At 34.4% G+C, this 115,343-nt stretch carries 97 protein-coding genes and 2 tRNA genes (2 of these 99 only partly in view); 44 read left to right on the top strand and 55 right to left on the bottom strand.

From position 1 onward, the window contains the following. The 12 genes from O6P34_RS02220 to pruA form a co-directional block, all read left to right on the top strand. On the top strand, positions 1–320 hold the 3' end of the coding sequence (locus O6P34_RS02220) for a DUF5916 domain-containing protein (RefSeq protein WP_269685703.1). The gene continues 2,074 nt to the left of window position 1, outside the view; the window shows 320 of its 2,394 coding nt (coding positions 2,075–2,394); the start codon falls outside the window, past its left edge; it ends in the stop codon at positions 318–320. Between the two features lie 148 nt (positions 321–468). Continuing rightward, positions 469–2,883, top strand: coding sequence for a DUF5916 domain-containing protein (locus O6P34_RS02225; RefSeq protein ID WP_269685704.1), 2,415 nt, complete (start codon positions 469–471; stop codon positions 2,881–2,883). Positions 2,884–3,018: 135 nt separating this feature from the next. Further along, positions 3,019–4,536 (top strand): 2,3-bisphosphoglycerate-independent phosphoglycerate mutase, encoded by a 1,518-nt coding sequence (gpmI, locus tag O6P34_RS02230; protein ID WP_269685705.1) that lies wholly within the window; start codon positions 3,019–3,021, stop codon positions 4,534–4,536. Positions 4,537–4,654: 118 nt separating this feature from the next. Then, a complete protein-coding gene (locus O6P34_RS02235) occupies positions 4,655–5,326 on the top strand; it encodes a TetR/AcrR family transcriptional regulator (RefSeq protein WP_269685706.1) in 672 nt (223 codons plus the stop codon). Positions 5,327–5,343: 17 nt separating this feature from the next. Beyond that, positions 5,344–7,014, top strand: coding sequence for a peptidase domain-containing ABC transporter (locus tag O6P34_RS02240; protein WP_269685707.1), 1,671 nt, complete (start codon positions 5,344–5,346; stop codon positions 7,012–7,014). Then, positions 7,008–8,354, top strand: a complete 1,347-nt coding sequence (locus O6P34_RS02245; RefSeq protein ID WP_269685708.1) for an HlyD family secretion protein — start codon at positions 7,008–7,010, stop codon at positions 8,352–8,354. The genes O6P34_RS02240 and O6P34_RS02245 overlap by 7 nt, the downstream gene beginning before the upstream one ends. After that, a complete protein-coding gene (locus O6P34_RS02250) occupies positions 8,354–9,742 on the top strand; it encodes a TolC family protein (protein WP_269685709.1) in 1,389 nt (462 codons plus the stop codon). The genes O6P34_RS02245 and O6P34_RS02250 overlap by 1 nt, the downstream gene beginning before the upstream one ends. A gap of 44 nt (positions 9,743–9,786) precedes the next feature. Next, entirely contained in the window at positions 9,787–10,605 is an 819-nt protein-coding gene (gene map, locus O6P34_RS02255) for a type I methionyl aminopeptidase (RefSeq protein WP_269685710.1), read from the top strand. Beyond that, positions 10,605–11,438 (top strand): class I SAM-dependent methyltransferase, encoded by an 834-nt coding sequence (locus O6P34_RS02260; protein ID WP_269685711.1) that lies wholly within the window; start codon positions 10,605–10,607, stop codon positions 11,436–11,438. The genes map and O6P34_RS02260 overlap by 1 nt, the downstream gene beginning before the upstream one ends. Before the next feature lie 70 nt (positions 11,439–11,508). Beyond that, positions 11,509–12,762 (top strand): type IX secretion system plug protein, encoded by a 1,254-nt coding sequence (locus tag O6P34_RS02265; protein WP_269685712.1) that lies wholly within the window; start codon positions 11,509–11,511, stop codon positions 12,760–12,762. 81 nt (positions 12,763–12,843) lie between these two features. After that, a complete protein-coding gene (apaG, locus tag O6P34_RS02270) occupies positions 12,844–13,230 on the top strand; it encodes a Co2+/Mg2+ efflux protein ApaG (protein ID WP_269685713.1) in 387 nt (128 codons plus the stop codon). Between the two features lie 120 nt (positions 13,231–13,350). After that, positions 13,351–14,979: an L-glutamate gamma-semialdehyde dehydrogenase gene (gene pruA, locus O6P34_RS02275; RefSeq protein WP_269685714.1), complete on the top strand. Its 1,629-nt coding sequence runs from the start codon at positions 13,351–13,353 to the stop codon at positions 14,977–14,979. A 66-nt stretch (positions 14,980–15,045) separates the two neighbouring features. Here the strand turns inward: pruA and O6P34_RS02280 are convergent, their stop codons facing one another. Then, positions 15,046–16,167, bottom strand: a complete 1,122-nt coding sequence (locus tag O6P34_RS02280; RefSeq protein ID WP_269685715.1) for a Gfo/Idh/MocA family protein — start codon at positions 16,165–16,167, stop codon at positions 15,046–15,048. Positions 16,168–16,303: 136 nt separating this feature from the next. After that, positions 16,304–16,933: a 16S rRNA (guanine(527)-N(7))-methyltransferase RsmG gene (gene rsmG / locus O6P34_RS02285; RefSeq protein ID WP_269685716.1), complete on the bottom strand. Its 630-nt coding sequence runs from the start codon at positions 16,931–16,933 to the stop codon at positions 16,304–16,306. A 108-nt stretch (positions 16,934–17,041) separates the two neighbouring features. Here rsmG and O6P34_RS02290 point away from each other — a divergent pair, with 108 nt between their 5' ends. From O6P34_RS02290 to fabD, 7 genes are all read left to right on the top strand, one after another. Next, the gene (locus O6P34_RS02290; RefSeq protein WP_269685717.1) at positions 17,042–18,136 is read left to right on the top strand and encodes a fatty acid desaturase family protein; all 1,095 of its coding nucleotides are present in this window, start codon (positions 17,042–17,044) and stop codon (positions 18,134–18,136) included. 108 nt (positions 18,137–18,244) lie between these two features. Next, on the top strand, positions 18,245–19,435 hold the full coding sequence (locus O6P34_RS02295; protein ID WP_269685718.1) for a pyridoxal phosphate-dependent aminotransferase: 1,191 nt from the start codon (positions 18,245–18,247) through the stop codon (positions 19,433–19,435). Positions 19,436–19,799: 364 nt separating this feature from the next. Next, positions 19,800–20,327 (top strand): GNAT family N-acetyltransferase, encoded by a 528-nt coding sequence (locus O6P34_RS02300; protein WP_269685719.1) that lies wholly within the window; start codon positions 19,800–19,802, stop codon positions 20,325–20,327. A 226-nt stretch (positions 20,328–20,553) separates the two neighbouring features. Then, positions 20,554–22,413, top strand: coding sequence for a peptidase U32 family protein (locus tag O6P34_RS02305; protein WP_269685720.1), 1,860 nt, complete (start codon positions 20,554–20,556; stop codon positions 22,411–22,413). A 200-nt stretch (positions 22,414–22,613) separates the two neighbouring features. Beyond that, complete coding sequence (gene purT, locus O6P34_RS02310; RefSeq protein WP_269685721.1) at positions 22,614–23,774, top strand: formate-dependent phosphoribosylglycinamide formyltransferase; 1,161 nt, start codon at positions 22,614–22,616, stop codon at positions 23,772–23,774. A 3-nt stretch (positions 23,775–23,777) separates the two neighbouring features. Next, positions 23,778–24,107, top strand: coding sequence for a DUF6370 family protein (locus tag O6P34_RS02315; RefSeq protein ID WP_269685722.1), 330 nt, complete (start codon positions 23,778–23,780; stop codon positions 24,105–24,107). Between the two features lie 211 nt (positions 24,108–24,318). After that, positions 24,319–25,191, top strand: coding sequence for an ACP S-malonyltransferase (gene fabD, locus O6P34_RS02320; RefSeq protein WP_269685723.1), 873 nt, complete (start codon positions 24,319–24,321; stop codon positions 25,189–25,191). Between the two features lie 82 nt (positions 25,192–25,273). Here the strand turns inward: fabD and galE are convergent, their stop codons facing one another. Further along, entirely contained in the window at positions 25,274–26,287 is a 1,014-nt protein-coding gene (gene galE, locus O6P34_RS02325; protein ID WP_269685724.1) for a UDP-glucose 4-epimerase GalE, read from the bottom strand. A gap of 89 nt (positions 26,288–26,376) precedes the next feature. After that, on the bottom strand, positions 26,377–27,507 hold the full coding sequence (locus O6P34_RS02330; protein ID WP_269685725.1) for a DegT/DnrJ/EryC1/StrS family aminotransferase: 1,131 nt from the start codon (positions 27,505–27,507) through the stop codon (positions 26,377–26,379). A gap of 172 nt (positions 27,508–27,679) precedes the next feature. Here O6P34_RS02330 and O6P34_RS02335 point away from each other — a divergent pair, with 172 nt between their 5' ends. After that, entirely contained in the window at positions 27,680–28,906 is a 1,227-nt protein-coding gene (locus tag O6P34_RS02335) for a 3-deoxy-D-manno-octulosonic acid transferase (RefSeq protein ID WP_269685726.1), read from the top strand. 363 nt (positions 28,907–29,269) lie between these two features. Then, complete coding sequence (locus O6P34_RS02340) at positions 29,270–29,464, top strand: PG1828 family lipoprotein (RefSeq protein WP_269685727.1); 195 nt, start codon at positions 29,270–29,272, stop codon at positions 29,462–29,464. 139 nt (positions 29,465–29,603) lie between these two features. On the opposite strand, the gene O6P34_RS02345 is transcribed toward O6P34_RS02340, so the two are convergent. From O6P34_RS02345 to mutS, 4 genes are all read right to left on the bottom strand, one after another. Further along, a complete protein-coding gene (locus O6P34_RS02345) occupies positions 29,604–29,951 on the bottom strand; it encodes a YegP family protein (protein ID WP_269685728.1) in 348 nt (115 codons plus the stop codon). A gap of 116 nt (positions 29,952–30,067) precedes the next feature. Further along, positions 30,068–30,153, bottom strand: a tRNA-Leu gene (locus O6P34_RS02350). A gap of 12 nt (positions 30,154–30,165) precedes the next feature. Next, positions 30,166–30,241, bottom strand: a tRNA-Gly gene (locus tag O6P34_RS02355). Between the two features lie 148 nt (positions 30,242–30,389). Then, positions 30,390–32,996, bottom strand: coding sequence for a DNA mismatch repair protein MutS (gene mutS / locus O6P34_RS02360; RefSeq protein WP_269685729.1), 2,607 nt, complete (start codon positions 32,994–32,996; stop codon positions 30,390–30,392). Positions 32,997–33,157: 161 nt separating this feature from the next. Here mutS and O6P34_RS02365 point away from each other — a divergent pair, with 161 nt between their 5' ends. The 4 genes from O6P34_RS02365 to O6P34_RS02380 all read left to right on the top strand — a co-directional run bounded on the left by O6P34_RS02365 (position 33,158) and on the right by O6P34_RS02380 (position 40,372). Further along, complete coding sequence (locus O6P34_RS02365) at positions 33,158–33,607, top strand: DUF1573 domain-containing protein (protein WP_269685730.1); 450 nt, start codon at positions 33,158–33,160, stop codon at positions 33,605–33,607. A gap of 71 nt (positions 33,608–33,678) precedes the next feature. Then, positions 33,679–34,215 carry an RNA methyltransferase gene (locus O6P34_RS02370; RefSeq protein ID WP_269685731.1) on the top strand — a complete coding sequence of 179 codons (537 nt, stop codon included), beginning with the start codon at positions 33,679–33,681 and terminating at the stop codon, positions 34,213–34,215. 35 nt (positions 34,216–34,250) lie between these two features. Continuing rightward, entirely contained in the window at positions 34,251–37,985 is a 3,735-nt protein-coding gene (locus tag O6P34_RS02375; RefSeq protein WP_269685732.1) for a T9SS type B sorting domain-containing protein, read from the top strand. Positions 37,986–38,059: 74 nt separating this feature from the next. Beyond that, positions 38,060–40,372 carry an Ig-like domain-containing protein gene (locus O6P34_RS02380; RefSeq protein ID WP_269685733.1) on the top strand — a complete coding sequence of 771 codons (2,313 nt, stop codon included), beginning with the start codon at positions 38,060–38,062 and terminating at the stop codon, positions 40,370–40,372. Positions 40,373–40,382: 10 nt separating this feature from the next. Here the strand turns inward: O6P34_RS02380 and folK are convergent, their stop codons facing one another. Then, entirely contained in the window at positions 40,383–41,522 is a 1,140-nt protein-coding gene (folK, locus tag O6P34_RS02385; RefSeq protein WP_269685734.1) for a 2-amino-4-hydroxy-6-hydroxymethyldihydropteridine diphosphokinase, read from the bottom strand. 139 nt (positions 41,523–41,661) lie between these two features. Between folK and sppA the strand changes: the two genes are divergently transcribed. Then, positions 41,662–43,422 carry a signal peptide peptidase SppA gene (gene sppA / locus O6P34_RS02390; protein WP_269685735.1) on the top strand — a complete coding sequence of 587 codons (1,761 nt, stop codon included), beginning with the start codon at positions 41,662–41,664 and terminating at the stop codon, positions 43,420–43,422. Between the two features lie 156 nt (positions 43,423–43,578). Next, positions 43,579–46,161, top strand: a complete 2,583-nt coding sequence (locus tag O6P34_RS02395; protein WP_269685736.1) for an AsmA-like C-terminal region-containing protein — start codon at positions 43,579–43,581, stop codon at positions 46,159–46,161. Between the two features lie 88 nt (positions 46,162–46,249). On the opposite strand, the gene O6P34_RS02400 is transcribed toward O6P34_RS02395, so the two are convergent. Next, entirely contained in the window at positions 46,250–47,044 is a 795-nt protein-coding gene (locus O6P34_RS02400; RefSeq protein ID WP_269685737.1) for a DUF2797 domain-containing protein, read from the bottom strand. Between the two features lie 101 nt (positions 47,045–47,145). Here O6P34_RS02400 and O6P34_RS02405 point away from each other — a divergent pair, with 101 nt between their 5' ends. Together O6P34_RS02405 and O6P34_RS02410 are read left to right on the top strand one after the other, a co-directional pair. Next, positions 47,146–48,660: a GH3 auxin-responsive promoter family protein gene (locus O6P34_RS02405; protein ID WP_269685738.1), complete on the top strand. Its 1,515-nt coding sequence runs from the start codon at positions 47,146–47,148 to the stop codon at positions 48,658–48,660. A gap of 13 nt (positions 48,661–48,673) precedes the next feature. Then, positions 48,674–48,826: a hypothetical protein gene (locus O6P34_RS02410; protein WP_269685739.1), complete on the top strand. Its 153-nt coding sequence runs from the start codon at positions 48,674–48,676 to the stop codon at positions 48,824–48,826. Between the two features lie 4 nt (positions 48,827–48,830). On the opposite strand, the gene O6P34_RS02415 is transcribed toward O6P34_RS02410, so the two are convergent. The 6 genes from O6P34_RS02415 to O6P34_RS02440 form a co-directional block, all read right to left on the bottom strand. Next, positions 48,831–49,265, bottom strand: a complete 435-nt coding sequence (locus tag O6P34_RS02415; protein WP_269685740.1) for a VOC family protein — start codon at positions 49,263–49,265, stop codon at positions 48,831–48,833. Positions 49,266–49,267: 2 nt separating this feature from the next. Beyond that, positions 49,268–49,684 (bottom strand): SRPBCC family protein, encoded by a 417-nt coding sequence (locus tag O6P34_RS02420; RefSeq protein WP_269685741.1) that lies wholly within the window; start codon positions 49,682–49,684, stop codon positions 49,268–49,270. A 141-nt stretch (positions 49,685–49,825) separates the two neighbouring features. After that, positions 49,826–51,061 (bottom strand): phosphoserine phosphatase SerB, encoded by a 1,236-nt coding sequence (serB, locus tag O6P34_RS02425; protein ID WP_269685742.1) that lies wholly within the window; start codon positions 51,059–51,061, stop codon positions 49,826–49,828. A gap of 200 nt (positions 51,062–51,261) precedes the next feature. Beyond that, positions 51,262–52,494 (bottom strand): ATP-dependent Clp protease ATP-binding subunit ClpX, encoded by a 1,233-nt coding sequence (clpX, locus tag O6P34_RS02430; RefSeq protein WP_269685743.1) that lies wholly within the window; start codon positions 52,492–52,494, stop codon positions 51,262–51,264. A gap of 86 nt (positions 52,495–52,580) precedes the next feature. Continuing rightward, positions 52,581–53,255 (bottom strand): ATP-dependent Clp endopeptidase proteolytic subunit ClpP, encoded by a 675-nt coding sequence (gene clpP / locus O6P34_RS02435; RefSeq protein WP_269685744.1) that lies wholly within the window; start codon positions 53,253–53,255, stop codon positions 52,581–52,583. A gap of 228 nt (positions 53,256–53,483) precedes the next feature. Continuing rightward, the gene (locus O6P34_RS02440; protein ID WP_269685745.1) at positions 53,484–54,809 is read right to left on the bottom strand and encodes a trigger factor; all 1,326 of its coding nucleotides are present in this window, start codon (positions 54,807–54,809) and stop codon (positions 53,484–53,486) included. A 280-nt stretch (positions 54,810–55,089) separates the two neighbouring features. On the opposite strand from O6P34_RS02440, the gene O6P34_RS02445 reads away from it, so the two are divergent. After that, positions 55,090–56,088 (top strand): phosphotransferase, encoded by a 999-nt coding sequence (locus O6P34_RS02445; protein ID WP_269685746.1) that lies wholly within the window; start codon positions 55,090–55,092, stop codon positions 56,086–56,088. A gap of 387 nt (positions 56,089–56,475) precedes the next feature. Here O6P34_RS02445 and O6P34_RS02450 read toward each other — a convergent pair whose 3' ends face one another. The 6 genes from O6P34_RS02450 to O6P34_RS02475 form a co-directional block, all read right to left on the bottom strand. Beyond that, entirely contained in the window at positions 56,476–59,007 is a 2,532-nt protein-coding gene (locus O6P34_RS02450) for a heavy metal translocating P-type ATPase (protein WP_269685747.1), read from the bottom strand. A 52-nt stretch (positions 59,008–59,059) separates the two neighbouring features. Continuing rightward, positions 59,060–59,521, bottom strand: coding sequence for a heavy metal-binding domain-containing protein (locus O6P34_RS02455; protein ID WP_269685748.1), 462 nt, complete (start codon positions 59,519–59,521; stop codon positions 59,060–59,062). Between the two features lie 146 nt (positions 59,522–59,667). Further along, entirely contained in the window at positions 59,668–60,039 is a 372-nt protein-coding gene (locus O6P34_RS02460; protein WP_269685749.1) for a hypothetical protein, read from the bottom strand. Positions 60,040–60,119: 80 nt separating this feature from the next. After that, the gene (locus tag O6P34_RS02465; RefSeq protein WP_269685750.1) at positions 60,120–60,464 is read right to left on the bottom strand and encodes a phage holin family protein; all 345 of its coding nucleotides are present in this window, start codon (positions 60,462–60,464) and stop codon (positions 60,120–60,122) included. Between the two features lie 54 nt (positions 60,465–60,518). After that, positions 60,519–61,280 carry an alpha/beta fold hydrolase gene (locus O6P34_RS02470; protein ID WP_269685751.1) on the bottom strand — a complete coding sequence of 254 codons (762 nt, stop codon included), beginning with the start codon at positions 61,278–61,280 and terminating at the stop codon, positions 60,519–60,521. Between the two features lie 91 nt (positions 61,281–61,371). Beyond that, positions 61,372–62,085 (bottom strand): pyridoxine 5'-phosphate synthase, encoded by a 714-nt coding sequence (locus O6P34_RS02475; RefSeq protein ID WP_269685752.1) that lies wholly within the window; start codon positions 62,083–62,085, stop codon positions 61,372–61,374. A 115-nt stretch (positions 62,086–62,200) separates the two neighbouring features. On the opposite strand from O6P34_RS02475, the gene O6P34_RS02480 reads away from it, so the two are divergent. From O6P34_RS02480 to murI, 8 genes are all read left to right on the top strand, one after another. Next, on the top strand, positions 62,201–62,860 hold the full coding sequence (locus O6P34_RS02480) for a CBS domain-containing protein (protein WP_269685753.1): 660 nt from the start codon (positions 62,201–62,203) through the stop codon (positions 62,858–62,860). Between the two features lie 52 nt (positions 62,861–62,912). Next, entirely contained in the window at positions 62,913–63,797 is an 885-nt protein-coding gene (locus O6P34_RS02485; protein ID WP_269685754.1) for an NAD kinase, read from the top strand. A gap of 171 nt (positions 63,798–63,968) precedes the next feature. Beyond that, positions 63,969–64,652 carry a type IX secretion system protein PorG gene (gene porG / locus O6P34_RS02490; RefSeq protein ID WP_269685755.1) on the top strand — a complete coding sequence of 228 codons (684 nt, stop codon included), beginning with the start codon at positions 63,969–63,971 and terminating at the stop codon, positions 64,650–64,652. Positions 64,653–64,656: 4 nt separating this feature from the next. Further along, complete coding sequence (gene uppS, locus O6P34_RS02495; RefSeq protein ID WP_269686716.1) at positions 64,657–65,397, top strand: undecaprenyl pyrophosphate synthase; 741 nt, start codon at positions 64,657–64,659, stop codon at positions 65,395–65,397. Next, on the top strand, positions 65,330–68,074 hold the full coding sequence (locus O6P34_RS02500; RefSeq protein WP_269685756.1) for a BamA/OMP85 family outer membrane protein: 2,745 nt from the start codon (positions 65,330–65,332) through the stop codon (positions 68,072–68,074). Before uppS ends, O6P34_RS02500 begins: the two co-directional genes overlap by 68 nt. A 34-nt stretch (positions 68,075–68,108) precedes the next feature. Then, complete coding sequence (locus tag O6P34_RS02505; protein ID WP_349293440.1) at positions 68,109–69,350, top strand: OmpH/Skp family outer membrane protein; 1,242 nt, start codon at positions 68,109–68,111, stop codon at positions 69,348–69,350. 21 nt (positions 69,351–69,371) lie between these two features. Beyond that, on the top strand, positions 69,372–69,872 hold the full coding sequence (locus tag O6P34_RS02510; RefSeq protein WP_269685757.1) for an OmpH/Skp family outer membrane protein: 501 nt from the start codon (positions 69,372–69,374) through the stop codon (positions 69,870–69,872). 115 nt (positions 69,873–69,987) lie between these two features. Beyond that, positions 69,988–70,764: a glutamate racemase gene (murI, locus tag O6P34_RS02515; protein ID WP_269685758.1), complete on the top strand. Its 777-nt coding sequence runs from the start codon at positions 69,988–69,990 to the stop codon at positions 70,762–70,764. Here the strand turns inward: murI and O6P34_RS02520 are convergent, their stop codons facing one another. The 3 genes from O6P34_RS02520 to O6P34_RS02530 all read right to left on the bottom strand — a co-directional run bounded on the left by O6P34_RS02520 (position 70,765) and on the right by O6P34_RS02530 (position 72,690). After that, positions 70,765–71,007, bottom strand: a complete 243-nt coding sequence (locus O6P34_RS02520; RefSeq protein ID WP_269685759.1) for a hypothetical protein — start codon at positions 71,005–71,007, stop codon at positions 70,765–70,767. Between the two features lie 165 nt (positions 71,008–71,172). Beyond that, the gene (locus O6P34_RS02525; protein ID WP_269685760.1) at positions 71,173–71,688 is read right to left on the bottom strand and encodes a gamma carbonic anhydrase family protein; all 516 of its coding nucleotides are present in this window, start codon (positions 71,686–71,688) and stop codon (positions 71,173–71,175) included. 15 nt (positions 71,689–71,703) lie between these two features. Further along, positions 71,704–72,690: a PorP/SprF family type IX secretion system membrane protein gene (locus O6P34_RS02530; protein ID WP_269685761.1), complete on the bottom strand. Its 987-nt coding sequence runs from the start codon at positions 72,688–72,690 to the stop codon at positions 71,704–71,706. A 169-nt stretch (positions 72,691–72,859) separates the two neighbouring features. On the opposite strand from O6P34_RS02530, the gene O6P34_RS02535 reads away from it, so the two are divergent. From O6P34_RS02535 to O6P34_RS02555, 5 genes are all read left to right on the top strand, one after another. Further along, a complete protein-coding gene (locus O6P34_RS02535) occupies positions 72,860–73,759 on the top strand; it encodes a NifU family protein (protein WP_269685762.1) in 900 nt (299 codons plus the stop codon). A gap of 141 nt (positions 73,760–73,900) precedes the next feature. Beyond that, entirely contained in the window at positions 73,901–74,101 is a 201-nt protein-coding gene (locus tag O6P34_RS02540) for a dodecin family protein (RefSeq protein ID WP_269685763.1), read from the top strand. Between the two features lie 77 nt (positions 74,102–74,178). Next, positions 74,179–76,197, top strand: a complete 2,019-nt coding sequence (locus O6P34_RS02545; protein ID WP_269685764.1) for a thioredoxin domain-containing protein — start codon at positions 74,179–74,181, stop codon at positions 76,195–76,197. A gap of 50 nt (positions 76,198–76,247) precedes the next feature. Next, complete coding sequence (locus tag O6P34_RS02550) at positions 76,248–76,634, top strand: YtxH domain-containing protein (RefSeq protein ID WP_269685765.1); 387 nt, start codon at positions 76,248–76,250, stop codon at positions 76,632–76,634. Positions 76,635–76,711: 77 nt separating this feature from the next. Beyond that, positions 76,712–77,539 (top strand): mechanosensitive ion channel family protein, encoded by an 828-nt coding sequence (locus O6P34_RS02555; RefSeq protein ID WP_269685766.1) that lies wholly within the window; start codon positions 76,712–76,714, stop codon positions 77,537–77,539. A 1-nt stretch (position 77,540) separates the two neighbouring features. On the opposite strand, the gene tsaB is transcribed toward O6P34_RS02555, so the two are convergent. The 7 genes from tsaB to O6P34_RS02590 all read right to left on the bottom strand — a co-directional run bounded on the left by tsaB (position 77,541) and on the right by O6P34_RS02590 (position 85,373). Further along, a complete protein-coding gene (gene tsaB / locus O6P34_RS02560) occupies positions 77,541–78,209 on the bottom strand; it encodes a tRNA (adenosine(37)-N6)-threonylcarbamoyltransferase complex dimerization subunit type 1 TsaB (RefSeq protein WP_269685767.1) in 669 nt (222 codons plus the stop codon). 57 nt (positions 78,210–78,266) lie between these two features. After that, positions 78,267–79,556, bottom strand: coding sequence for an efflux RND transporter periplasmic adaptor subunit (locus O6P34_RS02565; protein WP_269685768.1), 1,290 nt, complete (start codon positions 79,554–79,556; stop codon positions 78,267–78,269). Between the two features lie 6 nt (positions 79,557–79,562). Beyond that, positions 79,563–80,933 (bottom strand): TolC family protein, encoded by a 1,371-nt coding sequence (locus O6P34_RS02570; protein WP_269685769.1) that lies wholly within the window; start codon positions 80,931–80,933, stop codon positions 79,563–79,565. 80 nt (positions 80,934–81,013) lie between these two features. Continuing rightward, positions 81,014–82,129 carry an efflux RND transporter periplasmic adaptor subunit gene (locus O6P34_RS02575; RefSeq protein WP_269685770.1) on the bottom strand — a complete coding sequence of 372 codons (1,116 nt, stop codon included), beginning with the start codon at positions 82,127–82,129 and terminating at the stop codon, positions 81,014–81,016. A 37-nt stretch (positions 82,130–82,166) separates the two neighbouring features. After that, entirely contained in the window at positions 82,167–83,432 is a 1,266-nt protein-coding gene (locus O6P34_RS02580) for an ABC transporter permease (RefSeq protein WP_269685771.1), read from the bottom strand. Between the two features lie 2 nt (positions 83,433–83,434). Further along, the gene (locus tag O6P34_RS02585; protein WP_269685772.1) at positions 83,435–84,679 is read right to left on the bottom strand and encodes an ABC transporter permease; all 1,245 of its coding nucleotides are present in this window, start codon (positions 84,677–84,679) and stop codon (positions 83,435–83,437) included. After that, complete coding sequence (locus tag O6P34_RS02590; protein WP_269685773.1) at positions 84,672–85,373, bottom strand: ABC transporter ATP-binding protein; 702 nt, start codon at positions 85,371–85,373, stop codon at positions 84,672–84,674. Before O6P34_RS02590 ends, O6P34_RS02585 begins: the two co-directional genes overlap by 8 nt. 170 nt (positions 85,374–85,543) lie before the next feature. Here O6P34_RS02590 and O6P34_RS02595 point away from each other — a divergent pair, with 170 nt between their 5' ends. After that, positions 85,544–86,953 carry a DUF4403 family protein gene (locus tag O6P34_RS02595; protein WP_269685774.1) on the top strand — a complete coding sequence of 470 codons (1,410 nt, stop codon included), beginning with the start codon at positions 85,544–85,546 and terminating at the stop codon, positions 86,951–86,953. A gap of 33 nt (positions 86,954–86,986) precedes the next feature. On the opposite strand, the gene O6P34_RS02600 is transcribed toward O6P34_RS02595, so the two are convergent. The 23 genes from O6P34_RS02600 to O6P34_RS02710 all read right to left on the bottom strand — a co-directional run. Further along, complete coding sequence (locus O6P34_RS02600; protein ID WP_269685775.1) at positions 86,987–87,217, bottom strand: hypothetical protein; 231 nt, start codon at positions 87,215–87,217, stop codon at positions 86,987–86,989. A gap of 22 nt (positions 87,218–87,239) precedes the next feature. After that, the gene (locus O6P34_RS02605) at positions 87,240–87,782 is read right to left on the bottom strand and encodes a DUF420 domain-containing protein (protein ID WP_269685776.1); all 543 of its coding nucleotides are present in this window, start codon (positions 87,780–87,782) and stop codon (positions 87,240–87,242) included. A 2-nt stretch (positions 87,783–87,784) separates the two neighbouring features. Next, positions 87,785–88,471: an SCO family protein gene (locus O6P34_RS02610; RefSeq protein WP_269685777.1), complete on the bottom strand. Its 687-nt coding sequence runs from the start codon at positions 88,469–88,471 to the stop codon at positions 87,785–87,787. Positions 88,472–88,482: 11 nt separating this feature from the next. Next, complete coding sequence (locus O6P34_RS02615; protein WP_269685778.1) at positions 88,483–89,124, bottom strand: hypothetical protein; 642 nt, start codon at positions 89,122–89,124, stop codon at positions 88,483–88,485. 75 nt (positions 89,125–89,199) lie between these two features. Then, positions 89,200–89,550: a cytochrome C oxidase subunit IV family protein gene (locus tag O6P34_RS02620; protein WP_269685779.1), complete on the bottom strand. Its 351-nt coding sequence runs from the start codon at positions 89,548–89,550 to the stop codon at positions 89,200–89,202. Positions 89,551–89,571: 21 nt separating this feature from the next. Then, entirely contained in the window at positions 89,572–90,549 is a 978-nt protein-coding gene (locus O6P34_RS02625) for a cytochrome c oxidase subunit 3 (protein WP_269685780.1), read from the bottom strand. A 43-nt stretch (positions 90,550–90,592) separates the two neighbouring features. Then, complete coding sequence (locus O6P34_RS02630) at positions 90,593–91,180, bottom strand: cytochrome c oxidase subunit 3 (protein ID WP_269685781.1); 588 nt, start codon at positions 91,178–91,180, stop codon at positions 90,593–90,595. A gap of 2 nt (positions 91,181–91,182) precedes the next feature. Beyond that, complete coding sequence (gene cyoE, locus O6P34_RS02635; RefSeq protein WP_269685782.1) at positions 91,183–92,085, bottom strand: heme o synthase; 903 nt, start codon at positions 92,083–92,085, stop codon at positions 91,183–91,185. Between the two features lie 107 nt (positions 92,086–92,192). Continuing rightward, on the bottom strand, positions 92,193–94,298 hold the full coding sequence (locus O6P34_RS02640) for an energy transducer TonB (protein ID WP_269685783.1): 2,106 nt from the start codon (positions 94,296–94,298) through the stop codon (positions 92,193–92,195). Between the two features lie 18 nt (positions 94,299–94,316). After that, complete coding sequence (deoC, locus tag O6P34_RS02645) at positions 94,317–95,060, bottom strand: deoxyribose-phosphate aldolase (RefSeq protein WP_269685784.1); 744 nt, start codon at positions 95,058–95,060, stop codon at positions 94,317–94,319. 200 nt (positions 95,061–95,260) lie between these two features. Then, positions 95,261–95,608: a VanZ family protein gene (locus O6P34_RS02650; RefSeq protein WP_269685785.1), complete on the bottom strand. Its 348-nt coding sequence runs from the start codon at positions 95,606–95,608 to the stop codon at positions 95,261–95,263. A 16-nt stretch (positions 95,609–95,624) separates the two neighbouring features. Beyond that, positions 95,625–96,005 carry a glycine cleavage system protein GcvH gene (gcvH, locus tag O6P34_RS02655; RefSeq protein WP_269685786.1) on the bottom strand — a complete coding sequence of 127 codons (381 nt, stop codon included), beginning with the start codon at positions 96,003–96,005 and terminating at the stop codon, positions 95,625–95,627. Positions 96,006–96,091: 86 nt separating this feature from the next. Beyond that, positions 96,092–103,243: a T9SS outer membrane translocon Sov/SprA gene (gene sov / locus O6P34_RS02660; protein ID WP_269685787.1), complete on the bottom strand. Its 7,152-nt coding sequence runs from the start codon at positions 103,241–103,243 to the stop codon at positions 96,092–96,094. 25 nt (positions 103,244–103,268) lie between these two features. Next, complete coding sequence (gene ruvA / locus O6P34_RS02665; RefSeq protein ID WP_269685788.1) at positions 103,269–103,850, bottom strand: Holliday junction branch migration protein RuvA; 582 nt, start codon at positions 103,848–103,850, stop codon at positions 103,269–103,271. Between the two features lie 78 nt (positions 103,851–103,928). Further along, positions 103,929–106,217: an NADP-dependent malic enzyme gene (locus O6P34_RS02670; RefSeq protein ID WP_269685789.1), complete on the bottom strand. Its 2,289-nt coding sequence runs from the start codon at positions 106,215–106,217 to the stop codon at positions 103,929–103,931. A gap of 160 nt (positions 106,218–106,377) precedes the next feature. Then, complete coding sequence (locus O6P34_RS02675) at positions 106,378–106,803, bottom strand: CBS domain-containing protein (RefSeq protein WP_269685790.1); 426 nt, start codon at positions 106,801–106,803, stop codon at positions 106,378–106,380. A 61-nt stretch (positions 106,804–106,864) separates the two neighbouring features. Beyond that, entirely contained in the window at positions 106,865–108,730 is a 1,866-nt protein-coding gene (locus O6P34_RS02680) for a trehalase family glycosidase (RefSeq protein ID WP_269685791.1), read from the bottom strand. Next, positions 108,714–109,943 carry an MFS transporter gene (locus O6P34_RS02685; RefSeq protein WP_269685792.1) on the bottom strand — a complete coding sequence of 410 codons (1,230 nt, stop codon included), beginning with the start codon at positions 109,941–109,943 and terminating at the stop codon, positions 108,714–108,716. Before O6P34_RS02685 ends, O6P34_RS02680 begins: the two co-directional genes overlap by 17 nt. A 90-nt stretch (positions 109,944–110,033) precedes the next feature. Beyond that, positions 110,034–111,770: an alpha-amylase family protein gene (locus tag O6P34_RS02690; RefSeq protein WP_269685793.1), complete on the bottom strand. Its 1,737-nt coding sequence runs from the start codon at positions 111,768–111,770 to the stop codon at positions 110,034–110,036. Between the two features lie 6 nt (positions 111,771–111,776). Continuing rightward, positions 111,777–112,724 (bottom strand): carbohydrate kinase family protein, encoded by a 948-nt coding sequence (locus tag O6P34_RS02695; protein WP_269685794.1) that lies wholly within the window; start codon positions 112,722–112,724, stop codon positions 111,777–111,779. Beyond that, a complete protein-coding gene (locus tag O6P34_RS02700; RefSeq protein ID WP_269685795.1) occupies positions 112,717–114,021 on the bottom strand; it encodes an MFS transporter in 1,305 nt (434 codons plus the stop codon). Before O6P34_RS02700 ends, O6P34_RS02695 begins: the two co-directional genes overlap by 8 nt. Positions 114,022–114,161: 140 nt before the next feature. Next, positions 114,162–115,073 carry a GyrI-like domain-containing protein gene (locus O6P34_RS02705; RefSeq protein WP_269685796.1) on the bottom strand — a complete coding sequence of 304 codons (912 nt, stop codon included), beginning with the start codon at positions 115,071–115,073 and terminating at the stop codon, positions 114,162–114,164. After that, positions 115,073–115,343 carry the 3' portion of a vanadium-dependent haloperoxidase gene (locus O6P34_RS02710; RefSeq protein ID WP_269685797.1) on the bottom strand. The gene runs 1,085 nt beyond the window's last position, so the window shows 271 of its 1,356 coding nt (coding positions 1,086–1,356); the start codon falls outside the window, past its right edge — the gene reads right to left on this strand; the stop codon is at positions 115,073–115,075. Before O6P34_RS02710 ends, O6P34_RS02705 begins: the two co-directional genes overlap by 1 nt.

Consider the following 115,343-nt stretch of genomic DNA (forward strand, 5'->3'; position numbering starts at 1 on the left):
GTTATTATTGGTCGTATGCAGATAATGCTAAATTTTTTACCTTACAAGACAGTGGTTATTTGACTCCAAATAATGACTACTCGGTGAATAAAAATCGGAATTTTAACTCCTGGAACTTCGATTTATCTTACTCTTGGTGGTTTGCTCCCGGCAGCGAAATCTCCTTTTTATACCGCAATTATGCAGAAGAAAGAACCAATGTCGTAGAGAAAAACCTATCGACTAATCTAAAAAATGTTTTCAATAACAACCTGACAAATATTTTATCTGTTAGTGTGCGTTATTTTATTGATTACAATGTTGTAAAAAATAAATTCTAAAGCTTTATTTAAAGTTCAAATTACACCCCATTACGTCTTTTCAGATTCTATTTTTTCTAAAACTGTAACAAAAACTTAAAAGCAATGTCTATTAAGACAATTCTATTTATAGTCTTTTCATCAGTCAATTCAAAAAATCAAAAATCGCATGAGAAAAATACTTTTTATAAGTGTACTTCTATTTTCAATTTTTGGCTACAGCCAAAAAAAAGTATTACAAACTAAATTCATTACTGACAACATTTCTATAGACGGTAAACTGGACGAAAAAATATGGGAATCTGTGACTGGAGCTTCCGATTTTATCATGTTTGAACCTGATAACGGCAAAGCTATTCCGGAAAATAAAAGAACCGAAGTAAAAGTCGTCTATGATAACGATGCGATTTATATTGCTGCTATCTTATTTGACAACGAACCGGATAAAATCCTGAAAGAAATTACGCAACGCGATGAATTTGGGACTTCAGATCTTTTTGGAGTATTCATAAATGGTTTTAATGATGGCCAACAAGACTTTCAGTTTTTTGTAAATGCGTCTGACGGTCAAGCCGATTGTATTACAACAGACACCAATGGGGAAGACTATTCCTGGGATGCGGTCTGGAAAAGTAAAGCCATAATTTCCGATAAAGGCTGGACTGTAGAAATGCGAATTCCTTATGCTGCCTTGCGTTTTTCGGGAGAAAAAAAGCAAACTTGGGGACTTAATTTTTTCAGAGAAATTAGAAGAGACCGTCAAAAATATACTTGGAATTTAATTGATACCAAAATAGGTACTTTCACGCAACAAGCCGGAAATCTTGAAGGAATTGAAAATATAAAAACACCCACACGCCTTTTCTTTTTGCCGTATTCTTCCTTTTATGTAAATGCCAATGCGCGCGAGAAAACCTATGGAACCGTTAAAGGCGGATTGGATATTAAGTACGGAATCAATGATGCTTTCACATTAGATGCGATTCTTATTCCTGATTTTGGACAAACTAAATACGATGATCAAATCCTGAATCTTGGCCCATTTGAACAAGAATTCAACGAAAATAGACCTTTTTTTACGGAAGGAACAGATTTATTCAGCAAAGGAAATTTAGTCTATTCCAGAAGAATTGGAGGAAATCCGACTTATAATTCAGCCGACAATGAAGCAATAATTGACGGGCCAGCAAATGTTAATCTTATCAATGCCTTGAAAGTTTCCGGTAGAACCAAAGACGGTTTGGGAATTGGAATCCTGAATGCCGTAACCGAAAAAACTTTTGGAACAATCCTTAATAACGACACTCAAGAAACCCGAAGAGCCGTTCTGGAACCATTGGCAAATTATAACGTTTTGGTTTTAGACCAACGCTTTCGCAAAAATTCCTCTGTTACTTTTGTAAATACGAATGTTACTCGAAATGGTGATTTTCGGGACGCGAATGTATCAGCTCTCGTTTGGGATTTAAACACGAAGAAAAATACCTATAATTTGGCTGGAGATTTCAAATACAGTTATGTAAATGACCTTGAAGACAAAAAGGGAATTGCAACGACCTTAAATTTTTCTGAAACATCCGGAAAATACAGATATAGTTTTGGAGGTGATTTATTTACAAAAGATTTCGACAATAATGATTTAGGAATCAACTTTGAAACCAATTATTTCAGCATTTACGGGAATGCCAATTATAGAATTTTGAATCCCACAAAATACTTCAACAGCTTTAGACTGAACTATAATAATTTTATTCAATTTCAAAAAGAAACCGGAAAAATTCAAGGTAATAATTTTAATGTAAATGTAAATCTCGAAAATAAGAAAAATAATTTCTTTGGATTAGGAATTAATATAAACCCTTTTGAAAACTACAATTATTATGAACCCAGAACTGAAAATCGGTATGTAATAACGCCAACACAATTTGGCGGTTGGTTCTATTATTCTTCTAATTACAACAAAAAACTGGCGTTTGATTTTAATCCTTCTTTTTCAAAATTAAACGAATCGGGCAGGAATTCATATGGCTTTTCGTTGGGTCCAAGATATCGTTTTAATGATAAAATTTCTTTTACGTATAACTTTAATTTCTTTAGACAGAACAATAACAAGGGATTTGTAGACAGCGTTAATGACGATGCAAATTCTGCGACACCAAACACTATTGTTTTTGCCAACAGAAATGTAGTTACCTATTCTAATTCCATTTACGGTAAATATTCTGTAAACAGCAAAATGAATTTTAACCTTTCGGCGCGACAATATTGGTCTTATGCAGAGAACAAAAATTTTCTATCATTGGAACAAAACGGAAGATTATCAGAGAATATGAATTATCCCGAAAACAGGAACTCCAGTTTTTATTCTTGGAATTTAGATTTGTCTTATTCATGGTGGTTTGCGCCAGGAAGTCAGGTTTCGGTTTTGTATCGAAATAATGCTGCTAATTTTGAAAACACAATCAACAAGCAATTTGATCAAAATATCACTAATTTACTAAACAATGAGGCATTGAGCCATATTTTTTCGATTAGTGTTCGGTATTTCATCGATTATAATGAGGTGAAAAATAAATTTTTATAAACATTATTTCTAAAAAAATCACTTAAAACAACAGAATTAGTATTGAATGGTTCTGTTCACTTAAAAATGTATAATAGTGGTTCAGATAGGGACACTTTTTTTTGAAAATTCTTTATATTTGCTTAAAAAATTGTCATGAATAAAAAAGTAATTCTTATGATTTTAGACGGTTGGGGAAAATCTCCTGACCCGAAAGTTTCCGCAATCGATAATGCAAATGTTCCGTTTATAAACAGCCTTTATAAAGCATACCCTAGCGCTCAACTGCGCACTGATGGTTTGAATGTAGGTTTGCCTGAAGGACAAATGGGAAATAGTGAAGTGGGCCACATGAACTTGGGTGCCGGACGAATTGTTTATCAAGATTTAGCTAAAATAAATTTGGCTGTAGCCAATAATACTCTGATAAAAGAACAAGTGTTGATTGATGCTTTTACTTTTGCCAAAGAGAACAATAAAAAAGTACATTTTTTAGGTTTAGTTTCTGATGGAGGTGTGCATTCTCACACTTCACATTTACGTGGTTTAATTGATGCTACACAACAATATGGTTTACAAAATGTATTCATTCACGCTTTCACAGACGGTCGTGATGTTGATCCAAAATCAGGCAAAAAATATATTCAAGATTTAGAAAATTACATTGCCAATACTTCTGTAAAACTGGCTTCGGTTATAGGAAGATATTATGCAATGGATCGTGATAAACGTTGGGAAAGAGTAAAACTGGCTTACGACTTAGTAGTAAACGGAACCGGAACTCATTCTAAAAATGCCGTAGCGTCAATAGAAGAAAGTTACAAAAATGATGTAACTGATGAATTTATTCACCCTATGGTTATGGTCGATGAAAATGACAAACCGTTAGCGACTATAGAAGAAGATGATGTTGTAATATTCTTCAACTTCAGAACCGACAGAGGTCGCGAATTGACTGAAGCGCTTTCGCAAAAAGATTTCCATGAGCAAAACATGCACAAACTGAATTTATATTATGTAACGCTTACTAACTACGACGAAACATACCAAAATGTAAAAGTGGTTTACAATAAAGACAACATTACCGAAACTCTTGGTGAAGTTTTGGAAAAAGCACACAAAAAACAAATTCGTATTGCCGAAACAGAGAAATATCCTCACGTGACTTTCTTCTTTTCCGGTGGTAGAGAAACGCCTTTTGAAGGAGAATCCAGAATTTTAAGAAACTCACCAAAAGTAGCCACTTATGACTTACAACCAGAAATGAGTGCTTTTGAACTAAAAGATGCTTTGGTTCCAGAATTAAACAAAGGAGAAGTAGATTTTGTATGTTTGAACTTTGCCAACGGTGATATGGTAGGACATACCGGAATTATGAGTGCTGCCATAAAAGCTTGTGAAGCAGTTGATGCCTGTGTTAAAGAAGTTATTGAAGCTGCTTTAGCAAATGATTACACAACGATTGTAATTGCCGATCACGGAAACTGTGAAACGATGATTAATCCTGACGGAAGTCCAAACACAGCGCATACTACGAATCCTGTGCCAATTATTTTGGTTGACAAAGATTTGAAAACCATTCACGATGGTGTTTTGGGAGATATCGCTCCAACCATTTTAGAATTGATGGGAATTGAACAACCTGCAGCAATGACTTGCCACTCTTTACTTTAAAAAAGTAAATCATATTTCAAAAAAAGCTACTCACATCGAGTAGCTTTTTTTATAAATAAAAGTTAAAATTTCAATATTGAAAGTATTACTATTATATTTGCATAAAATATAATTAATTATGAATACAGTACTTTCGAATTTAAAAATTCAAGTCAACGAAAAAATATATGTTAAAGACCCCGAAACATCTGCTTTGGGAAAAAAAATAATAGAACAAAGTATCCTTTTGATTGATGAAATTGGATTCGAAAATTTCACATTCAAAAAGCTGGGTGAAAAAATTAGTTCTAACGAAAGTTCTCTTTATCGCTATTTTGAAAACAAACATAAACTGTTGGTTTATTTGTCTTCCTGGTATTGGAGCTGGATGGAATATAAACTTGTATTTGCCACCAACAATATTACTGACCCAAAAGAAAAACTCCGAAAAGCAATTACCATCATCACCGAAAAAGTAGAAGATGACAATAGCACAGAACATATTAACGAAGCCATTCTAAACAAAATTATTATTGCCGAATTCACAAAAACACTTCACACAAAAGAAGTTGACCAAGAAAACAAAGAAGGTTTTTTCCTAATTTATAAAAGAGTCATCAACAGAATTGTGACTATCGTAAACGAAGTAAATCCAAACTATCCTTATGCAAAATCTCTAATCTCTACAATTGTGGAAGGAAGTTTACACCAACATTTTTTGACCGAACACTTAACGACCATAACCGATTGCAATGATTCCGTAAGTATAACTCAATTTTATCTCAATCTAACCGAAAACGTTTTACGCTAAAAATAAAAAATTCAATTATGACTCCTCTAAAACGATTTTACAACTTACTCGAACTAGATAAAAAAGATGTTTATCAGATATTTTTCTATGCTATTTTTGCTGGGTTAATCAGTTTGTCTCTTCCGCTGGGAATTCAGGCAATTATCAATTTCATTCAATCCGGCAGAGTAAGCGCCTCCTGGATTGTACTTATTATTCTTGTTGTTTTTGGCGTAGCTTTGGTAGGGATTTTATCCTTAATGCAATTGCGAATTACTGAAAATTTACAACAAAAAATATTTGTCCGCTCTTCTTTTGAATTTGCAGCGCGCTTGCCTAAAATTAAATCAGAGCAATTATACAACACCTATCCACCTGAATTAGCGAATCGTTTTTTTGACACCATGACGATTCAAAAAGGAACTTCAAAGTTATTAATTGATTTTTCGGCGGCCTTACTTCAAATTATTTTTGGGATTCTATTATTGTCATTGTACCACCCCTATTTTATCCTATTTGGTATTTTATTGTTCATTCTTCTTTATTTCATTTTCAAATTCTCCTATCAATCAGGATTGGAAACGAGCTTAAAAGAATCCAAATTCAAATACAAAGTCGCTAGTTGGCTTCAAGAAGTGGCGCGAAACAACTTCAGTTTCAGGAATGAACTTAATTACGATTTTGCTTTAAAAAAAAATAATCAAATCGTATCGGATTACCTCAACTACCGTGAAAAACACTTTGATGTCATCAAGAGACAATTCAGTCAATTAATTATTTTTAAAATCATTATTACTGCCAGTTTATTATCGATAGGTGGATTTTTAGTATTGTCTCAAGAAATGAATATCGGACAGTTTGTTGCTGCGGAAATCATTATTTTATTGGTGATTAATTCGGTCGAAAAAATAATTATTGGACTGGAAACTTTCTATGACGTACTCACTTCTATTGAAAAAATCGGACAGGTAACCGATTTAGAATTAGAAGAAGATACAATCATTAATAACGACACTTGCTATACAAATATCGTTTTGGAAACAGAGAACATTAAATTTAGATTTCCTGATTCAAAAAAAGAAGTGTTAAATGCAATAAGTCTCAAAATTGAACAAGGAGAAAAAATAGTTTTGGATGGAGAAAATGGTTCTGGAAAAACAACTTTAATTCGTTTATTATCTGGTTTATTACAACCTACATCCGGTTCTTTTTATATTAATGATGACACTTTTAGAAAAATAAACTTAAAGCAATACCGCTCTCAAATAGGCAGTATTATTCACAGCGAAACTCCATTTGAAGGAACAATACTCGAAAATATTACTTTCAAAGACACAACAATACCTTTTGAAGATATAAAATGGGCGATTGATGGCGTTCAACTGAGCTCGTTTATTAAATCATTGCCAAAAGGTTTAGATACTAGAATTTTCCCCGAAGGAAAACAATTATCATCTTCAAATGCACAAAAGATTTTACTGGCAAGAAGTATAATTCACAGGCCTAAAATACTTTTCTACGAAGATCCAACCGATAGTATGGATGAAAAAGTAGCCAATGAAATTATTGACTTTATTACTTCCGATGCAAACAAATGGACCATTGTAGTTTCCTCCAAAAATCCGTATTGGAAAACCAAATGCAGCCGAAAAATTACGATGCAAAACGGATTTATTCAATTGGACTCAAAAACTGACACATCATGCTAAACATATCCGACAATAAAACAAAACTACAGTCACTGGATCAATACGAAACGGTGAAAAACTTAGGAAACAGACCGCATTATAAAATCTTAAACAGAATTATTGCCGGTGTTTCAATAATTGGATTAATTGCGCTTTTCTTGCCTTGGACACAAAACATTTCCGGAACCGGAGCTGTAACCACTTTAAAACCAAATCAAAGACCGCAATCCATTCAAAGCGTTATTTCTGGTCGAATAGAAAAATGGTATGTTCAAGAAGGCGACTTTGTCAACAAAGGCGATACTATTCTGTTTATTTCGGAGATTAAAGAAGATTATATGGATCCTAATTTAGTAGAAAATACTAAAAACCAAATGAATGCCAAAAAACAATCATTGCAGTCTTACGGGTCAAAAGTAAATACACTTTCGGGTCAAATTCAAGCTATTGAAACCGAGAAAATACTAAAACTGGAACAAGCACAAAACAAAATCAAGCAATCTCTTTTAAAAATAAAAAGCGATAGTATGGATTTGGTTGCCGTTAAAACACAATTAAAGATTGCCAATACGCAATACAACAGGTCTCTGCAATTGAATAAAGAAGGTTTAAAACCATTGAGCGATACCGAAGATAAAAGACTAAAACTCCAAGAAGTTGAAGCAAAAATCATCACGCAAGAAAACAAATACTTAACTAGTAAAAATGAATTTATAAACGCCAAAGTAGAAATCAATAGGATAACGGCTGAATATTCCGAAAAAGTTTCTAAAGCCAATAGTGATAAATTTACGGCATTGAGCAATCAATACGACACTGATGCACAAGTCAATAAATTAGAAAATCAATATGCAAATTATAGCATTAGAAATGGGATGTATTATATCAAAGCCGCACAAAGTGGCTACATCAACAGAGCGTTGCAATCCGGTATTGGAGAAACTATAAAAGAAGGAACTCCAATCGCCACAATAATGCCGTCGGATTATGATATTGCAGTAGAAACCTTTGTAAACCCAATCGATTTGCCATTAATAAGCAAAGGCGAAAAAGTACGGGTTTGGTTTGACGGTTGGCCAACTATTGTTTTCTCAGGATGGCCAGACATGTCTTATGGAACTTTTGGAGGTAAAATTGTAGCCATAGAAAACTTCATCAGTGAAAACGGCAAGTACAGAGTATTAATTGCTCCCGATTCTTCTGAAGCAAAATGGCCAAAACAGTTAAGCATTGGTTCCGGAGCCCAAACAATTGCTTTATTAGACAATGTGCCAATATGGTTTGAAATATGGAGAACATTAAACGGTTTTCCTCCTAACTACTACAAAACTTCAACAAAAACAACAAAAGAAAAGAAATAATGAAACAACTCCTTATCGCTTTTTTATTAGTTGGTTATGCCGCTTTTGGACAAGAATTTACCGCCAAAGAACTCACTTACACCGAGTTTCTGGGCTATGTAAAAAAATACCATCCATTAGTTAAAAATGCCAACTTAGAAATCAATAAAGCCCAAGCGAATCTGATGATGGCCCGAGGTGGATTTGATCCAAAAATTGAAGTAGATTTCAGCAAGAAACAATTCAAAGACAAGGAATATTATTCGATTTTGAATAGCAGTTTTAAAATCCCAACTTGGTATGGAATTGAGATTAAAGCAGGATTAGACAACAATGAAGGTATTTATCTGAATCCTGAAAATACGGTTCCAAATCAAGGATTAACCTCATTAGGAATCAGCGTTCCACTGGGTCAAGGACTATTCATTAATCAAAGAATGGCTGATGTTCGCAAAGCAAAAATGCAAATGAAATTAAGCCAATCCGAAAGAAAATTGCAGGCCATTACCGTTTTATATGATGCTTCGCTGGCTTATTTTAATTGGAAAAAAAACTTCAATGAAGTAAAGCTGTATGAAGAGTATAATAAAAATGCAGGAATCAGGTTCAAAGGAATCAAAACTTCAATTGTACAAGGCGATAAACCGGCAATTGACAGTATTGAAGCCGGAATTCTGGTCAAAAACCGAAGATTAAATTTGGAAGATTCGAAGCTTAAATTGGCTAAAGCCAAATTAGAACTGGCTAACTTTCTTTGGTTAGAAAACAACATTCCGTTTGAATTATCAGAGGAACTGATTCCCGAAACGCAATTAGAATTCACGATTCAGGAAAGTTTAAAAACAAATGATTTGTTGAATTCCGATTTCTCTATTGCCAATCATCCAAAAATAAATGCGCTGCAAAGCAAAATTGACATTCTGAATGTGGAGAAAAAATTAAAAGCCAATATGCTTTTGCCAAAAATTGACGTGGGCTACTCCTATTTATCGGAACCCAGTTACATTGATAATTACCAATTTAACGACTACAAAATAGGTTTGGATTTTTATTTTCCACTATTTCTGAGAAAAGAACGCGGAAGTTTGAAACTGGCGAAATACAAAGTTCAGGAAACGGAATTTGCATTGGACTTAGAAAAAGTACAATTGTCTAATAAAATCAATGCTCAAAGAATGGAAATTGAATCGTTGTTAAGGCAAAAAGAGTTAATAAAAGGTTTAGTAGAAGACAATCTCACGATGTTAAATTCAGAGGAAAGATTGTTTTCTTTTGGGGAAAGTTCTTTGTTTTTAATCAACACGCGGGAAAATAATTTGGTCAGTGCACAACTTTCACAAATTGCTTTAGAGAACCGATTTTATGTTTCTAATTCGGAGCTTTTTAAAATTATGGCCAATCCGGATTAAATAATTTATAAAATCGTACTTTTGCAAACTGAAAATTCGAAATTATGATTATAGTAAAATCACGTGAAGAAATAGAATTAATGCGCGAAAGTGCATTAATCGTATCAAAAACATTAGGAATGATTGCTTCTGAAATCAAAGAAGGAGTCACTACTTTATATCTGGACAAATTAGCAGAAGAATTCATTCGTGACCACGGAGCTGAACCAAGCTTTCTTGGATTATACGGTTTCCCAAACTCACTTTGTATGAGTCCGAACGCACAAGTTGTTCATGGAATTCCAAACAACAAACCATTAGAAAGTGGCGATGTAATCTCAGTAGATTGTGGCGCTTATAAAAATGGATACCATGGTGATCATGCGTATTCTTTTGAGATTGGCGATGTTGCACCGGAAACCAAAAAATTATTACAAATAACCAAAGAATCATTATACGTTGGAATCCGAGAATTAAGATTAGGAAACCGTGTTGAAGATGTTGGAAATGCAATTCAAAAATACACAGAAGCGCATGGTTATGGAGTAGTTCGTGAACTTGTAGGTCACGGTGTTGGACAAAAAATGCACGAAGATCCAGAAATGCCAAATTATGGTAAAAAAGGAAGAGGAAAGCTTTTTGTTGAAGGAATGGTTGTCGCTATTGAACCAATGATTAACATGGGAACCCGAAACATCAAACAATTAAAAGACGGTTGGACAATTCTTACTGCCGATGGAAAACCAAGCGCACACTTTGAGCATGATGTTGCTATTATCGACGGGAAGCCGGAGATTTTATCAACTTTTGGATACATCTACAAAGCGTTAGGAATTGTGAGTAATGAAGAAGATGAGTTTAGAAAAGAACCTTTAGTATTATAATGAAGAAACTATTTAAACTTATACTCAACACCATTCCACGTCCATTGTTAATCAGGATGAGTTATGTGGCACGTCCAATTATCGCTTTTTCATTAAAAGGAACTAATTTCACAGATCCAATTGACGGAAAAAGTTTCAAGTCAATGTTACCTTACGGATATGAAACACAAAGAAACAACGTGCTTTCACCAAGTACACTTTCGTTAGAGAGACACCGTTTGCTTTGGCTGTATTTGAATGAACAAACTGATTTTTTTAAATCTGAACTAGTTTCAGATTCTTCTTTTACGAATACTAAAAGAATTAAATTAAGAGATGCTGAAACAAATTCAGCATTAAAAGTATTGCATTTTGCACCGGAACAAGCTTTTTATAAATTGTTTCGAAATCAAAAAAATCTGGAGTACACCACAACCGATTTATTTTCTCCACTAGCCGATGTGAAAGCAGATATTTGCAATTTGCCTTTTGAAGACAACCAATATGATGTTATTCTGTGCAATCACGTTTTGGAGCACATTCCGGATGATACGAAAGCCATGCAGGAATTATATCGTGTTTTGAAACCGGGTGGAATGGCGATTTTACAAATTCCACAGGATTTATCCAGAGCCACTACTTTTGCAGACGACAGTATTACAGATCAAAAAGAACGAGCTAAAATCTTTGGCCAATACGATCACGTTCGCATTTACGGAAGAGATTATTTTGATAAACTAAGAAGTATCGGTTTTAAAGTTGTTGAAGAAGATTACACCAACAAAATAGCACCGGAACTGGTAGAAAAATATTGTTTGGCAAAAGGCGAAATCATTCCAGTTTGTTTTAAATAGCCGCTGTTTTTTTGAGAATACTTTAATACCGCATAATTCGTTATATTTACCTATTAGCAATTAAATCATTATGCCAATTTCCTTTTTCAAAAAAATACTACTGCTGTTTGTAATCACGTCAACTGCTGCACAAGTAGAAACCGAAGTGACTCCGCCATACAATATCAAAACAATTTCTTTTGTACAAAAAAATCAAAATGTTGTTCCAATATTTGTATTGGGAGACGATTTTGAGGTTCAATTTGATGATTTATTTGGCAACGAAGCCGATTATTATTACGACATAACGCATTGCGATTACAACTGGAAACCTTCAGAAATTCCTAAAACGGACTACCTGCAAGGTTTTGATAATCAAAGAATTCAGAATTACACCAATTCCTTCAATACGCTTCAAATCTATTCGCATTACAAATTATCAATTCCCAATCAGTTTACGCAATTGCGCATTAGCGGAAATTATATCCTGAAAGTGTTGAATGAAGATAAAGAAGTTGTTTTTTCAAGAAAATTTATTGTTTATGAAGATCTTGTTTCCGTTCCCATTCAAATCAAAAGAGCGCGAACGGTAAGCAATTTAGATTTTAAACACAATTTAGAATTTTCGATAAAAACAAACACGATTACATTTCAAAACCCACTTAAGAATGTAAAAACCGTCTTGTTGCAAAACGGACAATTTCACTCAGCCATAACCGGTATTCCTGCTCAATACACTATTGGAAATGACTTGGTTTACAAATATGATACTCAAACACAATTTTGGGCAGGAAATGAATTTTTATTTTTTGACACCAAAGACATTAGAGCAGCCAGTAATAATGTAGCACGAGTGAATTCGAACAGTGCCATTTACAGCTCGTATTTGCATACTAATAATGCCCGGGCAAATTTTCCGTATTCCTTTTCACAAGATGTGAATGGCAATTTTGCAGTTCGCCATTTAAATGCCAGCAATAATGAAATTGAAGCCGATTATACTTGGGTGTATTTCAGTCTTTCGGCACCAGCTTTTCGATTGAATAAAAATATTTATATAACAGGAATGTTTAATAATTATGCCTTAACTCCCGAATATCAGATGGACTACAATACCGAAAAAGGGATTTATGAAAAAGCCATTCTGATTAAACAAGGATTTACTAATTTTCAATATTCAGTGGCGGATAATAAAGGAATTATAGATTCTGAAAATGCTATTGACGGAAATTTTTATCAAACGGAAAACGAATATACTGTCTTGGTTTATTATCGGGAAAACAATGACAGATACGAGCGAATTATTGGTAAAGGAGTAGCAAACTCTACAAATTTGATTAACTAAAAAAAACATTCCTCAAAACAACAAAACGAAGTCAATTTTTTGTAATTTTGCTCATACAATACACATATTTAATACTTTAATATGGTTTCTCAAATAACAAGAGGTATAAAAATTTCGGTTCTGACTAGTTTTGAAGGTACATACTTCAAAAACTACAGAATCCATTTTGCCTTTAGTTATGAAATAAAAATTGAAAACCACAGTAAAGATTCTGTTCAATTAACTTCACGCCACTGGGAAATATACGATTCCCTCAATGATTTAGAAGTGGTTGATGGCGAAGGTGTAATTGGCAAAAAACCAGTTTTAAAACCTGGCGAATTCCATATATACAGCTCCGGTTGTTTGTTGTCATCTCCACATGGCGCGATGAAAGGACATTTTGATATGGTTAATTTTACTACTACAAAAATCTTCAAAGTAATTGTCCCTACTTTCAGACTAAGCGCTCCGTTTGCTTTAAATTAATTTGACTCCTATTGTGTTAAAAATAACAATATTTTAAAATATCGTTGTATTTTTGCGTCAAATTAATTTTTTAATTATCGTAATTTATTTACACTTTGTCTAATTTTTTAATCGAACAACATGCTTAAAGGATTTTTTAATGTACCCAAAGCGGTAAACGAACCAGTAAAAGGATACGCACCAAATTCACCAGAAAAAGCAGCAGTTCAAGCGGCTTACAAAACCATGTGGAATGCAACAATCGATGTTCCATTATACATTGGTAACGAAGAAATTAGAACTGGAAATACAAAAAACATGACTGCGCCTCACGATCACAAACACATCGTAGGAACGTATCATCTTGCCGAAAAAGTTCATATTGAAAAAGCCATTGCAAACGCATTAGAATCAAGAACAGCATGGGCAAATATGGCTTGGGAACAAAGAGCCGCTATTTTCCTGAAAGCAGCTGAATTAATTGCAGGTCCATACAGAGCAAGAATAAATGCCGCAACAATGATTGCGCAATCTAAAAATATCCATCAAGCAGAAATTGACGCTTCTTGTGAATTAATTGATTTTTTACGTTTCAACGTAGAATTCATGACTCAAATTTACAACGATCAACCAAAGTCAAATTCAGACATGTGGAATCGATTAGAATACAGACCTCTTGAAGGTTTTGTATATGCTATTACTCCTTTTAACTTTACAGCAATTGCCGCAAATCTTCCTGCAAGTGCTGCTATGATGGGAAATGTTGTGATTTGGAAACCAAGTGACAGCCAAGTTTTTTCTGCAAAAATTATCATTGATGTTTTCAAAGAAGCAGGTGTTCCTGATGGCGTAATTAACGTTGTTTTTGGAGATGCCTTAATGATTACCGATACCATTTTGGCAAGTCCTGACTTCGCCGGAATTCACTTTACAGGTTCAACACATGTGTTCAAAGATATCTGGGCAAAAATTGGAACCAATATCCATCGTTATAAAACCTACCCAAGAATTGTGGGAGAAACAGGTGGAAAAGATTTTATCATTGCACATCCAAGCGCTAATGCAAAACAAGTAGCAACCGGAATTGTTCGTGGCGCTTTTGAATTTCAAGGTCAAAAATGTTCTGCAGCTTCAAGAGCTTATGTTCCTCAAAGTTTGTGGCCGGCAATAAAAGAACAATTAATTACAGATACTAAATCCATGAAAATGGGCTCTCCGGAAGATTTCAGCAACTTTATTACTGCTGTAATTCACGAAGGTTCATTTGATAAACTAGCTAGTTTTATTGACCAAGCTAAAAAAGATGCTGATGCCGAAATTATTGTTGGAGGAAATTATGATAAATCTGTTGGTTACTTTATTGAACCTACAATTATCGTAACTACTAACCCACATTACACTACAATGGAAACCGAATTATTCGGACCAGTAATGACAATTTTTGTTTACGAAGATGCCAAATGGTCTGCAACATTAGAATTAGTTGATACAACTTCAGAATACGCTTTAACAGGTGCGGTTTTCAGTCAAGATCGTTATGCAATTGAGGAAGCGACTACCAAATTGCAAAATGCTGCCGGCAACTTTTACATCAATGACAAACCAACCGGAGCTGTTGTGGGAATGCAACCTTTTGGCGGTGCAAGAGCTTCTGGAACTAATGATAAAGCAGGTTCTGCATTGAACTTATTGCGTTGGGCTTCACCAAGAACTATTAAAGAGACTTTTGTAACTCCAGAAGATTACAGATATCCGTTTTTAGGAGAATAATCTCATCGTTAGATATTTAAAAACCCACAAGAATCAAGTTATTTGAGTTCTTGTGGGTTTTGTTTTTTAAACTAAAGAGACCTTCTTTACTGTCCTTGCTGCCTCATAAATAGCTTGTATGATTCGAACGTCTTTGATCCCTTCTTCACCAGTAATATGGCTTGGCAATTGTTTGTTTTCTAAAATAACTTTTCCTATTTCGTCAAGTTGTGTTTGTTGTTGATTAATTTCAGGGAAATTTAAATCGCCATTGCTTGTCTTTCCTTTAAACGGGCCGTAACTAATCGCTGGACTCAACTCAAAAACCCCTTCATCAGCTGATGCAAATAACCGGTCAATCCCACAACTGTATGAAGTTGTAGAATTACTAACGGCTCCGCTTGGAAAATTTAACTGCCAAGTAATCGATTCTTCAACTTCTGCAAATTTAATTTTATTCGTAATTGGACCAAATTGAGCCGTTACAGAAATTGGCTCTTCACCCAACACATAACGACTGGCTTGAACACAATAAATTCCAAGATTAACAAGCGGCCCTCCTCCTGACAATGCTTTTTGCAAATGCCAATCCATTGAATCACCGGTATTGTAACCCAAAGAAGTCTCAATCAAACGAACTTGACCAAAAACTTTCTCTTGTCCTAATCGCTTCATTTCTAAATTATACGGCTCATAGTGCAAACGATAACCAACCGCCAATTGTACACCTGCTTTTTTACAAGCATTCATCATTTCTTGACAATCGCGTTCCGTAATTGCCATAGGTTTTTCGACAATAACGTGTTTTCCTGCCTGAGCAGCTCTAATTACAAACTCTTTATGCATTGCATTTGGCAAAACTACATAGACTAGATCAATGTTTTTATTATGAATTATTTCATCAAAATTCTGGTAATTGTAAATGTTTTTCTCAGGGATATTATATTTTTTTGCCCAATCTACAGCTTTGGAAGGTGTTCCAGTTACAATTCCTGCTAAACGACAATATTTTGAAATCTCCAGGCCATCTGCTAAGTAACCTGCGTAACGTCCTAAACCACAAAGCGCAATGTTTAACTTTTTACCATCATATATTTTACTGCTATTTTCTGGCAAAGTCATAATAGAGGGAAGAGCTGTCATTATCGCAGTAGCTCCAACTCCGATACCAAAATTATGTACAAAAGTACGTCTAGAAATTTTTTTCATTTTTTAGTTTTTACATTACCAATAAAAAGTTTGACATCTTTATTATTCAAATGTTACAAAAAATACTAAAAAACAAAACCCACAAGAATCAATAATTTAATTCTTGTGGGTTTTTTAATGCATTCTTTACTTCTATTTAAACCACAAACTTCAACGGTAAATGCACTACTTTCTTGGTTTCAAAAAATTCATCTTGGAAAAAGTCTGCTAAATTGTATTCGGTTGCTTTTGGAAAATCTTTTAATTCTTCGGTTAAATCTCCACCTTTTAGGTACAGAATTCCGTTTTTCAATTCGTGTTTGTTATTTTTCTTGATTTTGGTTTTCACCCAAGAAACAAAATCCGGCATATTTGTTACCGCACGACTTACGATAAAATCGAAATCTCCCTTTACATTTTCAGCGCGAAGTTGTTCTGCTTTAACGTTTTTAAGGTCTAATGCTTCGGCAACAGACTGAACCACTTTTATTTTTTTGGCAATAATATCAATCAAAAAAAACCGTGTTTCCGGAAAAAGAATTGCCAATGGAATTCCAGGAAATCCGCCTCCGGTTCCCACATCGAGAACAAAAGTTCCCGGTTCAAATTTTATGATTTTGGCAATTCCCAGCGAGTGCAAAATATGTTTAGTATACAAAGCATCAATATCTTTTCTGGAAATAACATTAATTTTTTCGTTCCAATCGTGGTATAAAAAATCTAATTTTTGAAACTGCTCTTTTTGAACATCAGTTAAATTAGGAAAATACTTAAGAATCTCGTCCATTGCGCTATTTTTTTAACAAAAGTACTATTTTTAGCTCGTAAATATTTAACTCAATTTTGCAGATTGAAAATTTATAATAATTATCTTTGGGGATTATTATAAAAACATATGAATAACACCGCTCCTACATTTGCAAAGCAAGACAATCTGAAATTTTTTAGAACGCTTAACTCGCGGGTAAACAATTACTTCAAAGAAAACAATATCCAAAAAACAGGAAATTGGAAACTTCATTTGAAAACTATAATTCTGTTCTCTGTTTTTCTGGCGCCTTACTTTTTGATTCTAACATTAGACATGCCATTTTGGGCACATCTTTTATTAACAATCGTTATAGGAATTGGTATGGCCGGAGTTGGCATGAATGTCATGCACGATGGCAATCACGGGTCTTATTCAAATAAAAGCTGGGTCAATAAATTCATGGGAGGTTCCATTTATATCTTGGCAGGAAATGTGTACAACTGGCAGGTACAACACAATGTATTGCATCACACTTACACCAATATTCCCGGACATGATGAAGATCTTGATGCTGGGCGAATTATTCGATTCACTAAAGAAGCAAAATGGCATAGTTTTCACCGTTTTCAACAATATTACTCTGTATTTTTATATGGTTTACTTACTTTCAATTGGGCTATTACTACTGATTTTAAACAAATGAGAAGCTACCTGAAAAGAAAATTAGCCTACGGAGAAGCGAAGAGTCCAAAAACACTTTGGACAACTTTAATCATCACAAAAATAATTTACGTTTCAATCTGGATAGTATTGCCAATCGTGATTGGCATTACCTGGTGGAAAGTACTTATTGGTTTCTTTGTTATGCATTATACCGCAGGATTAATCCTGAGTATCGTTTTTCAATTGGCTCACGTAGTTGAAGAAACTACAAACCCAATCCCAAATGAAGACGGAGAAATGGAAAACACTTGGGCCATTCATCAATTGTTTACCACTACTAATTTTGCTCCAAAAAACAAAATCGTAAACTGGTACACCGGAGGATTAAACCACCAAATAGAACATCATATTTTTCCAAATATCAGTCACATCCATTACGGTAAAATTGCAGCTATTGTAAAAGAAACCGCAAAGGAATGTAATTTGCCCTATTACGAATATAAAACCATGCGAAGTGCTGTTGTCGCTCATTTCAAACATTTAAAAGATTTGGGAATGAAACCAGAACTTACCTAATCATAAAAATGCTTTACAGTTCACTAAAGAATAAAATAAAAACTAAAAATAAATAATTAACCTCCCTTAATTTCCGCAACGAAATTTGGGGCTTTCAACACTTTTTTAATGAATAATCCACTTTCAGACAGAATTAATAATCTGGCTACATCACAAACATTAGCCATGGCTGCTTTGGCTAGAGAATTAAAAGCACAAGGAAAAGATATTATCAGTTTAAGTTTAGGCGAGCCTGACTTTAATACGCCTGACTTCATCAAAGAAGCTGCAAAAAAAGCCATAGACGAAAACTACAGCACCTATTCACCTGTAGAAGGATATGCCGATTTAAAAGAAGCCATCTGCCGAAAATTCAAAAGAGACAACGGTTTAGACTACAAACCGTCTCAAATTGTAGTTTCAACAGGAGCTAAACAATCATTGTACAACATTGCTCAAGTAATGCTAAACGACGGTGACGAAGTAATCTTACCGGCACCATACTGGGTTTCTTATTTCGAAATCGTAAAATTATCAGGAGGAGTTCCTGTAGAAGTTCCTACTTCTGTAGACACTGATTTCAAAATCACACCAGAACAATTAGAAGCTGCCATCACACCAAAAACAAAAATGATGTGGTTCAGTTCTCCATGTAACCCATCTGGTTCTGTTTACAACAGAGAAGAACTTACTGCATTGGCCAAAGTATTAGAAAAACATCCAAACGTATATGTTGTTGCTGACGAAATCTACGAGCACATCAATTTCTCAGGGACTTTTTGCAGCATCGGTTCAATCCCGGGAATGTTAGAAAGAACCATCACCGTAAACGGAGTTGCCAAAGCATTTGCTATGACAGGATGGAGAATTGGATACATTGGAGCACCAGAATTTATTGCTAAAGCATGTACAAAAATTCAAGGACAAGTAACCTCAGGAGCAAATTCTATCGCACAACGTGCTACTATCACTGCCGTTGATGCAGACCCAAGTGTATTAAACCACATGGTACAAGCGTTCCACAGCCGTAGAGATTTAGTAGTAGGATTATTAAAAGAAATCCCAGGAATCAAAATCAACGTTCCAGAAGGAGCGTTTTACGTATTCCCAGACGTTTCTTCTTTCTTCGGAAAAACATTAAAAGGAACTTTTATCAAAGATGCAAATGATTTCTCTATGTACCTTTTGGGCGAAGCCAATGTAGCAACCGTAACCGGTGACGCATTCGGAAACCCAGACTGTATTCGTTTCTCTTACGCTACAAGCGAAGAATTATTGAAAGAAGCTTTACGCCGAATAAAAGAAGCGGTAGCTTTATAGTCAAAAATCATAAAGTCGAAAGTTGGAAAGTAAAAAATCCAACTTCCAATATACAAACAAAGCCTCAAGATTTTCTTGGGGCTTTTTTTATTGTTGGGCGTGACCACAAGGGTCGGGCTATCCGTTACAAGTCCTCGCAAAACTCCATTTCATTTCGTTTTACTCCGGGCTTTTCACTGCTATCCCTCACGCAAATCCTGCTACAAACCTATTTATCTTCAACCGGTACAAACAACGCTCCCTAAGTTTTATTAACAGCAACAGGAAACATAAAATCAACCATGATTTAATCGTTTATTTTATAAATTAGCCTAAATTCCTATCCGCTAAAGAAAATACAACTCAATAACAAACCAAACACAACATGAAAAATATTGACCTAATAAAAGTTACCCTAAACGATATCGACCATTTACAAAAAATTGGTAAACAAACTTTTCACGAAACCTTTTCAGCAAGTAATACCGAAGAGAATATGAAAAAATATTTAGACGAAGAATTTACTACTGAAAAACTGACTGCTGAACTGAACGACAAAAACTCCGAATTCTATTTTGCCACACACAACAATACTGTCATTGGATACTTAAAACTCAACTTTGGACCATCACAAACAGAACTACAAGATGACAAAGCACTCGAAATAGAACGCATTTATGTATCAAAAGAATTTCACGGAAAAAAAGTAGGTCAACTACTTTACGAAAAGGCCATTCAAACTGCAAAACAAACCAATGCCAATTATGTTTGGTTAGGAGTTTGGGAAGAAAACCAAAGAGCAATACACTTTTATAAAAAGAATGGTTTCGTTGAATTTGACAAACATATTTTCAAATTAGGCAATGACGAGCAAACAGACATAATGATGAAACTACAATTAAAAGACAATTAAGAAATAAATGCCACAATAATAGCTTCATTGCTACACGTGCCCTACTGAAAACCCACGACAAGATTTAATTAATTTTGAAAACCATTTACCATGTAATACAACTATTTCTGAAAAAATCGAGTCTTGAATTAGAAATCTTGAATAATTTATAGGAACTTTGCAAACTTTTTTAGGCGAAAGCCAAAAATGCTAAAATTTTAAAAATAAATAATTGATCATCAACTCGATGAAGAAAAAAATAGAGATACTTGCTCCTGCTAAAGATTTAATTCATGGAATGGCAGCCATCAACAGCGGATCCGATGCTGTTTATATAGGAGCACCACAATTTGGCGCCCGTTCTAATGCAACCAATTCTATCGAAGATGTTGCTGCATTAGTACAATATGCACACCTATACCACGCACAAGTTTTTGTAGTAATCAATACCATTTTGTACGACAACGAGCTCGAAACCTGTCGTAAAATGATTTGGGAATTGTACCACATTGGTGTCGATGCACTTATTGTTCAGGACATGGCGATTATGGAAATGGAGTTACCTCCAATTGTTTTACACGCCAGCACACAAGCCAATAATCGAGATGCTGACAACATCAAATTCTTGAAAGATGCAGGTATGAAACGCGTAGTATTGGCTCGGGAATTAAACCTGCACCAAATCAAAGAAATCAGCGAAGCTTCGGATGTAGAATTAGAATTTTTTGTAACCGGCGCTTTGTGTGTTTCGTTCAGTGGGAATTGTTACATGAGTGTGGCCAATGGCGAACGCTCGGCAAACAGAGGTTCTTGTGCGCAAAACTGTCGTTTGCCGTACAACCTGATTGACGGTCATGGCGATACTTTAATCAAAAACAGTCACTTACTGTCTATCAAAGATTTTGATGTTTCAGACCAAATCCCCAATCTTATTGAAGCCGGAATTTGCTCTTTCAAGATTGAAGGCCGACTAAAAGACATTGTTTATGTAAAAAACAATGTTTCGTTCCTTAGACAGAAACTCGATGCCTTTTTAGAAAAAAACGACAACTACACCAAAGCATCTTCGGGAAGCTGTACCTATACCTTTGATTCTGCCTTGAATCGAACGTTTAACCGCGGTTATACTGATTATTTTGTGAACGAAAGACACCAATCTATTGGTTCTTGGGAAAGTCCAAAATCCAAAGGGCAATACATTGGCAAACTTATCAAAACTATTGGTGGCGCATACGAAATCGAAAATGGAGAATTGTTAAACAACGGCGACGGACTTTGCTACATCAACGAAAACAACGAAGCCGATGGGATTTATGTCAACAAGGTCGAAAATGGTTTAGCGTATCCAAATGTGTTGAAAGAACTAAAAGTCGGAACATTTATTTACCGCAACAATGACGCCGCTTTCATCAAAATCGTAGAGCGCGAAGACAGCGCGGTCAGAAAAATAAGCACGACTTTATTGCTAACCGAAAACAAAAATGGTTTCGAATTAATCGCTACCGATGAAGATGGTTATGTGAGTACCGTACATTTGGCCCATGCCAAAGAGCAGACCAAAAACAATCTATCTATTGAAGATAACATCAAAACACAATTGGCAAAAACAGGTTTCACACCATACACCGCCAATGAAATCAACGTGATGTTTACCCAAAACTGGTTTCTTCCTATTTCTAAAATCAACGAAATGCGAAGAACCGTTTATGAGCAATTGTCAGCCATTCGTTTGGCCAATTACAAACGTGAGGAACATCAAATTGTAAAAACCAACCACCCTTTCCCGGTGAACCAATTGGATTTTACCTATAATGTTTCGAATAAAATGGCTCGTAAATTCTACGAACGTCATGGTGTTACCGAAATCGAAAAAGCATTCGAATTGCAATGGGATCCTGGGAAATCTCGTGTAATGACTACCAAATACTGTATCAAATACGAATTGGAAAAATGCCCTAAATACCACAAGGACACGATGGAAACCAAACTCAAAGAACCTTTGGTACTGAAACAAGGCGAACTGGAATACAAACTGAAATTCAATTGTAAACCTTGTGAAATGGAAATTTGGGAAAAAGACGCCGAATTCGAAATTGAAGAAGATTAACCAATCCTTCTAAACTGGTTTTACCATTAAGAAATTAAGACACATGAACTAAATGAACTTAATTTCTTAATGGTTTTTTCGTTTAAATGAATAGCATTCTTCATTCTTAAAAACCTAATTTAACATAAAATAATTTGCGGATTTGCGGTCACAAAAAAAGCAATTCAGTATTTTTACATTCCATTTAAGACCACAAAATAATGAAAATACTATTGCTAGGCTCAGGCGAATTAGGAAAAGAATTTGCAATCGCTGCCCAACGCATCGGGCAAACCGTAATTGCTGTTGACAGTTATGAAAACGCACCTGCCATGCAAGTGGCTCATGGTTTTGAAGTCATCAATATGCTCGACGGCGAAGCCCTGGACCGCATCGTTGCCAAACACCAACCTGATTTTATCGTTCCGGAAATCGAAGCGATAAGAACCGAACGTTTTTATGATTACGAAAAACAAGGTATTACGGTAGTCCCTTCGGCGAAAGCAGCCAATTTTACCATGAATAGAAAAGCCATCCGAGATTTGGCAGCCAAAGAATTAGGATTAAAAACAGCCAATTATCGGTATGCCACAACCGCCGAAGAATTACAAAAAGGAGTCGAAGCTGTTGGAATGCCTTGTGTGGTAAAACCTTTAATGTCTTCGTCCGGAAAAGGACAATCTACCATAAAAACCGAAGCTGATATCAAAAAAGCCTGGGAGTATGCTGTAGCCGGTTCTCGTGGCGATGTGGTAGAAGTTATTGTAGAAGCATTCGTAAAATTCAATTCGGAAATCACATTATTAACCGTGGTTCAAAACAATAATCCCACTTTATTTTGCGCACCAATAGGCCACCGTCAAGAACGTGGCGATTATCAGGAAAGCTGGCAACCGGCACTAATCTCTGATAAAGAGTTGTACGAAGCACAAGATATGGCAGAACAAGTAACTGAAGCTCTTGGTGGCGCAGGACTTTTTGGAGTAGAATTCTTCTTGGCCGATGACGGGGTGTATTTCTCAGAATTGTCGCCTCGACCTCATGATACCGGAATGGTAACATTGGCAGGAACACAAAATTTTAATGAATTCGAATTGCATTTACGAGCCATTTTGAGTTTACCTATTTTTGAAATCACATTAGAAAAAGCGGGAGCCAGCGCTGTGATTCTAGCTTCGGAGAACAGTGTAAATCCAACCTATTCAGGAATGGAAAAAATTGCGGCTTTACCTAAAACTGATTTTAGAATATTTAGCAAACCAAGTTCTCGTCCGTACAGAAGAATGGGCGTTGCTTTAGTCAATGACACGTTACAAACCCCAATAGAAGAAATTGTAGAAAGCGCCAAAAAAGCAGCTGCTCTGGTAACTGTAAATTCTTAAATCATGAAACAATTACTGGTATTCGCCTTTATTTTTTTGGCCTCAACAGCAAGTGCTCAAGCTAAAAAAGAACAACCAAAACCTCAAATTGTAGCAGCTGCTTGCGGCCAATGTCAGTTTGATATGAAAGGACATGGTTGTGAACTGGCTGTTCGCATAGATGACAAATGCTATTTTGTTGACGGAACTTCTATTGATTCTCACGGCGATGCACATGCTGATGACGGTTTTTGTGCAGCAATTAGAAAAGCCGAAGTCGTTGGCAAAATCGTTAACAATCGATTTGAAGTAACATCATTTCACCTGATTCCCGAGGAAGGAAAAGGGAAATAAGAAATCAAAACGTGACAAATAGCCCCGATTGAACCGATATCCTCGCAGCGTAGCGAAGAGATAAAGGGGAAAGCGGGACGACTGGCGACGAGAACATATAAATAGCTGCTTCTAAAAGTCATTCTGATAAATTCTAAAAAAATAGTATTTTTGCAATTCGATTGAAATCTATTTTTCAATCTTTACTTTTTTCAATCTTTAAATCAAAAAAATGAAAGCATACGTATTTCCGGGTCAAGGCGCACAATTCACAGGAATGGGCAAAGACTTATATGAAAATTCAACATTAGCAAAGGAATTATTTGAGAAAGCGAACGAAATTTTAGGTTTTCGCATTACCGATATTATGTTCGAAGGAACCGCTGAGGAATTGAAGGAAACGAAAGTTACCCAACCTGCAGTGTTTTTGCACTCAGTAATTTTAGCTAAAACTTTAGCAGATTTCAAACCAGAAATGGTGGCGGGACACTCTTTGGGAGAATTTTCGGCCTTGGTGGCAAATGGCGCTTTATCATTTGAAGACGGACTAAAACTAGTTTCTCAAAGAGCTTTGGCCATGCAAAAAGCCTGCGAAATAAAACCCTCTACTATGGCGGCTGTTTTAGGATTAGCGGACAACATTGTAGAAGAAGTTTGTGCATCTATTGACGGAATTGTGGTTGCAGCCAATTATAACTGCCCGGGACAACTGGTAATTTCAGGCGAAACTTCGGCTGTAGAAAAAGCGTGTGAAGCGATGAAAGCGGCTGGTGCAAAACGAGCGTTGTTGTTGCCTGTTGGCGGTGCTTTTCACTCGCCTATGATGGAACCGGCAAGAGAAGAACTGGCAGCTGCAATTGAAGCAACGACTTTCTCTACTCCTATTTGTCCGGTATATCAAAATGTTACGGCAAGCGCTGTTTCTGATCCAAATGAAATCAAGAAAAACTTAATTATACAATTGACAGCTCCTGTAAAATGGACACAATCAGTACGACAAATGATTGCCGATGGCGCTACTTTATTTACTGAAGTCGGTCCTGGAAAAGTATTAGCCGGTTTAATTGGAAAAATCGACAGAGAAGCTGCTACTGCTAACGCATAATTGCTGGTTGAAATAAACTGAAAAATCCCAAATTATCAAACTGATAATTTGGGATTTTGTTTTTTAAGCATATTACTGATTGCTAACTTCGAATCTTCTGTTCCCATTTCCAGGCACTTGCCATGGCTTGTTCCAGAGTAGATTGTGCTTTCCAACCTAAGACATTATTTGCCTTATCAGTATTGGCGTAAGCCGATGTTATATCACCTTCTCTACGGGCTACAATTTTATACGGTAATTTTTTGCCGCTTACTTTTTCGAAAGTATGGATTACTTCCAGCACTGAACTTCCTGTACCTGTTCCCAGATTAAAAGTTTCTACCTTGGCTGTATTTTTTTTATTTAATAAACGCTGTAGAGCAATCACATGCGCTTTGGCTAAATCAACCACATGAATGTAGTCACGAACAGCAGTTCCGTCCGGAGTGGGATAATCATCTCCATAAACCGATAATTCTTTTCTTAATCCAAAACCGGTTTGAGTGATAAATGGTACTAAATTTTGCGGAACACCTATTGGTAATTCCCCTATTTCGGCAGAAGGATGCGATCCAATAGGATTGAAATAACGCAATAAAATGGCATTGATATTAGTTACTTTAGCAGTATCTGTTATGATTTCTTCTCCAATTTGTTTGGTGTTTCCATAAGGAGACATAGCAATTTGAATGGAAGCGTCTTCGGTAATTGGCATTTTTTCGGCTTGACCGTAGACCGTACACGAAGAACTAAAAATGAAATTAGCTTCCTCTTTTTGCTGCAATTCCTGCAAAATATACACTAATGCATTAATATTATTTTCATAATACAACAATGGATTCTCTACACTTTCACCAACCGCTTTTGAAGCCGCAAAATGAATTACACCTGAAATATCTGTATGCCTTTTGAAAAACTCCTGTACTTTATCTTTCTCTCGTAAATCTAACTTTTCGAAAGCGGGAACTTTTCCGGTAATGTTCTGAATTCCGTCTAAAACATTTAAAGAAGTATTCGAAAGATTATCGACAACTATCACCTCAAAACCCTCATTTTGCAATTCTACTACGGTATGAGATCCTATGAAACCCAAACCTCCTGTTACTAGTATTTTCATGATTTCATCTTTTTTATCGATGCGATTTATTCCGCCTCTTGAGTTTATTAAATATAAAAAAAGGCGCAATACATTGCGCCTCCATACCATTATTTCAAAAATTCTAAAACACTGTCTGTTATGAATTTAATTTGCTCATCCTCTAACTCAGTGTGCATTGGCAGCGAAATTACTTCTTTCACCAATTGATTTGTTACCGGAAAATCTTCTTCTTTATAACGAGAATCTAAATATGCTTTTTGCAAATGCAACGGAATTGGATAATAAATAGCACATGGAATCCCTTTATCTAACAAATGTTGCATTAAACCATCTCTGTCAGCATTGATAATTCGCAACGTGTATTGATGAAAAACGTGACAATCACAAACATCACAAATCGTTGGTGCAATTATATTTTTATGGCCTTGAAAAGCAGCTGTATATTTTCTTGCAGCATCTTGTCTTGCTTTGTTATATTGATCTAATAAAGGTAATTTAGCATTCAAAACAGCGGCTTGAATACTATCCAAACGTGAATTTACACCCACAACATCGTGGTGGTAACGTTCGTACATTCCGTGATTTACTATACCGCGAATAGTATGTGCCAACGCATCGTCATTTGTAAAAATAGCACCACCATCACCATAACAACCTAAATTTTTGGAAGGAAAAAATGAAGTTGCTCCAACGTGTCCAATCGTTCCGGCTTTCTTTTTAGTCCCATCCGAAAATCTGCAATTCGCACCAATAGCTTGTGCATTATCCTCAATTACATATAAATTATGGGCTTTGGCGATAGCCATAATAGCCTCCATATTCGCTGCACGACCAAACAAATGTATAGGAACAATTGCTTTTGTTTTTGGCGTAATCGCCTTTTTTATTCCTTCGATAGAGATATTCATATTGAATAAATCTACATCAACTAAAACTGGCCTGAGTTGCAATAACGCAATCACCTCAACAGTTGCAGCGAAAGTAAAATCGGCAGTGATTACCTCATCACCTGGTTTCAAACCCAATCCCATCATGGCAATCTGGAGCGCATCGGTTCCGTTTGCACATGGAATTACGTGTTTAACATCAAGATATTCCTCTAATGATTTTTGAAATTTATGAACTTGCGGTCCATTGATGTAAGCATTTGAATCTAAAACTTCCTGAATAGAATTATTTACGGTTTCTTTTATTGCATCATATTGACTTTTCAGGTCAACCATTTGTATTTTTTTCATTGAAATTTTTATTTAAAATTCACTTTTGAACAGGATTTAAAACCCTATTTATTTAAAGTCTCAAAAAACAATAAACCCTTTCTCAAGACAAAAAACAAAATTAGGCATTTAATGATTTTAAACCAATGAAAATAATATAAAGAAAACGTATTTTAGCCACAAAATTTCAAATATGCTTTTTGCCTACAACATTGTCGTTTTTATAGCCGGATATTTACTAAAAGTCGTGTCTGTTTTTAGCCCAAAAATAAAACTTTTTGTAGCTGGACGAAAAGAAGTTTTCCCGATTTTAGAACAAAAAATAAAACCTTCGGATAAAACAATTTGGTTTCATGCCGCCTCTCTCGGCGAATATGAACAAGGCCTACCAGTCATCGAAAAAATTAAAGAAAAATATCCTTCCCATAAAATCATTGTCAGTTTTTTTTCTCCTTCGGGATATGAAGTTCGCAAAAACAACACCATAGCTGATGCAACAGTATACTTGCCTTTAGACTCCAAAAAAAATGCGCAGGAATTTTTGAGATTGGTCCATCCTGACTTTGTGTTTTTTATCAAATACGAATATTGGCTCCACTATTTAAGCGAACTCAAGAAACAAAATACACCAACCTATCTGATTTCGGGAATTTTTAGACCGAATCAAATGTTTTTCAAGTGGTACGGCGGCTTTTACAGAAAAGCATTGGATACATTCACCTATTTTTTTGTACAAAATCAAAATTCTAAAGACTTATTGTTACAACTTGGAAAAACAAATGTAGCCGTTTCCGGCGATACGCGTTTCGACAGAGTTGCAGCCATTTTAGAAAAAGACAATTCCTTAGAATTTATTTCGGAATTCAAGAATAACACACTAACAATTGTAATAGGGAGCTCATGGCCAAAAGACGAGAATTTATTAATTGATTTTATAAACACCCAAAATCAACCCCTAAAGTTTATAATCGCCCCGCACAATATAAAACCAGCTCAAATTGAGCAATTAAAAAACAGCATTACTAAAAAGACCGTTTTATTTACCGAAAAGGAAAATAAAAACCTGAACGAATATGACGTTTTCATCATTGATACCATCGGAATATTGACTAAAATCTACAGCTACGCAGATATCGCATACGTGGGTGGCGGTTTTGGAAATCCTGGCGTTCATAATATATTAGAACCCGCAACATTTGGCGTACCCATAGTTATTGGGCCAAACTATTCTCATTTTGCAGAAGCAACCGCCTTGGTCAATCTAAAAGGCTGCACGGTAATTTCAAATCTCAAAGAGATGGAAAATGCTTTCCTAGAATTAATTGAAAACGACACAATCAGAGCTCAAAAAGGACTAATCTGTAGTGCTTTTGTTCAAGAAAACCGAGGAGCTACAAACACCATCTTGAAAAAGATATAAAATCAGATTTGAATCAATCCTTATATTGTTGTTTTATTTTTAATTCAAAAACAAAAAATCTGATTAAAAACCAGAAAAAAAGACGTGTATTACCTATTTAAAATTCAATAGTTTAGATTTTTTTTCAACTTTCCAAAAACGAATCATTTTCATCATTTTCTTAAAAACATATCCCCAATAAAATTAATTACCCAATTATAGCCATTTATTTTACGAAATTCTTTTTTTGGCATAGTAGTTGTTACAATAAAAACCGTTGGTGATAAATATTATTTTTAAAAAAAAAATAAAAAAATATTTTACATATTAAAAAATTTATATCTTTGCCACGAATTAATAATTAACCTTTATAATAAAATTAAGATGAAAAAAGTATTTTTAAGTTTAGCTGTTGTTGCTGTTTTAACTGTTGTATCATGTAAAAAAGCTGAAGCTCCTGCTGAAGAAGTTGTAGCTGCTGACACTACTGCTGTAGTTGTTGATTCTGCTGCTGTTGTAGCTGATACTGCTGCTGTTGCTGTTGATTCTGCTGCTGTTGCTGCTCCAGAAGCTAAGTAATTTTTAATTACATCAAAAAATCAAAGTCGTTCACTTTCGTGTAACGGCTTTTTTTTGTGCTTTAAAAACCCAAAATACAGCACATAAAAAAAGTCAAATTGCAAACAAAATGACTTTAAATACAATATCCAAAAATCTTTTAGTCCGGAAACACAAAACCACCTTCCGAAAAATCTAATATCTCCGATTTAGAAGCATATTGCACAATCTCTTTTATCCCTTTTTGAAGACGTAATTCTGTTGTATACTTCCTGCTTACAGCAAAAAGCTCTTCAGCCAAAAGCAGCCTAAAAAAATACTTCCCGCTTGACGTTTTAACCTTTACAAAATTTGCAGTTTCGATACTCAATTTAAAACGCTCTATACTTTCCTCACACTCAAACTTAAGTTCATAACTCAAACTTGTAAATATCGTTTTTCCTTTCCTGGAAGTGAACACAAATTTATACTCATCATTGAATCGTTTACTAATTACAAAAGCGCCCATGAAATTTTAGATTTTAGATTCTAAACAACAATGTCCAGAATACACTTTTATATTTTTATAATTACAAACTCTTATAAAATAAAAAAAGCTCCAAACATAGTTTGAAGCTTTCTTTGTACTCAGAGCGGGACTTGAACCCGCACGAACATTGCTGTTCACTGGATTTTAAGTCCAGCGTGTCTACCAATTTCACCATCCGAGCATTATATGATGTTGGAGCGAAAAACGGGGCTCGAACCCGCGACCTCGACCTTGGCAAGGTCGCGCTCTACCAACTGAGCTATTTTCGCATTTTCAATTCTTAAAAAGAACTACGATACTTGTTCTGTATTGCGGATGCAAATTTAAGACATTTATTGAATTACACAAGCCTTTTTTAGAAAAAAATTACAGATTAAAGTTAACATTCTGATAACGTAAACTTTAAAACCAAAGAAATTATTTCCGGGTTAACATTCTTTTGATTTCGTTCAATTTCATCAAGGCTTCCATTGGAGTTATTGTATTAATATCCAAGTTTAAAATCTCCTCTTTGATTTCTTCCAACAAAGGATCATCCAAATTAAAGAAACTCATCTGCATTTCGTCTTTGGCTGCTTTGATTCCATTTAACGCATCACTAGAATGATTTTTCTCCAGTTTCTTTAATAGTTTCTGTGCTTTTAGGATTACGATTTGGGGCATTCCAGCCATTTTCGCTACATGTATCCCAAAACTATGTGCACTTCCTCCTTTTACTAATTTCCTGATAAAAAGAACTGTATCTTTTAATTCTTTGACAGCCACATTATAATTCTGAATTCTAGGTAACGATTCGCTCATTTCGTTCAGCTCATGATAATGCGTGGCAAATAAGGTTTTAGGTCGTGAAGGATGCTCATGCAAAAACTCAGCAATTGCCCAGGCGATAGAGATTCCGTCATACGTACTGGTTCCTCTTCCAATTTCATCTAAAAGTACTAAACTTCGATCGGAAATATTATTCAAGATAGAAGCTGTTTCATTCATTTCGACCATAAAAGTAGACTCACCCATCGAAATATTATCACTCGCTCCAACTCTGGTGAATATTTTATCTACCATTCCCATTCTAACGCTGTCTGCAGGAACAAAACTTCCCATTTGAGCCAAGAGTACGATTAGTGCAGTTTGACGCAAAATAGCCGATTTTCCAGACATATTAGGCCCAGTAATCATTATAAGCTGTTGCGTTTCTCGGTCTAAAAAAACATCATTGGCAATATATGGCATTCCAACAGGCAATTGCTTTTCGATAACAGGATGCCTTCCGTTTTTGATTTCGAGCTCGAAAGTATCATCAATTTCCGGACAAACATATTTATTTTCTATTGCTAATTGCGTAAACGAACACAAACAATCCAATTGCGCTACTAAATTAGCATTCATTTGAACCGGCTTTATGTAAGTTGCAATCCAACTCACTAATTGTTCAAACAGCTCTACTTCTATTTTATGGATTTTTTCTTCGGCACCAAGGATTTTCGTTTCGTATTCTTTTAATTCCTCAGTAATATATCGTTCTGCGTTTACCAAAGTTTGTTTTCGAATCCATTCGGCTGGAACCTTGTCTTTGTGCATATTCCGAACTTCAATGTAATACCCGAAAACATTATTGAAAGAAATTTTCAAAGAAGAAATACCCGTTAATTGCGACTCCCGTTTTTCTATCCCTTCTAAGAATTCTTTTCCAGAAGTAGATATAGCGCGCAAATCATCTAATTCCGCATTAATTCCTTTGGCAATCGCATTTCCTTTTGCAATAGCAACAGGTGCATCCTGATTTAAGGTTGTTTTGATTTTTTCTCGCAATAATTCACAACTGTGCAAACTGTCGCCAATTACTTTTACAGCTTCTTGAGGACTTTCTAAAGCCAAAGTCTTTATTGGAATAATTGCATCTAGTGATTCTTTCAAATAAATAACTTCTCTTGGCGAAACTTTACCCGCAGCAATTTTGGAAATCAGCCGTTCTAAATCTGAAATTTGTTTGATTTGCTTTTGAATATTTTTTAAAACGTCTTGATTTTCTTTTAAATACGCAACTACTTGATGGCGATTTTGGATTTTAGCACTGTCTTTCAATGGCAATGCCAACCATCGTTTCAACAAACGACCACCCATTGGCGAAAGCGTTTTATCTATAACATCCAAAAGTGTTACTGCATTTGGATTATAACTGTGATATAATTCTAAATTTCGAATGGTAAAACGGTCCATCCAAACATAAGCATCTTCGGCAATACGTTGAATTGCCGTGATGTGCTGTACTTTATTATGTTGCGTTTCGGACAAATAATACAAAATAGCGCCCGAAGCAATTATTCCTTCTTTCAATTCTTCGATTCCAAATCCTTTTAGAGAAATGGTTTCAAAATGCTTAGTTAAAACTTCAAAAGCATAATCTTCTTTATAAATCCAATCTTCTAAATAAAAACTATGATAATCATCTCCGAAAGTTTCCCTGAAATCATTCTTGTTATTTTTAGGAATTAAGACTTCACTGGGATTAAAATTCTGCAATAATTTATCGATATATTCTGCGTTTCCTTGTGCCGTAAGAAATTCTCCGGTTGAAACATCCAGAAACGAAATTCCTATTGATTTATTGGCAAAATAAACCGATGCTAAAAAGTTATTGGTTTTTGATTGTAAAACCTCATCATTCATAGAAACCCCCGGCGTCACCAATTCGGTCACTCCTCGTTTCACGATGGTTTTAGTCATTTTTGGATCTTCAAGCTGATCACAAATGGCTACACGAAGACCTGCTTTAACCAACTTTGGCAAATAGGTATTTAAGGAATGATGCGGAAAACCCGCCAGAGCCGTTTCGGTTTCAGAACCCGCTCCACGTTTCGTTAATACAATTCCTAATATTTTTGAGGCCCGTACCGCATCTTCACCGAATGTTTCATAAAAATCCCCCACACGAAACAACAAACAAGCATCAGGATACTTCCTTTTGATCTCATTATATTGCTTCATTAAAGGCGTTTCCTTAACTACTTTATCTTTAGCTGCCAAATTAATTATCTTTAATAAATTGAAAAAAAATGTGTCAGCGAATTTATATATTTTAAAGCGAATAAAGAACAGTTCGAAAATTTAAATATTTTTAAGAAAATATTAGCACCTAGTTTCTATTTTTTATATAGATTTGTCTATAATTTTTAATTGAAATTGATATGAAAAAAATAATAACGTTAGCAATGCTTGTTGCATTAGGTGCATTTACTACTACTGCGCAAGAAACTACTAAAAAAACAAAAGCAGCTACTGCTAAAATTTCAACTCCAAAAGTAAATGGTGCTGGAATGGTTTTCGTTAACGAAGTAATTGATTACGGAACTATTGCCCACAACGCTGATGGAAAACGTGAATTTGTTTTCACAAACAACGGTAACAAACCATTAATCATCACAAATGCTCAAGGTTCTTGTGGTTGCACAGTACCTACAAGTCCAAAAGAACCTATTGCACCTGGAGCAAAAGGAATAATTGGAGTAAAATATGCTACAGACAGAGTTGGTGCATTTACAAAAACGGTTACAATTACTTCAAACGCTGAAGGACAACCAACAAAAGTACTTACTATAAAAGGAACCGTTTTAGCAGACAATGCGTCAAAAAGCTAGATTCCATAAATAATACACCCAAAAAGCTTCCTTTAATTTAGGAAGCTTTTTTTGTAAGCATAATTTTAAATATGAGAAAGCTAGAAAACAGCGAACTCGATAGAAAATCTATTGAATCTTTTAAAAAATCAGAAAAAACACCTCTTATTTTGGTGCTAGACGGCATTCGAAGTTTGCACAATATCGGATCTGTATTCAGAACTTCAGATGCTTTTTTGATTGAAAAAATATATCTCTGTGGCATCACGGCTACACCTCCAAACAAAGAAATTCACAAAACTGCTCTTGGCGCCACCGAAACTGTAGCTTGGGAACATCACGAGAATGTTCTTGAAGTTATAGCAAACTTAAAAAATGAAGGCGTCACAACACTTGCCATAGAACAAGTGGAGAGTGCAATTTTTCTTCAAGATTTTAAAGTCGATACTAAACAAAAATATGCTTTAGTTTTTGGTAATGAGGTGCATGGCGTATCACAAGAAGCAGTAGCACTTTGTGATGGTGCTATAGAAATTCCTCAATTGGGAACTAAACATTCCTTAAACATTTCGGTAAGTGCAGGCATTGTGGTTTGGGATTTATTTCAAAAAATGAATTGGCCTGGATAATTTTTTTTGAACATTAACGGTAATACTTTTATAAAATGAGAATTTATAATTTTTTCAAAATAGCTTTAGCCTTTTTACTTAGTAGTTCAACTGCTGTTTTCGCAACTAATTCTAATTTTTTAATAAGAAAAGCTCTTAGTTCAACCGCTATTAATCCACCCAAAATCACAGCAACAGGAAACCAAATATACTGCCCACAAACCTATATAAAAATCGTAACTGATGTAAAAATTGAGTACGATCTCGCAAAACCAAACACAGATGCAATCTACATTCAAATTTCATCAGGTTATATAAATGGACAAGACAGACTTTCGTTATCCGGTTCTCATCCGGCCATTAAATCAGAATGGATTGCATTAGAAGGAAAACTAAAACTATCCAGCATAACATCAGGAGCGGCTGTTTCTTATACCGATTTTGAAGCTGCAATCAAAGATGTTGAATTTTATAATTCGTCCCTTTCTCCATCCGGAATTCGAAATTTCTCTATAAGTGTTGGTGTAGGGCAAGCTAATTATTTACCTCGAAATGGTCACTTTTATGAGTACGTTGCAAGTCCGGGTATTTCTTGGACAGCCGCAAAAGCAGCCGCAGAAACAAAAACATATTATGGACTGCAAGGCTATTTAGCCACGCTCACAGCATCTGACGAAGCACAATTAGCAGGAGCGCAAGCACCTGGAACAGGATGGATTGGCGGAAATGACACCCAAACGGAAGGTCTCTGGAGATGGGTAACTGGCCCAGAAGCAGGAACGCCATTTACATATGCTTTTTGGAACAATAATGAACCTAATAATTCCGGCAATAATGAAGATTATGCTCATATCACGGATCCAAATCTCCCCGATTCAATTATAGGTTCTTGGAATGATTTACCGGAGATAGGAGGCGATGGATTGTATGCTCCAAAAGGATACATAGTAGAATATGGAGGAATGCCTGGCGAAGCTCCTCTTGAAATTTCGGCAAGTACTAGCTTGATAATTCCCAAAATTACAGGAACTACACCAAGCTCAAGATGTGGTTCTGGAAATATTACTCTTCAAGCAAATGCAACAAATGGAACGATAAGCTGGTATACTACAACAACCGGCGGAACAGCGATAGCATCCGGTAACACTTTTACCACTACTATTACAGCAACAACCCCTTTTTATGTAGAGGCTGGATGTACTACAAATCGAACGCTAATTACAGCAACCGTTTATCCGTTGCCTATTGCAAATTCAGTTATAATCCCTAGACAATGCGATGATAATCATGACGGCATATTCACATTCAACACCTCTAATTTAGAAGGTAATTTAAAAAATGGACAAACAAACGTAACAGTTACATATTTTGACCAAAACAATAATCCTTTGAAAGATGTTAACGGAATTTTAATTACTAGTCCGTTCCCAAATAGTTTTTCAACAAAAACCCAAAACATAAAAGCCGTTGTAACAGATAATTCGCCTTTACGCTGTTTTGATGAAACAAATATTTCATTTATAGTTGATGATTTACCCGAAGCATTTGCCGTTCCAGCATCTTTAACAACAGCTTGTGATGACGAAACCAATCCATTAAATCAAGACGGAAAATTTGCTTTTGACACAACTAATTTTGAAGCCACCCTTCTAGGAGGACAAACCGGAATGACAGTCACTTATTCCGATGCAAACAGCAATCCGTTGCCAAGTCCGTTGCCAAATCCATTTGTAACTGGAAACCAAACTGTTTTAGTAACCGTTACAAATCCATTGAATACAAACTGTACTGCAACTACAACTTTAAATTTCACTGTTAATCCGTTACCGATTCTCAATGACATCACAATTAAGCAATGTGATACCGACTTGATTTCGGACGGGAAAACTCTTTTTAACTTAACAGTAAATAACGATATGATTTCTGCAAATTACCAGAATGAAACTTTTACTTATTATACCAGTTTAACCGGAGCAAATAACGCGATTGCTTCGGATTTAATCTTGGACGAATTGGCCTTTGAAAACACAACTCCAACTTCGATGAGCATTTGGTCAAGAGTAGCCAATACTATTACCGGATGCTATAGTGTTTCCAAAATAGAATTAATAGTTCCCGCAACCAACATCAATCCAAACTATAAAATTACAATACCGCCTGTCTGTGATGATTTTTTAGATACTAATGGAAACGACACAGCCAATAACGACAAAAGAGATGGAATCACTACTTTCGATATGACTGCATCTAAAACCATCATACAAAATCTTTTACCATCAACCGATATTTACAGCATCAATTACTACAGAAACGAAGCCGATGCTTTAGCTGAAAGCAATGCAATCATTGATATTTCAAATTATAGAAATATTGGCTATCCTAATTCTCAAGATATCTGGATACGGGTTGACAGTAATTTAGACAATGCTTGTTATGGTTTAGGCCCATATTTAACTTTAAATGTTGAAGCTTTACCATTTGCTAATCCCGTAATTATACCCAGACAATGCGATGATAATCAAGACGGAATATTCACATTCAGTACTACTTCATTAGAATCTACTTTGATAAATGGGCAAACAGGCATAACTGTTACGTATTTCGACCAAAACAATAATCCATTAAAAGACGCAAACGGAAGCTTGATCACAAGTCCATTTCCTGCTAATTTCAGCACAACATCACAAACAATAAAGGCGGTTTTAACGAATGCATTACAGTGTTTTGACACAGCTGATATTGAATTTATTGTAGATGATTCTCCTGAAATAACAGCAATCCCTGTTGCATCCACTACGGCTTGTGATGACGAAACAAATCCATTAGATCAAGATGGTAAATTTGCTTTTGATACAACTGGTTTTGAAGCTACTCTTCTGGGAGGGCAAACCGGAATGATTGTAAAATATTTTGACGGAAACAGTAACGCATTACCAAGTCCCTTACCAAATCCATTCCTGACAGGAACTCAAAATATTACTGCCAGAGTTGAAAACCCTTTAAACACCAGTTGTCCAGCAACTACAACATTAAATTTTATTGTTAATCCTGTTCCAATTATTGATTTGAATTTAAATGGAGATTCAAATGAATTAATTTGTTCCAATCTCCCTACCTTTTTTGTAACGCTCAATGCAGGAATTCTAGACGGATCTCCTACAGGAAATTACAACTATATCTGGACAAAAGACGGAATTGATTTAAATACTAATCTACCAACTTTAGGTGTAAATAGCGCTGGAGTTTATGCGGTTGAAGTGATAAATAATTCTGGATGCAGCAGAAAAAGAACAATTACAGTTACCGCCTCAAATACGGCAACTATTGAATCTATTGACATTATAGATCTGAACGACATCAATTCAGTTACTGTAAATGTATCAGGACCCGGAGATTATGAATACAGTATGGATGACCTCAATGGACTTTGGCAAGACTCTAATTTTTTCGACCACGTACCGGCCGGAATTCACGAAATATTTATCAATGATAAAAATAACTGTGGTGTAGTTTCGCAAGAAATTATAGTTGTAGGTATTCCTAAATTTTTCACGCCAAACAATGATTCCTATAATGATATTTGGGAAATCAAAGGAATGGTCAAATATCCATTGGCAGAAGTAACTATATTTGACCGATACGGGAAGTTTATTACACGACTGAATGCAACAAACCCAACATGGGATGGCACAGTGAATGGAGAAATTCTACCCGCAACTGATTATTGGTATGTTTTTAAAATGGATGAAAACACTCCTGAAAAAAGAGGCCATTTTTCTCTGAAAAGATAATTTTTAAAGTATTTTTATCAAAATTAAGTATTCTAAAAAATACTAACAATTAGAAAATCAATACTTTTACAAAAATGAAAAAGGTTATTTTTTTTAGATTAATATTAGTGATGCTCTTTTTGGGTTCTAAAATTGCTTACTCCACTAATTATATTTGCTCTTCAAAAACTAATTCTACTTCTTATTTATACAAAACCATCAGACATAAATCATTTCCTTTATTTAAAAAAAATAACAGCTTCTTAGATAATATTCATCCAGTAATTCTAGCTACTGGAAATCAAATATACTGCCCACATACTTCTATGAATATTGTGACAGATATTTCTATCACAGACCCTGATGACATAAGTACTGATGCAATCTATATTCAAATTTCAACTGGATATAACGAATTACATGACGTATTAACACTCACTGGATTACATGCTACAATAAATTCTACTTGGGATTTAGCTACTGGAAGATTAACCCTAACGAGTTCAACACCAGATATTCCGGTAACTTATATTGATTTTATTAAAGCAATTAAAGATGTTGTTTATACAAATTCATCTAATAAACCAACAGGAAACAGAACCTTTTCAATTAGTACCGACAAACTTAGTTATTTGCCATCAAACAAACATTTTTATGAGTTTGTTCCAAGTGTTGGAATTGCTCCAAATTTAGGAATTGATTGGGGTGTTGCAAGTGATTTAGCTAATGCAAGAACCTACAACGGATTAAAAGGATATTTAGTAACCATTTTATCTGCAGATGAAAACCAAATAGCTACTACTCAACAATCAGGAATAGGATGGATTGGAGGATCTGATATAGGAGAAGAAGGAGTATGGAAATGGATGACTGGCCCCGAAAAAGGAATTACTTTTTTTTACAATCTAGAATCTACACCAGCTCCTGGAATATTTGCTTCTAATCCCCACGGTATTGGCTCAACTACTAACTATGTCAATTGGAATAGAAGCAGTCCAAACTGGTATCTTGGAATTCCTTATTATGAACCCAATGATATTTATAATTTATATAGAGAAGACGAAGATTATGCTATTATTATAGATAATAATGGCAAAGGAACTAGGGGATCTTGGAATGACATTAATTACTATGGTGAATCATTTGAGGGCTCTCAACAAGCTAATGGATTTATTGTAGAATATGGCGGAATGCCGGGTGATCCAGAAATACAGATAGCAACAAGCACTTCAATTACTATCCCACAAATTACAAGTACAACCGAATCTGCTACTTGTGGATCGGGAAGTTTATCTCTAAAAGCAAGTTCCAATTTAGGAACAATTAATTGGTTTGAAAATGAAACTGGCGGAACTCCTTTAGCAACAGGCACTACTTTTACAACACCCATTATTTCAAAAAGCACTACGTATTATATTGATACTGAATACGGATTTTGTGAAAAATACTCTACAAGAACTCCAGTTACAGCAACTATTTATAATATTCCAGTAATTACTACAACTAATTCGAGATTTACTTTATGTGGACCAGGAAGCATAACCCTAGACGCAAAGACAACGGAAGGGACAATATATTGGTATAGCGAGCCAACCGGGAGTAATTTAATTGCGGTAGGAACAAGTATAACAAGAGATATTGCCGTAAATACAACATTTTATGTAGAAGCTGTAAATAAAAAATGTACAACTGGAACAAGAGTTCCTGTGGAAGTAGTTGTCTATAAACTACCCATTATTCCAGACGAAAAATTAGTTATTTGCAAGTCAAACAAACTAACTATTGACGCTAAAATAGCAGAAATAGGAATGACTTATTTATGGTCAACAGGAGAAAAAACTCAATCAATTGAAATTTTTGAAACGGGAATATACACAGTAGACATAACACGCCCGGCACCCGAAAGCTGTACTGTCACAAAAACAATAACTGTTATAGAAAATCCAGAACCTATAATAAAGTCAATTACTGTTGATGAGACAACAATAACAATAAATCTAAAAAATCCAGCCCTTTATTATGAATATTCAATAGATGGCACGAAATATCAATCGTCAAATGTTTTTCTAAATTCTTCATCTGGACTTCAAACTGCATTAGTAAGAGAAATAAACGGTTGTAGTTCTGTAACCGAAAATTTCATCGTAGTAATTGCACCGAAAATTTTTACGCCAAATGGCGATAATTATAATGATTTCTGGGAAATCAAAGGGTTGATTAATTATCCAAATGCCGAAGTAACTATATTTGACCGATACGGGAAGTTTATTACACGACTGAATGCAACAAACCCAACATGGGATGGCACAGTAAACGGAGAAATTCTACCCGCAACTGATTATTGGTATGTTTTTAAAATGGATGAAAACACTCCTGAAAAGAGAGGTCATTTTTCTCTGAAAAGATAAATTACTTCAATTACGATTGATTAATTTTCTTCTGAATTTCATCTAAAATATAAAGATAGTCCTCCTGTTTTTTTACAAAATCACGGTCTGAAACATCAATAATCAAAACATTCAAATTGGTTTGTGATTTGATATAATCCAGATAACCCGTATTGATTTTGTCTAAATAATCTTCGGAGATATTCTGCTCATAGCTTCGGCCTCTTTTCTTGATGTTTTGCAGCAAGCGCGTTGTGTTTTGATATAAATAAATATACAAATCCGGTTTTTGCATTTCTCGATAAATAATGTCAAATAAGTTGCGATACAATCGGGATTCATCTTCTGCCAAAGTGATTTTGGCAAAAATTAAGGATTTAAAAATATGATAATCGGCTACAATAAAATCCTTAAACAAGTCAAATTGAGCTAAATCATCCGATAATTGTTTGTATCGATCAGCCAGAAAAGACATTTCAAGCGGAAACGCATATCGGTTTTGATCTTTATAAAATTTAGGTAGAAAGGGGTTATCAGCAAAGCGTTCCAAAACCGTTTTGGCATTAAAATCTTGAGCGATTTTTGTCGTCAAAGTCGTTTTTCCAGCTCCAATATTCCCTTCAAAAGCGATATAATTATATTTTTCTAAAGGTATATTTTGCAAAGGACTTTTTAAATCCTGAACGACTTTACAAACACTTTCGTCAGGAGAAATTTGAAGTAATTCTGAAATAGATTTCTTGAAAACCGGATGTTTCCAGTCCAGATTTAAATCCTGAAAGGGAAGTAAAACAAAATTTCTGTTTTGCATCAAAGGATGTGGAACCTGAAGTTTTTCAGAATCAATAATTTCCTCATCAAAAGCAATTAAATCAATATCAATAATTCGGGATTGATACCCCGACGCATCTGTCCGAATACGGCCTAGCTTTTTTTCAGCCTTTAAAATTTGGCTCAAAACTTTATGCGGCGCATCAAAAGTATGCATGACCAAAGCACAATTATAAAAAGCGGCACTCTCAAAACCCCAAGAAGGCGTTTCATATAACTTTGAAACTCTGATTACTGTGCCAACTTCCTGGTGAATGAGCTGCAAGCAACTTTCGATATTTTCTAATCGATTGCCTTGATTGCTTCCTAAAGATAAAATAACCTGATGCTGTGATTTCATATTGAATACAAATTAACTAAAAGAATTTTAGAATTAGCAATATATTTGCAATTGGTATTGAGAACTCAATTGAAACAATTGAAAATTAAAACTGTAACATTCAAAGCCTTTTTGCGACTTATAAACAAATAAACAAATTATGAAATTCTTAGGAAATGTATTAGCTACCATAGTGGGTATTTTTATCTTTTTTATGCTATTCTTTTTTGGAATACTACTCATTGGAGCTATTTTTGGAGGAGATTCTGAAGGCGTTGAAGTAAAAAACAACTCGGTAATTGAATTAAATTTAGAACACATCTCAAACGATTATGCGGGAAAATATAAAGATCCTTGGATGGATGTTTTTTCAGAAAGAAAAAAAATAGGCCTGACCGATATTATCAATGCCATTGAAACTGCAAAAACAGATGACGACATCAAAGGAATCTCAATCCTGAACAATAATTCCGAAATAGGAATGGCTCAAAGTAAATCACTTCGAGATGCTTTGGAAAGTTTCAAAAAATCCGGCAAATTCGTTATGGCTTATGCCAATTTTTATACTCAAAAAGAATATTATTTAAATTCTGTAGCCAATACTATTTACTTAAATCCGGTGGGAGAATTAGATTTCAAAGGCTTGTCTACCGAAGTAATGTTTTTCAAAGATTTTCAAGATAAATCAGGAATAAAACTCGAAGTAATCCGACATGGAAAATACAAAAGTGCCGTAGAGCCTTTCCTTGAAAACAAAATGAGTGATGCCAATAGAGAGCAAACTACCGCTTTATTAAATTCGGTTTGGAGTTCCGTTATTACAGATATTTCAAAAAGCAGAAACATCTCACTTGCTAAACTAAATGAAATTGCAAACGGTCTTTTGGCACGAACTCCAGAAATGGCCAAAGCGCAAAAATTAGTTGACGTTGTTGCTTATGAGGATGTTTACCATGACGCTATCCGAAAAGCATTAAAAGTAGCAAAAGACGAAGAGTACAATACCGTTTCTATTACAGATTACACTCAAAAAACAGTTACAACATCAATAAATCTGGACACTAGTAATGAAATTGCCATTATTTACGCCCAAGGAGAAATACAAAGTGGTGAAGGTGATGTCAACGTAATTGGCGAAGGTTCAATGCGTCGTTCTTTGCAAGAAGCCAGAAAAAATAAAGATGTAAAAGCAATCGTTCTAAGAATTGACAGTCCGGGAGGAAATGCTTTGACTTCCGACCTGATTTGGAGAGAAATTGAATTGACCAAAAAAGTAAAACCAGTAGTCGTTTCTATGGGAAATTATGCCGCTTCCGGAGGCTATTATATTGCTTGTAATGCTAATAAAATTTTTGCCGAAAACAACACCATCACAGGTTCAATTGGTGTTTTTGGGATATTACCCAACTTTACAGTAATTGCAAACCGATATGGAATCAATACGGAACAAGTACGAACACATGAAAATGCTTCAGATTATAGCCCATTTGTACCTTTGGATGAAAAATTCAAAGCCGTGACTTTAGAAAGTATCGAACACATTTACAAAACTTTTGTTGTGCATGTTGCCGAAGGACGCAAAATGACTTTCGCACAAGTTGATAACATTGCACAAGGAAGAGTTTGGACTGGTTCTGATGCCATAAAAATTGGTCTTGTCGATAAAATTGGAGGTTTAGAAGATGCCATTCATGAAGCAGCGGCTATTGCAAAAATAAAAACCTACAGCACTCAAAATTATCCTGAATACGAGAAGAATTTCAATGATTTCTTAGCTAATTTCCCTTTTGCAAAATCTAAAGAAAGTTTCATAAAAGAAGAAATTGGAGCAGAAAATTACAAATTGATACAACAGCTCAAACAACTTCAAGCGCGAAAAGGCGTTCAAGCTTTGATGCCTTTTGAAATTAATATTCAATAAAAAATAAAATTCCTATTACAACCCTTTCCGTGTTTTGAACGCAGAAAGGGTTTTTTATTTATGAAAATTTTACAAATCAACACCAATACAAAAAGCTATTTTTGCAAAAGTCGGTATGCTTTTTGCTTGCTATTTTACGTCTAAAAAAACCAAATTATGTTTAAGAAAGTTTTAAAAATCACAGGAATTCTAATCGTATTATTTGCAGCAGCTTTATTTGCTGCTCCGTATTTTTTTAAGGATCAAATAAAAGCAAAAATTGCCACTGCTATTAATGAAAAAGTCGATGCAAAAGTGTCATTTGCTGATGCAGACTTAAGTTTGTTCAAAAATTTTCCGAACGCAACCGTAACTTTAGATCAATTAGTAATCATCAACAAAGCGCCTTTTGAAGGTGACACTTTGGTTTCTTTAGGCGAATTAAATTTAAAAATGTCTATCAAGGAATTGTTCAAAGGAAAAAATGAACCGATGCAAATTCAAGGCATAACCTCTAAAAACGGATTCATCAATATTCTTTTCAATAAAGACGGACTTGGCAATTATGATATTGCTTTAAAAGACGAAAAAGCAGAAGATAATTCTAAAAGTAAACCTTTAGCTTTAAAAATTCAATCGTATAAAATTGAAAATTTTAAGTTCCATTATTTTGACGAAAGCTCCCAAATAAAAATGGTCATTGATAGTTTGAATCACGAAGGAACAGGCGATTTTACCAATTCGATATTGGATTTAGACACCAAATCAAACGCGAAAATTTCGCTGAATATGGGAAAAGTAAATTACATGAAAAATGTAGCCCTGACACTGGATGCCGTTTTGGGTATTGATTTAAACAAAAGCAAATACACATTCAAAGAAAACAAAGCCCTGATCAATCAATTGCCTTTAGAATTCGACGGATTTATTCAAATGGTTGACGACGGACAGCTTTATGATTTAAAATTTAAAACGCCTACTTCTTCCTTTAAAAACTTTTTAGGATTGATTCCGGCTGCTTATTCATCAAGTTTAGATGGTGTAAAAACTTCGGGAGACTTTACTGTTATTGGCTTTGCCAAAGGAATGCTGACAGACACCACTGTTCCAAAATTTAACATTGCAATTGCTTCAAATAATGGTTCGTTTCAATATCCTAATTTACCAAAATCCGTTCAGAATATTATAATCGATACCAAAATAATCAACGAAACTGGTGTGATGAATGACACTTATGTTAATTTAGACCAGCTTTCTTTCCAAATAGATCAAGATGTTTTTGATGCAAAAGCCAATATAAAAAACATAAGTACAAATGCTTTGGTCGATGCCGCATTAAAAGGAACAATTAATTTATCAAACCTTTCTAAAGCCTATCCGATACAAGTAGACAAACCATTATCGGGAATTCTAAAAGCGGATGTAAGGACCGAATTTGACATGCAATCAGTAGAAAAAAGTCAATACCAAAACATCAATAATGCGGGAACTATGAGTTTATCGGGATTCAACTATTCGGATGAAAACGGTAAAACAATGAACATCAGCAAAGCATTAGTACAATTCAATCCGAGTCAGGTGAATTTGAAACAATTTAACGCCACGACCGGAAAAAGCGACATTAGCGTAACCGGAATTTTAGAAAATTTTTATGGTTTTATCTTTAGAAATCAAGAATTGAAAGGAAATTTCAACATGAGTTCAAACCAAATTGCCGTTGCTGATTTTATGACTCCTACAGAAACCACAAAAACAGAAACTACCAAAAAAGCAGAAGCCATGAAAATTCCGGCATTCCTGAATTGTACGCTGACTGCAAAAGCCAACACGGTTTTGTATGATAATTTAGTCTTGAAATCCGTTTCGGGAAAACTGATTGTGAAAGATGAAAAAGTAACTTTAGAAAACGTAAAAACATCTATTTTTGGTGGAACAATTGCAGTAAATGGCGCTGTTTCCACCAAGGAAAAAACGCCTACTTTCGACATGAATTTAGGGTTAAACCAAGTGGACATCAAAGAAAGTTTTACCAAATTAGACCTGCTAAAAAGTATTGCACCAATAGCAGGAATTATCAACGGAAAACTAAATTCTACGATAAAACTTAACGGAAATCTGGATGCTGTTGAACTAACACCTGATTTAAAATCAATTTCGGGAGATTTATTAGGCCAACTGCTTTCGACTACAATAAATTCGAGTAACTCAACTTTACTGACGGCTTTGAGTTCTAATGTGAAATTTATTGATATGAGTAAAGTGAACTTAAATGACATTAAAGCAGCAATTTCATTCAAAGACGGAAAGGTAAATGTAAAACCTTTTGATATTAAATACCAAGATATTAAGGCCACTATTGACGGAACTCATGGCTTTGACCAAACGATGAATTACAACCTAAAATTTGATGTTCCTGCAAAATATCTTGCGAAAGAAGCCAGTGCTTTATTTTCGAAAATAAATCCTGCCGATATAGAAAAATTAAAAAACATACCGATAAATGCGAACTTAACGGGGAATTTTGGAAAACCAAAAATAAGTACGGATATGAAAAGCGCCGTAACGAACCTGACGATGCAAGTTGCAAATCAGCAAAAAGAAAAATTAGTCAAACAAGGAAGTTCTGCTTTAGACAAATTATTGAGTAACACCAAAAAAACAGAAACCGATACCACAAAAACGAGTACTCAAAAAGAAGATATCAAAACTAAAGCAAGCAATTTATTGAATGGTTTGTTTAACAAGAAGAAAACACCATAATCATTGATTTAGGTATTTTAAATAAAAGAGGAATCGCATATTAATTGCGATTCCTCTTTTGTTGTAATGAAATTTTAGAATAGCCAAATTACAAAATCAATTGCACGATAAGCCCTTCGGAACTGCGGATATTAAAAACCGTTCCGTCTTCAAAAATTAAATATTGTCCTTTTATTCCCGTCAATTTTCCTTTGAAATTTGGTGATTTTTCTAAACTCAAACTGTTCACTTTTGTTGGATATTCCAGAACCGGATAATGCATTTCATACAAATCATTTTTTTGCAAATAGAAATATTCCTGAACTTCAGTTGGAATCAGATTTTCGACTTTTAGTCTTTCAGCAATTAAATCTACGGACTCAAAATTGTTCGTCAGCATTTTACGCCAATTGGTTTTATCCGCATAATGACTTTTTAGCGCAACCTCCGTAATTCCAGCCAGGTAACGATTAGGAACCTCTACAATTGAAATCGCTTTTTCGGCACCTTGATCAATCCAGCGCGTGGGTACTTGTGTCTTTCTGGTCACACCCACTTTTACTTCACTCGACAAAGCCAGATAAACAATATGAGGTTGTAATTGTACTTTTTCTTCGTAAACCAAATCCCGATCTTGAATTCCCAAATGAGCGGTACTCAATTCAGGTTTCATAATCCAATCGCCAACAGCCGGGCTCGAATAAAAACAATCGTAACAAAAACCCTGACGGAATATTTTTTTCTTTTTCCCACAATTCAAACATTGATAGCCCACAAAATTAATTTCAATGTTTTTATTTAGGAGTTGATTTACGTTCAAAAAACTGTTTTCAAAAACCAAATAATATTGAATTGGATTTCCAAATTCGGTTTGCATTTTGGTGAGTACGCCTTCGTATATCATTCTATTTAAAGTTTCAAGTTTAACGCTTCTAGTTAAACAAAATTTGTTATTTTTGGTAAAGTTATCATTCATAACTCATAATTCATAACTCCCAATTAAAAATGCCTTTAACTATAATTAATTCTTTTGCTTCTTGGGTTCTAAAACAACGAATTCATCAAATTGAGCTTTTTTTAAAGTATCCCAATGAAGTTCAGGAAGAATTATTAATGAATTTAATACGGTCTTCCGAAAATACAGTTATTGGAATGAAATATGGTTATGAATCAATAAATTCTTATCAAACGTTCTGCGAAAGAGTTCCTATTTCTACCTATGAAGAATTACAGCCTTTGATAGAACGTACCCGAAAAGGCGAACAAAATGTTTTTTGGGAAACTCCTATAAAATGGTTTGCCAAATCCAGCGGAACCACAAATGCCAAAAGTAAATTTATACCCGTAAGTAACGAAGCCTTAGAAGACTGCCATTACAAAGGAAGTAAGGATTTATTGTGCATGTATTTGAATAATAACGAAGACTCACAGATGTTTTTGGGAAAAAGTCTTCGCCTTGGCGGAAGTTCTCAAATCTACGAAGACAACAATACTTTTTTTGGTGATTTATCGGCTATATTAATTGAAAACATGCCTATTTGGGCAGAATTTAGCAGCACACCAAACAGCAAAATTTCATTGATGAGCGAATGGGAAACTAAAATTCCCGCGATTATCAATGAAGTCAGAAACGAGAATGTAACCAGTTTTGCCGGCGTTCCTTCCTGGATGTTGGTTTTGATGAATAAATTACTCGAAGAAACCGGCAAAGGAAACCTACTGGAAATATGGCCTAATCTTGAAGTCTATTTTCACGGTGGCGTGAGTTTTGAACCGTATCGAGAACAGTATCAAAAAATACTACCCAAAACCGATTTTAAATATTACGAAATATACAATGCTTCCGAAGGATTTTTTGCCATTCAGGATTTAAACAATTCCAGTGATTTGCTGTTAATGTTAGATTACGGAATTTTCTATGAGTTTATTCCAATGGATACTTTTGGAACACCAGAACAAAAAACGATTCGTTTAGCCGATGTGGAACTTTTCAAAAATTATGCTTTGGTAATCACTACCAATTCTGGTTTATGGCGCTATATGATTGGCGACACCGTTCGTTTCACGTCATTAAATCCGTATCGCATTCGGGTTACAGGAAGAACAAAACACCATATCAATGTTTTTGGCGAAGAATTAATGGTCGAAAATACGGATCAGGCTATTGCCAAAGCGTGTAAAATAACTCAAACCGAAGTCGTAGATTATACCGTTGCTCCCGTTTTCATGCAAGGAAAAGAAAAAGGGGCACACGAATGGATGATCGAGTTCAAGAAAAAACCAACTGACATTGCGATTTTCCAAAAAGCACTTGATGAAACGTTACAATCTTTGAATTCTGATTACGAAGCCAAACGCTACAACAATATGACTTTAAATCCGCTAGTTATCAATGTAGCGAGAGAAAACTTGTTTTATGATTGGCTGAAAGACCGAGATAAACTAGGTGGTCAACACAAAATTCCAAGATTATCAAACCAAAGAGATTATTTGGAACAATTGAAAAATATGCAGTTTTAAAACAACGTATAAAATGAAAACTATTTTTTATAGTCTGATTGTTTTGTTTTTTATCAGTTCCTGCGGACCGCACAGAATGGGTTGCGGTGCAAGAGGAATTTGCAAATCACATTTGCACCAACAACCTATAAAAATTAAAAAAAGTGATATCGTTTGTTTGAACTAAAAAATCACTTTTGCTCTTCGTCGAAATTCACCATCCAATGGATTCCGAATTTATCAACAAACATTCCAAAATAAGCACCCCAAAAGGTTTGATTCATTGGCATAAATGGATTTCCTCCAGCAGAAAGCCCATCAAAAAGTCTATCCGCTTCCTGTTTGCTTTCAGCATTTATGGAGATAGACATATTTCCTCCAAAAGTAACCTCCCCGCTGGCAGAATTACTGTCACTACCCATTAAAACAGAATCTTTACCAATTGGTAAACTAATGTGCATGATTTTGTTTGCATCGTCTTCTGAGAGTGTAGGATTCTCATCTCCGGCAGGCATATCACTGAACTTACCAACATATGGAAATTCGCCACCAAATACAGATTGATAAAACAGAAATGCTTCTTCGCAATTTCCATTAAAGACTAAATAAGGATTAATTGATGCCATGATTATAATTTTAAATTAATAGATTCAACATGTTTTTTAAAATTGTCTAATATCGCCTGCCAACCTTGTTGTTGAAGCGCTTCGGAGTTTTCTGTTTCTGGGTCGAATTTTTCTGTAATCACGACGCCGTTCTCTTGACTTTCGAAAGTGATTTTCACTTTTCGTCCGTCATCAATTGTATACGATATCAAAGAATGATTGACTATCTCGGTGTACCTTCCTCCAAAATCAAACTGCATCGAGCCGTCTTTAGCAGCCATCGTATATTTAAATTTCCCTCCCACTTTTAAATCATTCTCAGCATAAGGCGTATGCCAATCAGCTGAAGCGTGATTCCATTGTGTAATGTGCTGCGGAGAAATCCATAGTTCCCAAACTTTTTCGATGGGTGCTTTTAGTATTGTTTGAACAGTTATCATTTTATGATTTTAAAATTTCGGAAAATAAAGTTACAACTTATTTTAAATCCGATTATCGTTTGCAATTGTTTTTTATCTGATGCATAAAAAAACCTTAGCTCAAAAGAACTAAGGTTTTTTACTATTATTTTGCCGTATTGGCTATTCTTCCATCATATCAATATGTCTGTCATGATACCCTAATAAGTATAAAACACCATCAAGACCCAAGCTAGAAATTGAAGTGGCTGCATTTTCTTTTACCGTTAGTTTAGCATGAAAAGCAATTCCTAAACCTGCTAAGTTCAACATAGGCAAATCATTCGCACCATCGCCCACAGCAATAGTTTGATTGATGTGAATCCCTTCTTTTTCGGCAATGGCTTTTAGATATTCGGCTTTCTTTGCACCATCGACAATTTCACCCAAATACTTTCCTGTTAGTTTACCTTCTTTAATCTCCAATTGGTTGGCATAAACGTAATCTATTCCTAATTCCTTTTGCAAAAATTCACCAAAATAAGTAAATCCTCCAGATAAAATAGCCGTTTTATAGCCATAGTATTTTAAAGCTTTCATCAAGCGATGTGCTCCTTTGGTTATGGGTAAATTTTCAGCCACTTTTTGCAGAACCTCTTCACTTAACCCTTCTAACAAAGCCATACGTTTTTTGAAGCTTTCGCTAAAATCAATTTCGCCATTCATAGCCGATTCTGTGATTGCTCTAACTTGCTCCCCCACACCTGCTAAATCTGCTAATTCATCAATTACTTCGGTTTGAATTAAGGTCGAATCCATGTCAAAACACACCAAACGTCTGTTTCTTCTGTACATATTATCTTCTTGAAAAGAGATATCTACATCCAAAGTTCTTGAAATCTCCATAAAACTGGCGGTCATTACCGTTTTATCGACAATTGAACCCGTTACAGATAATTGCACACAAGAACGAGGATATTCTTCTTTGTCTACTATAGACGTTCTTCCGGTTAATCGTATGATAGAATCAATATTCAAATTTTGGTCAGACATTATTTTGGTCACGGCAGCCAGTTGTGCCGCTGTCAATGATTCGCCCAAAACATTGATGATATAACGTTGCTTGCGTTGTGCTTTTACCCAATTTTCATAATCCGGAATTGTAATCGGAATAAACTTAACTTTAATACCTAATTCGTATACTTTAAACAATAAATCTTTTAGAACAGGCGCCGAAGAAGAACCCGCTTTTATTTGGAATAAAATACCCAAAGACAACGTATCATGAATATCGGCTTGACCAATATCTAAAATAACAGCATCGTAATTCGCCAATATGGATGTTAAACCAGCAGTTACTCCAGGTTTATCCTGACCAGAAACTTTTAATAAAATAATCTCTTTATCTTCTATTGCCATTTTTATTTAAATTGATTTGCAAGGGGCAAAAATCGACAATCTATTGCTTATAAAAAAGAATATCGGTTTTTTTTTCACAAAGCGAAAATCGAGATTAAATCTCCTTGCCGTAAATTACAGAAACTCTAAATTAGATAATTCTCAGGCATAAAAAAACCGGCTCAAAAAAGGAACCGGTTTAATATAAACATTTTCAAAATTTAAGAAGCTATTTCCAAGCGTTTCAATAAATTTTTATTCAACGTTACTTTGGCGTATTCTTTATCAATTTCTAATATTTTAGTATCGGAACTTGGTAATTCATACATGGCATCGGTTAAGATGGCTTCGCATAAAGAACGCAATCCACGAGCACCTAATTTATATTCTAATGCTTTATCCACGATAAAATCTAAGGCTTCATCTGTGATGGTAAAAGTTACTTCATCCATCAAAAATAATTTCTCATATTGTTTGATTAACGCATTTTTTGGTTGTGTCAAAATTGCACGCAAGGTTTCTCTGTCTAAAGGATCCATGTGTGTCAAAACTGGCAAACGACCAATAATTTCCGGAATCAATCCAAAATCTTTGATATCTTTTGGAATAATATATTGCAACAAATTGTCTTTGTCAATATTATCTACATTTTTGGATGTAGAATAACCCACCGCTTGACGGTTCAATCGTTTCGAAATAATTCTTTCGATTCCATCAAAAGCACCACCGGCGATAAACAAAATATTCTGTGTATTGACCTCAACAAATTTTTGGTCTGGGTGTTTACGTCCTCCTTTTGGCGGTACATTCACAACCGTTCCTTCTAATAATTTCAATAATGCTTGTTGTACACCTTCCCCGGAAACGTCACGCGTTATAGACGGATTATCACTTTTACGGGCAATTTTATCTATTTCGTCAATGAATACAATTCCGCGTTCCGCTTTGGCAACATCATAATCAGCCGCTTGCAAAAGACGTGTCAAAATACTTTCGACATCTTCTCCTACGTAACCTGCTTCAGTTAATACCGTTGCATCAACAATAGCTAAAGGCACATCCAACATTTTCGCAATGGTTTTAGCCACCAATGTTTTTCCTGTTCCGGTTTGCCCTACCATGATGATATTACTTTTTTCAATCTCTACTTCATCGTCTAATTGCTGTTGCATCAAACGTTTGTAGTGATTGTAAACGGCAACCGACATTACTTTTTTAGTTTGGTCTTGGCCAATAACATATTGATCTAAGAATGCTCTGATTTCTTTTGGTTTCTTTAAAATTAAATCCCCAACCAATTTAGAACTTCCGCTTGATTTTAATTCTTCCAGAACGATTCCGTGCGCTTGTTCGATACATTTATCACAAATGTGAGCATCGATTCCTGCTATCAGCAAACTGGTTTCTGGTTTTTTCCTTCCGCAGAAAGAACATTGTAATACTTGTTTTGCCATTATTTTAGTCTAATGTCATAAAATCAAAAGTCGTAAAGTCTGAGCAATGCTTTTGACTTTATGACTTTTGACTTTCGACTAATAATTTATCCTCTTCTTAAAACCTCATCAATCATTCCGTATGTTTTTGCTTCATCAGCAATCATCCAATAGTCACGTTCGCTGTCGTTGTGTACTTTTTCGAAAGTTTGTCCGGAGTGGTGAGAGATGATTTTGTATAACTCATCTTTCAATTTCAACATTTCACGCAAGTTGATTTCCATATCGGTAGCAACTCCTTGTGCTCCACCTGATGGTTGGTGAATCATTACACGAGAATGTGGCAATGCTGAACGTTTTCCTGCAGCACCTGCACACAAAAGAACTGCTCCCATAGATGCGGCCATTCCGGTACAAATTGTTGCTACATCTGGTTTGATGTATTGCATCGTGTCATAAATTCCCAATCCTGCGTAAACGCTTCCTCCTGGTGAATTCAAGTAAATTTGAATATCCTTAGAAGCATCGGCGCTTTCAAGGAACAATAATTGTGCTTGAACGATGTTTGCAATTTGGTCATCAATTCCTGTTCCCAAGAATATAATTCTGTCCATCATTAATCTTGAAAAAACATCCAGTTGAGAAATATTCAATTGACGTTCTTCGATGATATAAGGTGTCATGTTTGTAGGATTCATAGCGCTTACGATTTTGTCGTAATACATGGCGTTAACCCCTTGGTGCTTTATAGCAAATTTTTTGAATTCTTTACCGTAGTTCATATTTTTAAGTTTAAAAGTTTGAAAGTCTAAAGTTTGAAAGTAGCTCAAACATAATGTAAAGCATCAAACAAAAGAGCGCCAAAAAATTTTTTTTCTGACGCTCAAATATAACTATTTTTTATTGTTTTGCATTTGTAATAAAATCTTAAAATTTGAAACAACTAACGAAATACGTTTTTGAGTTTTTTCAACTTTTGACTTTATAACATTTGACTTTACGACTATAATTTATTCTCCGTAAGACGCAGCAATAAATTCTTCGTAAGTCACTTCTTTAGTTGTTGGTTTTGCTTTTTCTTTAAACAATTCCAATAATTTCTCTGCCACTACTTGGTCAGAAAGTCTTTTTACTTCGTCTTGGTTTGACAAAACTCTGGCAACAATTCCTTGAACTTCTTCGTCAGTAGGATTTGTTTGTCCAAATTGTGCCATTTGTTGTCTGATTGATTTTGTAGTAAAAGCTTTCAAATCTTCAAAAGTAATTTTGATATCACTTTGAGCCATTGCTCTACCTTCGATCAATTGAAAACGCAATCCTTTTTCAGAACGTGCATATTCTACTTCAGCTTCTTCCGGAGATAATTTTTTCTCACCAACAGTTTGCAACCATTTTTTAAGGAATTCAGAAGGCAAATCGAATTTTGTGTTTTCGATTAAAAACTCCGTAACATCACCTAATAATTTTTGGTCTGCTTGTTGTGCAAATTGAGATTCAGCATCTTCTTTGATTTTTGCTTTCAAGTCTTCTAATGAAGCTACATTTCCAGGTCCAAACAATTTATCAAACAATTCTTGGTTTAATTCTGCCAATTCTGCTCCGTTGATTGCTTCGATTGTAAAAGTTACATCAATATCAAGACCGTGAACATCATCATGACTTACTTTTAAGTAATCCATCAATTGATGATCGTCTTCAAATAACCCTTTTGTATTTACAGTAACTACATCACCTACTTTTTTCCCGATGAATGAATCTCCGGTTGCTTTGTCTTTAAAAATAGCTAAAGCAATAGTTGTAGCGTTGTTAATTCCTTTTTCTTCGTTTGCAAAAGTTCCTGTAATATCAGAATCTGCAACAACAACTTCTTGAGGAATTGCTTTTCCAAATTGTTTTTGGATACGCTCTACTTGTCCGTCAATTAATTTATCATCAGCAGTAACTACATATTTTATGATATCATTTTTAGCATCTAAATCCAATTCGAAGTTAGGAACCAAACCAATTTCATATTCAAAAACCAATTCTTCAGCATCCCAGTCAAAACCTTCGTTTACTTTAGCCAATGGCGTTCCAAGAAGATTTAATCGTTCCGATTGTACGAAACGCTCCAAAGCCAAATCAACCACTTTCTTCACTTCCTCTTGTTTGATTGCTTTCCCGTATTGTTTTTCAACAAGATCTTTAGGCACCGCTCCTTTTCTAAACCCTTTAACAGTGGCCAAAGGCATTTTTTCATTTATTCTTTTGGCAACTTGTCCTTTGTAATCCATGTGAACAACTGTCATTACAATCGTTTCATTCACAGCGTCTATTGCTACTCTTTTGATATCCATCTTCTTCTTTAATTTACATGATAAAATTGGGTGGCAAAATTATAAAATTTTTGCAACCCAAACAAGCTTTTTACCATTTTGAATTTTAAGCGGTTATTTGACCAAATCACAGTCCAGAAACTGAAAATAATTTGGGCGTGTCCCTCCGTAAAAACTACGGGTCAGACTGTACGTTCCCGCTTTTTATTACTTCTCACTTTAAAACATTTTATTGTAGACTTAGCTTTGCAATCCAATTGATAATGTAGCTTTGCAATCCATGCAAACGATTTTAAAAAAAATGACACATTTTCCCGTTACAACATCGACACTTTCAGCCAAAGCCTTAGGACAATTGGTTATAGAAAAATACAGTCTGAACAAAAACTGCACTTGCCAATTGTTTAGAACAGGAATTAATCATACATATTTCATTTCTGATAACGAAACAAAATATGTTTTGCGCATTTACTTCTATAACTGGCGCTCTAAATCCCAAATCCAGGAAGAGATTAATTTGCTTCACCTTCTAAAAGAAAACCACACTAGTATTTCTTTTCCTATTCCAGACAAAAAAGGCAATTTTATACAAGACATTAACGCGCCGGAAGGAATACGCCACGCTGTACTTTTTTCTTTTGCCGAAGGAGAAAAAATACGATTCATGGATGCTGCGACTTGTTTCAGCATTGGTTCGCTTATGGCAAAAATTCATACAATAACAGCTAACCAGAGTATTGACCGCATCAATTATAATCTGGAAACTTTGGTTCAATTACCGTATGAATATGCAAAGCAATATTTCCCGGAGACAATACCGGAAATGGAATTCATCAAAAAGCAAAGCAAGAAAATCAGTAAAACCTTTGAAAAAATTGACTCCAATAAGGTCACAAAAGGAATTGTTCATCTGGATATTTGGTATGACAATATGAACATTAAAGGCCAAAACGAACCCACCATTTTTGATTTTGATTTTTGCGGAAACGGCTTGTTGATTTTTGATGTTGCTTATTTTTGCAAACAGCTATTTCATATCGAAGTCAATAAAGACGAATACGAACTAAAAGTCCAAAGCTTTTTAAAGGGTTATCAAACCAAAAGAACACTATCCGAGGAAGAAATAAAAATGATTCCTGATGCTGCCGCAGCCATTTGGATTTTTTATCTCGGCATACAATCGCAACGGTTTGATTGGTCTAATATATTTTTGACTGAAAACTACCTAAAAATGTATATCGGAAGAATGAAATCTTGGATTGAATATAATGATTCGAAAGAAATTCTTGGCTCGCGCTAACTTTTGACAGCAATGCCAATGAGTTAAAGAATAATCTCCAAGCCCCACAAAGCATCCATTTAAGGAATTAAGGTTGTCATGAAATTTGTGCAAACATTGCCAGAGCTGCATTTCATGATAGAAAACACCACTAACTAAGTAGTTATACCTAAAATTTTGCGTCAAGGACCCAAGTTTTTACGCTGCCTTACGTAAAATTTTAGCTCAAGGACCTAAAATTTTACCCCACATGACGTAAAAATTTACGTTAACAACCTAAAATTTTACGTACCCATACGTAAACTTTTACGTCCTTGACGCAAAAACTTAGGTTGTACTACTTAAAATTTTAGGTTATTGCCAGCAATTGCGTTCCTTATGACTCTGAAACAAATGCTATTATACCAATTATAGTTTCAAATTTCGCAATCGTAACGCATTTGCAATCACAGAAACCGAACTAAAACTCATTGCCAAAGCCGCTATCATTGGCGAAAGCAAAACTCCAAAAACTGGATATAAAACTCCCGCAGCAATAGGAATTCCCAATACATTATAGAAAAAAGCAAAGAATAAATTTTGCTTGATGTTTTTCATCACCGCATGACTCAGTTTTTTGGCTTTCACAATTCCTTGTAAATCCCCTTTTACGAGCGTTATTTTGGCACTTTCAATAGCCACATCAGTTCCGGTGCCCATCGCGATTCCAATATCGGCTTGCGCCAAAGCCGGAGCATCATTGATTCCGTCACCAGCCATTGCAACAATTTTCCCTTCGGACTGTAATTTTTTGATTTCTTTGAGTTTGTCTTCCGGCAGGCAACCGGCTTTATAACCTTTTAAACCCAGCTCCTCCGCAACTGCTTTTGCGGTGTTTTCATTATCACCGGTAAGCATAATAACCTCAACGCCTTGACGCATCAGTTCTTGTATCGCCGCCGCACTTGATGTTTTTATAGCATCAAAAATCGAGACAAACCCAATAGCGCGTCCATCGATAGCGACATACGAAACAGTTTTTCCCAGTTTTTGTTCTGCAACAATTCTGTTTTCTAAATCTTCCGAAACTACTGCTTTGACTTGCTCCATCAATTGTTTATTGCCCAGCGCCACTTTTGCAGCAGCGACCGTTCCCACAACTCCTTTTCCCGTAATGGCTTCAAAATCCGGAACCGCCAGTACCGATGTGTTTTTAGCTTTCGCAAAATACACTACGGCTTGCGCCAAAGGATGCTCGCTGTACTGATTTAAAGAAGCAATACTTTGCAACAGTAACTCATCCTGATTATCGACCGCATAAATTTTCTCAACCGATGGTTTCCCTTCAGTAATGGTTCCTGTTTTATCGGTAATCAGAACGGTTACTTTATTCATTTTTTCTAAAGCTTCGGCATTTTTTATCAAAATACCGGATTGTGCGCCTTTGCCCACACCCACCATAACCGACATGGGGGTTGCTAAACCCAAAGCACACGGACAGGCAATAATCAATACCGCAATGGCATTGATAAAACCATAAACCAGTGCCGGTTGCGGACCGAAATTTGTCCAAACCAAAAAGGTTATCACTGAAACCAACACCACAATTGGAACAAAATATTTAGCAATTCTATCCGCTAATTTTTGGATTGGCGCTCTGGAACGACTCGCATCATTTACCATTTGTACAATTTGCGAAAGCAAGGTTTCCGTTCCCACTTTTTCGGCAATCATCACAAACGATTTGTTGCCGTTTATAGTTCCTGCAATTACGGTGTCACCACTTTTTTTGTCAGCGGGAATGGGTTCTCCTGTTATCATAGCTTCATCTATACTGCTTTCGCCCTCAGTGATTTTTCCATCTACCGGAATTTTATCGCCGGGTTTTACACGCAATAAATCCCCTTTTTTTATATCATGAATCGAAATAACGGTATCAGTTCCATTTACAACCAATACGGCTTCGGTTGGTGCTAATTTCAATAATTCTTTTATAGCTCCGTTCGTGCGACTGTGTGCTTTTGCTTCAAGCAATTGCCCTAATAAAACCAATGTTAGTATAACCGTTGTTGCTTCAAAATAAAGCAATACGGCTCCGTGTTCGGTTTTGAATTCAACGGGAAAAATATCCGGAAAAAATAATCCAATTATACTAAACAGGAAAGCGACACCAGAACCAATCCCGATGAGGGTAAACATGTTTAAGTTCCACGTTATTACTGATTTCCAAGCGCGTACAAAAAACAGCCAGCACGCATAAAAAACAACCGGAAGCGATAAGAGAAACTGCACCCAATTCCATTGTGTAGTATCCATAACTTTCATCAGCGGATTGTTCGGAATCATATCTGACATGGCAATTATAAAAATAGGAACCGTAAAAACGACTGCTATTTTCATTTTTTTCAATAAGTCATTGTAGGCTTTATTCTCTTCGTTATCCGTTGGTTCTATTGGCACTAAATCCATTCCGCAAATAGGGCAAGATCCCGGACCGTACTTAATCACTTCGGAATGCATAGGACATGTGTACATTTTTTTAGACACTGTTAACTCTTGGGCTTTTACCAAATCCATACCACAAACCGGACAATCTCCTGCTGTATCATAAACTTTTTCGCCTTCGCAATGCATAGGACAATAGTATTTTCCGTTAGCGGTGCTGGGCAATACTACTTTTTTATGCTGATGGGCAGGATTGCTGCAACAGGATTTAGCTGCTGGTTTTTCGGATATATCAGGGGAATCAGCAGCAGTACTCATGGTAATGGTGTATTTCCCAGCGGCTGCTAATGCTTCTTGTAATTGTGCAGTTGGAATGTGTTTTTCCATTGTAATAATGGCTTCTTGCGGATGGAGTGTAACTGTTGCCTGAACTCCTTCAACTGCATTTAATGTTTTTTCTACTTTAGAACGACAGCCATCGCATGACATTCCAGAAATAGTATATGTATGTATCATAATTTTGGATTAAAAAAAACAGCCTCATAAAAATACAAGGCTGTTTAAAAAATTAATGGTTGTGATTGTCTTCTTTTTCATCATTTTCTTTTGGAGTCATTGCCATACCACATTTAGGACATTTCCCTGCTTTTTCAGCGGTTGCACCATCCATTTTACAAATATATTTTGTTTTTACGGTTGTTCTTGCTTGACTTCCTTTGACAGTTGTACTGCGTTTTGATGTTTTGGTTTTAACCAAGTCCATACCGCATTTGCTGCAAGCTCCTTTTTTCATACTCATTTCTTTGGGATGCATTGGGCAGGTATACATGGTTTTTTGGTCTTCTTTTTCGATCATTGCCATGCCGCATTTAGAACATTTCCCTTTTTGCATGCTCATTTCTTTGGGATGCATCGGGCAAGAATACATCGTTTTTTGCTCTTCTTTTTTAGAAGTTACAGTTGTTGTCTGAGCTGATACTGTGGTACTAACTGTAAATAATACAATTAATACAATGATTATTTTTTTCATGTTTTTTTGTTTTTGTTTGTTAATTTCAAGTGATTATTTAAGCCATAGCATCTGCGCTATATGGTAAATTACCATGGATTAAAGTTACTATTTTTATAGCATTTATGGAACTGACCAGACCTTTTTATGGCTGTCACAAAAAGAATTTAACCAATTTTAGGCGGAAGCCAAATGGATCGGAAATCAGAAGAAACATAGATTTCTGAATAATAATAATTTTGTTTCTCGGGAGAGAAAAGGAATCTGTTATTTTTTAAATCGGGATATTCTACCAACGGCAAACCCAAATGAACTGAGGAGTAACTGCAGGAAACACTTTTACAACCTCCGTTACAGCTTTTATGGTCGTTCTGTTTTGAATCTTTGGCTGCATGACAACAATCCGACTGCTCTTTTTTGGAAGAAGATTCTTTTTTACAGCAGTGCTTTTCTGATTTAGTTTCACAGGCAAAAGCCGTGTTTGGCGTCATAAAGAAACCAAACACAACAAATAGCACGATGTAACTTATTTTTGACATGAATCAGAAAATATAAAAACAAAGGTATTCAATTCACACTTATCATGAATCTATTCGCTCACAAAACCGTGTTAAAACAATTATTTCCCTTCGCCTAAAATCCCATTCATGATAGATTGAGAAAGGGATAAAACGATACTAAACAGTAAGGCTGTCCAAAACGAATCAACACTAAATCCACCTACAATATTGGTACACAATAAAATAATCAACGCATTAATTACCAACAAAAATAATCCTAAAGTAAGGATGGTAACGGGCAAAGTCAAGATTACTAAAATAGGTTTAATAAATATATTGAGTAACCCAAGGACAACAGCTACAATCAAAGCAGTTGTGAATCCGGCGACATGAACTCCCGGCATAAAGTGGGCAATAAGCAAAACTAAACCTGAGGTAACGAGAATTCTGGTCAATAGCTTCATAACTTTTTGTTTTAAAATTTGAATAAATGTAATAAAAATTTAAACTTGATTTCTTTATTTTAAAAACGAAACGACCTTTTCATAAAATACTGCCGGATTTTCGGCATGAAGCCAATGACCTACATTAGGAATCGTTTCTATGATTGAATTCGGGAAATGATGTTTGATATTTTCAAAATCAGATTCTAATATATAGTTAGAATTTCCGCCACGGATAAAAAGTGTTGGTTTCTCAAAGATTAAATTTTCGGGCAATGCAACTCCAATTTCGTCCATTTTAGTATTGAAAACCGCTAAATTAAATCGGAAAGCTAATTGTCCCGGTTCTTTCCAATAGAGATTTTTCATCAAGAATTGTCTGGTTCCAAAATCAGGAATGTATTTTGCCATCACTTCTTCGACCTCGTTACGGCTTGGTTTTACCGAGAAATCAACTGCGTTTAATCCTGCCAAAATATCCTGATGGTGTTGCGGATAAAATTTAGGACCAATGTCGGCAACAATTAATTTATCGACCAATTCCGGATGTGTTGTTGCCAAAAGCATCGCTACTTTTCCGCCCATAGAATGACCAATAATATTGATTGATTCTAAGGAATTGTCTTTACAATACGCCAAAACATCTTGCATCATGACTTGATAACTAAACGCCTCGGACTGAAAACTTCGTCCGTGATTGCGTAAATCTAACAGGTGCACTTGATATCCTTCGGTCGCAAATTGAGCGCCTAATGTTTTCCAATTGTCGGACATTCCTAAAAATCCATGAAGAATTAGTAGTGGTTTTCCGGAACCTTCTATTTTCGAGTAGAGCATTTGATTTTTTTAGAATAGGAATTAAAGTTATAAACCATCAAGAAATTAAGTTTTGAGTTAATCCATCTTAATTTCTTATTGGTTTTAAAAACTATTTCAATTTTTGTAAATACATGTTGATTACATTTTCCAGTCCCAAATAAATGGATTCAGAAATCAACGCGTGTCCGATGGAAACTTCTAATAATCCCGGGATATTTTGTTTAAAAAACTGAATGTTATCCAGACTTAAATCATGACCTGCATTGATTCCCAACCCAATTTGATTGGCCAAAATTGCAGCTTCTAAATACGGTTCGATTCCGTTTTTATTCCCTAAACTGTATTGATGCGCAAAGGCTTCGGTATACAATTCAATTCTTTCGGTTCCAATGGCTTTTGCACCTTCAATCATATCGAGAACCGGATCCACAAATATGGAAGTTCGGATGCCGTTGCGCTGAAATTCCTGAACAATCTCTTTTAAAAATGAAGCATGTTTAATGGTATCCCAACCTGCATTTGAAGTTATGGCATCAACGGCATCAGGAACAAGAGTCACTTGTTCCGGTTTGATTTCAAGCACTAAATCGATAAAACTTTTCTCTGGATTTCCTTCAATATTATACTCGGTATAAACGATTGATTTTAAATCACGGGCATCTTGATATCGAATGTGACGCTCGTCCGGACGCGGATGAATGGTAATGCCTTGCCCGCCAAATTTTTGAATATCGGTGGCTACTTTTAATAAATCAGGGACATTTCCGCCACGTGCATTACGCAAAGTGGCTATTTTATTGATATTTACACTTAACTTTGTCATAGAATCTGGTATTAATTTTGGAAATACTATATTTGTAGTGGCAAAAATACAAAGTAAAAGGTAGCCGTTTTTGCGTTTTTTTGATTATTTTGCATGCACTATTGAGGAATGACTTATGACAGAGATTACAAACTATATTACCAATGATTTTAGAGCCATTGACAGCCAGGAAACGATTATGGCTGCTCAAGACTTTTTTAATGAATTGAACTTTTCAAATTTCCCGGTAGTCGAAGAAGGTATTTTTATCGGAAGTCTTGCTGCTGATGATTTAGAAACTTTTGATAATGACAAAAAAGTTGGAGATTATAAATACACTTTAGAACATTTTTTTGCCAGAACCAATATGATTTGGCTGGATGTTTTAGAAGTTTTTGCTAAAAACCAAACTAATATTGTTCCTGTTTTAGACGAAAATAATAAATATGTAGGCTATTATGAAATAGGCGATATCATGAAATTTTTTCATGAAACTCCTTTTTTGAAAGAGCCAGGCGGAATAATTATTGTAAAAAAAGGTGTTTTGGATTATTCTATGAGTCAAATTACCCAAATTATAGAAAGTAATAACGGGAAACTTTTAGGATTATTTGTATCTGATTCTGATGTCGACACTATTGAAATCACTATTAAAGTGAGTCTGGGAGCACTTAACGAAATCATTCAAACCTTTAGAAGGTATAATTATGAAATTGTTTCGGAACATCATGAGGACAACTACATTAACAGTCTAAAAGAGCGTTCGGATTATTTAGATAAATATCTCAATATATAGTTTAATCGTTTATTAGACAAACCATTAAACAATTAACCGATTAAACAATCCTATGAAAGTAGCTATATACGGACAATATTATCTTGTAAGCACAGAACCCATCATAAAAGACATTTTTAGTTTTTTTAATAAAAACAATGTTGAAATGATCATTGAGCTGGAGTTTCTAAAAATGCTCAATGAAAAAAAAATCATCCACGAAGAATACAAAACCTTTTCCTCCCACACAGAATTAGATGCAAGTTTTGATATGCTAATCAGTATTGGCGGAGACGGAACTATTTTGAGAGCTGCCACCTTAGTTCGCAATTCAGGCGTACCTATATTAGGTATAAATGCAGGACGATTGGGATTTTTGGCCACTGTTCAAAAAGAAAATATTGAGGAGTTCATGCAATTTATCATCGAGAAAAAATTTACCATCTCTGAGCGTTCGTTATTGAGTTTGTCTTGTTCTCCAGAAAATGATGCTTTTCAAGATATTAATTTTGCGATGAATGAAATTTCGGTTAGCCGAAAAGACACCACTTCAATGATTACAATTGACACCTACCTTAATGGTGAGTTTTTAAATTCGTATTGGGCAGATGGATTAATTGTTTCAACTCCCACCGGTTCTACCGGATATTCGTTAAGTTGTGGTGGACCAATCTTAACTCCAAACGTAAAAAGCTTAGTCATCACACCTATCGCACCGCATAATTTAAATGCAAGACCATTGGTCGTTCCGGACGAAACCGAAATCAGATTGCGCGTTACCGGAAGAGAAGAACAATACTTAGTTTCCTTAGATTCAAGAGTTGCTTCTGTCAAAAATGAATCGGTATTGACGATTAAAAAAACGCCTTTTCATATTAATATGGTAGAAATTCCCGAAGAAACTTTTTTGAAAACACTTCGTACCAAATTACTTTGGGGTGAAGACAGACGAAATTAGGTATTTATTAAATTCATACTATACGATTCCTCCTGTTTTTACCGTTTCTGTTGTATCAAATCCCTATTGAACAGCAATTCATAATTTCTATTACTCAAAAAAGACACATTTAGCCTAATGGGTATTGATTCGTATTGATAATTATTATATTTGCACGCAATTTTTAATTAAATGAATAGAATTTTTAAGTTATTGTTTGTTATTTTTCCTTTGATGTCCATCAATGCTCAAATACATGAGATTGGGGTTTTCATAGGCGGAAGTAACTATATTGGAGAAATTGGCCCAACGACATACATCGCACCAAACGAACCTGCAATTGGAATTCTTTATAAATGGAACAAAAGTCCGAGACATGCTTATCGGTTTTCCTATACACAATCTAAAATAAAATCAAACGATCTTGATTCGAAAGAAATCAGTCGAAACCAAAGAGGCTACTATTTTGAAAACAACATCAAAGAATTCGCCGCTGGTCTTGAGTTTAATTTTTTTGATTTTAATCTTCATGAACTTAAAAACAAAACTACTCCATATGTATATTCCGGTCTAAGTTATGTATATTACGAAGGTTTATTTTTTGCCAATGGCCTAACAAAATCAGATGCGAATCACGGAGCAATCGCAATTCCGATAATTTTGGGCGTAAAGTCAAATATTACCCCTAATTTTGTTTTGGGTTTAGAAGTTGGAGCAAGATATACATTTGCTGATGACATTGACGGCAGTAATCCGACAAATAAAAATTTAGAGAACTTACGATTTGGAAACTTAAATAATAATGACTGGTATGTTTTTTCGGGGCTGACCCTGACGTATACTTTTGGAAACAAACCGTGTTATTGTGCAGAATAAAGAAATGGATTTACTCAATACTATAGATACTACTAAATTACCCAAGCATGTAGCCATCATCATGGATGGCAACGGGCGCTGGGCAAAGCAACAAGGGTTGCTGAGAGCTTTGGGTCACGAAAGCGGTACAAAATCGGTAAAAACAACTATAGAAGCTTGCGCAAAATTAGGAATAGAGTTTCTGACTTTATATGCTTTTTCGACCGAAAACTGGAATAGGCCTAAGTTAGAGGTAGAAACTTTAATGAAATTACTGATTCGTTCCTTAAAAAAAGAACTTTCAACCTTACAGGAGAATAATATTAAATTGAATGCAATAGGTAATTTAGAAAAGCTACCTAAATCCGCTCAGAAAGAGCTACAAGATGTAATCCATAAAACAAAAAACAACACCCGATTAACTCTAACCTTAGCCTTAAGTTATGGCGCAAGGGAAGAAATTGTAAATGCTGTCAGAAACATCAGTAATAAAGTTAAAAATAATATAATTTCATTAGACTCTATTGACGATTCAATTATAAATGAGCATCTTTACACGCAAAATTTACCGGATGTAGATTTATTAATACGAACCAGTGGAGAACATAGAATAAGTAACTTTTTGTTATGGCAAATAGCCTATGCAGAATTATATTTTACTGAGATCTTATGGCCAGACTTTAAAGAACAAGATTTATATGAGGCTATCGTTAGTTATCAAAAAAGAGAACGTAGATTTGGAAAAACAAGTGAACAAATTAAATAATTTTTTAGTGTTACATAAAAGCATAAAAATAGTCCTTACCCTATTAGTTTTTGGAGGTTTTTCTCAAATTAAAGCTCAAGATAGAGTTCCTTTCGACCAAGGAAAAAAATACATTCTGGCTGATGTAAATGTTGTTGGTAAAATAAGTTTTAACAATCAAACCGTAGTTACTTTTTCGGGTCTTGAAAAAGGACAGGAAATCACTGTTCCAGGTGAAGAAATAAGCAGTGCCATCAAGAAATTAGGTAAATTAGGTCTTTTTAATGAAATCTCATTTTACGTAAACAAAATCCAAAATGACAGTATTTATTTAGACTTAAATTTAGAGGAATTACCTAAACTAAACGAGGTAAAATTCGTAGGCGTTAAGAAAAGCAAAACAGAAGCTTTAATAAAAGACAACGGCCTAACGAACAATAAAGTAGTAAACGAAAACTTAATTACTACAACCAGAAACTACATTGAAAACAAATACAAAAAAGACGGGTATTACAACACCAAAGTAAACATCAATACAATTGTAGACACCACAACAATAAACCGAGTAAATATGGTGGTTACTGTTGACAAAGGGACAAAAGTAAAAATTGACGAAATTGATTTTACGGGTAATACAAAGCTGTCTGACAAAACCTTACGCAAGGCAATGAAAGACACTAAACAAAAGAAACTAACCCGCGTTTTGAAAGCGTCTAAATTTATAAAAGACAAATACAAAACTGATTTAGAAAAAGTAATCGATTCTTATAAAGAAAAAGGATACAGAGATGCTAGAATTATCTCTGATTCTGTCGCTTACGATAAAAACAAAAAAGCATTAACCATTAAAATAAATGTAGAAGAGGGAAACAAGTACTATTTTGGAGATATCAAATTCCTAGGAAACACAGTGTATTCTGACCAAGGACTTACCCGAGTTTTAGGAGTTAAAAAAGGAGACATTTATAACGGTGTTTTATTAGAAAAAAGAATTGCAGATAAATCAAAACCAGATGGTGAAGACATTACCAATTTGTATCAAAATAATGGTTATTTATTTTCGAATATTAATGCAGTTGAAGTAAAAACAGCTAACGACACCATTGATTTTGAGATTAGAGTTACTGAAGGACCAATAGCGTATTTCAACAAAATAACTGTGGTTGGGAATGACAAAACAAACGACCGTGTTATTTATAGAGAATTAAGGACAAAACCAGGAGAAAAATACAGCAAAGAAGAATTAGTAAGAACCATTCGTGAAATTGGACAATTAGGATTTTTTGATCCGGAAGCGATTGACCCAAAATTCAAAAATGTAGATTCTGGCGCAGGAACTGTTGACATCGAATACAATTTGATAGAAAAAGGATCTAGCCAAATAGAACTTCAAGGTGGTTACGGCGGAGGTGGTTTTATAGGTACATTAGGATTGTCCTTTAATAATTTCTCAGCCAGAAACATGTTCAACAAAGAAGCTTACAAACCATTACCAATGGGTGACGGACAAAAAGTATCTTTACGATTACAAGGAAGTACTTACTTTCAAACGTATAGTGTGTCGTTTTCAGAGCCTTGGTTTGGAGGGAAAAAACCAGTACAATTTAGCTCTTCTATATCGTACAGCAAGCAATTTTTGAACAACTACATCACGCAAAGAGTAGACAAAACCAAAAGTTTTAATATCTTGACTTTGTCTTTAGGTTTAGCCAAAAGGTTAACCGTTCCTGATGATTATTTTGTTTTATCACAATCGATAAGTTACCAACACTATGATTTAAATAATTACAATACCGGATTATTTACTTTTGGAAATGGTGCTTCAAGAAATTTAGCGTACACAGTTGGATTAACAAGAAGTAATAAAGGAACTAACCCAATTTTCCCTATGTACGGATCGGAATTCAGTATTTCGGCAAAACTTACGCCTCCTTATTCGTTACTAAACGGAGTTGATTATGCGGCATTAGGAGACAAACAAGAATACAAATACAAACACACGGGTACAACTTATACAGGCACGAATGGAATTCAGGTAAATGCAGGTGATTATCTAGAAGCCATTCCAACCTCAACTAATCCATATCCAAATAGCGTTTCAAATTATCAAGATGCCGTTGCAGACCCTGCAATTGTGGATCAAAAGAAATTCAACTGGTTAGAATATTATAAAATAAAATTCAAAGCAGATTGGTATACTAAAGTTTATGGTAAATTAGTACTTCGAACTTTATCCGAATTTGGATTTTTAGGAGCTTACAATCAAGAAAGAGGTATTGTTCCTTTTGAAAGATTCTATTTAGGTGGAGACGGATTGGCCAATTATTCTATGGATGGTAGAGAAACAATACAATTAAGAGGATATCCAAACAACTCTTTAACACCAATTAACAGTAATGGAGAACAAATTGGAGCAAGTGTTTACAATAAATTCTCTTTAGAATTGCGTTATCCAATTACATTAAAATCATCGGCATCAATTTATGCCTTGACGTTTTTAGAAGCAGGTTCATCCTACGATACGTTCAAAAACTATAATCCTTTTTCATTAAATCGTTCAGCCGGATTTGGGTTACGTGTATTTATGCCGGCATTTGGATTATTAGGAATTGATTTTGGACATGGTTTCGATGCCTTACCAGGACAATCAAAACCTAACGGGTGGGAAACACATTTTATCATTGGACAACAATTTTAGAATTTAATCTAATTTTTTCTAATACAATAAAGCTATGAGAAAACAATTTTTATTTCTATTTTTAGCCCTTAGTACAGGATTTTTTGTCCAAGCACAAACCCGAGGAACTAAAGTTGGTTACATTGATATGGAATACATATTACAAAATGTACCCGATTATGCAGAGGCCCAAAACCAATTAGAGCAAAAAGCTCAAAAATGGAAACAGGAAATAGAAACTAAAAAAATTGAAATCGATAAGCTGAAAGAAGCTTTGAAAGCGGAGAGTCCTTTGTTAACCAAAGAACTTATCAACGAAAGAGAAACAGAAATCAAGTTTCTTGAGAATGAAAAATTAGAATATCAGCAGAAAAGATTTGGTGCAAATGGCGATTTGATTGCACAAAAATTAGTTTTGGCAAAGCCCATTCAAGATCAAGTTTTCACCGCAGTTCAGGATATTGCAGAAGCCAAAAAATATGATTTCATATTTGACAAATCTTCTGACTTGACAATGCTTTTTGCAGCAAAACGATTTGATGTAAGCGATCAAGTAATCCGAGTATTGAATCGAGCTGAAAAAAGAGAGCAACTGAGCAAGAAACAGCTGAAAGAAGAAGAGGCAAAAGAAAACAAAGAAGATGCGCTGGATGAAAATCCAATTTTGGCAGAAAGACAAAAAGCATTAGACGAAAAGAAAGCAGCAAGAGACAAAATCATAGCTGACAGAAAATTGCTTCAAGAACAAAAGAAAAAAGAATTTGAAGAAAGAAGAAAACAACTTCTGGCCGAAAGAGAAGCTAAAAAAAATGGCACGGTTTCTGCCTCTACTAAAACAGAAACGGCTAAAACAACAGAGCCTGCTAATGATACTGCTAAAATAGCAGCTGATGAAGCTAAGCAAAAACAAATAGATGCTAAAGCAAAAACGCTGGAAGATCGCAAAAAAGTAGTTGAAGAACGTAAAAAAGCCGCAGAAGAAAGAAAAAATCAAGTGTTAGCGGATAGAGAAGCAAAAAAAAATGGTGCGACTCCTGCCGATGATAAAACAGAAACAGCTAAAATAGCTGAAACTAAAACTGAAGCAGCACCAACAGAAGAAAATGTTAAAACAGCAACTAAGGAAGTTGAACAAAAACAAATAGACACCAAAGCAAAAACGCTGGAAGATCGTAAAAAAGTGATCGAGGAACGTAAGAAAGCTTTGGAAGAAAAGAAGAAAAAAACATTAGAAGAAAGAGAAGCATTAAAAAAAGCGAACGAAGAAAAATTAAAAGAAAAAACAAAAACTAATTAATTACTTAATATTTTAAACACGATGAAACAAATCAAAACTTTATTAATTGCTGCAATACTAATTTTAGGAGCAAACCAAACTATTAGTGCCCAAGCAAAAACTGCTCACGTTGATGTAAGCGAAATTATGGCAAAAATGCCAGCTATGTTAGATGCTCAAAAACAATTAGAAAAATTGAGTACTACTTATGATGCAGACTACAAAAAAATGGTGACTGAATACCAAGCAAAATTAGCACAATACGAAAAAGAAGCTGCAACTGTTACTGAAGTTGTAAACGGAGAGCGTTCTAAAGAAGTGCAAGAAATGCAAAAAAGAATTGTTGATTATAGAGACAATGCTCAAAAAGAATTGCAACAAAAAGAATCTGATATCGTAAAACCATTGATGGAAAAAGTAAGAGCTTCTATCCAAAAAGTTGGAAAAGCAAAAGGTTTCCAATATGTACTTGACGGTTCTACTCTTTTACTTGCTGATGGTCCAAACTTGACTATTGACGTTAAGAAAGATTTAGGTTTCTAGTCTACTCTTTTAAACTATAAAAAAACTGCTCATCCAATATTAGGATAGAGCAGTTTTTTTTTGCCAAACCATATATTTTTAGGATATTTAAATCCAAGAAACTAACTTTGTGTATATGTACAACGACCAACCTATAGGAATTTTTGACTCAGGCATTGGAGGAACTTCGATTTGGAGAGAAATACACCAACTGCTTCCCAATGAAAAAACCATCTATCTCGCAGATAGTAAAAATGCGCCTTACGGTCAAAAATCAAAACAGGAAATTATTGCTTTGAGCATGAAAAACACTGATTTTCTGCTTAAAATGAATTGCAAACTCATTGTAGTTGCTTGCAATACCGCAACCACAAATGCAATACAAGAGTTAAGGGAAAAATATGATATTCCGTTTATTGGTATTGAACCGGCAATAAAACCGGCAGCCAATAATTCGAGAACACAAACCATAGGTATCTTAGCCACAAAAGGTACGCTGAACAGTGAGTTATTCAATAAAACCACCGAGATGTTCCAGGACACAAAAATTATTGAACAAGTAGGCTATGGATTGGTACAACTAATTGAAAACGGTCAAATCAATTCACCCGAAATGACTCAACTGCTCCAATCTTACCTTACCCCAATGATTGAAGCTAATATCGATTATTTAGTTTTAGGCTGCAGTCATTATCCGTATTTGATTCCTCAAATAAAAAAAATACTACCACCACACATTCACATTATTGATTCTGGTGAAGCGGTTGCCAAACAAACGCAAAACATATTGAGAGATAAAGTCGGCTTTTCTTCGGAAACAAAAAAAACTCCCATTTTCTATACCAATACTAATCCAAAGGTACTATCAGAAATATTGGGAGGAAACTATCTTGTGGAAGAAATAGATTTCTAATTATTCGAATTTTCGTTTAACAAACCAGATTCCGTCTAAACATAAATTCAATGATATTTTATGGTAATTCTCTTTGATAAGACCGTTACTGATTTTCCCTTTTTGCCCGTAAGAATAGGTCACATTTATGGCCGAAAATGTATTTTCGACAGGAAGAGACACTCCAAAAGAAACAGAGCTGTTATTGATTCTTTGATTATTAATTTCTAAAAAAACCAGTATCGTAATTGACTCCCGCAGCATATTGAATTCGGTCGAAATAACTTTTATACGACTTTCGTTTTTTATTAGATGTAAAATCTATTCAGAAAAACAAAGTTATCATTGCCGAAAAAGAATCCCAATCAGTGAAAGTTATAAAAATTCTTTCTTTGAAAAAATCCGTTTATAACATTCCAAAAGTGGTCATTACTCTTCTTTAAACCAACTCGAATACATAACGTAATTATTCGAAATGCGTTCTATTTCACCCGCAAAATCAGATTGGTCGATGTCTTTTACTTTTTTGGCAGGAACACCAGCATAAATACTTCCGGAAGCTACAACTGTATTCTGAGTAATGACAGCACCTGCGGCAATAATAGCGTTACTTTCTATAATACAATTATCCATTACAATAGCCCCCATTCCAATCAACACATTGTCATGAATGGTACAACCATGAACTATGGCATTGTGACCAATAGAAACATTATTCCCAATAATTGTCGGGTGTTTTTGATACGTACAATGAACAATCGCACCGTCTTGAATATTGACTTTATTACCAATTTTAATGAAGTTCACATCACCTCTAATCACGGTATTAAACCACACACTGCAAGAATGACCAAAAGTCACATCTCCTACTATGGTCGCATTTTCGGCTACATAACAATCCTCCGGTATTGAGGGTGATTTTCCGTTGACTGCTTTTATAAGCATGTTATAAAGTTTAAATTAATTAATTGCAGGACAGTTACAATCGTATTTTTCAGGTCTGCAGAACAAGTTGATTCCAAGTGTAATTTGGTGGTAACCACCAGTATCAAATTTTACATCCCCAGAAACCTTAGAATAGGTATAAGCAAACATAAATTTATCAAAATTTACGCCGACAATAGGAGTAATGTATTGCAGATTTTGTTTTGAAACACCACTTGTAGTAGAATATTCCGCTCCATCAAAACTTCTTCGATACGATAATCCACCCCAAACTTGTCCAAAATCTAATTCTTTGTATGCTTTGATATTAAGGTCAATTGATTTTTCTTTAGTTTGATCAACTACCTGAAACATGATAGAAGGTTCCCATAAAATCTTGTCTTTATTTCCAAAAACATATCCTGCACTCAAAAGATATTTTCGGAGATTATCACTTTCAAATTCGGTATACAGTTCTCTTCTGGTTTCAACTGCACCTTGAACAGTGGCATGGGCATAAAAATTTAAATAATTATAAGAAACTCCAAAATCTACATTAAAATAAGAGTCTTTTTGAATTTGGCCAAAAACTATCGGGTCAAAATCAGTAAATTGAGTTTCATCTAATTGGTTTTGGATTAATCCAGCACTCATACCAAAAGACAACTGATTTAAATCAATCTCATCTCTCGAAAACATGATATGATAGGCGTATGAAAATTTTACCCCTTTTTGAGAATGATATCCATTTTTATCATTAAAAAGAATAATTCCTGCTCCGGATTTCTCCCCAACTCTTCCATTAAAACTTAAGGTTTGCAACTCTGGCGCATCATTTTGGTTGAACCATTGTTTGCGTCCCGTTAACCTTAATTTTGAACAATTTGCGGCTCCTGCCATCGAAGGATGAATTAAATAATAATTATCTGATAAATAATCAGAATAAACAGGAATTCCTTCTTGTGAATATGAATATGTTGATATAAAAAAGAGGGCTATTAATACTTTAATTTTGATATACATTGAGGGTAAGTTTATATAAAAAACAACTACTAAAAATAACAAAAAGGACAAACAAAAAAAGGACAATTGTATTGATAACTAAAATAAAACTGATTTATTTCATTTAAAACTCAAATATAGGTATTCGTAGAAAATAACTTTACTAAATTTGTAAAAAATTACAAGAATCATGACAAAAGTTATCATAAGGGATACCCAAAACCCTACTATATTAAAGTTTGAATTTCCAGATTTCATAACCCAAAACGAAAGCTTTGAATTTAAAAATATTGACGAAGCAAAAGCATCCCCTCTTGCTCAACAACTTTTTTACCTGCCTTTCGTAAAGACGGTTTACATTTCAGGAAATTTTATTGCTATCGAAAAATTCAGCATTGTAGAATGGGAAGATGTTCAAGTAGCCGTAGCAGAGCAAATTGAAACCTATGTAAATAATGGCGGAATCATCATTTCCGAGAACGAAAACAAAACCAAAAAACAACCTGTTACTGTTTACGGAGAAACGACTCCAAATCCTTCGGCATTAAAATTTGTTGTAAGCAGAATGCTTACTAAAAATGCCGTTGAATTCAAAAACATTGATCAAACAGCTTCCTCTCCATTAGCAAAAGAATTATTCAAATTTGCTTATGTAAAAGAAATTTTCATCGATGAAAACTACATCTCTGTAACTAAATATGAAGTCAATAACTGGGAAGAAATAACCCTGGAATTAAGAAGTTTCATCAAACAATTTATAGAAAACGGCGGAACTGTTTTAGACGAAAACTTCATTCAGGCGGCGACAGCTGAAGAAAGCGCTAAAACACAAGATTTTGACAATCTCGATGTTACTTCGCAACAAATTATAAATATATTAGAAGAATATGTAAAACCAGCCGTAGCAGCCGACGGAGGAAATATTGCTTTTGATTCTTACAACGAAACCGATAAAACCGTAAAAGTGATTTTACAAGGAGCGTGCAGCGGTTGCCCTTCTTCGACATTTACTTTAAAAAGTGGTATCGAAAATATGCTAAAAAGCATGTTGAATGATGAAAACATTAAAGTGGAAGCGATAAACGCATAAAGCATCAGTTTAAAAACAAATTAAACTGACGAAATGAACGTAACTAATTGACAATGTTAATGTTGAATTAAAAAATACTTGATTTTTGATTTAATTTTTTTAAAAAAGGTACATTTAATATCTAATTTAAAAATAGAAATCATGTCAGTATTAAAAGTAATTGAAGTACTAGCTAATTCAGAAATTAGTTGGGAAGACGCAACCCGAAAAGGAGTTGCCAAAGCGGCTAAATCAGTAAAAAATATACGCTCTGTATATGTTAAAGATCATAGCGCAGCTGTTGAAGAAGGTAAGATTACAGAGTATAGAGTCACTTTAAAATTAACTTTCGAACTCGAATAGATTAATTTAAATACATTAATTTTAGGCGTTTCATCAGAAACGCCTTTTTTATTTATTCCTTTTAGAAGTAAATCCCAATGAACGAACTACAATTTGAAACCAGTCCATATTTATTACAACACGCCAGTAATCCTGTACATTGGAAAGCATGGAATACTAATTCCTTGTCAGAAGCAAAAGACAAAAACAAACTTATTATTGTAAGTATTGGTTATTCTGCTTGTCATTGGTGTCATGTGATGGAACACGAAAGCTTTGAGGATAATGCAGTTGCATCGGTAATGAATGACCATTTCATCAACATCAAAGTTGATCGTGAAGAACGACCGGATGTAGATGCCGTTTATATGAAAGCAGTTCAAATCATGACGGGTCGAGGAGGCTGGCCATTGAATGTAGTCACACTTCCGGACGGAAGACCAGTTTGGGGTGGAACCTACTTCAGAAAAGAAGAATGGATACAAACTCTGGACCAATTACAAGAAATGTATCAGGTTACTCCCGAAAAAATGATTGAATATGCGGAAAAACTTCATGAAGGGATACAATCAATTGAAATAGTACAAAGCGATTCAAAAGAAGATTCGGTCAATCAGAAACAAGTCGAGTCTTTAGTAGAAAAGTGGAAAAAAAGTTTCGATTGGGAATTTGGTGGAATGGCAAGAGCTCCAAAGTTTATGATGCCTAATAATTATCAATTTCTAATGCGTTTTGCCCATCAAAAAAAAGATTCCGAATTACTTGATTTTGTAAATCTGACGTTAACAAAAATGGCTTACGGAGGTCTTTTTGACACTATTGACGGAGGATTTTCACGTTATTCTGTTGACATGAAATGGCATGTTCCCCATTTTGAAAAAATGCTTTATGACAACGGACAATTGGTTTCTTTATACAGCGATGCTTACAAGTTGACAAAAAAACCTTTGTATAAAGAAGTCATAGAAAAAACGCTACGCTTTGTCGAGAAAGAGTGGCTTACCGCTGAAGGAGGTTTTTATTCGGCTCTTGATGCGGACAGTTTGAACGAAAAAAACCATCTGGAAGAAGGTGCTTTTTATGTTTGGAAAATAGCGCAATTGAAAACAATCCTAAAAGATGATTTCGATTTATTCAGCCAAGTTTTTAATTGCAACAGTTTTGGTTTATGGGAAGACGAAAATTATGTTTTGATTCAGAATCAACCTTTAGAAAAAATAGCTGAACAAAATAACATCTCAGCAATAGAGCTTCAGACGAAAAAGAAAAACTGGGAATATTTACTGTATATCGAAAGAGAAAAACGATCCAAACCCAGACTTGACGATAAATGCCTGACTTCCTGGAACGCCATAATGTTAAAAGGATACATTGATGCCTATAAAGCATTGAAGGATGAAAAATACTTAAATATTGCGCTGAAAAATGCCGCTTTTATTAGCAAAAATCTTTGGTCAACTGAAGGCAATTTAAACCATAATTATAAAAACGGAAAAAGCACCATCAACGGATATCTCGAAGATTATTGCTTTGTTATTGCTGCATTTATTGGGCTATACGAAGTGACTTTGGATGAAAAATGGTTAAATGATGCCAAACAACTTACCGATTATAGTTTGGAACATTTCTATGATGAGAAAAAATCTTTTTTTGCATTTACTTCAAATCTGGATGTAGCTTTAATCAGTACACATTATGAAACCGAAGATAATGTGATTCCGGCATCCAACTCGGTTATGGCAAAAAACATGTATCAATTGAGCATTTATTTCAACAACTCTTATTACGAAAAAATTAGTGAGCAAATGCTCCACCTTGTCATTCCTGGGATTGATTATCCATCGGCATTCTCCAATTGGTTGGATTTGGGATTAAATTATTCCGGAGAAAACCGGGAATTAGCCATTTGTAGTGCCGAAGCTAAAACTTATTGCCAAGAAATTAACGGTTTATATATTCCAAATATAGTTTTAGCAGGAACCCAAAAAACCAGTACTCTTCCGTTTTTAAAAGATAGATATACGAACGAAAAAAACCTGTTTTACATTTGCCAAAACAAAACCTGTCAAATGCCACTGTCTGATTTTCAACAAATTATTAATGATTTAAAAACCTAATGCTGAAAAAAATTGTTTATCATTGTTGCTTAATCAAATTTTAAGATATTATGGGAGTATCATCATTTTTTAAAAATTTATTTGGCTCTGCCAAAGAAACTGCAACAGAATTTGCTGATAAAGCCGAAGCGGCAACTGAGCAAGTTAAAGAAGCTGCGGCTCCTTATCTGGAAAAAGCGGAAGTTTATGCCGAACAAGCCAAGGAAGTTGTTACCGAATATGCTGAAAAAGCCGCTGATGCCTTAGAAAAAGTAGTAGAAAACGTAAAAGGAAATACAACATTTACAACCGAAAAAACAGAAGATATAACTCATGAAGTTGTAATTGAAACTTCAAAAACTTTAGACGCTACTGAAGAAAAAGCAGCTAAATTAGCCGAAGATGTTGATACAGAAATCTTAGAAACTCCCAAGAAAATTGAAGAAGACGCTGATTAGTTTCAAAAAAATAATTTATATCTTTGTTTCATAAATACAAACCTTCTCTTTTGAGAGGGTTTTTTATTATATAAAATATGAATCTCAATCCAAATCAATTAACTGATTATGCCAATACTTTTATAACTGTATTGGTTGATTATTCCCCTAAAGTAATTTCAGCTTTTTTAATCCTGTTTATAGGACTCTATACGATTCGCCTCATCAATAGATTCATCAGGCGAATCATGATTAAAAGGCAATTAGACCCTACATTAACCAAGTTTTTAGCTGATATTCTACTTTGGGTTTTACGCGTACTTTTATTTGTAACGTTTATCTCAAAATTAGGCATAGAAACGTCTTCTTTTGTAGCTATTTTAGGAGCGATGGGACTTGCTGTCGGGCTATCACTTCAAGGTTCTTTATCTAATTTTGCAGGAGGAATGCTAATCATATTATTCAAACCATTCAAAGTTGGAGACACTATTGAAGCACAAGGTGTGACAGGAAGTGTTAGCGAAATACAAATTTTTGTAACTAAATTAATTACGCCAAACAATCAAACTATTTTCGTTCCGAACGGCTCGTTATCAAATGGTACAATTATCAATTATTCTTTACAAGGATACAGAAGAGCGGATTTAACTATTGCTATTTCTTACGATACCGATATTAAAAAAGCGAAAGATATTATTACTGAAGTTTTAAAATCAAATCCAAAAATTCTTCAAACACCCGCAGCCGAAGTTTCTGTAAAAAACTTAACAGACAATGCTATTCAACTGGCGGTGAGACCATGGGCAAACAATGAAGATTTTGGCGCTGTTTTCGCTGAAACTTTAGAAAACTGCAAATTAGCATTTGATAAAGAAGGTATTATTATTCAGCCTTTTGTAAAAGAATTAGCCAAAAATCAATCTTAATTTACTTCTTTGAAGTGGTAATCATAAAGTCCTTTAAATAATAAGGTTCAAAATAAGCGACATCAACAGTGTCGCTTATTTTGTATTTGTCATAACTCAATCTGCTCATTTCTTTGGCAGAAGGATATTTGATATTTTCTAAAAAAACAAAATTATCTTTAGTTAAAACAGACTTGCATTTTTCTGCGCAGTCTCCAATAAAATAAAGAGTTTCCTCAAAACCTTGAAATGAATTGTCATCAATAATTTCCGCTTGAGTCTCTCTTTTATTTTGATGATTTACATCAAAAACAGCGCTATACACTTCCATTCTTCGGGCATCAATCATTGGAATTATTAAGCCGTCAGAAACTGTTATTTGAGATACTAAAGTTTGTAATGTATCAATCGCAATCAATGGAATTCCCAAAGCATAACACAACCCCTTTGCAGCAGAAACTCCTATTCGCAATCCCGTGTAAGAACCAGGACCTTGACTCACTGCTATTGCTGCTAAGTCACTAAAAGTAATTCCAGCTTCTTTTACAATTTCTTCTATAAAAACATGCAATCGTTCCGCATGAGAATAACCTTCTTCAGCAATTTCTTTACAAATAATGGTTTTTCCTTCTTTGGCGAGAGCAACAGAACAATTTTTAGTTGCCGTTTCGATGTTTAAAATGTAAGACAAAAGAGTTTAATGTTTTAATGTTTAGAGTTTCTTATGAAACGGCTAAATTATGATTATTTATTTCTTGATTTCCTTATCGGTTTTAATTTTTACCTTATCACCTGAATTCAAATCCTTTGAAACCGTGGAGTAAGGTCCGGTAATAACCACATCGCCTTTTTTAAGACCCGTAAGTACCTCAATATTTGTATCGTCTTGAATACCTGTTTTTACAACTCTAATTTTAGCTTTATCGCCAACTTTTACAAATACACATTCAAATTTCTTATCGCTTTTAGGTGCTGTTTCTTTCGCTGCAGGATCCTCAACTTTTATTTCTTTTACAGCTGATGTATCTGATTTTACTACTACAGAACTAATAGGCACAGATAAAACATTTGCTTTTTTGGTCGTAATAATATCAACAGTTGCTGTCATTCCAGGTCTAAAAGGAGAATAAGTATCCGGTTTTCCTTCTAATAAATCTTGATATGATTCTTTAAGAATTCTAATTTTTACTTTAAAATTAGTCACTTGATCTGCTGTCAAAGTGGAGCTCGCCGAATTAGATATACTGGTAACAACCCCTTTGAATTGTTTTTTCAAATATGCATCAACTTCTACATTTGCTTCATCACCAACTTTTATTTTTACGATATCATTTTCATTTACATCAACTTCAACTTCCATATTATTCAGGTTGGCAACTCTCAAGATCTCAGTTCCAGCCATTTGTTGCGTTCCTAATACTCGTTCTCCCAATTCAACATTAAGCACTGAAATAGTTCCGTCCGCCGGAGCATAAATAGTCGTTCTTCCTAAGTTATCTTTGGCTTCATTTACAGTTGCCGAAGCACTTTGTACATTGAAAAAAGCAGTTTGTTTATTGGCTTTAGCCACCTCAAAAGAAGCAATTGCTTTATCCCAATCCGATTTAGAAATAATTCCTTTTTCAAATAAAGTTTTGTTTCTGTCATAGTTTGATTTTGCTTCTTTATATGAGGCCTCAGACTGACTTAAACCAGATTTAGTTCCGGATAAGTTTGACAGAGAACGATTGTAACTTGAAGTATATAAATCCGGATTGATTTTAACCAATAAATCTCCTTTTTTAACGACTTGTCCTTCTTTTACATTCAAAGAAATAATTTCTCCTGAAACTTCCGATGAAATTTTAACTTCTATCTCCGGTTGAATTTTTCCTGTTGCAGAAACCGTTTCGATAATGGTAGACGCATTAACAACAGCTGTTTCTACTTCTTTTCCTTCATCTTTATTTCCGATTACTCCCGTTTTTGAAAGCACGATTAATAGAGCAATAATTGCTACAGAACTACCTAATAAGATATAAATTGTTTTTTTTGACATGGTAAATTAGTTTTTGATAATTGGAATTCCAAAATAGAATTCTAATATTTTTATTTTAAAGATATAATCGTATTTGGTTCTAAGTACTTCAGATTGTGCATTGGTAAGTAAGGTTTGAGATTGATTAAAATCAAAAGAATTCATCAAACCTACTGCGTATTTTTCTTTAGCATAATTATACGCTTCTTGTCTTGCTTCTAATGCTGTAATTGATGATTCATGAGCATTCAAAGCACCTTTTGCATCGGTAAATGCAGTAAAAACATTTCGTTGTAAATCTAAATCTTGTTGCTCAACTGCAATTTTCGATTTCTCTAAACTTACTTTAGAACGCTCTACATTGTTTTTTGCTGAAAATCCATTGAATATAGGAATCGATAATTGAGCTCCAAATGATTGTCCTTTGTTATCACTGAATTGAGTAAAAAACGGTGATGGACTTTTAGTTCCAATAAGATTTCCTGAGTTATCATAAGCAGGAACATCAGCATAAGACACACGACTATTAAAACTATAAAAACCTTGTAAAGTGGGTTGAAAAGCTCCTTTTGCAATAGCAACATTTTTCTCTGCAATCTCTAAATTGGTTTTAGCAATTTTCAATTCGGTACGACCTTCTTTAGCTTTTTCATAAATAGCTACAGGTGTTTGGGCCATAATATTATTTTCGTCTTTTGCATTTGTACCATCAATAACATCAAAATTGTCAAACTCTTTTAACTGTAATAATTGAGCTAAACTTAATTTAGAAATCAACAAAGCATTTTCGGCAGCAATAACATTTTGATTGTTTGAAGCCACAGTTGCTTTTATATCTAATAAATCTCCACGAGGAATTGATCCTGCTTTGACTAATTCTTCAGAACGGGAATATTGTTTTTCATTAATGCCTAATTGTTCTTGTTGCACTTTTAAGTTCTCTTTATTAAAAAGCACCTGCAAAAAAGCATTAGCCACATTCAAAGCGACATCTTCCTGCATTTTCAACAATTGATATTTTGCAGCAACAATAGAAAGATTGGCTTTGCGAAGTGTATTCTGATTTTGTAAACCTTTATAAATATCTACGCCAACACTAGCTCCCGCCGAAGTAAACTGCGTAGTTTGATTTCTCAAAAGTCCGGTGGTAATATCCTGATTCAAACCAATATTCCAGGAATGAGAAGCATTTGCATTTAAGGACGGAAGAAAATTCCCTTTTGCTCCTTTTTTATCAATTTCGGCCGTTTTAGTATCTAACTCGGTTTGTTTGATAGAAATATTATTTTGTATTGCATACTTTATGCATTCTTCTAAAGTCCATTGTTTCGATTGTGCCTGCGTGGACAATCCGAAAAGCACCATAAAAACGAAACTGATACAACTATTTTTTTTCATATACTTTGAATGAAAGTGCAATAAAGATACCGCACAAATTTAACATTTTTTTTAAAACTAAAATTCTTTTAAAGAAGACTTTATTCTTTTGGTTCATCAGCTAATAAGCCTTGATTCCATATTTTTATTTTATCCGAAGCTTTGATTCCGCTTTTAACTTCAACATAGATTCCGTCACTAACTCCCAAAACTAAATCTTTTCTGGTAAATTTTTGAGCTCCGGTTTCTATTTCAACATAAGGCTTCTGCGTTTTTTTATCAAATTGAATCAACGACTCTTTCAGGGCCAAAACTTTATCCGCTTTTTCTAAAATAATAGAAGCATTTGCGCTCAATCCTGCTCTGATAAAAGTACCGTCTTTATTGTCTAAAAAAGCTTTTATTTCAAATTGTATAGCTCCATTTTCTGTTTTTCCTTTTGGAGCAATATATTGCAAAACGGCATCAAATTTTTTGTTTTCGATGGCACCAATAGTAATTTCGATTGGTAATTTTTCTTTGATTTTACCTACTTCCGACTCATCAATTTTACCTACAAATATCATTCTTCCCACATCGGCAACACTGGCTATGGTTGTTCCTTCGTTGAAATTATTACTTTCAATAACTTGATTCCCCACTTTAACAGGAACATCTAATACCATTCCGTTAACCGTAGAACGAATTAAAGTATTTGCATAATTGCCCAATCCCGAAGTGGTTCCGGTTTTCACAATATCAAAACCTTGTTTAGAAGCTACATAATTTTGTTTGGCTTGCTTATAGGCTAATTGTGCAGCATCAAAATCATTAGCCGAAATTACTCCTTTGTCAAACAATGTTTTTTGTCTTTGAAAAACTTTTTCCTGATTGTCTAATGCTATTTTAGCCGTTTGCACCTGATTTTGAGAGCTACTCAAATTAGACACATTGGCAACCACTTTAATTTTTGCAATTAAATCTCCTGCTTTGATTGTTTCACCTGCTTTGATATACACTTCTTCAATAATTCCTGAAATATTCGGTTTAATTAATACTTCTTCATCGGGAACAATATTTCCGGTTGCAATGGTGTTCTTAACAATGGTTTTTATTTCTGCCTTATCCGTTTGAAAAACAATTGGAGATTCCTGGTTTTTGGCATACAAATAATACAACGCACCAAAAAAGACTAGTGCTATAAAAACTAAAATAGTTATGGTTACTCCTTTTTTCATTTTGATTGATTTAATCGATTATTTTTTGATTTTTAATTTATTCTGTTCGTAAAGCGTCTACCGGTTTTACATTTATGGCGGTTTGAGCCGGAATGAATCCAGCCAATAAACCGGAACCAACTAATATAAGCAAAGCGACAAAAACGACTGATAAATCTACACTTGGATTTGCAAACATCATTCCTTCGCTTGGCATGGAATCCAGAACCATATTAATAACCCAAATTACTCCTGTAGCTGTTGCAATACCAAACATTCCTGCAACTATAGTTAAAAAAATTGCTTCCGATAATATTTGTGAACGAATCGCTGATGGAGTTGCTCCCAACGCTCTTCGAATTCCAATTTCTTTGGTTCGTTCTTTCACAACAATTAACATGATATTTGAAATCCCAATCACTCCCGAAAGTAAAACCAAAGTCCCTACGAAATAAGCAATGAATTTTAATATCATAAACAAATCCTGTACTTTGCTGAACTCTTCATATAAATCAAAATTTCCTACGGCTCTATCATCATCCGGATGAATGGAATGTCTGGATTTTATGAGCTTAATAATATCTGCTTTTAGTTTTGTGATTGATGTATTATCATTTGCGGTTATCGCCATCCAGCCTACTCTATCGCCATAATTAAACGCTTGTTGAAAAGCCGTAAAAGGCACAAAAATGTTTTTTTGCTCAGATTCTGAGTTGCCATTGTTCTGCGCTTTCGAATTGTAAACACCAACAACCATAAAATTAACACCGTTCATTTTGATGTAAGTTCCAATAACTTCTTCCCCTTTTGAATATAATTCTGCAATAACACCTTGTCCTATTATTGCAACTTTTCTTCGTAAAAGAATGTCCTGTTGATTTACAAAACGACCTTTTATAATATCCATAGGTTGCTGCTTGATGAGCTCCGGATAATCTCCATATATGGTATAAGCAGCCGTTTTAGTTCCTCTGACAACATTATTAGAGCCTTCAAATCCTCCCAATTGATTTCTGGGAGAAACATATAATAAATCAGGAAAACTTTGTTTCAAAGCATCAACATCACTGTTTCTAAAATCAAAATCTCTGGTTTTTGGCAATCCTTTATATGGTTTTGAGGTAGTTTGCGTCCACATAAACATCGTATTTGTTGCAATCCCGTCAAATCCTTTCTTTACACCATTTTCCAAACCATTTCCGGCAGCAAGTAATATCACCAAAATAAATATTCCCCAGAACACACCAAAAGCAGTCAGAATAGTTCTGAATGTATTGGCTGTAAGTGCCTCTAAAATTTCGTTCCAATTATCTCTATCAAACATAATTATTCGTCTCTAAGTGCTACAATGGGTTTTATTTTGGCTGCTCTGTATGCCGGAAAAAAACCTGCAATAGCTCCTGCTAATACCAGCAAAACTAAAGTGGTTATAGCCACACTAAAATCAACTTCCGGATTCAGGAAATATTCGCTTTTTACTTGTGGACCAACTAACTCCAGCAACGACAAACTTGCCAATAAACCTACAAATCCTGAAATTGAAGTTATAAATATAGATTCATGCAATATCATTCCGATGATTGACAAAGGCGAAGCGCCAAGTGCTTTTCGGATTCCAATTTCTTTGGTTCGTTCTTTTACAATAATCAACATAATATTGCTCACCCCAACAACTCCGGCGATTATAGTACAAATTCCTACCCACCAAAAAAACAAACGGATGTATAAATTCAAATCATAAAACTGCTTCGCATTCTCAACCGAATTATTAACGCTGATGGCACTTTCGTCATCGGGAGCCACAACATTTTTACTTTTGAGCATTTGATTTAATTCTTTTGAAAATTTAGTAGACTCTGCCAAAGCTTCTTCGTAAGTGTCTTTTTTATGTAAAATATAAAACAGATTACTGATTTTATCTCCACCTCCAAAGGCACGTTGCGTAGTCGTTATGGGTAAATAGGCCCTCGTTTCTTCTCTTTCACCGGCAGGATCGGTAAAAACACCAACTATTTTAAAATTGATATTATTAATCGCAATTTGTTCGCCCAAAGCTTCTTTGTCTTTAAATAAATCTTGTTTTATTTTCAGACCAATAACAGCTACTTTTTCATTATTAATCAAATCCGAATTATTTATAAATCGTCCTTTGATAATTGTTCCGTTTTCAATGACAATATAATCAGGATAAACGCCTCGATACTGGTAATTTCCAGACTCTTTTCCATACGAAATCAATCCATTCCAAAAATTATAAGTAGACGCTTTCTTTTCTAATTGATCTCCAAATTTTTGAACAGAAATATCATAATCGCTGTTGCGAAATTGTATTTGTCTTCCTGGATTGAGTCCTTTATATTCTTTGGTAGTAGTTCCGGACCAAACTTCAATAATTCCATCGGCGTCTCTTTCGAACTGTTTCGAAATACCATTTTGAAGTCCTTTTCCAACTCCAAGAAGAATTACCAAAATAAAAATTCCTGATGCCACAGAAATACCCGTGAGAAAAGTTCTCAGTTTGTTTTTGGCAATAGCCTCAAAAATTTCCTGCCAGCGTTCTACATTAAACATAAGCGGAAGCTCTTACTTGTTCTACTAATTTATCATCGATGATTAAGCCATCTTTGAGAACCACATTTCTTTTACACATTGCTGCAATGTCCGGCTCGTGTGTCACTATCAAAATAGTTTTTCCTTCATCATTTATCCCTTGAATCAACTCCATAACCTCATAAGAAGTTTTGGTGTCTAATGCTCCGGTAGGCTCATCAGCCAATAATACTTTGGGATTAGAAGCTAATGCTCTTGCAATGGCAACGCGTTGTTTTTGTCCTCCTGAAAGTTCATTTGGCAAATGATGGGAATGTGAAGACAACCCAACTTTCTCCAAAAAATTCATCGCAATTTCGTTGCGTTCTTTCCTTTTTATCCCTTGATAATACAATGGCATTGCCACATTATCCAAAGCACTTTTGTAATTAATCAAATTGAAAGATTGAAAGACAAAACCCAAAAATTGATTTCTATATTTGGAAGCAATGGTTTCATTTAGGTTTTTAATGGGCACATTATCCAAAATATAATTGCCGGAATCCGCTTCATCCAAAATTCCCAAAATATTTAACAATGTAGATTTTCCGGAACCCGAAGAACCCATGATAGCTACCAATTCACCTTCTTTAATATTGAAATTAATTCCTTTTAACACGTGTAATTCGGAACTTCCCATTTTATAGGATTTATGTAAGTCTTTAATTTCAATCATGATTGGTTAATTTTAAAACAATAATAGTTCTTTTGCACAAGAATTTATGATAACAAAACGTTAATGAGTTATGTGTTTTAATCAATAAGACATAATTCAATTGAAAATGTTACAGTTTAACTCCAAAATATATTTGTTTCACTAATTTTGTCTCATTAAACTAAAATAAAATGCTGAAATTTTTTCCACTTCTGTTCCTGATTATACTTCTAATTTTTACTTCAAGTTGTTCTACAACGAATAAAATCGCCACATTAAAACCAGAACCGGATGATGCAACTCCTTTGGTCTATGAAAACACACCATCCTACATAAATCTGCCCATCAGCATCAAATTAAGAGATATTGAAAACCAAACTAATTCCCTTTTAAACGGATTGATTTATGAAGACAATAATATTGAAGATGATGATATTGAAATGAAAGTTTGGAAACAAGCGCCCATCAAAATTGAGAATGATAACGGAAGTACGGGTGAAAAAATAAAAACCGTGTTACCTCTAAAAGTTTGGGTGAAATATAGAATTGGAACTAAAAAACTAGGAGTCGAATTATACAACTACAAGGAATTTAATCTGAATGGCGTTGTTACTTTGATTAGTGATGTTGCCCTGACGAATTGGAAACTCAGCACGAAAACCGAACTAAAATCATTGAACTGGAACGAAAGTCCCACGATGGTTGTTTTTGGAAAAAACGTTCCTGTAACCTATTTAATAAATCCTACCGTGAGTCTTTTCAGATCAAAAATAGAAAGAAAAATAGATGAATCTATAGAAAAATCAATGGATTTCAAACCAAATGTTTTGGCGGCTATTGAAAAAATATGCACTCCTTTTCAAATGAGTGAAGCCTACGAAAGCTGGCTTAGAATTGTTCCAATTGAAATCTATTCTACAGAAGCAAAACTAAAAAACGACTCTTTTTTACTAGAAATGGGCATGAAATGCAACATGGAAACATTGATAGGAAGACAACCTGAATCCAAATTTAATGCTGCAAAAATCATTTTAAAACCAGTCACCAAAATTCCTAAACAAATTTCAGCAAATATCGCTGCAGTTTCCACATATACTGAAGCCTCAAAAATCATGACCAAAAATTTTGTAGGACAGGAATTTGGCTCAGGAAGCAAGAAAGTAAAAGTACAAAATGTAGCAATTTGGCATAAAGAAGGTAAAATGGTTATTGCTTTAGACTTACTCGGATCAGTTAACGGAACTATTTATTTAGCCGGATTTCCAGAATACAATGATCTTACAAAAGAAATATTTTTTGATAAACTAGACTACGCTTTAGACACAAAAAACAAACTCATGCGAACCGCAAACTGGCTTGCTCAAGGATTAATTTTAAGAAAAATTCAGGAAAGTTGCAGGTATTCTATAAAACCTAATTTAGAAGAAGGCAAACAAAGTATGATGTCCTACCTAAAAAACTATTCTCCTATGCCTGGAGTATTTGTAAATGGCAAAATGGAAGACATACAATTTCAAAAAATTCAACTGACAAATCAAGCTATAATTGCCTTCATAAAAGTAAACGGAACTGTAAATGTATCCGTCGACGGATTGAAATAACACCAAATTAATTAGAAATCAAATTGCAAAAAACTATGATTTCTTCTTTTTCATTCGATAAATATAATACCCAATAGCGCCTACAAGCAGGTAAGGAATTACCATAAGATAAACTATTCCGTCATTTACAGCAGCAGCTTTATCTGTGTTTCCTTCACTGGTCAAAGCAGCACGACACATCGCACATTGTGCATATGACGAAAAAGAAAAGAATAAAGAACATAGCATATAAAAAAACACACTAAACCCAATTTTTCTTTCCATTGCTTTATTTTTTATATTTTGTTTAGTGAACATAATAAGGAGAAATCATTAAATAAACAATAACACCCGTTACCGCAACATACAACCAGATAGGAAAAGTGATTTTTGCAATTTTTTTATGCTTGTCAAATTTACTGGCCAATGCTCTCACATAAGTAATCAAAACAAGTGGTATAATTACAATTGACAAAAATATATGTGTAATTAAGATTAAGAAATAAACCGTTCTGATTGCTCCTTCTCCTCCAAATTTTGTAGAATCAGAAGTCATATGATACGCAACATACATAACCAAAAAAGCGACTGATAAAGCAATTGCCGCAGTCATTAATCGTTCATGAAGTTTTCTATTTCCTTTTTTAATAGCAATAACAGCAGCAATTAACACAATAGCTGTTATACCATTTGTGGTAGCATAAATAGGCGGTAAAAAAGAAAGCGGCTCAACATCAACGCCTAAATCTTTTAGTTTTACATTAAAAAGAATTGCAACAACAACGGGAATTAAAATGGATACAACAACAATAAATTTGCTGAATTTTTGGTCTAAATTATTTTCTTTCATACTTATTCGTTTAATAATACTTTAATATCTTGTTGAATATCTCTAACTCCTTTTTTATCTAACCCATCGTAATACAAAATTGGATTTCCAAAATCGTCCTTTCTGCAACGAATATCTCCATTTTTGTCAATTAATGCAAACAATCCAGAATGTTCAAAACCTCCATTTACCTTACTATTTTCACCGGCATAAAGGTTAAAACCTTTGTTTGCCAAATTATAAATATACTCCTTGTCTCCGGTAAGAAAATTCCAACTGGAAGACTTAACGCCTAAAAATTTAGCATGTGTTTTCAAGACAGCAGGAGTATCATGGACAGGATCAATACTGATAGAAACAATCCCGAAATTTGGATTCCCAAAAAAACCTTGCTCGATGTCTAACATACTTGCATTCATTTTAGGACAAATAGAAGGGCAAGTGGTAAAGAAAAATTCTAAAACATAGACTTTTCCTTTATAATCTTCATTAGATATTTTTACGTTATCTTGATTTACTAATTCAAATTTTGGAGCAGGTCCAATTTTGATTAAACTTTCATCATTACTTTCGGCAGAATTTACCTTATCCAAACGATCGCTTTTTACGACATTATTATTTTGGATTCTATCCACAATTTTTGGAATTGCGTAAATTCCGAAAACTAAGATTACCAACGAAATTCCAATGTACGATTTATTTTTAAACATGATTTCTCCAGTTAAATTTGTCTTGTAGCGTTGTGATTTTTTTTAAGAGCAGCACGATATTCGTATAAAATAACTTTAAAATCATCTAACATTTCATTGCTCAATTCAGCAGGGTGAAATGTATTATATCCTTCCTTATACTCTTTCTTTTGTTTTCGTCCTCTAAGGTTTCTTTCTTTATCCAAAATATAAACATTTGGAGTTCCAAGGTTATTATCTAATTTACCCACTAATTTTAGTTGCGCATAATAAGTATTAATTTCCTCCGGACTGGCAAAAATAAAATGCCATTGAGAAACATCTGTAAATGCAGCCAAGGCATCAAGTACTTTTTTCGCATCGTTTTCAGTACCAATCGGACAAATTACAACAAATTGTAAATCTTTAAAATCGTGATACCGTTGATAAATCTTTTGATTTAAATTAAAAAAGTTTCCTCTGTTCTTCAAGAGTTCCGTTCCGGAAAAACCAAGAATAGTTACTTTACCATTCAAACTTACTTTTTGATCATCTAATGATTTCCAATTTCCAAAATCAGCAGTTTTCGGAGTAATAACCGGTAAAGTTGTAAAGCCATTTACACCTGATGCAAAAAAGAGATAAGCAACAATAGGCAAAATAAAAAGAACAAAAAGAACTATATTTTTTTTCATTATTAAAGTAAAATTTAAAGTACAAAAATAAAAAAAGGCACGCAATGCGTACCCTTTTTTTGAATTAATATCTTGTTAAAAATTCCATTTAATAGTAGAATTTTTAAAAACCCCATAAATATAATCCCCTTCAGTCAAAAGAATAAAGAGCAAATATAATATTAGAAAAATTACTGGTAAAACAACTGCATTTCTCAAAGTACTTTTTTCACCTTCAATGTGCATAAAAGCCCATACAATATAATATGCCTTAAAAATAGTAAGTGCATAAAATATCCAGTTAAGCAAATTCATACTTAAAAAATTGTTCATGTGAAGAAATTCTGGTTTTATAATACCTAAATAAACTTCTATTATTGTAACGGCAGATAATATTCCGAAAACTTTCCAGATTCTACCTGTATTAGATACGTGTTCGTGTGACATGATAATTACTTTTTTTGAAAATTAAACGAGATAGAATACTGTAAATACAAATACCCAAACTAAGTCTACAAAGTGCCAGTACAAACCGACTTTCTCAACCATTTCATAACTTTTTCTTTTCTCATATGTTCCTACAAGCACATTAAAAAAGATAATGATGTTTATAATTACTCCAGAGAATACGTGGAATCCGTGGAATCCTGTTATGAAGAAAAAGAAATCAGCAAATAATTTACTTCCGTATTCGTTTCTTGTCAAATTAGCTCCTTCAACAACAAGACTTGCCTGACTCAATCTTAATTCAGACTCTTCTCTCGACAAAACAGTTTTTTGTTTTTCTTTGGTTACCACTTCAGTTCTAACCAAAAGATCTGGATGCGCCTTGAAACCTGCCTGAACTTCAGCAACAGAATAAGATGGCAAAGTAGGCTCACTCATGAACCATTTAGCTTTACTTCTTGTCAATTGTTCTCTTTCTTCAGGAAGTGTCACTGCAAAATCAGCCAAAGCTACTCGGTGTCCTTCTTTATCAACAAACTGAAGTAAACTTCCTCCTTTTGTTTCAACAGCACCATATTCACCTTTAATAAAGTTTTTCCATTCCCAAGCTTGTGAGCCAACGAAAATCAAACCACCTATTATAGTTAAAAACATATAAAGGGCTACTTTATCTTTTTTCAATTGATGCCCTGCATCAACGGCCAAAACCATTGTTACAGAAGAAAAAATCAAAATAAAAGTCATCAATGCCACATAATACATCGGAGCAGATACACCGTGCATAAATGGAAAGTGAGTAAACACTTCATCAGCCAAAGGCCATGTTTCAATAAATTTAAATCTAGAAAAACCGTATGCTGCTAAAAATCCAGAGAACGTTAAAGCATCTGATACGATAAAAAACCACATCATCAATTTGCCATAACTTGCTCCCATTGGCTCATTGCCGCCTCCCCAAGTTTTTTCTTCACTATTTGCAGTAGTAACTGTCGCTTCCATAAAAAGTTATTCGTTAAAAAGTTCCCAAATTTACGTTTTTTTCTTATTTAAAGAAATATAAAAATAAAAATAAATAAACCCACAATAAATCGAGAAAGTGCCAATACATCGCACCTAGTTCAATTCCAAGAGTTTGAGTTGAATTGTATTTTTGTTTAAAATGATTATAAATAATAATTAAGAGCGAAATTAACCCTCCCGCAAGGTGCAATAAGTGCACTACAGTAACAATATAAAGAAACGTTGTAGTGATTGAACTCGCCTGTCCTGTAAAATAATAACCATTTGAAACAATTTGGCCAAAGCCTACAAATTGCAAAATCACAAATAAAACACCGAATGCTAAAGTTGACAAAAGATACATTGTTGTCGCACTTTGATTGTCTTTTTGAATGGATTTTTTAGCCAAATGAAAAGTTACACTACATCCCAAAATTACAATAGTACTAATAAAAAACGCCGTTGGTAATTGAAAATCTTTCAACCAATCTGCTCTTGATTTACTCACTACAAATGCACTCGTGAGTCCTGCAAACATCATAGTCATACTTACCATAGCAAACAACAAAATCAATTTATAGGATCGAGCTGTTCTAGATTGGTGTTCGTTTGTTGTCATTGTCATCTCCATAACTATCTTAAAAATTTATCAAATATGTATATTAATTGTAACAAAGTAATATATGAAACACTTACCAGCATTAAAGTTCTGGCTGCTTTAGCAGTTTTTAATTTATATAATTTCACTGCGTAAAAAAGCATCCAAAGACCGAGCAAAAATACAACAATAGCAGCAACCGGCGTAATATATAATTGACCCGTGTGTCCTAAAGCAGGTAAAAGCGAAGCAATAATCAACCAAATGGTATATAACATGACCTGCAAAGCTGTTCCATTATCTTTTTTTCCTGTTGGAAGCATAAAAAAACCTGCTTTTTCGTAATCCTCATACAAAAACCATCCAATGGCCCAGAAATGAGGAAATTGCCAAAAAAACTGAATCAAAAATAAAGTCCCTGCTTCTATACCAAAATTACCTGTTGCAGCAACCCAACCCAACATAAACGGAATTGCCCCAGGAATCGCTCCCACAAAAACAGATAACGAAGTCACTGTCTTTAGCGGCGTATAAACACTTGTATATAAAAATATCGAAATTGCACCAAACATGGCCGTTTTTGGATTGATAGTATACAATAGCACTATTCCAATAATGGTAAGAAAACTAGCAATAACCAGTGCCAAACTTGACGACATTCTTCCTGCAGGAACCGGACGATTTTTAGTTCGATCCATCAAGGCATCTAAATCTTTCTCAATAACCTGATTGTAAGCATTTGAGGCTCCAACCATACAATAACCTCCAATTGCTAGTTTCAACAATGTAAACCAACTAAAAGAATCAAAGTTTTCATTGCCAAGTACAAATCCGGCAATAGATGAAAAAACAACACTAACAGCCAAACCGGCTTTAGTAATTGCTTTGAAATCAATATATATGGATTTTATGGAAACTGTATTTGGTGTTGCGTTCAATACTACTTTTTATTTTTTCTTGTAAAAACTTTTGCAAAAGTAGGGTATCAAAAGGGATTTGACAAAAAACAATTCATAAAAAAGCTTTTTAAGAAAAATACCTAAACCTAATAATCAAAATACCAATTAAAAATATCCGCTCTTAATCCTAAAGTAAACCAATTAGTACTTTCGTTAAAAGTAGTGGCAGTATTTTGCGTAGGATCAAAACTTCTGTAAATATAACTTCCAAAAAGTTTCAAATTCGTAGCCGGATTAACCAAATATCCACCTTGAATATCGGCAATAAAAACAGCGGTTTTGTTTCCCTGTCCCACTTTTACACCAGTATCAAAAGGTCTGTTTTCTTCATAATCCTTATAGATATTTCCTCCATAATTATAACTGTCTTCGGTGGTATCAAAATCTAATCCACGAGTTCCCACTGTTACTTTCGCATCAGCAAAATAACGGTCTTTGTGGTAACGGGCAATTGCAATGAATTCTTTAAAATTACCGCCCCATTGATGGCCTACACTTTGATTATTGTGACCATAGTTAGTAAGAGGCACACTATGCGAATACACGTAAGGACGCACATGATTGAATTCTAATTGCAACAACAAATTATTGACCTGAAAAGCATTGTAATATTTAGCGCCTAACTGATACCCGAATTTATTTTTCCAACTATTATCGCCGCTTTTAATGTCTCCAAGAGAAAATTCATCCAATAAAAACTGACCATATAAATTAACCTGATTACTCCATTTGTATTTATACGTCAAACCCAACAATGCATTTCCTGTTCGTGCCGATGAAGCAAATTCTACGGAACGATAAAAAATAATCGGGTTAACAAAACTCAAATCAAATCCTCTGTCGTTAGTATTAGTCCAAATTACGGATTCGAAGAAACCAAGATTTAATCGGTTAGAAACGTTCCAACTCAAATAATGGTTCGCCATGAATTTTGTAGCATACGTTCTTTCAATCGTAACCTCAGGACGAACATCCTTAAGCCACATGTAGGTATTAGTATATTTTATTTTCCAAAAATTAGTATTTACTTTAAAATACGGATACGGACTAGCCCCATCGCTTTCTATCAAAGAACGGTATCCATCACCAATAAAATTTCGTCCGTAACCCAATTGCAGATCAAAAAATTTGCTGGGTGCAAAAGTCAAATTGGCTTCCGCCAAAGGAAAATCATACGAATCGGTTTTGAAATCCTTAGCAATTCCCATCCCAGGAATAATTGCCGGATTTCCTCCTGCAGGCAAAATTGATTCTGCATATCGATTGAAATAATCCGCAAAACGTCCTTGACTTTCGAATATAGTTGTGGTAAAATTAAGCTGCTTCCCTAAACCACCTCGGAAATTGATTCCCCTTGTATTTACATATGTGTAGGACGCCGCTGTTTGAGAAGCCTTACCAACCTGCAAATCGAATATTGGATTTACCGTAAACCAATAGTCTTCTCCTTGAATTTCTACCGTACTTTCATTCCATAACTTTCTGGCCAACCATCCCGAAACATTCTTTTTCAATTTTTCATTAATGCCTTTAAGGTCATAATATTTTGAAACTTCTGTGTATGTATATGGTTTTGATGCCGTATGATTATTACTTCCCACACGGTTTAAAGCACCATCAAACTGTGCATAATAACTATGAGAAAAAGGCACATTCAAATGACTTTCGAATTCTGGATTTTTGAATTTTTTATATACTATACTATCCAATTCCGTAAGTTTGGCAGTATCATCAGTAATGATTTCCGCTTTCGCCAATGCTTCGGCAGCTAATTGTTCCCGACTTTTTATAGGAATTGCAATTGTAATCGTATATTTAGAATAAGTTGGTTTTCCGTTGTAAGTAGACGGTTTTATTTTTGGAAAAGTATTAAAAACTCTTTTTGCTTCTTTCACTAAATCTTCATCTACAGCATCAACATAAATAACTTTAAAAACACCATTTACATCTACTTCAAAAAGCACTTTGATAGTTCCTTGAAAATTATTTTGCTGTAAATTATCCGGAGTTTTAAAATTTTGGAACACTAAATCCTGAACAGCGTCATAAAAACAACTTTCTAAAACTTTTGATTGTAAATCTTCACAGTTCGAAAAAACAGGAAATCGTTCTGCCGAAATATCCGTTTGTGAATCTTGAGAATACGTAAAACAGGAATAAAATAATAATAAAGCTAACAAACCTTTCTTCATGTTGTTTTGATTGTAAATTTAGTATTCGATTTGTGTATTTTCTCCATTCGCAATTGCTTTTGCCCCAGAAGTACCTATTCGTTTCACGCCAAGACGAATCATTTCAACCGCTTCCTCATAAGTTCTTACTCCGCCTGCAGCTTTTACCGGAAGTGGCGAAGCATTTTCCAGCATTAAGGTAATGGTTGGAATTGTAGCGCCATTTGGCAAATTATTTTCTGTTTTATAAAAACCCGTAGAGGATTTTACAAAAACTGACGCGTAATCTTCCTCTTCAAAATTCGAAATTACTATATTTTTGATTAATGCGGACAATTGAATTATTTGCGTTTCATTAAATGCAGCCACTTCAATAATCCATTTTACTACTTTATTATTTTTCAGACCTAATGCAGTTCCGGCAAGAATTTCGTTTTTTACTAACGCTAAATCGTCATTTTTGAAAGCTTCATAATTGCATACAAAATCCAAATCATCCGCACCATCTTGTATCGCTTGGTTTGCTTCTTTTAGTTTTTCTTCGATACTTGCTGTTCCTTCCGGAAAACCAATCACTGTTCCGATTTGAACATTTGAATGTGCTTCATCAATTATTTCTTTTGCCAAAGCAACTCTGTCCGGACGAATCATAATCAATTTAAAATGTTCTGAAATAGCTTCCTGAATATATTCTTTAGCCACTTGAATACTTTCGCTTTCAGTAATTCCTGCCTGCGATGGGGTTTTCAAATACGTAGAGTCTAAATATTGCCTGATATTCATGATTTTATGATTTCAAATTAACTATTATCCGAATGAGACAAAAATACATTTTATATTCTAAAACGGTTACTATAAAACAGCACTTTTTCAGTTGTCTTTTTTATTTTAAAATGCTGAAAAACCTTCATAATCGAATCCTTTTTATACACTAAAAATAAAAATCCCACCGAAGTGGGATTATATATTGTAGTAAGTACTCTTTACTTTATTTTCTTTTTTAAAACAAGAATAGCAACAGAAGCTAAAATTGCTCCAGTTATATTTGCCAAAACATCCAACACATCTGCACTTCTTGTGGCGGTAAATAATCCTTGCATTATTTCAATTCCTATTCCATAAAAAAAGGAGAATAGTACTGCTGAATACAAAGGTTTAAAAACACTTTTTGCCTTCATTTGTTTTTGAAAAAACAAAAACCAAAGCAAGGTCAAAACAAAATGAAAAAATGCATGAACGGCCTTGTCTAAATTTGGAATGCTAACAGCAGGAATAGTACTCGATTTTATTAAACAAAAAAAGGCAATAATCCCGGCCCAAAAAAGAGCCATCCCAAAAAATAATTGTTTAGGCACCAATTAATTCTTTGTAAGCCTCACTTGAAAGTAATGAATCAACTTCATCCAAGTTCGATACTTTTACTTTTATCATCCAGCCAGCTCCATAAGGATCTGAATTTACACTTTCTGGTGAACTTTCTAGCGCTTCGTTGAATTCGATAATTTCTCCAGATAAAGGAAGAAATAAATCAGAAACTGTTTTTACAGCTTCAACAGTACCAAAAACCTCATCTTTTTCTAAAGTCTGGTCTAAAGTTTCTACTTCAACATAAACGATATCACCCAATTCTTTTTGTGCAAAATGAGTAATTCCTACAGTTGCAACATCTCCTTCAAGACTAACCCATTCGTGATCTTTTGTGTACTTTAAATTTGCTGGTATATTCATAAAATATGTATTGAAATTAATTATTGAAAATTTACAGGACAAATGTAGCAATCTTCTATCCAATTCTTGTTTAGATTCTAAAAAAATTAATTTCCAAAATTATAACGCATTGTAAATCCGGAACGAATATTAGTGAGCGGAAAAGAGGTCGACACAACTGCTTTTGAAAATGAATGATCATAATAAAAAATGGCTGTTAGGTTCTTACTAAAAGAATAATCGGCAGTAATTTTTAGAGACCAAATATTTTGTCCCGCCGCCAATTGATTATTATCATAATCTAAATATCGCACAATGGTTTGATTATTTCTATACGACAAATCACCTTTTATATTAATGTCACTTTTTATAATTCCAGTAGGATTATCCGCCAATCTTGACGAAAAAATCACATCTTTAAATCGATATCCCAGCCCAACGATGTATTCTACTCCTTTTACTTCGGTTAATAGATTATTATCAAAACTCATCGACAAAGCTCTGTCTTTTTTAATTTCGGTAAGTACTTTTAAAGAACTTTTCAATTCAAAATCCATTCGTACTAACGGACTGAATTGTTCGACCAAGTTAATATTAGACATAATGGTTTTATTATAAAAATTACCGCTGGCATCAGTTCCATTTGGATTTTTATCATATTCAAAATTAGATCTAAACGAGTTAATCGTATACGAAGCGCGATAGTTGTGTTGCAATGAAATACGCTTGAAATTCTTTTTGAAAAAATCATAACGCATCAATCCATTGTATTTTACAGCCCAGTTTGGAATTGGGAAATTTCTAAAAATTCCAAGAGACACATCAGTAGCATTACTGCCGGAATAAGCCGCTAAGAAAGCGGGTAATAATACCGCCTGACTATTCTTTCCGTATCCTAAAGGATAGCCTTCTGCGTCTAGATTTACCGGATTAGCAACATCTATTCCGCGTTGTGATGCCAATCGATTTGCAACTATAAGTCTGTTTTGTCTAAAATCATCAAATGCTGCCGAAGCTGTTTCGTTACTTGTAGAAAAAGACGTTTTTATTAAAACTGCCGATATCGAAAAAATACCCGTACTGTATGGCGATCTTGCATTGTATTGCCCATCGGTAACATCATATTGTTCTGAGAAATTTTCAGAGTAAGATCTGTCTAATGACAAATCAATTTTCATGTCAGGAAACAAATCAACATTAGCCGTTGTTTTAAAAATTTTATTAGTTACCTGAGTGAAATTTTGATTAAAATCCGGATAATTAGTAAGCCAACCATTTTTGGCAGCTTCGTATCGAACGTCATCTTGACTTCCAAAAATAAATCCTAACGAAGGTCTTGATGAACCCAAAAATCCTATACTTGGTGTATATCCAGGCAAAACCGTTCCGCTATTGTAAGTGTAGTTCATCTGAACATTTTTCACACTCGTCAAAACTCCTATAAAGCCATCCATAAAAGGACTGTTTTTTGTTGCTTGCGGCGTATTGGTTTTTACTATTTTCTCCCCTGGTTTTGGCGCTGCCGGTTTAGGTCTTGATGCTCCGCCACTTTTCGCCTTGGTCAATCCTAAATATTTATACAAGGTATCCATATTGAATGTGGCATTCAAATTATTAGAATTTGCATTTTGAATCGTATTTCCTAAATTATAAGTAACGGCATCAATCTCTATTTCAGACATTGCATTCGAAGCACGTTGCCAACTATAATCACCCGTGTAAGAGTAATTCGCTTTTACAAAACTAAATAATGGAATTTTATTAATTGGAATTTCATAATTCAACACTAATTGTTGCATGTGTTGGTTTGGATCTCCAATATCCCAATAACTGTCCCAAATGGTAAACGAATCAATTGGTTCATTATCCTCGTTCAAATAATTTTTTACAATATTGCTTGAAGAAGCCGTATAATTTAATTTCAATGATTTGGTTAAATTAAAATTAAACCCGTATTGATAATTAAAAGCAAAATTTCTTCTGTACAAAGGATCTATAGCTATTCCTTCTACACCATCTACCTGACGGAATTGCTGACGATTGTATTGTCTGATAATATCCGTATTGAAAGAAATATTCGATGGCAAATAATTAAAATTAAAATCACTCAGCAGTTTCCAATAGCTACTTTTTTTCATGAATTTTGTATTTTTAAACGGCTCCACCGGCTTAGGCTGAAAAGTAAATGCATAATCAACCGATGTATTTACTTGCTGATCTACATAATCCTCGATTTCAAAATCATGGCGTTCCACTTCATTAATCGATTGTGAAAAAGTAAAGTTTTCCGGATCGTACAGATGTTGTTTTTGTTCCGGGCTTCTTTCTTTTCGTACTCCTATAAAATTGATACTGGTTCGTTTCGTGTAATCAATCGCTCTGTTTTTAATGTTTTCTCTTTCAGCTTCATTCACCGTATTGTCTAACAACTGATTCAATTTGATATCCTGATTAAAAGGATCATATTCCGGCGTTATTGTTTCTTCACCAACCGCATAATTAAACGGCAAATTGATTCCCCATTTTGCAGGCAACAGTTTCCCTAAATTTAAATTAGTAACAATGTTATATTGTTGAGTATCTTCTCGACTTCTTTCATTTGGACCTTGTTCTAATGCACCAAAACCAATCGTACTTTTCTTTCCTGTAGCAGAAACAGTAGCAAAATCAGCCAAATTAGAATCTACATTCAACACCGCAGCCATTCCGCCTTGATTGTCCATGTCTGCCAAACGAAGTTCATTGAACCAAACTTCCCCTTTAATATCTCGATGCGCATCACTATTTTTTAAACCCACCATCAGATTTCGAACTAAACCAAAATTAGGATTTCCCTTTATCCCTAATTTCAACTTGCTGTTTCCATCACCATCAGGTTTCGTTGAATCATTATCAGAATAATAAATTCCGTCCAAAGGCAATGTGCTTGGATCAATACTCATAGCCTGAATCTTCAACTGCGTTAACAAAGCCAAAGACAAATCGATTTCATTGTCTTCCGGCCAAACAGCTTCGGCGCTAAGAGGAGAACAATCAGAATTTGACGTAGAAGAAGGCAGTGTTACTTTTAAAGGAATTTCTATTTGATAAAAATTCTGGGTAAAATCATTTCCAAAACGAATAAATCCTACCATTTGATTGTCTTGAATAGCAGTTTCATTTGGCAAAGATTCAGCATGTAAAAACATTTTCAATTTCTTGAATTGGCGCATGTCAATACTTACGTTTTTGAAAACAGCTCTGGAATCTTCGGGTTGTAATCCATCTCCAGAAACTCTCAAAGCTAACGATTGCTCATTTTGATTAATTACCGTATTGTTATTGTACAATTGTTCTCGTTCTACACCCGGTGGTGTAATATAATTTACCGGACATTTTTCATTATTCTCCTGAACATTCACTGCCAAAACATCAAAATCAGTTCGGTCATCATCAACATTTGTATCATTAAAATCCAATGTATTGGTATAACGTCTCCATTCTCCTCTTACCAAATCTAATGCTCCAAAACGCACCGTCACCTGATCACTAAAACCTGTCATAAACATTCTCATGAAACGGATTGATCTAAAATCAGAAATGTTTCCAATAGTGTTTTGAGGTTGAGAAACCGGAATTTTAAACTGAATCCATCGGGCTTCTGTTGTCGAGCCATTAGGTAAAGTCTGATTTGTTGTTCTTATATCAGTGATGTAATTTTGACCAATGCTCATGTTGGGTTGCATATCAATACTGTATTCATAATATGCATTGATGGTATTCATGGTATTATCTCTATTGATATCTTCTACATCAGGCACTGTAGATGCACCTCGATTGGCGTCATTAATATCGACTGCGGAGTTTCCGTCAACACCATTGTAATTTTTATATCGATCCAAAATGCTTCCCGAAGTATTGAGATAATAGGTGTAATCATCTCCTGCCGGATCGGGTTCTGACGCAAAATTAGTGTAGGTTGAAGCTTCTTTGGCATTAGACAATCCGTCTAAACCAATATCTTGATTGGCTCTGTTGTCAGCATTCGTGTCGAAAGCATAAATTAATGATTGCGAAGCAGGAACATCCCCCCATAACGGTTGCGGATTAACCAATATCTGATCAGGACCAAGTCCGTTTTCGTATTGCTTTCTGCCGTCTTTTAGAACATCTTCTGAAATTTCTCCTAAATTAAAATAAATTTTACCTGAATTTGAATCCGGTGTTTGCCCGTTTCCAACATAAGGATCTAAAACCCAAAACTGAATATACTCGACATTTCCTTGTTCAAAATTAGTCGAATTCAAGGAACGCATAATTCCTCCAAAATTATCTTTGGGATTATTCGACATATTTAAACTGTTATTATAAGGACCTCTGTCCGAAGGATAATAACTTAAATCTAATGTGTTTATAACTTGCGATTGCCCTTGCGCAATATCAGTTAAAGGATATAATTCTTCACTATAAATTCTCCTTGTGGAATTAAATGACAAATCATCATTAGAAATTCCGGATGGTTTTTGGGTATAAAATACTGGATCAATAGAGTACCAAGATAATTTACCTCTTTTGAAACCATAACTTAAATCATTGGCACTTTCATTAAAATTATAAGTACTTTCTGCATCATTTACCGGTGTTGAAGACAGACTCCAAGAATATGGCGAACGCATATCAATGGTCGATTGTGAACCTTCAAAATCGTCAACATAAATAGTTGATTCTCCCTGAAACTTATCCGCTTTTGGAGTATCGGGTTTCAAAAATGCAACTTCTCCTCTTATCGAAATATTGGATGGAACATCCGTATCTATATTTGGGAGCTTATTGACTAATCGGGTCAAGAAAGGAACTTCACTTGAAAAATTAGTGTTAAAACCAAAAATAGTATTGTTTACGGATTCTTGTCCAAAACTCGATTTTTGAGTAAATGGCTTTTCGGTCATTTTTAAGAAAGTAGCACCTACTAAAAATTTATCCGAAATTTTATGCTCTACATTCAACCCTATAAATCTTCTGGTTTGTTGGCCGAAAACAGAATTATTCTCTAACGAAACCTCGATGGGTGTATTTGATGCTTGCAATGAAGGGTCTAATATCTGAACTCTTCCTAGTTGATAATTGACGCTGTAATCTATTCCTTCGACCAAAACTCTTCCGCCGGCAGTTACTACAACTGAACCTTGTGGCACATTAAAAGCTCCAATCGGGATTCCGTCTCCGCTTGATGATTTATATTTTCCTCGCAATAAGAATTTATTCTTATCACTATCCTGTAAAGCACCGGATTGTGTATTGCGATACATGCTTCGAAAAACGTATTTTTTCTGATTGGGATTGTAAGTATTACTATCGTTATAATTCTCCCCGGAACCATTGTTCGATAATTTAGAAAACAATAATTCTCCAAAAGGCTCTTTGGTTGTAAATATAATTCTTCCGTTTTGAGCATCTATGGTTAGGCCTGGCATGAAATCAAAAAAACCATCACCTCCAGTTTGTGGATCGTTATTATAATTCAGTTTATCTAAGTTGAATACTTTTAACAAAGGGGTTTCGGCAATTTTATTTTCCGGTAACGGATTCGACGGAAATGGAGCTCCTGAAACTTCGGTAATATAATTCAAAGGCGAAGGATCGGTGTAAAGAATATTAAATCTAAAATCTTCCTGCTTCAATTGATAACCTCCAACCTGATAGATGTTTTTCATCATCAAATTCCAAACTGGATTTTTAACATTGGTTAAATTGCTTTTCAGCATTTTCAATATCAAACTTTGTGAAATAATTGCCTGAGTAGATGACGTATTACCAGTTACCACTGTTGCATCTACACCATCATTACCAAATTCCCCCACTTGATACACTTTGTCACCAATCGTATATTGGTAAGCAACTGCAAGAACCTCATCATTCGCTAACCGTTGTTGCAACGAAATATACCCCAATTGAGCATTATAAGTATACTCGTTAGCATTCAATTTTCGGGCATTTTCTAGCTTAGAATAATCCTGACCTTCACTTACTGTGGTATTAAATCCTGAATTTGAAGTTACAATTTCACGAATATTTGGGTTTAGCAAACCTGTTCCTGTAGTTATTTGTGCCGGATCGTAATCATTATTTGTGTTGTCCGCCGGAGAATCAACAGGATTATTAAAAATTCCGGTTGACGGATCTAAAACAACAACTTCATTATCTGCTAAACCTGATAATTGTGCTTCCCCTAAATCCTGAAGCGCAATAATATTTCTAAGATTGTTATTGGTTGTAGATACTCTGTTTTGCTTATTTGTAACCCAAATTTCTAATCGGGAAATTTGCACTCTACTGTCTATAAAAGGATAGTTTTTCAGCGAAGCATCATATCGATTTCTGAAATATTGAGACAGAAAAAAGTGCCTGTCATTATCATAATCGAGTGCATAAATATCAAAGTCCTGAATTGTTCCGCCACCTTCGGCAACGATACTTTTTGTTTGTGATTTTTGTTCCGAAAAAACACCGGTAACTGTAGTTTTACCAAACTGCAACTGTGTTTTTACACCAAATAAACTTTGAGCACCCCGAATCAAAGAACTATTCAAAGGCATACTTACATTTCCTACTTCGATTTTTTGAATGATATCATCTTCTGTAGGTGCGTATTCTAATTTAATTAAATTTTGAAAAGCAAAAGTAGATTGTGTATCATAATTAGCATTAACATTCAATCTTGTTCCTACTTTCCCCATCAAACTCATACTGATTCTTTGATCAAAATCAAAAGAAGTGCTGGCTCTGTTTCTGGGTGAAAATGATGGATTATCTTGTTTTGTATAACGCATTCCTAAATCCATTTCTACAGAACCGGTTGGTTTTACATCAATGGTATTACTTCCGAAAATGGATTCAAAAAAACTGGATTTCACATAATATCTTGGTAATAAATCTTTTTTGGCATCTTCACTACCTTCCTTTTTTCCGTCAATCGCATCCACTTTTTTCTTGAAATAATCTCGCATGGATTCTTTCAAAACTAATTTTTCGTATTCTTTTGGCGTTAAAATAATTGGATAATCTATAGAAAAACCATCTACAGTATTCGTGTAGACATATCGATCTATAACAGGATCATAAGTATAAGCTGAAAGAATGCTCTTAGGATTTTTAATTTCAACTTTCCCTACAGAAAAACCTGTCTTAACAGTATCTTGAGGCTGAGTATCTGGTTTTACTTGTGCTTGAGATACGGTTCCACAAAATAAAATTAGCAATAAAATCCAAATTTTATTCATACAATTCGGTGTTGCTTCTATGCTTTTACAAGCTTTTCAAAGCTTTTTTGATAATGGATTCAACAGTAGCTTCCGGGTCCTCTTTTATAATTTTTTCTATCACTTTTTCGGATGTTTTTCGAACAAAACCTAAAACCTCCAAAGCAGATAACGCTTCATCTCGATTTGTATTGCTTTGAGACATCGAAACTTCGTCTAAATCGTACAGTTTTACTATTTTATCTTTCAAATCAAGTATAACTCTTTGCGCTGTTTTTGTGCCAATTCCTTTTATAGACTGAATCGTCAACACATCACCTGATGCAATTGCATTAATAATTTGTTTTGGATCTAAAGAAGAAAGCATCGTTCGTGCTATACTCGCACCTATGCCAGAAACCGATAATAATAATTTAAAAATTTCTCTTTCTGACTTTTCTACAAATCCAAATAAAGTATGCGCATCTTCTTTTATTTGAAGATGCGTAAATAACTTTATAAAATCTGAATTAGGAAGTAAGGAATATGTATGAAGCGATATATTTACATGATACCCAACTCCATTACAATCAATAACGACTTGTGTGGGAGTTTTTTCTACTAATTTTCCTTGTAAATGTGTTATCATATAAATTTTTGTATGACCAAATATAATAAAATTAAGGTAGAATTTTCCTTTTGTTTATTAGTCCTTATTGTTTCACAATTAGTTTACTGCCAAACGCTTTTTTTCTTTTTCCTGAGCATCAATAACTGCTATTGCAGCCATATTTACCATCTCTTCTACACTTGCACCTAGTTGAAATATGTGAACCGGTTTATTCATCCCTAACATAATTGGCCCGATTGAGTCCACTTTATGTAGTTCTTTCATTAATTTATATGTAATATTTGCTGATTCCAAGTTAGGAAAAATCAATGTATTTACTTTTTTTCCTGCTAATTTAGAGAAAGGAAATTTTTTCTCTAACATCTCCGGGTTCAAAGCAAAATCGGCCTGAAGTTCCCCATCAATAATCATATCAGGATAATTAGCATGTAAATAAGCTACTGCTTCTCTTACTTTACTGGCGCTTTCATTAGTAGAAGAACCAAAATTAGAATAAGAAACCATCGCAATAACAGGTTCAACTCCAAACATTTTTGCAGCATTTGAAGTCATGATAGCAATTTTTGCCAATTCTTCTGCAGATGGATTTACATTGATAGCTGTATCTGATAAAAACATTGGGCCACGACCCGTCATCATCATATTTGTTGTAGCAACAATAGAAACTCCCGGCGCTTTGTCAATAAGCTGTAACATCGGTTTAACAACCGAAGGATAACTTCTGGAATGTCCTGAAACCAAAGCGTCTGCTTCGCCTTCATTAACCATCATTGCAGCAAAATAATTTCTTTCACGCATTAATTTTTGAGCATCCAAAAGCGATATTCCACGTCTTTGTCTGGTTTTCCAATATGTGGTTGCAAAACGATTTCTTCTTTCTTCTTCATCGGCCACTTTTGGATCTATAATTTGAACATCACCAACAAATCCAATCTCTTGCATCAATTCAACAATAATTTCTTTGTGTCCCAACAGAATCGGAAAACCAATCCCTTCTTCAAATACAATTTGGGCAGCTTTAAGAACATCTAAATGATCTGCTTCTGCAAAAACGATTCGTTTTGGATCCATTTTGGCTCTATTTGTAATCAATCGAACCATTTTATTATCATTTCCTAATCGGTCCAAAAGAGCTTCTTTGTACTCTTCCCAATCCGTAATTGGATTTAATGCCACTCCTGAATCCATAGCCGCTTTTGCAACAGCAGGAGCAACAACAGTAATCAATCTTGGATCGAATGGAGAAGGTATTATATATTCTCTACCAAAAGTTAGTTTCTTAGCACCGTAAGCAACATTCACTTGCTCCGGAACGTGTTCTTTTGCCAATGCTGCTAATGCTCTTACTGCTGCCATTTTCATAGCTTCATTAATTTTGGTAGCACGAACATCCAGAGCGCCTCTAAAAATATATGGAAATCCAAGTACATTATTCACTTGATTAGGAAAATCAGATCTTCCTGTCGCCATGATAACATCTTTTCTGGTTGCAATAGCTAAATTATAATCGATTTCAGGAACTGGATTTGCCATCGCAAAAACGATAGGATTATCAGCCATACCCAACAACATTTGTGGTGACATAATATCTCCTGAAGACAATCCTAAAAATATATCCGCGTCTACTAATGCTTCTTCAAGACTTATTGAAGGCATGTCTTTAGCGTATTTTTGTTGTAAATCAGACAATGATGCATTATCTTTTGTCAATAATCCTTTGCTATTAAACATATAAATGTTTTCTAGTTTCACGCCAAGCAAAATATATAAATTAGCACAAGCCAAAGCCGCCGATCCTGCTCCGGAAACAACCATTTTCATGTCTTCTGCTTTTTTACCTGCCAATTCTAATGCGTTTAAAAGTGCTGCTGAAGAGATAATTGCCGTTCCGTGTTGATCATCGTGCATCACCGGAATATTTAACTCTTCGACTAATCGTCTTTCGATTTCAAAAGATTCTGGCGCTTTGATATCCTCTAGGTTGATTCCGCCAAAAGTTGGCGCTATATTTTTTACAGTTTGAATAAATTCTTCAATATCTTTTGTTCCAATTTCGATGTCGAATACATCAATACCGGCAAAAATTTTGAACAAAAGTCCTTTTCCTTCCATTACTGGTTTTGATGCTTCGGGACCAATATCTCCTAATCCTAAAACTGCTGTACCATTAGTAATTACGGCAACTAAATTTCCTTTTGTAGTATATTTATAAACATCATTTACATCTTTAGCAATTTCTAAACACGGCTCCGCTACGCCCGGCGAATACGCCAAAGACAAATCTCTTTGGGTTGCATATTTTTTGGTTGGAACTACTTGAATTTTACCAGGTGTGGGTTGAGAATGGTATAATAATGCTTCTTTTCTCTTGCTATTTTTGTCCATTTTTGTTAGATTTTATACTAGCTTACAAAGATAGGAGTCTTGATTTAAAAAAAGAGGACTTTTCCCCCATTCTTTTACATAAAACAAACTTAGATTTTAATCCAAAAAAAATAGCCACATCAATTTGTGGCTATTTATAAAAATAAAATTTCTATTTTTTTTATTGCGTTATATAGGAATTTAAATGCTGAATAGTGTCTTTTTGTTTTTCAATAATCGCTTTTACCACATCGCTTATCGATATGATCCCTATCACAATATTGTTTTCTATAACCGGTAAGTGCCGAACCCTTTTGGCATTCATCAATTCCATGCAAGACTCTAAATTATCCGATAGTTTTACGGTAACAACATCGGTCTCCATAATTTCATGAACTAAGGCTTTCTTTGAAGACTTGGCTTTCAAAACGATTTTTCTGGCATAATCCCTTTCGGATAAAATCCCTTTCAATACTGTATCTTCAATTACAAGAATAGCACCTATGTTTTTCTCGCTCATTACTGCTAATGCTTCGTATACAGTATTTGTGGAAAGTACAGAATATACTTCTTTCCCTTTCGTGCTTAATATTTGATCTACAGTCATGTTTTCAAAATTTAATGAAAGATAAAGTTAAATAAAATAAACATTCAAAACACATTTCTGATTAAAATAAATCATCGGGCGAAACCAAAACGTTGAGTTTTTCTTTTAAATTATTATGCAAAATTTGTAACCCATATTGATACGATGCATTCACCCAGCCAAACCCTTCCTTAGCAATATAATCAAACTCAGTGCCTACATTCCCGTACTCTGCAAACACTTTATGAGAGCTAATTTCTAAGTCGAATTTTTCTGGAATCGTACCGTTATATTCCACTGCATTTTTTGTAATGAGCCACAACCATCTGTAAACCATTTCCTGAGCTTCGTCAAAAAATTTATAATTAATCAGACCTTCCCACAACAATATCTGATGTGGCGCCCAACCAAAAGGATAGTCCCATTGTCGTTGTGGAGCATTTTCCGGAACTCCTGCTACACTAGCTTTTGTGCTTCCAGTAATTCCACCTGTTTTTATGAACTGAGGCAAAGCAATTTCAATTAATTTCTTAGCTTGATGCTCGCTACACAATCCTGCCCAAAGAGGAAAAAATGTAGTCGCAGCTTCAAAAGGAAATTGTTTTTTGTTTACAAAATCGTAGTCAAAATACATTCCGGCGGCTTCATTCCAACACAATTCATTTATTTTTTCTTTTCTGAAATTAGCTTTTTGTTCCCAATCTTCAGCAGTATAAGCAACACCACCAACTTGAAAAGCATTACTGAAATATTCTCTTATCAGGTAAGCAATATCTTTTTCATACTTGTACAGAAAACTATTGATATCTACTGAGTTTAAATTGGCACATCTATTTATCAGTCTGTCGGTAGTATCATGTCCGCTTTCTCTCAAACTTCTGTCATGAACAAAATATTCATCAAGTTCAGCATCAATCAGACTTCGCTCTAAGTATTTCTTTTCAAACTCCCGAATCGGTAAATTGTATTTTTTGGCATACGGTTCCAAAACATCATCAAAATGCCCTAGCTCCACTTCAAACGGCATTCCTACCCCATCCGCTTTATACCTGTTCAATCCCGTTGGCGTCAATCGGTTTCCCTGCACCATCCAAACGGTATCGTACTCTTTTATTACTGTTTCCAGATGCCCTTTTAACCAGTGAAAATCAGGTGATTTTTTCTTTACAATATCAATCAGCAAAGAAGAATAAAGTGGCGGTTGCGTTCGGGTTAAGTAATAACTTCTGTTCGCGTTTAGAATTTTTCCGTAATGTGTAATTTGGTATTTAAAATTATCGGCAATAGCCATCGCTTTTTCCAACTGATTGTCTATCAAAAGTCCGACACCAATAAAATAACTGTCCCAACCATACATTTCATTGAATCTTCCGCCCGGAACAACGAATGGAACGCCCTGCAAACTGTATATTTTTTGTTCTAAAGCCAAAGCCAAAATTCCCGGTTTTGTATTTAAAGTCTCCACATATTCCATGGAGAAATTTTCAGGCAAAATGGCTACTTTAAAATTTCGAAGCTCTTTTTCTAATTCCTGAAAATACGCTACTCCTTGAGGATCAGTTGCAGGAACATAAAGCGTTGGAATCTCATTTGATGTTTTTTCATCCTGAAGAATTTGAGCCAATCCTTTTTTATCAATGGTTCGGGTGAGTTCGTTCCAATAATCCTCTCTTATTTTTCTTGAAATACGTTCTACAGGATTTTCTAGAATTCGATGCAAATTAATCTCGCCCTCTATAAGATTTGATTCTTTTAGTTGCGCTAATTCCTGCAACAAATTTGACAAATGATACGTTCCTTCAATTGTTTTTTCTTGTTTTGTGATTTGGTCAACCAAAACAAACTTTTTAGGTCCGGTGTCGTCTTTTGTAATTTTTTTGTCTTGATCAGTATCCTCTTGAAGCAAAAGTTCACTGAATACTTTATCTATGTTAACTAAGAATTTCATTTTTTTTAGCAGTAAGTTTTTTTAATATAAAGAAAGAAACCAACAATAAAGACATAGGAATCAAAGTATAATAAAATGCATTTTCGGGTCCTTCGTTTTTAAACAAATAACCAATTATTCTAGAACCTAATGTTCCTCCTAAAGCAGAGAAAACGACTATCAAACCCGTCATGGAGCTGTGTAATTTTTTAGGCAGAGCACTCAAAACAACCGAATTTAAAAGCGGATAAATTGGCGCTATAAAAAGTCCAACCAACGGAAATGCAAATCCAATTAATGGAATATCACCTAATGAATTAATTTCCTTAACATCTAATCCTACTGTTTTTGGCAACACAAAAACCACAATAAGCATCGCCGCGATAATACAAAAACTCAGTACCCAAATCCAATTTACTTTTTTGGTAATAATACCTGCCAAAAGTCTTCCAATTGCCAATGTAATTGCCAAAATACTCGCCATCATAATGCTAATATTCTCCGGAAGATGGAGCACTTTACTATTAAAAGTGGGCAACCAAGACATTATTCCTTGTTCAATCATTACAAATAAGAACGCACTAATCACAAAAACAATGGTTAAAAGCTTAGCAAATAATTTAAACATTTGCGCGAAATCATCTACCAGATTAACTCCCGGAATTTCCGTTTGATTTTCAAATTTTGCAAAGAATAAAAATCCAAATGATAGTAAAGCCATTGCGGCCAATAACCAATACACGTTTAACCATGCATCCGGATTCGATTCTGAATTAAAAGCTGGAAAAAGGAAATAAGCCAAAGCTATTCCAAGCATAAAAACACCTTCAATGCTGCTCATCAAACTGTTGTGTTCCTGTTGATTCTCTGTAATGGTTCCAATTAATGAATAAACAGATACTTTTATTAAGGCAAAAGAAACCCCTACAGTCGCAAAAAGTATTTTTGCAGCACTAAAAGAATTTCCAAAATACATACTTATACAAGCAACTGAAACTAATCCCAATCCAATAAGCATGGCTTTTTTATACCCAATTCTTGGCAAAAAAGAAGCCACCAAAAAAGAAACAATTGCAATAGGCAGATCCTTAAATGCTTCCAGAATACTGGCTTGCAATTCATCGACTCCATAATTAGCCTGTGACTTTAAAATTACAATTCCTACGCTGTTCAGCAGAATTGCAAATACAAAATAATTAAGATACATAGCAATCTTGACAGCGTTTTTCTTCATATTTTATTATTTAATCATTTAGACAATTACGATTTTAAATCCATTGAGGAGTCATTCTTTATATTTTGATTTTAGATTACAATATGAAATTTAAAAACTCATAGTGTTTGTAATTCCATTTTCGGTATGTTCAATTGTAAAACCACAGGTCTTAAGATTTGCTTTTAGGTGCGCAACTGCTGTTCCGTTCACCCATTTGACATCTATAATAGCGTCAACGTCATCATTTATTTCTACATGACCTGAAAATGCATTTGAAGTATTTCTTAAGTGCATGATTTCGAGTTGTTGTTTCACAACTTCCGTTTTCAACCCTTGCTCGATATCGTGCATGGTCAATGTGGTACGATTAATTTCTTTATGTCCGGCACTTCCTCCATTATCTGCCGCTTCATAATTGTTTTTACCCGCAAAAATATCTAGATACCAAACCTGCGGTATTCCCGGCATAAACATTTGAATAGCTCTCGCAAGAAGCAACTTTTGTTCGTCTTCTCCTAATGCACTAAAAAAGGTGGCATTTATTTGATAATAAGAAATTTTGTTTCCTGAAGGATCATAAAGATTTTTGACACGACCACCACGCTCCATGATGGTATTCATGATAGATTCAATCTCTGTATCTTCTAATAATCCTTTATTATAAGTACCATTTACTTCTTTACCTTTCAAATCTAGAACAGGTATTCCATCGTGGCAACCGAGCATGTTTACTGTTTTATATCCTTTGGCAATAATTTCCTTAGCCCAAGTCAATAAGGCTTTACTCGATTTATTTTCGATAGTATGTATCGCTAAACCAGGCAAGAAAAAGTCATAAATATAATATCCTTTATCAGCTACCTCATCATGTAAATGCAAACCATATTCGGCGTGAATTTCTGGCAATAGCATCAAATTATTTTGTTCTGCTATTTTCTTAATACGCTCTAAATATTCCCAAGTTCCCGGTTTATTAAAGAAATTAGATTCCCCTACTTGTTTATGCAAATAGGCAAAAGCATCTAATCGAAGAATATTACAACCATATCCATTCAATTTCTTTAATGTTTCCTCGTAGAAATCCCATACTAAGGGCGATGCAGCATTAACATCCATTTGTCCTAAATAAGAACGCTTTTGCTCTACAATTTGTAAAATTTCTGATTTCAAAGTAGTATAATCTTTAAAATCAATGGTCGCAAAATCTTTATTATCCTTAATTGCGTCATTAACAATGGCAACAATAAATTGCTTTTGCTCTTCTTTTAATTCTTTTACATCTTGTAAATCAGCTACAGTAATCGGATTGTAGGTTATTTGCTGGTAAAAAGTATTCCAATACGGCTGTTCTGTGCCATCCGGAAAACGTACTTTCAATATGGGCAAACCTGACTTTCTCATGAACAATTTATTGAGAAATTCAGGATTTGGAATTACAATTCCATCTTCATTTTTCACTCCATTTCCTTCCCAGAATTCATTCCAATTGATAAAAAAATCTTTAAATTTAGATTTATTACCATATTGTAACATGTCTTTAAACTGAGGAGAAGCTACAGAAAGATGATTTAAAACAATGTCAAATTTCAGCTTTATCTGGAGCTCATTCAGGTCTTTTAAATCTTTTGTATCTACTAAATCTTTATTTATATCATAATCAATAATAGAAAAACCTCTATCTAAATCACTATTAAAAAAGGTAGGTAAAACGTAAATTAAAGAAAAAACCTCTTTAAACTCGGTCATTTTAAGCATGGTTATTGTATCACTAAATTTTTCTCCAATACTATCGGGATAAACATTCAGCATTACACCATTACTTATTTTTGTATTATTTTGTTGCATCGTTTTTTATAAAAGTTTAGAAAGGATATTGATGTTATCCGGTAATCGCCCTACGTTTTGCAGTTTTAAAGCTGCTAATTTTAAAGCTATATCCAAACATTCATTAATTGATTTTTCTTTAATGTAAGCAAACAAAAATCCAGACCAAAAGGCATCACCTGCTCCAGTGGAGTCCATCACTTTATCAATTTTTATGGCCGGCATTTGTATTACTTCTTTTCCTTTTTGAGATAATTTCACTCCTTTACTACCTAAAGTTAAGCAAACAGTATCTACTCCTTGTTGATGAAAAAATTCAAATATTTCTTCATGAGGAAGTTCCTTCTCAAAAAGACGCAACATATCATCTTCACTAATTTTTATTAAAGGATTGAACTGACAATAGGTTTTGATTACTTTGAAAGCCTTCTCTTGACTTTTCCACAACTTTCTTGCATAGTTTACATCGATACTTAGTTTACATCCCAAATCGTAAGCTTCTTTTGCCTTCTTTAAGATTGTTTTTTGTGCTGGATTTTTACTTAATGCGAAACAAGTGGTATGAAATATCTTTGTATTGGATAGTATTTCCTTTGAAATTTGTTCCTCATAAATACAACAATCTGCTGATCGATACGGAATGAAATCGGGTGTACCCTCAGACCTTGAAACAAAAATCACACTAGTCGATTTATCATCTAGAACGTTTAGATGGTTTGTATTTATACCAACACTCGTTAATCGTTCTGTAATATAAGATCCAAAGCCATCGTTCCCAACAGTTGCAACCATAATAGTATTCAAGCCCAATCGCGTTGAATTCATAGCAACATTAGTAGGCGATCCTCCTAAATACCTATGATAATCTCTCGTTCCACTAATAAGCACACCTTCTTGATGACCAATAAAATCTACAAGAACTTCACCTACACAAAGGATGTCTATTTCACCCCTATTATTTAATACATTATTCACTTAATTTTGTCTTTTTTATTTTAATTAATAAGGTGCAGAGTGCAGCAATCACTAACAATACTCCTGCAAAACTGATTGCTTGTCGAGGATCATTATCTAAAAAGTTTTTTAGAATATAACCAAATGATAAGTTTTGGATAATCATTGGAATCACAATCATCATATTAATAATACCCATGTAGACTCCATATCTTTCTTTTGAAATAACAGCAACAACCATCAAGTAAGGAATTCCCATCATACTTGCCCAAGCAATACCATAGCCTATAACCACAGCAAAAAACATATACTGATTTTGTACCATTGGAAAACATAAAAGAGATACCGCTCCTAATAACAAACAGGCAAAATGAATCATCTTAGCACCATGTTTTTTAGCTAATTTGGCCAAATAAAATGCTATAGAAAAAGTTACTATAAACCCAAATGCACCAATCAATCCATTCCATTCTACTGCTTTTTCATAGCCAACTGTATTCTTTGGCGTAACATTCCAAACGGACAAAGCAATACTTTTTGAATTATTCTGCCAATAACACATCATGGCATACCATTGAAACAAATAGACCACAAATAGTTGCCACATAACCGATGGCATTTCTAAAACCGCTTTATAAATATCTATAAAAGGCGAAAAAACATTTAGCGGCTCGGCTTTTAAAATGGCTAATTCTTCCTCAGTTGGTGGAATTTCTTTGGTTTTACTCATACTCCACCAAATCGAAGTTACAGAAAGTACTGCCCCCAGAAAAAAGGAAGCGTAAATCCAAGTGGGTAGTGATCCCGTATAACCAACAAAAACTATTGGAAATAGAAAAAGAGAAATATAAGCCAAAAACTGTCCGAAACCAGTAAAAAAACTTTGCGCCTGAAAACCCGTAGGTTGCTGATCTTCGCTCAACGTATCTGCAATAAAGGCACGATACGGCTCCATAGCGGTATTGTTACCAACATCCAGAATCCAAAGCAAACCAGCAGCCATCCATAATGAACTACTAAACGGAAATAAAAACAAAGCAAGACTACAAACTAATGCACCTATAAAAAAGTAAGGCTTTCTTCTTCCCCACCTTGGATGCCAAGTTTTATCACTCATTGCCCCAATTATGGGTTGAATCAATAAGCCCGTTAAAGGACCCGCAAGATTCAGTATCGGGATTTGATCTGGGCTTGCATGTAAAAAATCATATATCGGATTTACAGCACTTTGCTGTAAACCAAAGCTGTACTGTATGCCAAAAAAACCAACATTCATATTGATTATCTGCCAAAAACTTAATCTTAGTTTTTTACTCATTGTTTTATGTTTAATTGTACAATCAATAAATTTAATTTTTAAATCATCAACCAAGATGTATTTAAAATAAAAAACGTTTTCGGAAGAACCGAAAACGTTTTCGAGCGCCTTATATTTAAAGCGATATAACCTAACTATTTTTAATCAAAAGGAATGATAATTTTAGTTTCCCATTCTAATTCATTACCACCATTAAATGGGTTAGCCAGGAAATGTTCTAACACTTTTTTCTGCAATTTTATATTATTCTTCTTAGCATAATCAAGCAAAGCAAACCAAGCTCTGTCAGAAGTCCTAAAATTTCCGTAATAAGTAGCTTTTAATCCTTTAAGCGCGGGCAATGTTTTAAACTTCACAATGTCACTTGGTGGAAAATCTGCTTTTTTTTCAATAGGGAAACAATAATTAAAATCTAATTTTTCCGAATCCAAATCCCAGTTTTGAACTTCAACAAAAGGTCTTCCAATTATTTGAATGTTATTTCTCTGCAAATACCCTGTAATAGAAGCATCATTTTGAATCATTGATTGCGCTTTTTCTTGTAACACACTTTTTAAATTAATATACGCTACATATGTTGCTTCAGAAGTTCCTTCCCCATCAATCTTAACTTTAAATTTATTGAGATGTTCCGTTAATCCCAATTTAAATTCCGATATTTTTTTAATTTGCTCTTGCTTAAAATCAGTTTTAAAGAAAGGAACTGTAATCTTATTATACAAGCTATTATTTAAATCTTTAATACTAACATCAATTTTTGTAACCGAATCATTAATAGATTTAATATCCCAATAATAATTAAATTCCGAATCTCCTTTTCGCATTTCATATTTAAGGAATTCAAAATTTTTCTTTTCTAAAATCACATAATTTTCGCTGTCTTTCTGTGCTTGAGCAGTCGACCATTCCTGTACTCCTTGAAAAACAGTTCCTGTAGAGGTATTAATTTTAAATGAAATCGTATAATCACTTTCTTTAATAAATAAATACCATACTAAAAACAAGGAAAGAACAGCACTTAATCCAACTATAATTTTTTTACTTACTTTCATTATTTTTTAAGCATCTTTAATTTGTTACTAATATAATTCCCTATGTTATTGCCTTGTTCAACTCCATTTTCAATAGCTGCTCTGTAATGAATTCCTCCATACAATCTACTAATTGAAGCTTCTGCTGCAGCTTGTTTGAATGAGTTAAAAGATCTTTTAGGCAATCCAAAAGGAATTTCAGAATCGTCAACATAACTAAAATTATCGCCAAAAATACCCGTTAAAATAATAGCAGAGCAGGAAGAAACTACGGAATGTCCGCTAGTATAT

The organism is Flavobacterium lacustre (assembly GCF_027474525.2).
In the GTDB taxonomy this organism is placed as follows: Bacteria; Bacteroidota; Bacteroidia; order Flavobacteriales; family Flavobacteriaceae; genus Flavobacterium; species Flavobacterium lacustre.

Coding starts and splice junctions, on each gene's coding strand:
- O6P34_RS02225 (WP_269685704.1), top strand. CDS start 469: ATGAGAAAAATACTTTTTATAAGTGTACTTCTATTTTCAATTTTTGGC.
- gpmI (WP_269685705.1), top strand. CDS start 3,019: ATGAATAAAAAAGTAATTCTTATGATTTTAGACGGTTGGGGAAAATCT.
- O6P34_RS02235 (WP_269685706.1), top strand. CDS start 4,655: ATGAATACAGTACTTTCGAATTTAAAAATTCAAGTCAACGAAAAAATA.
- O6P34_RS02240 (WP_269685707.1), top strand. CDS start 5,344: ATGACTCCTCTAAAACGATTTTACAACTTACTCGAACTAGATAAAAAA.
- O6P34_RS02245 (WP_269685708.1), top strand. CDS start 7,008: ATGCTAAACATATCCGACAATAAAACAAAACTACAGTCACTGGATCAA.
- O6P34_RS02250 (WP_269685709.1), top strand. CDS start 8,354: ATGAAACAACTCCTTATCGCTTTTTTATTAGTTGGTTATGCCGCTTTT.
- map (WP_269685710.1), top strand. CDS start 9,787: ATGATTATAGTAAAATCACGTGAAGAAATAGAATTAATGCGCGAAAGT.
- O6P34_RS02260 (WP_269685711.1), top strand. CDS start 10,605: ATGAAGAAACTATTTAAACTTATACTCAACACCATTCCACGTCCATTG.
- O6P34_RS02265 (WP_269685712.1), top strand. CDS start 11,509: ATGCCAATTTCCTTTTTCAAAAAAATACTACTGCTGTTTGTAATCACG.
- apaG (WP_269685713.1), top strand. CDS start 12,844: ATGGTTTCTCAAATAACAAGAGGTATAAAAATTTCGGTTCTGACTAGT.
- pruA (WP_269685714.1), top strand. CDS start 13,351: ATGCTTAAAGGATTTTTTAATGTACCCAAAGCGGTAAACGAACCAGTA.
- O6P34_RS02280 (WP_269685715.1), bottom strand. CDS start 16,167: ATGAAAAAAATTTCTAGACGTACTTTTGTACATAATTTTGGTATCGGA.
- rsmG (WP_269685716.1), bottom strand. CDS start 16,933: ATGGACGAGATTCTTAAGTATTTTCCTAATTTAACTGATGTTCAAAAA.
- O6P34_RS02290 (WP_269685717.1), top strand. CDS start 17,042: ATGAATAACACCGCTCCTACATTTGCAAAGCAAGACAATCTGAAATTT.
- O6P34_RS02295 (WP_269685718.1), top strand. CDS start 18,245: ATGAATAATCCACTTTCAGACAGAATTAATAATCTGGCTACATCACAA.
- O6P34_RS02300 (WP_269685719.1), top strand. CDS start 19,800: ATGAAAAATATTGACCTAATAAAAGTTACCCTAAACGATATCGACCAT.
- O6P34_RS02305 (WP_269685720.1), top strand. CDS start 20,554: ATGAAGAAAAAAATAGAGATACTTGCTCCTGCTAAAGATTTAATTCAT.
- purT (WP_269685721.1), top strand. CDS start 22,614: ATGAAAATACTATTGCTAGGCTCAGGCGAATTAGGAAAAGAATTTGCA.
- O6P34_RS02315 (WP_269685722.1), top strand. CDS start 23,778: ATGAAACAATTACTGGTATTCGCCTTTATTTTTTTGGCCTCAACAGCA.
- fabD (WP_269685723.1), top strand. CDS start 24,319: ATGAAAGCATACGTATTTCCGGGTCAAGGCGCACAATTCACAGGAATG.
- galE (WP_269685724.1), bottom strand. CDS start 26,287: ATGAAAATACTAGTAACAGGAGGTTTGGGTTTCATAGGATCTCATACC.
- O6P34_RS02330 (WP_269685725.1), bottom strand. CDS start 27,507: ATGAAAAAAATACAAATGGTTGACCTGAAAAGTCAATATGATGCAATA.
- O6P34_RS02335 (WP_269685726.1), top strand. CDS start 27,680: ATGCTTTTTGCCTACAACATTGTCGTTTTTATAGCCGGATATTTACTA.
- O6P34_RS02340 (WP_269685727.1), top strand. CDS start 29,270: ATGAAAAAAGTATTTTTAAGTTTAGCTGTTGTTGCTGTTTTAACTGTT.
- O6P34_RS02345 (WP_269685728.1), bottom strand. CDS start 29,951: ATGGGCGCTTTTGTAATTAGTAAACGATTCAATGATGAGTATAAATTT.
- O6P34_RS02365 (WP_269685730.1), top strand. CDS start 33,158: ATGAAAAAAATAATAACGTTAGCAATGCTTGTTGCATTAGGTGCATTT.
- O6P34_RS02370 (WP_269685731.1), top strand. CDS start 33,679: ATGAGAAAGCTAGAAAACAGCGAACTCGATAGAAAATCTATTGAATCT.
- O6P34_RS02375 (WP_269685732.1), top strand. CDS start 34,251: ATGAGAATTTATAATTTTTTCAAAATAGCTTTAGCCTTTTTACTTAGT.
- O6P34_RS02380 (WP_269685733.1), top strand. CDS start 38,060: ATGAAAAAGGTTATTTTTTTTAGATTAATATTAGTGATGCTCTTTTTG.
- folK (WP_269685734.1), bottom strand. CDS start 41,522: ATGAAATCACAGCATCAGGTTATTTTATCTTTAGGAAGCAATCAAGGC.
- sppA (WP_269685735.1), top strand. CDS start 41,662: ATGAAATTCTTAGGAAATGTATTAGCTACCATAGTGGGTATTTTTATC.
- O6P34_RS02395 (WP_269685736.1), top strand. CDS start 43,579: ATGTTTAAGAAAGTTTTAAAAATCACAGGAATTCTAATCGTATTATTT.
- O6P34_RS02400 (WP_269685737.1), bottom strand. CDS start 47,044: ATGATATACGAAGGCGTACTCACCAAAATGCAAACCGAATTTGGAAAT.
- O6P34_RS02405 (WP_269685738.1), top strand. CDS start 47,146: ATGCCTTTAACTATAATTAATTCTTTTGCTTCTTGGGTTCTAAAACAA.
- O6P34_RS02410 (WP_269685739.1), top strand. CDS start 48,674: ATGAAAACTATTTTTTATAGTCTGATTGTTTTGTTTTTTATCAGTTCC.
- O6P34_RS02415 (WP_269685740.1), bottom strand. CDS start 49,265: ATGGCATCAATTAATCCTTATTTAGTCTTTAATGGAAATTGCGAAGAA.
- O6P34_RS02420 (WP_269685741.1), bottom strand. CDS start 49,684: ATGATAACTGTTCAAACAATACTAAAAGCACCCATCGAAAAAGTTTGG.
- serB (WP_269685742.1), bottom strand. CDS start 51,061: ATGGCAATAGAAGATAAAGAGATTATTTTATTAAAAGTTTCTGGTCAG.
- clpX (WP_269685743.1), bottom strand. CDS start 52,494: ATGGCAAAACAAGTATTACAATGTTCTTTCTGCGGAAGGAAAAAACCA.
- clpP (WP_269685744.1), bottom strand. CDS start 53,255: ATGAACTACGGTAAAGAATTCAAAAAATTTGCTATAAAGCACCAAGGG.
- O6P34_RS02440 (WP_269685745.1), bottom strand. CDS start 54,809: ATGGATATCAAAAGAGTAGCAATAGACGCTGTGAATGAAACGATTGTA.
- O6P34_RS02445 (WP_269685746.1), top strand. CDS start 55,090: ATGACACATTTTCCCGTTACAACATCGACACTTTCAGCCAAAGCCTTA.
- O6P34_RS02450 (WP_269685747.1), bottom strand. CDS start 59,007: ATGATACATACATATACTATTTCTGGAATGTCATGCGATGGCTGTCGT.
- O6P34_RS02455 (WP_269685748.1), bottom strand. CDS start 59,521: ATGAAAAAAATAATCATTGTATTAATTGTATTATTTACAGTTAGTACC.
- O6P34_RS02460 (WP_269685749.1), bottom strand. CDS start 60,039: ATGTCAAAAATAAGTTACATCGTGCTATTTGTTGTGTTTGGTTTCTTT.
- O6P34_RS02465 (WP_269685750.1), bottom strand. CDS start 60,464: ATGAAGCTATTGACCAGAATTCTCGTTACCTCAGGTTTAGTTTTGCTT.
- O6P34_RS02470 (WP_269685751.1), bottom strand. CDS start 61,280: ATGCTCTACTCGAAAATAGAAGGTTCCGGAAAACCACTACTAATTCTT.
- O6P34_RS02475 (WP_269685752.1), bottom strand. CDS start 62,085: ATGACAAAGTTAAGTGTAAATATCAATAAAATAGCCACTTTGCGTAAT.
- O6P34_RS02480 (WP_269685753.1), top strand. CDS start 62,201: ATGACAGAGATTACAAACTATATTACCAATGATTTTAGAGCCATTGAC.
- O6P34_RS02485 (WP_269685754.1), top strand. CDS start 62,913: ATGAAAGTAGCTATATACGGACAATATTATCTTGTAAGCACAGAACCC.
- porG (WP_269685755.1), top strand. CDS start 63,969: ATGAATAGAATTTTTAAGTTATTGTTTGTTATTTTTCCTTTGATGTCC.
- uppS (WP_269686716.1), top strand. CDS start 64,657: ATGGATTTACTCAATACTATAGATACTACTAAATTACCCAAGCATGTA.
- O6P34_RS02500 (WP_269685756.1), top strand. CDS start 65,330: ATGAGGCTATCGTTAGTTATCAAAAAAGAGAACGTAGATTTGGAAAAA.
- O6P34_RS02505 (WP_349293440.1), top strand. CDS start 68,109: ATGAGAAAACAATTTTTATTTCTATTTTTAGCCCTTAGTACAGGATTT.
- O6P34_RS02510 (WP_269685757.1), top strand. CDS start 69,372: ATGAAACAAATCAAAACTTTATTAATTGCTGCAATACTAATTTTAGGA.
- murI (WP_269685758.1), top strand. CDS start 69,988: ATGTACAACGACCAACCTATAGGAATTTTTGACTCAGGCATTGGAGGA.
- O6P34_RS02520 (WP_269685759.1), bottom strand. CDS start 71,007: ATGCTGCGGGAGTCAATTACGATACTGGTTTTTTTAGAAATTAATAAT.
- O6P34_RS02525 (WP_269685760.1), bottom strand. CDS start 71,688: ATGCTTATAAAAGCAGTCAACGGAAAATCACCCTCAATACCGGAGGAT.
- O6P34_RS02530 (WP_269685761.1), bottom strand. CDS start 72,690: ATGTATATCAAAATTAAAGTATTAATAGCCCTCTTTTTTATATCAACA.
- O6P34_RS02535 (WP_269685762.1), top strand. CDS start 72,860: ATGACAAAAGTTATCATAAGGGATACCCAAAACCCTACTATATTAAAG.
- O6P34_RS02540 (WP_269685763.1), top strand. CDS start 73,901: ATGTCAGTATTAAAAGTAATTGAAGTACTAGCTAATTCAGAAATTAGT.
- O6P34_RS02545 (WP_269685764.1), top strand. CDS start 74,179: ATGAACGAACTACAATTTGAAACCAGTCCATATTTATTACAACACGCC.
- O6P34_RS02550 (WP_269685765.1), top strand. CDS start 76,248: ATGGGAGTATCATCATTTTTTAAAAATTTATTTGGCTCTGCCAAAGAA.
- O6P34_RS02555 (WP_269685766.1), top strand. CDS start 76,712: ATGAATCTCAATCCAAATCAATTAACTGATTATGCCAATACTTTTATA.
- O6P34_RS02565 (WP_269685768.1), bottom strand. CDS start 79,556: ATGTCAAAAAAAACAATTTATATCTTATTAGGTAGTTCTGTAGCAATT.
- O6P34_RS02570 (WP_269685769.1), bottom strand. CDS start 80,933: ATGAAAAAAAATAGTTGTATCAGTTTCGTTTTTATGGTGCTTTTCGGA.
- O6P34_RS02575 (WP_269685770.1), bottom strand. CDS start 82,129: ATGAAAAAAGGAGTAACCATAACTATTTTAGTTTTTATAGCACTAGTC.
- O6P34_RS02580 (WP_269685771.1), bottom strand. CDS start 83,432: ATGTTTGATAGAGATAATTGGAACGAAATTTTAGAGGCACTTACAGCC.
- O6P34_RS02585 (WP_269685772.1), bottom strand. CDS start 84,679: ATGTTTAATGTAGAACGCTGGCAGGAAATTTTTGAGGCTATTGCCAAA.
- O6P34_RS02590 (WP_269685773.1), bottom strand. CDS start 85,373: ATGATTGAAATTAAAGACTTACATAAATCCTATAAAATGGGAAGTTCC.
- O6P34_RS02595 (WP_269685774.1), top strand. CDS start 85,544: ATGCTGAAATTTTTTCCACTTCTGTTCCTGATTATACTTCTAATTTTT.
- O6P34_RS02600 (WP_269685775.1), bottom strand. CDS start 87,217: ATGGAAAGAAAAATTGGGTTTAGTGTGTTTTTTTATATGCTATGTTCT.
- O6P34_RS02605 (WP_269685776.1), bottom strand. CDS start 87,782: ATGAAAGAAAATAATTTAGACCAAAAATTCAGCAAATTTATTGTTGTT.
- O6P34_RS02610 (WP_269685777.1), bottom strand. CDS start 88,471: ATGTTTAAAAATAAATCGTACATTGGAATTTCGTTGGTAATCTTAGTT.
- O6P34_RS02615 (WP_269685778.1), bottom strand. CDS start 89,124: ATGAAAAAAAATATAGTTCTTTTTGTTCTTTTTATTTTGCCTATTGTT.
- O6P34_RS02620 (WP_269685779.1), bottom strand. CDS start 89,550: ATGTCACACGAACACGTATCTAATACAGGTAGAATCTGGAAAGTTTTC.
- O6P34_RS02625 (WP_269685780.1), bottom strand. CDS start 90,549: ATGGAAGCGACAGTTACTACTGCAAATAGTGAAGAAAAAACTTGGGGA.
- O6P34_RS02630 (WP_269685781.1), bottom strand. CDS start 91,180: ATGGAGATGACAATGACAACAAACGAACACCAATCTAGAACAGCTCGA.
- O6P34_RS02640 (WP_269685783.1), bottom strand. CDS start 94,298: ATGAAGAAAGGTTTGTTAGCTTTATTATTATTTTATTCCTGTTTTACG.
- deoC (WP_269685784.1), bottom strand. CDS start 95,060: ATGAATATCAGGCAATATTTAGACTCTACGTATTTGAAAACCCCATCG.
- O6P34_RS02650 (WP_269685785.1), bottom strand. CDS start 95,608: ATGGCTCTTTTTTGGGCCGGGATTATTGCCTTTTTTTGTTTAATAAAA.
- gcvH (WP_269685786.1), bottom strand. CDS start 96,005: ATGAATATACCAGCAAATTTAAAGTACACAAAAGATCACGAATGGGTT.
- sov (WP_269685787.1), bottom strand. CDS start 103,243: ATGAATAAAATTTGGATTTTATTGCTAATTTTATTTTGTGGAACCGTA.
- ruvA (WP_269685788.1), bottom strand. CDS start 103,850: ATGATAACACATTTACAAGGAAAATTAGTAGAAAAAACTCCCACACAA.
- O6P34_RS02670 (WP_269685789.1), bottom strand. CDS start 106,217: ATGGACAAAAATAGCAAGAGAAAAGAAGCATTATTATACCATTCTCAA.
- O6P34_RS02675 (WP_269685790.1), bottom strand. CDS start 106,803: ATGACTGTAGATCAAATATTAAGCACGAAAGGGAAAGAAGTATATTCT.
- O6P34_RS02680 (WP_269685791.1), bottom strand. CDS start 108,730: ATGAAATTCTTAGTTAACATAGATAAAGTATTCAGTGAACTTTTGCTT.
- O6P34_RS02685 (WP_269685792.1), bottom strand. CDS start 109,943: ATGAAGAAAAACGCTGTCAAGATTGCTATGTATCTTAATTATTTTGTA.
- O6P34_RS02690 (WP_269685793.1), bottom strand. CDS start 111,770: ATGCAACAAAATAATACAAAAATAAGTAATGGTGTAATGCTGAATGTT.
- O6P34_RS02700 (WP_269685795.1), bottom strand. CDS start 114,021: ATGAGTAAAAAACTAAGATTAAGTTTTTGGCAGATAATCAATATGAAT.
- O6P34_RS02705 (WP_269685796.1), bottom strand. CDS start 115,073: ATGAAAGTAAGTAAAAAAATTATAGTTGGATTAAGTGCTGTTCTTTCC.